This window comes from Rhizobium sp. SL86 (genome assembly GCF_026672545.1).
Taxonomy (GTDB): domain Bacteria; phylum Pseudomonadota; class Alphaproteobacteria; order Rhizobiales; family Rhizobiaceae; genus Neorhizobium.
Map to the genome: position 1 here is coordinate 556908 of NZ_JAPPRJ010000002.1, position 115343 is coordinate 672250.

A 115343-nucleotide genomic window follows, 5' to 3' on the forward strand; every position below is an offset into this window, starting at 1 on the left:
TCCAGGTGATGTTGGCCACGCCGCCGAGATTGAGCACGGCGGCCGAGCCATCTTGGACGGCGCCCTTCAGCAGCGCTGCATGATAGACGGCGGCCAAAGGCGCTCCCTGGCCGCCCGCACGCACGTCCGCACTGCGGAAGTCATAAGCGACCTTCGTGCCGAGCAGTTCGGCCATCAGCCGGCCGTTCCCCAATTGCCGGGTGGCCCCCGGTATCCCAAGCTGCGGCGCACGATGAAGGACGGTCTGGCCGTGGAAGCCGACAATGCCGATCTCACTCATCGAAAGGCCGGCATCCTCGACAAGGTTCAGCACCGCCTGCGTCTGCGCCCGGGTCAGGGTGTCCTCGGCTTCTGCAAAGATAGCCGGTTCTTCGCCGTCGAAATTCCACCGCCGCGCTTGCGCAAGGGTCTCTTCGAGAAGATCGCGCACCGATCGATCGTATGGAGCGAGCGTATAGCGGCCAAACTCGGCGATGGTTTCGCCATCCGTCTTCAACAGCGCCACGTCGATATTGCCGTCCAGCACGGTTCCGGTCATCAGGCCCACGGCCCATATCGGCTGCATGTCGTTCCCCTCAGATCTGGTTGATCGCATCCGCGACGGCGGCGCGAAGCACGATGATCCCACTATCAAAGTGACGGCTCGGATGCACGCGATTGGTGAGCAGGCTCCGGAGCAGGCGTATGTCGTCATGCCCTTGGCTGGCAGATGACGTACGCCATAGTCTGCCGCGGTCGTCCTGTCTGCCGGCGCCTCGCAGGCAAAGCCCGGGCCTACATCCGCTCGGCATCCGGCCGATTTCGACTTTCTCTGCCGGCCACATTGAGGCATAGCATGCAGCCTCGCATCACGTGCAGGAGACACTTCGCATGACCACACTGAGCCGCAATGCCAGCCTCATCGCCGAGCGCCTTCTGTCTCTGCCGCGCGCGGCGCGCATCATGGCAGGCATTGCCGGTGCGCCGGGCTCCGGCAAGTCGACCCTTGCAGAAGCGGTTGTCGAGGAGATCAACCGGAAACATGCGGGCCTGGCCGCCCTTTTCCCCATGGACGGGTTTCATTTCGATGACGCGGTGCTGCGCGAAATGGGGAGACTGGCCAATAAGGGGGCGATCGATACCTTTGACGTGTATGGTCTCCGCCATATGCTCGAACGCCTCAAAAAGAATGAGGATGAGGTGGTGGCCGTGCCGGTCTTCGACCGGTCGATCGAGATCGCGCGGGCAGGCGGGCGTCTGATCGGCAGGAATACCGGCATCATCGTCTGCGAAGGCAATTACCTTTTGATGCGCCAGCCGCCATGGGACCGGTTGAAGCCGATCTTCGATCTGACGGTGATGGTGGATGTCGACATCGACGAACTGCGCAGGCGGTTGCGTGCCCGCTGGGAGGGATTTGGCCTGGATGAGGCGGCGATCCGTCACAAGCTCGATGGTAACGACCTGCCGAACGGTCTGGCAATCCTGCAAGGCAGCGCCGAACCCGATATGCGGGTGGTGAACGTGTAGCGACTGGCCGGCCCTTTCGCCGGTGCGCGATCGGACCTAGCCTGGAAACGCGCTTCCCCTCATCTATCTCTTTGACGACAAGGGACGCATGTTGCGCGGTCACCGGGAAAGGGATGAGGCCATGATTGCACTGGTACTGGAACGCAGAGGCGAACTTTCGCTGCGCGAGATTGATCTGCCGCTTGCGCTTGGTCCCGACGATGTCAAAATCGCCGTCCACACGGTCGGTGTCTGCGGCAGCGACGTGCATTATTATACCCACGGTGCCATCGGTTCCTTTGTGGTGCGGGAACCGATGGTTCTGGGACATGAAGCGGCAGGAACCGTGACTGCCGTCGGTGACAATGTGACGTCGCTCACGATCGGCGATCGGGTTTGTATGGAGCCCGGAATACCCAACATGTCGTCGCGTGCCTCGAAGCTCGGCATCTATAACGTCGATCCGGATGTGCGCTTCTGGGCAACGCCGCCGGTGCACGGGGTCCTGACACCTGAGGTCGTGCACCCGGCGGCCTTTACCTACAAGCTGCCAGACACTGTCTCCTTTGCCGAAGGTGCAATGGTGGAGCCGTTTGCGGTGGGCATGCAGGCGGCGACCCGGGCGAAGATCGCGCCCGGCGATATAGCGGTTGTCATCGGGTGCGGGCCGATCGGCATCATGACGGCCATTGCAGCGCTGGCCGGCGGTTGCTCCAAGGTGCTGATCTCGGATCTCAGTGCACCGAAACTCGCCATCGCCGGGCAGTATCCCGGTATCATCCCGGTCGACATCACCCGGACGTCCCTGGCGGACGTGGTCGCGGCAGAAACGGATGGATGGGGTGCGGACGTCCTTTTCGAGGCGAGCGGCAGCCCGCGGGCCTATCAGGGCATCTTCGACCTGATGCGGCCCGGCGGAACGCTCGTCCTGGTTGGCCTGCCGGTGGAGCCGGTCGCCTTCGACATCCCCGCATCGATCTTCAAGGAAGCCCGCATCGAAACCGTCTTCCGTTACGCCAACAATTTCGATCGCGCCGTCAACCTGATCGCCTCCGGCAAGGTCGATCTCAAACCGCTGATTACCGACACCTACGACTTCAAGGACAGCATCGCTGCCTTTGATCGGGCCGCGAAAGGGTTGGCCGAGGATGTAAAGATCCAGATCCGCATGCCGGCTTGAAAGGCTGGCAAAGCACGGCTGCCATGATTGCGCCAGCCGGCTCATCCAGCACGTCGGCAAGTTCACGACTTTGCCGGTTCCGACCGGAGAAACCGCTTGCAAAGCCAGGTGGCAATAGTAACATACCGATATATCGCATTCTTCATTGTGGTGCGTTACCGGAGTTTTCCAATTGAGCATCTCCCGCTGTATGCTTCTGACCGGTGCCAGTCGCGGCATCGGCCATGCGACAGTGAAGCTGTTTATGGAGCACGGCTGGCGGGTCTTGACCGTTTCCCGCCACCCGTTTTCCGGAGAATGCGCTTGGCCATCGGCGCGGGAGAGCCATATCCAAGCCGACCTCGCCGATCTGTCCGGCATTGAAGACCTGGCGGCCACGGTGCGTCAGCGCCTGCCGGATGGCAAGCTTGCGGCGCTGGTGAACAATGCGGGCATTTCTCCCAAGGCACAGAATGGCGGCCGGTTGGGTGTTGTCGACACCGATGCTGCAACCTGGATCAAGGTGCTCAACGTCAATCTCGTCTCCACCGCCCTTCTGGCCCGCGCCCTGATGCCGGAACTCGAGGTGGCTCGGGGGTCGATCGTCAACGTCACGTCGATTGCCGGTTCAAGGGTCCATCCCTTTGCAGGTGTTGCCTACGCAGCGTCGAAGGCCGGTCTTGCGGCGCTCACGCGCGAACTTGCCCATGAGTTCGGTCCGCGGGGCATTCGCGCAAACGCAATCGCGCCTGGTGAGATTGCCACGTCGATCCTGTCGCCCGGAACCGATGAATTGGTCCAGGCAGAGGTGCCGCTTGGACGGCTGGGCACGACCGCCGATGTGGCAACGACCATCTATTTTCTGTGCACCGATCAGTCCTCCTATATCAACGGTGCGGAGATCCATATCAATGGCGGACAGCACGTCTGATCCCAGGCCCTCGATGCGCCGCGAGTCCTTTGCATCGGAGTTGGGTGTGAAGAGCCGGATCGTTGCGAAGGTCGACGCCATGCGCGCGGTTTTGTCGGTCACGATACCTCGGATAAATCTCGGGTCATCGACTTGCCGGTGCTTTCGACGCGGGCTTCGGGCGCCAAGCCGCCGACTGCAAATGCTCGGGAGCTTTATCGAAGATAGCCAGGTTCTCTACCGCCTTGATGACGTTCTGCGCTGTGCGAAAAGAGAATGTTGCCACCATGGCCGGCGATATGTTCTTGCAAACTACGCCGAAGTGGCTAGGGACATGGCCGCAATATATCGGTATAACCCCGGCTTATGGATGGGGAGACGGACAAAGATGAACAACAGCCTGAGGCGGTCTGACTTTCTGCCTGAGAACGGTGTGACAGGCGGTGCGGGTCAGCCGAAGGCTTTGGCTGCCTATAATTTCATTCGCCATGCAATCATAACCATGCGCATGGAGCCCGGAGCGACCATCAGCGAAAAGGAGACCTGCGCGGAGCTCGGCGTGTCACGGACGCCCATGCGTGAGGCCGTGCTGCGGCTGGCGCAGGAAGGTCTGGTCCGGGTCGTTCCGAGTGGGGGCACTTTCGTGAATGGCATCTCGCTTAGAGGTGTGATCGAGGGACATCTGATCCGCTCCAGCCTCGAATTGCGAATAGTCCGCCTTGCGGCACAGGTTTATGATCCGGTGCACGACCGGGATTTTGATCTGCTGATGTTTCTTCAGGCAGACGCAGCCAAACGTCAGGATTACGACCAGTCGCTGGCCGTCGATAATGCCTTCCACCGTTTTCTCTGCACGGTCGCAGGTTTCCCGGATATCTGGCAGACGATCCACAATGCGACGGGGCAACTCGATCGCGTTCGCCGTCGCGCTATTCCCAGGTCAGGTTTTTTCGATGAGGTCGAAGAGGAGCATCGCGCGATCTATGAGGCGGTCCGCTGCGGAAATGGTGATCTGGCCCATGACCTGATGCGGCGGCATCTCGACGATACGGCGAAGGTCGTCGAATATCTGGTCGCGGAAGAACCGGGCCTTATCGTTCAGGAACCCGGGTTCGATCCGACGAAGATCGGACTGATGCTGGCACCGAAGAGCTAATAGCCGCTGTCGCGGTTCCCCGCGTGCAGCGGCTCCCGTCCGTCTGATACCAATTCCGCGTTTGCAAGGATCTGGCGGGCGACGTCCTTGGGGTTCGGCATGGAGGCGATATGCGGGGTGAGGAAAATCCTGGGATGATCCCAGAGCGGACTGTCGTCCGGAAGGGGCTCCTGGGCAAACACATCGAGAACCGCGCCGCGCAGATGCCCATGATCGATTGCCGCCAATAGATCAGCTTCCACGAGATGTTCGCCGCGGCCCATGTTGACGATGGCTGCCCCCTGCGGCAATCGCCGAAAAAGGTCGGCGTTCAGGATACCTCGTGTTGCGGCAGTCAGCGGCAGCAGGCAGATCAGCAGGTTACAGCCGGACAGGAAGGCGGGCAGCGCTTCTGGTCCAGAATAGATCTCGATACCTGGTTCTTCCTTCTCCAGTCGCGTCCAGCCGCGCACGGTATATGACATCGCTTTGAGGCTGCGGCCCACGGTGCGACCGATCGCGCCAAAACCAAGGATGCCGACCGTATAGTCCGCCGCGGCGATCTGCTCGGGACGCTCCCATCGGCGTTGCTGCGCGTTTTGCAGGTGGCGGTCCATTTCCCGATGAAACATCAGCGTCGACCAGATCGCGTATTCTGCCATGCCTTGGGCATGGCCGGCGTCCACAATCCGGCAGACAGGCACATCCGGCAGATGCGGATCGGCGAATATGTTGTCCAGGCCGGCTGCGATACTATGGATCAACTTCAGCTGCGGCATTGACGCCAGAACGCCATGTGGAGGGTTCCATGCCACCGCAACCTCGGCATCGTCGAAGCCCTGTTCGGGATAGATACTGATGTGTGCTGTCGGGGCTGCCGTCTCCAATGCCGTGCGAAGAAACGCAAGGTCCAGTGTCGCGCTGACGAGCGCGATACGCAATGCGGTTTTCGGTTCATTCAAGGTGCAGTCCCCTTGTTGTTGGCCAGTGACGGTGCAGTCGCCGCACGATGGATAAGGGTCTCGATTCCCCCTTGTGCCTAATTGATGAGCGTGGCGGGTCTCGGGTTATCTTTTATGCATTTTCGCGGCTTCCTTGCTTGACAGCTGGCGAGCGCGAGAGTCAAGATGGGGCAACGATATATCGGTATATTGATTGCTCGATGTGTCGCACAGGGACGTCTGCAAGCAACGAAAATCCATAAGGGGAACTTCATGCGACGACTGCTTTTTGCATCCTTAGCCTTTTCTCTCACGGCCACCGCAGTGCTTGCCCAGGCCGTTCCCGGCGGCAAGCTCAATCTGATCGTGCAGCCAGAGCCGCCGAGCGTGATGATCGGCATCACCACAAATGCGCCGGCCCTGCTTGTCGGGGGCAACATCTATGAAAGCCTGCTGCGATACGACGAAAACCTGAAGCCGATGCCATCGCTGGCCAAGTCTTGGACGATTTCGGACGATGGGCTTTCCTATACGTTCGTGCTCCAGGATGGCGTGAAGTGGCACGATGGAAAGCCGCTGACATCGGCGGATGTCCTGTTTTCCGTCAATGATTTCCTGATGAAGATGCAGCCGCGCCATCGCAACCTGATGACCCATGTGGAGAGTGTGAGCGCGCCGGACGACAAGACGGTCGTGTTCAAGCTGAAGGAGCCCTTCGAGGCCTTCATCCGTGGCCTTTCCTTCTACACGATGCCGATCCTTCCGAAACACATCTATGAAGGCACCGAATACGCCACCAATCCGGCAAACGACAAACCGATCGGCACAGGCCCCTTCAAATTCGATGAGTGGAAGCGCGGAAGTTATATCCACTTGGTCAAGAATCCGGATTATTACCTCAAGGGAAAACCCTATCTGGATGAACTGTATTATCAGGTCATCCCGGATGGCGCGTCGCGCTCCGTCGCCTTCGAAACAGGGAAGATCGATGTCGTTCCCGGTGGTTCGGTGGAGAATTTCGACATCCCCCGGCTCAGGGACCTGCCGAATACCTGCTCAACGGAAAAGGGCTGGGAATATTTTGCGCCGCTTTCCTGGCTCTGGCTCAACAACCGCAAACCACCAATGGACAATGTGAAGTTTCGCCAGGCGGTGATGTATGCGCTTGATCGCGAATTCGCCAAGGATGTGTTGTGGAACGGCTACGGCAAGGTTGCCACCGGTCCCCTTTCCTCCAAGCTTCCCTTCTACAAAAACGTTGCCCCGACCTATGCCCATGATCCCGCAAAGGCCAAGGCACTCCTCAAGGAGATCGGCTACGACGGCAAGCCGTTGAAGCTTCTGCCGCTGCCTTATGGCGAGACGTGGCAGCGCTGGGCGGAAGCTGTGAAGCAGAACCTTGGTGATGCCGGCATTCCCGTCGAGATTGAGGCGACCGACGTCGCCGGCTGGAATCAGCGCACCTCCAACTGGGACTACGATATCGCATTCACCTATCTCTACCAGAATGGTGATCCGGCGATCGGTGTGGACCGCAACTACAAGACCTCGCAGATTGCCAAGGGGAACCCCTTCAACAATGTCGAAGGTTATTCGAACCCGACGCTCGACACGCTGTTCGATCAGGCGGCCGTCGCCTACCCCGCTGCCAAGCGGCAGGAGCTTTATGACCAGGCGCAGAAGAAGCTTCAGGAGGATGTTCCCGTCGCCTGGCTGCTCGAACTGGGTTTCCCGACGATCTACAATTGCAAGGTCCAGGATCTGGTGACCACTGCGTCCGGCCTGCCGGAATCCATGCGTGATGCCTGGATCAAGAAATAAGCCGACACCGGGTGGAGATTGTTCTCCGCCCGGTCCATCCCGGACCCGGAACATCTAGTCAGGCTAAGCTCATGCTGAGGTTCATCTCGGGGCGGCTGCTCAAGGCAGTCGTGATCCTGATCTGCATTACCGTGCTTAATTTCTTCCTCATCCATGCCGCGCCGGGTGACCCGGCCTCTGTCATGGCGGGAGAGGCGGGAGATGCCGACCCCGCCTTCCTGCAGCAGCTGAGAGAACGCTTTGGCCTCGATCAGCCGCTTTATGTCCAGCTGTGGATCTACGTCTCCTCCGTGATGCAGCTCGACCTTGGTTATTCCTACCGCCAGCAGTTGCCGGTCCTCCAGCTGATCAGCGAGCGTCTGCCGGCAACCTTGCTTCTCTCTTTGTCCGCATTTGTCATTTCCCTTGGACTCGGAGTGGCTGCAGGCGCCTTCGCATCGGCACGACAGGGGAAATGGGCCGATACGATCATCTCGCTTGCAGCTCTCATCTTTTATGCGACCCCCTTGTTCTGGCTTGCGCTGATGGGCGTGCTCCTGTTCTCCGTTCAACTCGGCTGGTTGCCGGGCTTCGGGTATGAAAGTGTCGGGGTCAACTACACCGGGATCGCCCGCGCGTTCGACATCCTCCAGCATCTGATCCTGCCGGCCATGACACTCGGTCTCTTCTTCATGGCGGTTTATGCCCGCATGACACGGGCTTCCATGCTCGAGGTCAGCCGGCTGGACTTCGTGAAGACGGCCAAGGCCAAGGGGCTGCGCCCCGCCGTGATCCAGCGTCGCCACGTTCTGCGCAATGCACTGCTTCCGGTTGTCACGCTTGCCGGACTGCAGGCCGGTCAGCTGGTTGGCGGTGCCGTTCTCATCGAAACCGTATTTGCCTGGCCGGGCATCGGGCGGCTGATGTTCGATGCCCTGTCGCAACGCGACTACAACCTTCTGCTCGGTGTCTTTGTTGTCTCGGCAGCGATGGTGTTGCTCTTCAATCTCATTACGGACGTGCTTTACCGATTGGTCGATCCGCGCATCAGGGTGGCGTCATGAAGGACTTCTGGAAACGCTTTTCGCAAAATCGCGGTGCCGTCATCGGTCTGTGTGTCCTGCTGCTCGTCGTCATTCTTTCGATTGTCGCTCCCTTCATTTACACCAAATCTCCCTGGGCTATGGTTCAGCGGCCGTTCATCCCGCCCTTCACCATGGATGCCTTCCTACTTGGCACGGACCCGATGGGGCGCGATCTGGCTGCAGGTCTCGCGCACGGCGCGCGGGTATCCCTGCTCGTCGGACTTGTTTCGACACTGGTTTCCCTGATCATCGGTATTCCGATCGGTGCCGCTGCAGGGTATTTCGGCGGCTGGGTTGATGATCTCCTGATGCGGTTCACCGAGTTTTTCCAGAGTGTGCCGAGCTTTGCCCTGGCCGTGGTGCTGGTGGCGATCTTCCAACCCAATATCACGTCTATCATCGTCTCCATCGCCGTCGTTTCCTGGCCGCCAGTTGCCCGCCTGCTGCGCGGAGAGGTGATGTCACTCAGGTCGCGAGAGTTTGTCGAAGCTGCCGTGTTGTCCGGTCAGACACATCTGACCATCATCTGGCGGCAGATCCTGCCGAACACTCTGTCCCCGATCATCGTGCTTGCGTCGATGATGGTGGCTGCTGCGATCCTGATCGAAAGTTCGCTCTCCTTCCTGGGACTAGGCGACCGGAATGTGATGTCCTGGGGCTATATCATTGGTGCGGGACGCACGGTGATCCGGCAAGCCTGGTGGGTCAGCTTCTTTCCCGGTCTCGCTATCCTTTTGACAGTGCTGGCGCTCAATCTGGTAGGCGAGGGGCTGAATGACGCTCTCAATCCGCGCCTCGCGCGGAAGGGGAGGTAGTCATGTTGACGGAAACACTGCCTATCGAAACATCAGGCGATGCGGTCGTTCATCCTGGTGCCCTGAATGAAGAGGGGCGTGGAGAACCGGTCGTACATATCGATCGGTTGAGCATCGCGCTGCCAGATGGTGCGGACCGTCCCTATGCTGTGGATCGCGTCAGTTTCAAGCTCTTTGCCGGCGAAATGCTGTGCGTGGTCGGCGAAAGCGGTTCCGGCAAATCGATGTCGGCGAATGCGCTGATGGGGCTTCTTCCGGAGACCGTGCGCGTTGCACAGGGCCGCATCCTGCTGGGCGGCACCGATCTCATCACGATGCCAGCGGAGGCGCTTTACGCCATCCGCGGTCGCCGCGTGGCAATGATCTTTCAGGAGCCGATGTCCGCATTGAACCCCTTGATGAAGGTCTCGGCTCAGATCGAGGAGGTGTTCGAGGCGCATGGCCTGCTGACGCCAAGGGAACGGAAGGAGAGGGCCCTTTCGCTTTTGACGGAGGTGGGTTTGCCGGATCCGCCCCGTGCGGCCGACAGCTACCCGTTCCAGTTGTCCGGCGGCCAACGCCAGCGGGTGATGATCGCCATGGCGCTGGCTCTCGAGCCGGAGGTTCTGATTGCCGACGAGCCGACGACCGCCTTGGATGTGACGACGCAAGCACAGATCCTGAAGCTCATCGCCAAGCTCCAGGAGGAACGCAACATGGCGGTGATGTTCATCACGCACGATTTCGGGGTCGTCGCAGAGATCGCGGATTATGTGACCGTGATGCAACTCGGGCGGATCGTGGAACAGGGCACTGCCGAGGAGGTGCTCTTCTCGGCGCAACATCCCTACACGAAGAAGCTGATTGCGGCGATCCCACGCCCATCCGAAGGGAATGCCGGGATTGGCACGAGCGAACCACTGCTGACGGTGGAGAGGTTGTGCAAGACTTATCGTATGGGCGGCGGGCTGTTTTCCAGACGCCGCGAGGTGTATGCAGTAAAGGATGTGTCCTTTGCGCTCGGGCGTGGCGAAACTCTTGGTATTGTCGGAGAGAGCGGGTCGGGCAAGTCATCGATCGGACGATGCCTGGTGCGTTTGGAGGATCCAGACGGCGGGCGGGTGCTTCTCGGTGGCCGGGATATGGCCCATCTGAAGGGGGCGGAACTGCGCGCGATGCGCCGCCGCATCCAGATGATCTTTCAGGATCCCTATTCATCCCTCAATCCACGCGAAAAGGTCGGCCGCATCATCGCCTCGGGCCCGATCGCTTACGGTGAAGATGAAGGGCGGGCGCTTTTGCAGGCCGCAGAGCTGATGGAAATGGTCGGGCTTGACCCCAAGGCGACCAATCGGTTTCCACACGAATTTTCCGGCGGTCAGCGACAACGCATCGGCATTGCTCGGGCTCTTGCACTCGAACCTGAGATCATCGTTGCAGACGAGGCCGTTTCGGCGCTGGATGTCTCCATCCAGGCCCAGGTTCTGGAACTGCTTGCGCGACTGAAGGAGGAACTCGGGCTTTCACTTGTCTTCATCACCCATGACCTTCGTGTTGCGGCCAAGATCTGCGACCGGGTGATGGTGATGCAGACGGGGGAAGTTGTTGAACTGGGTACGGGCAGCGAAATTTTTGACAGTCCCCGGCACCCTTACACACGAAGCCTGATCGAGGCCATTCCCGGCCGGGCGAAGGAAGCACGGATGATGGCGTGACCTGTCATATGGCCACATCACAGGGCGATGGTGCCCAAACCGTTCAATGGAGAGACCGATGACGATCATGCCCAATTCGATGGAAGGCCGCGATATCGCCTACCAGATGCATCCGAACGTGAACCTGCGCAAATACGAGAAATCGGGTGGGCTGGTGATCGAGCGGGGCGACGGCATCTATGTCTTCGACAATACCGGCAAACGCTACATTGAAGGTCTTGCCGGATTGTGGTCGGTGGCGCTTGGTTTCGGAGAGAAGCGTCTCGCCGAAGTCGCTAAGGCGCAGATGGAAAAGCTGCCCTATTACCACACCTTTTCATACAAGACGCACGGCCCTTCGATCGATCTGGCGGAGATGCTCATCAAGATCGCACCGGTGCCGATGTCGAAGGTTCATTTCACCTCGTCGGGCTCGGAGGCCAATGATCTTGCCGCCAAGATGGTCTGGTACCGGTCGAACGCTTTGGGCAAACGCGAGAAGAAAAAGATCATCGGCCGCATCAAGGGTTATCACGGCGTCACCATCGCATCGGGCTCGATCACCGGTCTGCCGCGCAACCACGAAAGCTTCGACCTCCCGCTGGACCGGATGATCCACACATCCTGCCCATCCTACGTGCATTTCGGCCTTGAAGGGGAGAGCGAAGCCGAGTTTACCCAGCGCATGCTGAAGGATCTGGAGGATCTGATCCTCAAGGAGGGACCGGAGACGATCGCTGCCTTCTGGGGTGAGCCGGTCATGGGTGCCGGTGGTGTTCTGGTTCCGCCGGACGGCTATTGGGCCGGCGTGCAGGCCATTCTGAAAAAATACGACATTCTGCTCGTGGCCGATGAGGTCATCTGCGGATTTGGCCGAACGGGCAGGATGTTTGCGTGCCAAACACTTGGCATCGAACCGGATGTCCTGGTCGTATCGAAGCAGATCTCATCGTCCTATATGCCGCTTTCCGCAATCATCATGAACGATCGCTTCTACCAGCCGATCGCCGACGAATCCGATCGCATCGGTGTGTTTGGCCACGGTTACACCGCTTCCGGCCACCCGGTTGCGACCGCCGTTGGCCTTGAAAACCTCAAGATCATCCAGGAGCGGGATCTTGTCGGCAATGCCGCGCGGCTTGAAGGGCAGTTTCTCGCAGGCCTTGGCGAACTTGCACAGCATCCGCTTGCGCACTCCTCGCGCGGCATTGGCCTGCTGGGCGCGCTCGAGATCAAGCCATGGGCGGATGCCAATGCCGGCGACGCGGCAGCCGCTGTCGCTGCGGCCTGCCAGGAGGAAGGGCTCATCGTGCGCAACATCGGCGAAGGGATCTGCTTCTGCCCACCGCTTATCATCACCGCCGAACAGATCGACGACATGTTCGCCGCGGTCAAGCGGGCGTTGGATCTGGTGCAGGCTGCGCGCACCTGATGTTTCGAGGGAAGAGATGATGCGTATGACGGAAAAAACCGAACTTGGCGAAATGACCGCGGCTGAGCTGTCCGAACTGTTCGCAGCGGGCAAGGTCTCTCCGGTCGAAGCCGCCAAGGCTTCCCTGGCGCGGGTCGAGGCGTTCAATCCGAATGTCAATGCCTTTGCCTACGTTGTGCCGGAGCAGGCGCTGGCGGACGCGAAACAATCCGAAGCCCGCTGGATGAGGGGCGAACCTCTCAGTCCGATCGACGGTGCGCCGACAACGATCAAGGAACTGACACCAGTCAAGGGAATTCCGTGGCGGCGCGGTTCGGCACTTGGAGCAAAGACGCCATCCGACAAGGAATTCCTCATCATGGAGCGCCTGCGTGCCGCGGGCGTCACCATTCTCGGCACCACGACCTCGCCCGAATTCGGCTGGAAAGGGGTGACCCATGGCCCCGCTTTCGGCAATACGTTGAACCCCTGGCGCACTGATCGCGCCTCCGGCGGCTCCTCCGGGGGCGCAGCGGTTGCGGCGGCGCTGAATATGGGGGTCCTGCATGAAGGATCCGACGGTGCAGGTTCGATCCGCATTCCGGCCTCGTTTTCCGGCGTGTTCGGCATCAAGCCGAGCTACGGCTGGATCCCTTCCGATACGCCGACGACCCTGTTCGAACTTGCGCATCGCGGTCCGCTCGCCCGTACCGTTGAAGATGCGAGCCTCTTTATGAATGCGACGAGCGGGCCGACGCCGAAAGCGATGTATGGTTATTGCCCGACACCCGTGCCGGACTGGCGTGAGGCCGTCCGGAGCACAAGCGTCAAGGGTTTGAGGATCGGCTATAGCCGCAATCTCGGTTATGCCGAGGTTCAGCCGGATGTGGCTGCTGCTGTTGAGCGTGCCGCCCAGCGTCTGGCGGATATGGGTGCCATCATCGAGGACGTGGATCCGGGTTTCTCCAATCCCCAGGATGCGCTGCTTGTGCTTTGGTATGCCGCCGAAGCCCGGACGGTGGAATTGGCCAATCCGACCGAGGCGCAGATGGCGCAGATGGATCCTGGTCTGATCCGGATTTATGAAAAGGGGCTTGCTTACACCGCTCGCGACTATGTTGCGGCCGAACAGGTTCGCGCGGATCTGAAGGTCACGATGGCGATCTTCCACGAACGCTACGATGCGCTGATGTTGCCGACCATGCCGGTGACGGCCATCGAGGCTGGCGTTGATTTCCCGGGCGGGGTCGAAGGGAAGGATTGGTCCGACTGGTCGCCGTTCACCTATCCCTTCAACATGACCGGACAGCCGGCCGTCTCCGTGCCGTGTGGCTTCGATGCTGGCGGCTTACCGATCGGGCTGCAGTTTGTCGGCCCCCGCTATCGTGACGACCTCGTTCTGAGGTTGGCGGCTGCCTATCAGGCTGCCTATCCGGAGGCGGTTCTCAGTGCCCCGCGGATCGTCTGATCGGGCCTTTCGGCGGGAGAAAGACCAAAAAGTGAGCATGAGGATTGAACATATGGCCTCCACGGCAAGCCGAGGGCCGGAGACCGGGCTCGGCGCAGAACTGAAGACTGGGGCCGCCGCAGTCCCGCCGGATCAGGCGGAGCGCATTGCGCAAGAAAAATATGGATTGACCGGCAGGGTCGAGTGGCTTTGGGGGGAGAAGGACAGCAACTACCGCCTGACGCTTGAGGATGGAACCGCTTATCTTCTGAAGATCCTCAATCCCGCCGAAGACCCGGCCGTCACGAGCATGCACAGTCAGGCACTTCTCCATGTGGCGGCTGCCGATCCCGCGATCCCGGTTCAGCGGATCATCCGCACTGTCGATGGCGAGGCCGACTTCGTCATGACGGACAGTGATGGCGCCACCCGTGGTGTGCGGATGGTGACCTTCTTGCCGGGCCTGGCGCAGAAGGTGCTGCCGCATTCAGCGCTTCAGCGATACCGTGTCGGCGTCCTGCTCGGGCGCATGCAGACGGCGTTGGAGGACTTTCGTCACGAGGCTGCCCAGCACCGCATCACCTGGGACATGAAGCATGCGGGCAGTCTTCGTAATCTCCTCTGCGTCTTTTCGGACACATGGCAGCGCTCCCGGCTTGAACGCGCCATGGACGATTTCGAGATGCTGATCGCTCCACGGATGGAGGTCCTGCCTGCACAGGTCATCCATAATGATTTCAATATGGAGAACATCCTCGTCGTGCAGGATGATCCCGACACGATCAGCGGCATCATCGACTTCGGTGACATGGTCCATGCGCCGGTGCTGTTCGACGTTGCCGTGGGTGCCGCATATCAAATAGGCGATGCCGCCGATCCAGTCGAAGCCATGTGTGATTTCCTGAGAGGGTATGCCACACAAAAGACGCTCAGCCCGCAAGAGCTTGCGCTGCTGTACCCCGCGATTGCGACGCGTATGCTGATGCGGGTTGCCATTCCGGAGTGGCGCAGCAACCTGTTTCCGGAAAACCGGGAGCTTTATACCCGCAACAGTGCGACCGTTTGGGCACAGTTCGTGAAGCTCGATGCCATTCCAAAGGATGAAGTCGCAAGACGTCTGGCCGCCGCTTGCAGCCTGGGGAGAGAGAGATGACCAAGCCAGCGACAACCATGATCAACGGCTTTGATGCCTCTCGGCTTGGCAGTCTGCCGGAGCGTGAACGCTCGATGATCGAGAGACGACAGGCGATGCTCGGTCCATCCTATCGGCTGTTTTACGAACAGCCCTTGCATCTGGTGAGAGGGCAGGGCGTCTGGCTCTACGACCCCGACGGAAACGCCTATCTCGACGCCTATAACAATGTCCCTTCGGTCGGCCATTGCCACCCGAAGGTGGTCGCTGCGATTGCCGAACAGGCAGCCATTCTGAACACTCATACTCGTTATCTCGACGAGAAGATCCTGGACTATTCCGCGAAACTTCTTGCAACCTTCCCGGAAGAAATCGACCGGGTCATGTATTGCTGCACCGGCAGCGAGGCTGTTGATCTCGCGTTACGGATGGCGTGTTATTATACGGGCGGCACAGGCATCATCATTACCGAAAACGCCTATCACGGTACGACTGCCGCGTCTGCTGCGATCTCGCCATCGCTGGGGCCGAACATGCCGCTTGGTGTGCACGTGATGACCGTACCGGCCCCGGATGCGTACCGGTCCGAGGGGCGCGATGTAGCGGAAATGTTCGCGGAGAACGTCTCGAAGGCCATCGCCTTCATGCAGCGCCGCGGAATAAGGCCTGCGGCGTTCATTGCCGACAGTATCTTTTCGACGGACGGCATATTCTCCGAACCGGCGGGATTCCTGAAGCGCACGCTTGAGGTCGTCCACGAGGCAGGGGCGCTTTACATCGCCGACGAGGTGCAGCCGGGCTTCGGTCGGCTGGGGTCTCATATGTGGGGTTTCATGCGTCATGATATCGTGCCGGACATTGCCGTGATGGGCAAACCGATGGGCAATGGACTGCCTATCGCGGCCGCGGTGATGAAAGGCGAGATCCAGGAGCGCTTCGGCCGGGACATTCGTTATTTCAACACGTTTGGTGCCAATCACGTTTCAATCGCGGCAGCCAATGCCGTTCTGGAGATCATCCGTGATGAAGATCTGATGGCGAACGCCGTTTCAACGGGCAACGACCTGTTGAACGGAATGCGCATGCTGCAGCAGCGGTTCGACTGTATCGGAGATGTCCGAGGGGCCGGACTTTTCCTCGGTCTTGAGTTCGTCAAGGATCGGCAAAGCCGTGAACCGGATGGAGCGCGATCGCTTGCGGTCGTCAATCGCCTGCGCGAACGCCGGGTGCTGATCAGCGCTGCCGGTCTCCACGGCAATTCGCTGAAAATTCGCCCACCTCTCCCTTTCGGCAAGGAGCATGCAGAGATTTTCCTAACGACGCTCGAAGCGGTGCTGCACGAGACGAATTAACGCCACAGCATTCTCATCGCCGCACAATTTGACAGGAACGTACATGGCATCGACACCGGATATCAATGCGGAGCGCCTCTGGGCGGACATCATGACCATGGGGGCGATCGGCGCAACGCAAGCGGGCGGCAGTTTCCGTCCCGCTGTGTCCGATGCGGATCGCGAAGGGCGCAACCTGTTCCGGTTTTGGGCCGAAGAGGCCGGCTTGACGGTGAGTATTGACGCGATCGGCAACATGTTTGCACGGCGCGAGGGCACCGATGCCGCACTTGCGCCACTGGTTATCGGCAGCCATCTCGACACACAGATGCCTGGCGGCAAGTTCGACGGCGTTCTGGGCGTACTGGCGGGGCTTGCTGTTATCCGAGCTCTCGATGCAGCCGGCCTGACGACGAAGCGGGCAATCGAAATCGCTAACTTCACCAATGAGGAAGGTGCACGTTTCCAGCCCGGTATCATGGGCTCTGGTGTGTTCGCAGGACTTTTGCCGCTGGAGGAAGCGCTTGGCCGCAGGGATGACGGCGGGGCGAGGCTGGGCGATGAACTCGCCAGGATTGGGTATGCTGGGCATGCACCCGTCGGCGGGCGGCCTGTTCACAAGTACCTCGAACTTCACATTGAGCAGGGGCCGGAACTGGAAAAAGCCGGCGCGCTGATCGCCGCCGTTTCCAACAGCTCGTGGGGATGTAGCGGCTTTATCGATATCCATGGCGAGAATGGCCATTCGCAGACCGCAGCCATGTCCACGCGGCGTAATTCTCTTGTCGCTGCAGCAAGGATCATCCTCGACATCGAGACGATCGGGGCGGACAATGAACCGGCTGGAATGGTCAGCGCGACCGTTATCCGCAACTGGCCCAACAATCGCGTCAACATTCCACACCTGACGCAGCTCTCCTATGTCGCGGTTCATGCCACCGAAGACGGACGCGCAAACATCGTGACGCGGATTGAGACGGCGGCAAAACGTATCGCTGAAGAGACCGGCCTCGTCATCGATGTGACGACCGCGCATTATCGCCAAAGGCTCGATCTCTGCCAGGACCTTGCAACACAGATCATGACCGCGGCAGAACGACGGTCATACCCGGCCATGACGCTGCCGACACTGACATCGCATGACGCGCTGTCGATGGCGCACCTCTGCCCCTCGGCGATCATATTCGTGCCGTGCCGGGGCGGCATTTCGCACAGCGAACGAGAATGGTGCGACCCGGCCCATGTGGCGGCGGGTGCGCAGGTGCTGTTGGATGTCGCCGTCGCCCTTGCCAACGAGCCCTGACAGGGAGCGCAAATGGATGAAGATCGGTGCCGGTTTCGCTGAAACCGCACGTTATTGGGCAGGTTGGATGGAATTCGGCAGAAACGCCTCTTCTGTCGTCATCGACGGCAGAGGTGCAGCTGCGGCTTCGGTTAGATCATGGAGGATCGCCAAGCCCGAGGAGCCTTTCATGAGCCTGATCAAGACCATCGACCATAACCCGACGTTTGAGCCGACCCATGCGGTACCGACGCCTGAGCGGCTGATTTCCGGAAGCCCGGAATTCTCCACCTGGGCGATGGACGACACGCGCGATGGCAAGATCAAGTCCGGCATCTGGCAGGCGACGCCGGGTCTCACGCACTCGATCAAGGGCGAGACCTTCGAGTTCTGCCATATCCTGGAGGGCGTCGTGGAGATCACCGAAAACGGCCGGGAGCCGATCACCTACAAGGCCGGTGACAGCTTCGTCATGAAGCCCGGTTTCGTCGGGACCTGGCGCACGATCGAGACGGTGCGCAAGATCTACGTGGTTTGTTACTGACCCTCAAAGTCACGGCGTCTTTCGCCATGCGGTCCTGATATGCCGGTCAGCCGGCGGTCGCTGCCGCACGAAATTGCGTCAAGCGGGCCGGCAACAGAGCAATGCACTGCCGGCCGCAGACAAATGGCGCAAGGTTGCGGAGGCTTGCTTCTACGATCGGCGCTGCATCACCGGAGCCCTGCCATGACCCTTTCCTTTGATCCCGCGTCCCCCTCGTTCCGGTGCGGTCATTTTATCGGCGGCGCCTTCGAGGCGGCGGAACCGGTGCTTTCCCTGCATCGCCCGTCGGATGGCGTGGAATTTGCCGGCTGTCCGGTGGCGGACGCCGATGTGGTCGACAAGGCGGTCAGGGTCGCGCGCCGGGCACAGAAGGACAGCGGCTGGGGCACCTGCCGTCCGCGCGAGCGCACGAACGCGCTGCTGCGCTGGGCCGATCTCATCGAACAGCACGCGCTGGAACTGGCGCAGCTGGAGGCCGTGCCCTCGACGCGGCTGATCGGCCAGCTGATTGCGGGCGATATTGCGGTGACGGCCGAACAGATCCGGTTCTTTGCGGAATTGGCCGACAAGGAAGGTGGCGAGGTGGTGCCAACGGCCGGCAACCAGTTCGGTTTGATCGTTACCGAACCCTATGGCGTGGTGGCTGCCATCACGCCCTGGAACTTCCCGCTTTCCATGGCCGGCTGGAAGATGGCGCCGGCGCTTGCCGCCGGTAACGCCGTTGTGCTGAAGCCCTCCGAGATGACGCCGTTTGCGACGCTGCGAATGGCGGAGCTTTCCGTGGAGGCCGGCATCCCGGCGGGCCTCGTCAACGTTGTGCTGGGCGATGGCCCCGTCACCGGCAATGCGCTGACCGGCCATCCGAATATCGCCAAGGTCAGCTTCACCGGATCGACTGGCGCTGGCTCTGCCATCATGGCCAATGTCGCGCGCACCGGCATCAAGCCAATGACGCTGGAGCTTGGCGGCAAGAGCCCGCAGGTGGTGTTTGCCGATGCGGACCTGGCGCTCGCCGCCGATTGCATTGCCCGTTCGATCCTGTTCAACGGCGGCCAGGCTTGTGTCGCCGGCAGCCGGGTCATCGCGCATGAAAGCATCGCGGACGAACTGTCCGACCGGCTGATCAAGCTGATGGCGCAGCCGGGGCCCGGCCTCGGCTGGGAGGAGGAAACCACATACTCACCGTGTATTTCCGCCCGCCAAAGGGCGCGCGTTCACAGCCTCGTCCAGGCGGCCATCGAAGAGGGTGCCGAGGTTTTGACGGGTGCGCGCGACATGGATCATCCGGGTTATTTTTATCAGCCGACGCTGCTGACGAATGTCAGCCAGGACAATACGGCGGTGCGCGAAGAAGTATTCGGGCCGGTGTTGACGCTGCAGACCTTCGGAACCGAAGACGAGGCCTTTGCGCTGGCGGATCACCCGACCTATGGTCTTGCAGCCGGTGTCTATACCCGCGATGTATCAAGGGCACTCAAGAGCCTGCATCGGATCGAGGCCGGCACGATCTGGATCAACCGTTATGGCCGCTCGCGCGATCACATCCTGCCGACGGGCGGCTACAAGTCGTCCGGCATCGGCAAGGATCTCGGCCGCGACGCCTATCATGCAAACCGCCGCTCGAAGAGCGTGCTTATCGACCTGTGAGAGACCATGGCACCTTATCGCATTGCACTTATTCCCGGTGACGGCATCGGTGTTCCGGTCACGGAGGCAGCGCTTGCCGTTGCCGCCAAGGTGTTGCCGGGCAAGATCGAGACGGTCACCTTTCCCTGGTCCTGTGACCATTATCTGCAGACCGGCCGGATGATGCCGGAAGACGGGATCGAAACCCTGCGGCGCTTCGATGCGATCTTTCTCGGCGCCGTCGGCTGGCCGGCAAAGGTGCCGGATTCGGTCTCGCTGCATGGCCTGCTGCTGCCGATCCGCAAGGCCTTCGTGCAATATGCCAACATCCGCCCGCACCGCCTTCTGGCCGGCGTCGAGGGGCCGTTGCGCAAGGATGGCTTCGACATTCTCTGCATCCGCGAGAATACGGAAGGCGAATATTCGGGCGCAGGCGGCCGCGTGCATCAGGGCACCAAGGACGAAGTGGCCGTCGAAACCGCCGTCTTCACCCGCGCCGGTGTGGAGCGTATTCTGCGTTTCGGTTTCGAGCAGGCCCGCAAGCGCAGCAAGCGGCTGGCGTCCGTGACCAAGTCCAATGCGCAGAAATACTCGATGGTGTTCTGGGACGAGGTGACGAAGGAGCTTGCCGCCGATTATCCCGACGTTGCCGTCAGCCATTATCACATCGATGCCATTGCCGCGCGCATGGTGATGGCACCGGAAACGCTCGACGTGGTGGTCGCCTCCAACCTGTTCGGCGACATCCTGACCGATCTCGGCGCGGCCATCCAGGGCGGCCTCGGTTTTGCTGCCTCCGCCAACATCAACCCGGACCGCAGCGCGCCCTCCATGTTCGAACCGGTGCATGGTTCGGCGCCGGATATTGCTCATCTCGGCATTGCCAACCCGCTGGCCGCTATCTGGTCGGTCGCGATGATGCTGGAGCATCTCGGCGAGGGCGAGGCGGCCGCGCGGATCATGGCTGCCATGGAAAATACCACCGCCCGCGGCATAGGCACCGTTCCGGGCCGCGACAAGACCGATGACATCACTCGCGGCGTTCTGGCCGCTCTGGACTGAGGACAAGACCATGACGATCGCTATTTCTGACCTGCTGCCGGGCCTCAAGGATACGGACCTCTTCCGCCAGCAGAGCGTGATTGGCGGAACCTGGTGCGATGCCTCGACGGGCAAGACCATCGACATCACCGACCCGGCTACCGGGAAGGTGATTGGCACCGTGCCGGATATGTCGGCAGAGGATACGCGCCGCGCCATCGAGGCCGCAGAACTTGCCTTCCGCAGCTGGCGCAAGGTGCCGCATGGTGACCGGGCCGCCAGGCTGGAGCGGTGGTTCGACCTGATGGAAGCCCATGCCGAGGACCTGGCCCTGATCCTCACCCTGGAGCAGGGAAAACCGCTGACCGAAGCGCGCGGCGAAATCGCCTATGGCGCCTCCTTCGTCAAATGGTTCTCCGAGGAGGCAAGACGCATCGAGGGTGGCATCATTCCCGCCCCGACGCCGGACCGCCGGATCCTGGCGTTGAAGGAGCCGGTCGGCGTTTCGGCGATCATCACGCCGTGGAATTTCCCGAATGCCATGATCACCCGCAAGGTGGCGCCGGCACTTGCGGCCGGCTGCACGGTGGTCATCAAGCCGTCGGATTTCACGCCCTTCTCCGCGCTGGCGCTGGCAGTGCTTGCAGAGCGCGCCGGCATTCCCGCCGGCGTCATCAACATCGTCACCGGCCTGCCGACGGAGATCGGTGCGGAACTCACCTCGAACCCGACGGTGCGCAAGCTGTCCTTCACCGGTTCCACCCGGGTCGGCTCGCTGCTGATGGCCCAGTGTGCGCCGACGGTGAAGCGTCTCAGCCTCGAACTCGGCGGCAATGCGCCTTTCCTCGTTTTCGACGACGCCGACCTGGAGGCCGCGGTCGAGGGCGCGATCGCCTCGAAATTCCGCAATGGCGGGCAGACCTGCGTCTGCTCCAACCGTATCCTGGTTCAATCGGGCATCTATGATGCCTTTGCCGCAAGGCTTTCGGAACGGGTGGCCACCATGAAGGTCGGTTCCGGCATTGAACCCGGTGTCGTCATCGGACCGATGATCAATCGCGCGGCGGTGGACAAGATCGAGCGCCATGTGGCGGATGCCGTTGCCAAGGGTGCCGCAGTGGCCGCAAAAGCCGAGACCCCCGACGGCAGCCAGTATGCCGCCCCGGTGGTGCTGACCGGCTGCACGCTCGACATGCAGCTTTCGGAAGAAGAGACCTTCGGTCCCGTCGCGCCGCTTTTCCGGTTCGAGACGGAGGAAGAAGCTGTCGCTATTGCCAACGACACACCCTTCGGGCTGGCCGCCTATTTCTACACGCGTGACATGGCCCGTGCCTGGCGGGTGGGCGAAGCGCTGGAAGCCGGCATGGTCGGCCTCAATACCGGTGCCATCTCCATGGCCGTCTCTCCCTTCGGCGGCATGAAGCAATCCGGCCTCGGCCGTGAGGGCGCCCGCGCCGGCATCGAGGAATATCTCGAAACCAAAGCCTTCCACATGGGCGGGCTGTAATTCGTATGGGCTGGACGGGCGGGCGCAAAGCCCGCCTCTGCACTCATTTGAATATTGTCCGTCAATTTCAAACGTCGAGGGCCTGCTGCGGCTAACCTGCAGCAGGCCCTTTGATGTCTTGGAAGGCTTTGAAGTCTATGTTTCTTTGCTCACAGTGTTGCCGGTGTATTCCCGCACCCGGCCGGCGAGCTGCCCTTGTCCTCGGGCAGAAAACTCACCCGATCCGGTCCTTGAACTTGTAATAGGCGCCGACCAGCGGCAGGAACCAGGGCTGGCCGAGATGTCCGGGGATTGCGGGCCAGGGGAGCGAAGCCCAGGGGTTGCGATTGGCGCGGCCGAGGATCAGGTCCGCGACGATCTCTCCCATATGTGTGGCGACCTGGGCACCGTGGCCGGAATAACCCATGGCGAAGAAGACGCCGTCCGCCTCACCTGCCCGGGGAAAACGGTCCTTGGTCATGTCGACCATGCCGCCCCAGCAATAATCCACGGCGATATCGTCCAGTTGCGGGAAGATGCCGCGCAGGGCCTCTTTCAGGATACGGCCGCTTTTTTCGTCCGAAGTCTGGTTCGATGTGGCGGAAAAGCGGGCCCGTCCGCCGAAGATCAGGCGGTTGTCGGGTGCCAGCCGGAAATAATTGCCGACGTTCAGCGAGGTGACGCAGGTGCGGTTGCCCGGCATCACGGACTGGGTTTCGACGGGTGTCAAAGGACGCGTGGCGAGCAGGAAACTGCCGACCGGCACGATGCGGCGGCGGAAGAAGCCGAAGGTTTTTGGCGTATAGGCGCCTGTCGCAAGCAGAACCTTGGTGGCACTGACGACGCCCTTCGGCGTGTCGAGTTCGTGGCCGGATGCGGTCTGACGGCGTGCCGTGACCGGTGTTTTTTCATGGATTTCGGCACCGCGCCGGACCGCGGCTTCCGCCAGTCCGACGACGAAACGGCCCATATGCATCATGGCGCTCTTTTTCTGCAGCATCGCGCCGTGAAAGATGTCGGAGCCGATTTCGCTCGCGAGTTCCGCCTTCGTAAGCATCGCCGTATCGGGATCAACCGTCCGGTGAATGGCCTCCATGTTGCGGGCAAGGCCCTCGTAATGCTGCGGCTTCGAGGCGAGCTTCAGCTTGCCCGCCCGGCGGAAGTCGCAGGCGATCCCCTCTTCGGCGATGATCCGCTCGAGGGTCTCGATACCGTCGTCGAAGGTCTTGTACATTGCTTTGGCCGTCTCCACCCCATAGGTGGCGATCGCGCCGGTAAAGCTGTGGGCCACCCCATTGTTGAGGTGACCGCCATTGCGACCGGAGGCGCCGAAACCGACGGTCTGCGCCTCCAGCACGATCACCCGCCGGCCTTCCATGGCAAGCCGCCGCGCCGCGCCGAGCCCGGTGAACCCGGCGCCGATCACCGCCACGTCGTAGTGGCCCGAAGGCGCCGCGGTGGCGCCGCCGGTGAAGGCGGGTGCCGTATCCTGCCAGTAGGATTGGAATTTCATGGCTTGGTTCCCAGAACTTGGCCGGATCGCGGCAACAGATGTCAGAGCCCGAAGACGCCCGGCAGGCCGGAAATGTCCTTGATCTCGGTGTATTCGTAGAAGGGGTTGGCCGGCTCATGGCGGCGGTTCACCCAGACCTTCGACTTGATGCCGAGATCATAGGCGGTCATCAGGTCGTAGCGGAACGAGGACGATACGTGCGTCACGTCCTCCGGACCGCAGCCCAGAACGTCGAACATGTATTCGAACCCGTTCATCTGCGGTTTGTAGGAGCCCGTCTCCTCGGCCGTGATGACCTTGTAGAACGGTGCGCCGAGCTTTTCGACATTCGACATGATCTGGCTGTTCATGGCGTTGGAGAGAATGACGAGCGGAATTTCCTTCGCCACCTTCGCAAGACCTTCCGGAACGTCCGGATGCGGCCCCCAGGTCGGCACCTCGTTGTAGATGCGCAGCGCGTCTTCCTCATGGAAGGTGACGCCATTGCGTTTGCAGGTGCGCTTCAGCGCGTTGTGGACCACATCGGCATAGGGCTTCCAGGCGCCAAGCACCTCATCCATACGATAGGCGGAGAAATCGCGGATGAAGACCGCCATCTTGGCCTCGTCGAGCATCGCGCCATAGATGCGGCGCGCGGCACCGGCCATGTCGAAATTGATTAGAGTGCCGTAGCAGTCGAAGGTCACGTATTTCGGACGGAAGGTCATCTTTATCCCCGAGCTGGATGCGCCTGATGGCGGACAGTGAAAGGTTGGGCCGGTAAAGCCGCTCTCATTGATCCTAGCCCCTCGCAGAAAAAGCCCCGGCCGCTTTCATGGTGCTGAAAAGCACATTCGTCCGTATCAGGCCGCTCGCACGGCACCTTATTGCGCGGCCCCGCCGTGCCGGCTGTCGAGCGGCATGGCCTGATCCCGACTTAACGGCAGATCCTGCTTCGGACACCCGGGCGAACAGCCGAAGATATCGTCGGCGACGAACGCAAGGGGCGTAAGTTCGTTCGGGGACGGCCTAGTCTTTCGCAGACGACGACGAACGAAGTACAGGTTGACATGCTGAGCGATGATACCCTGACCATTCAGCCGATGGTGGCGGAGCACCTCCCGGGCGCCCTGCGCCTGTCTCAGGCGGAAAAGTGGCCCCACAGGATCGAGGACTGGACCCTGATCCTGAACCTGTCGAAAGGTGTCGTGGCCATAGACAACGATGAGGTCGTGGCCACGGCCATGACCACCCCTTTTGGATCGGTTGCGACGCTCAACATGATCATCGTTGCCGAGCGCATGCGCGGTCGCGGCCTTGGCCGCAAGATGATGGAGCGTGTCATGCGCCTGATCGAGCCGAAGGAATGGCGTCTGGTCGCAACGCAGGATGGCCTGCCGCTCTACGAGAAGCTCGGTTTTCGCCAAACCGGCAAGATCCTGCAACATCAGGGTGTGGTGCAGGCTCCCGCCGATGCCGAACAGTTGGCCAGGCCCGGCGCCGATGGCCTCGGCATGGCGACCAGCGAGGATCTTGCGATCCTCGCCGCACTCGATGAACGGGCGACCGGCATGGACCGCACCAGCCTTGTCTGCGAACTGCTGCAGGTTGGCGCCATCTTCGCAATCCGCGCGGCGGGCTGCATCGTCGCCTTTGCCGCCGTACGTCCGTTCGGGCGTGGCGAGGTGGTGGGTCCGGTCGTGGCCGCCGATGCCGGTCAGGCGCACCGGTTGCTCGGCCATATCCTGGCTGAACGCGCGGGAAAGTTCGTGCGCGTCGATACGGAGGCATCGACGGGTCTTGCCCCGTGGCTGAGCGAGCATGGCCTTGCCCATGCCGGTGGCGGCATTGCCATGCGGCTTGGTCCGCCCGTGCCGGACAACGGCCCCCCTTACACATTTGCTCTCGCCGCTCAGGCGCTCGGCTGAACCGACAATTTGGCGGCTGGTGTACCAGACCGCGCGGAAAGGATTTTCCATGTTTGCGAACTCTCTGGTCGAACTCGATCGCGCTCATCTCATCCACCCCGTTGCCAGCTGGCGTGGCCATGAGGCGGCCGGCGTGCGGGTGCTCACCTCGGCCAAAGGCGCCACGGTTACGGATGCCGCCGGGCGTCAATTGCTCGATGGTTTTGCCGGTCTGTGGTGCGTCAATGCCGGCTACGGACAGGACAGTGTGATCGAGGCGGCGACAAAGCAACTGCGCGAACTGCCCTATGCCACAGGCTATTTCGGTCTTGGATCGGAACCGGCCATTCGGCTTGCCTCGCGCCTTGCAGACCATGCGCCGGGGGATCTGAGCCACGTCTATTTCACGCTCGGCGGATCGGATGCCGTGGATACCACGGTTCGTTTCGTCCGTTATTACTGGCATGCCAAGGGTCAGCCGCAGAAGGACCAGTTCATTTCGGTGGAGCAGGGTTATCACGGCTCCACGACGGTCGGCTCCGGCCTGACGGCACTGCCCGCCTTTCATGCGGGTTTTGGCGTTCCTTATGTCTGGCAGCACAAGATCCCGTCGCATTACAGCTACCGCAACCCCGCCGGAAGTGATCCGCAGGCCATCATTGCCGCCTCGCTTGCGGCCTTGAAGGCGAAGGTGGAGGAAGCCGGTGGCGCAGATCGTGTCGCCGCCTTCTATCTGGAGCCGATCCAGGGATCTGGCGGTGTCATCGTGCCACCGCAAGGCTGGGTGAAGGCGATGCGTGATGCCTGCAAGGCCATGGACATCCGCTTTATCGCCGATGAGGTGATCACAGGTTTCGGCCGCACCGGCCCGATCTTTGCCTGCATTGATGAGGACATCGTGCCGGACATGATGACCACCGCCAAGGGGCTCACCTCCGGTTATGTTCCGATGGGCGCAGTCTTCCTGTCGGACCACATGTACCAGGTGATGGCAGATGCCGCGGGTGCGGCCGCCATCGGTCATGGCTTCACCTATTCCGCCCATCCGGTCAGTGCAGCAGTTGGCCTGGCGGTGCTGGATCTCTACGAGAACGAACTCTTCGACAACGGGCGCAAGATGGGCGCGCTGTTGCAGCAGGGCTTGGCCGCGCTCGCCGATCATCCGCTGGTGGGTGAGGTGCGCGGCCGCGGCATGCTGGCTGCGGTGGAACTCGTGACCGACAAGGCCAAGAAGACGCCGCTTCCGGCTGCCGCCAAGGCCTCGACGCGCATCTTCGATCGCGCCTGGGAAAACGGCCTGGTCATCCGCGCCTTTGCCCAGGGCGTGCTCGGTTATGCGCCGCCGCTCTGCTGCACGCAGGACGAAATTGCCCAGATCATCGAACGCACCCGCCTGACGCTGGACCAGACGCTGGCGGACCCGGATGTCCGCGCAGCGATGGCCTGATGGCTGCGCCCTCGCGTGGCCAGATGCGCCAGAATTTTATGCTGCCGCGGAACTGACTGACGATGGTGCTCTGAGCCTATCAACAGCAACGTTTTCTGCCGTCCGGCCGGGCAAAACGACGGGTTGCGCCTGGACCGCCTTAAAATGGCAGATCAGGGGCAATGAAAGCGATGACGTGTAAAGGATGCCGAAAACGGCATTTTATGCTGTAGGCACCCGAAATTCGGAGCATTTGCGGGGGCAAAGACACGCACACTGCGAGCAATGAAAGGGGTGCAACAACAGGATCCGGGGTGCTGGAAACGGGTCGAAAATCCTCCGGCACAGGCAGTTTGCCGACAGATCCTGGAAATGTGCATCGCCTTTGACGGATGCGGCCGACCTGAGACATGGCGGCCTGCCTCGTCCGGCACGAACTGCCGGGCGAAGCGGCAGGTTCGAACGACAGTCAATCAGATAACAAGGGGAACCGACATGAGCAGACAAGACATTACAAACTGGACCGCAACCGATAGCGCGATGGTGGAAGATGCCATCCGCCGTGGCGCAACGCGCCGCGACATGCTTCGCATGTTCCTGGCCGGCGGCGTCGGCATTGCTGCCGGCGGTCTTCTTTTCGACAATGCAAGCTCCGCACTCGCGGCGACGCCGAAGAAGGGCGGTCACTTCAAGGCGGCCGGCTGGTCCTCCTCCACCTCCGACACGCTCGACCCGGCAAAGGCATCGCTGTCGACCGATTACGTGCGCTGCTGCTCGCTCTATAACCGCCTCACCTTCCTCAGCGACGGCGGCAAGCTTAACATGGAACTTGCCGACAGCATCGACAGCTCGGATGCTAAGGTCTGGACGGTGAAGCTGAAGTCCGGCGTCACCTTCCATGACGGCAAGTCGCTGACCTCCTCCGACGTGGTCTTCTCGTTGAAGCGCCATCTCGACAAGGAAACCGGCTCCAAGGTCAATGCCATCGCCAAGCAGATGGAAGAGATCAAGGCCGTCGACCCGCTGACGGTGCAGATCACCCTGGCAGCCCCGAACGCCGACCTTCCGACCATCCTTGCCATGCACCACTTCATGATCGTGCAGGACGGAACGACCGATTTCAGCAAGGGCATCGGCACCGGCGCCTTCAAGCTGGAAAGCTTCGAGCCGGGCGTGCGTTCGCTGATGAAGCGCAACGAGAATTACTTCAAGCCGGGCGGCGCGCATGTCGACAGCTTCGAGTATTTCGCGATTTCCGACGAGATGGCGCGCGTCAACGCCGTTATCTCCGGCGATATCCACCTCGGTGCCTCGGTCAAACCGCAGTCCATGCGCCTGCTCGAAACCGCAACCGGTGTGGATCTGGTGAAGTCGACCTCCGGCAACTACACCAACCTCAACTTCCGCATGGACATGGAGCCGGGCAGCAAGTTCGATCTGATCGAAGGCGTGAAGTACCTGTTCGACCGTGCGCTGATCCAGAAGTCCGTCATGCGCGGCCTGGCGGAAATCGCCAACGATCAGCCCATTCCGCCGATGAACGCCTATCACAACAACGAACTGAAGCCGCGCGCCTTCGATCCGGACAAGGCGAAGTACCACTTCGAAAAGGCGGGTCTGCTGGGCCAGAAGATCCCGGTTGTCGCTTCGGATGCCGCAACCGCCTCCGTCGAAATGGCGACCGTGCTGCAGCAGGCCGGCAGCAAGATCGGCATGGCCTTCGATATCCAGCGCGTTCCGTCGGACGGTTACTGGTCGAACTACTGGCTGAAGTCCCCGGTCCACTTCGGCAACATCAACCCGCGCCCGACGCCGGACATCCTGTTCTCGCTCCTCTACACGTCGAATGCGCCGTGGAACGAAAGCCAGTACAAGTCGGCGAAGTTCGACGCGATGCTGCTGGAAGCCCGCGGTCAGCTCGACGAGGCAAAGCGCAAGACGATTTATGGCGAGATGCAGGGCATGATCGCCAACGAAGCCGGCACCGTCATTCCGGTCTACCTGTCGAACGTCGACGCCAAGCAGTCGAAGCTGAAGGGGCTGGAGCCCAATCCTCTCGGGGGACAGATGGGTTATGCCATGGCAGAATACGTCTGGATCGACGCCTGACGAACTGCCAGCATCGAACCGGAGGCGAAAGCCTCCGGTTGTCTCTCCCACTGTCTGCAGGGGCCTGCTGAATGCCGGGTCAAATTACACTGCTGGTTCTTGGCCGGCTCGGCGTGACTTTGCTCACGCTGCTCATCGTTTCCTTCGTGGTCTTCGGTGCAACCTTGTTGCTGCCGGGCGACGTGGTGGAAATCCTTCTTGGCCAGGCTGCCACGCCGGAAGCCGTTGCGGGCCTTCGCGAGGCCATGAACCTCGATTCACCCGCGATTGTCCGCTACGTGCAGTGGCTCTTCGGCCTGATCCAGGGCGATTTCGGCATGTCCTATGCCAACAACATGCCGGTGGCCGACATGATCGGCGGGCGCCTTGCCAATACACTGCGGCTTGCCGCCGTGACGACGGCGATTGCCGTGCCCCTGGCTCTGTTTCTCGGCATCACGACCGCCATGTTCCGCGGCTCGCTCTACGACCGCATCGTCACGACGTTGATCGTCTCGATCATCTCGGTGCCCGAATTCCTGATTGCGACCCTGGCGGTCCTCGTCTTTGCCGTCTGGCTTCGTTGGCTGCCGGCGCTGTCGCTGGCCAATGACGTCAACAGCTTTGGGCAATTGCTCAAGGTGTTTGCCATGCCGGTGATCACGCTCTCCTGTGTCATCTCCGCCCAGATGATCCGTATGACGCGTGCGGCCGTCATCGAAGCGCTCAAGATGCCTTATGTCGAGATGGCCCTGCTGAAGGGCGCGAGCCGCACCCGCATCGTTTTGCATCACGCACTTCCCAATGCCATCGGGCCGATTGCCAATGCCGTTGCGCTGTCCTTGTCCTACCTTCTCGGTGGGGTGATCATCGTGGAAACGATCTTCAACTATCCGGGCATCGCCAAGCTGATGGTCGACGCCGTGTCGACGCGCGATCTGCCGCTCATTCAGAGCTGCGCCATGATCTTCTGCTTCGGTTTCCTGCTGCTGATCACCATTGCCGACGTGATTGCCATTCTCTCCAACCCAAGGCTGCGCCGATGAACCAGACGCCTCTTCTTTCGCCTCGCTTTGGCCTGCGGATGAATGCCGTCGGCATCCTCTCGGGCCTCATCGTTCTGTTCTGGATCCTGGTTGCCTTCGTGGGGCCTTCCTTTGCGCCGCACGCCCCGGGCGATATCGTTGATTTCGATTTCTTCGGGCCGATCTCTTCCGAGCTCTGGCTCGGCTCCGACTATCTCGGACGCGACATCTTCTCCCGCATCCTGCTCGGCACCCGCTATACGGTCGGCATCTCCTTTGCCGCGGTCTGCATCGCCTGTTTTTCGGGCGTCGTCCTCGGCATGACGGCTGCGGTCATCGGCGGCTGGTTCGACATGGTGCTGAGCCGCGTCCTTGACGCACTGAACTCGATCCCTTCCAAGCTGTTCGGCCTCGTGATGGTCGCGGCGATCGGGTCCTCGATCCCGGTGTTGATCGTGCTCCTGGCGGTCATCTACACGCCCGGCTCCTATCGCTTTGCGCGGGCACTTGCCGTCAACTGCAACACGCTCGACTTCATCTCCGTGGCGCGTGCCCGTGGGGAGAAGACGATCTATCTGATCTCTCAGGAGATCCTGCCGAACATCACCGGCCCGGTTCTGGCGGATTTCGGCCTGCGCTTTGTGTTTATCGTTCTGCTCCTGTCCGGCCTGTCGTTCCTGGGGCTTGGGGTGCAGCCGCCGAATGCCGATTGGGGTTCGCTGGTGAAGGAAAACATTGGTGGTCTTGCCTTTGCCGCTCCCGCCGTCATTGCGCCCTGCGTCGCCATCGCCAGCCTCACCATCAGCGTCAATTTGCTGATCGACAACCTGCCAGTCAAAATCCGGGACCGTGCCTGATGACGAAACCACTCGCCGAAATTCAGGACCTGTATGTCGAGGCCCGGACGGATTCCGGTCGCAAGGTCGAGATCATCAAGGGGGTCAGCTTCACCATTCAAGAAGGCGAGATTGTTGCCCTCATCGGCGAAAGCGGCTCCGGCAAGACGACGATCGCCCTGACGCTGATGGGCTACACGCGGTCCGGCTGCTCCATCGCCAAGGGCAAGGTACTGCTCGGTGGCGAGGATCTGGTTGCCATGAGCGAACGCGACCGCCAGAAATTGCGCGGAACGGATGTGGCCTACGTGCCCCAGAGTGCCGCCGCCGCCTTCAATCCGTCCTACCGTCTGATCGATCAAGTCGTCGAGGTGGTCGGCATTCACAAGCTGATGTCGAAGAATGAGGCGCGGCTGAAGGCGATCGAGCTGTTCCGCGCGCTGGCGTTGCCCGATCCCGAACATATCGGTGATCGTTACCCGCACCAGGTCTCCGGCGGTCAGCTGCAACGCCTTGCCGCCGCCATGGCGCTGATCGGCGATCCGCAGCTCGTGATTTTCGACGAGCCGACGACTGCGCTCGACGTGACCACCCAGATCGAAGTGCTGCGCGCCTTTAAGTCCGTCATGCGCAAGCGGAAAATGGCCGGCGTCTATGTCTCGCATGACCTTGCCGTCGTCGCGCAGATCGCCGACCGGATCATCGTGCTGAAGGGTGGTGAAATCCAGGAGGAGGGCAGCACGCAGCGGATCCTCGATAGCGCCCAGCATCCGTATACGCAGGAACTGCTCGCCGCCTTTCAGCCTGCGCCCTTCGTGCCGCCACAACTTGTCGAAACCGAGGTGTCGATCAGGCGGCCGGTCCTTGAAGTCACGGGTATCTATGCCGGTTACGGCCCGCTTCAGGCGGATGGTCTGCCGCTCAAGACCGTGCTGCGCAACGTCAGCTGCAAGCTGGAACGCGGCCGCAATCTTGGTGTCATCGGTGAGAGCGGATCAGGCAAGTCGACGCTTGCCAGGGTGATCGGCGGTCTCCTGCCGGCAGTGCGCGGACACGTACAGCTCAACGGACGCGAACTCGATCCAAGGGTCAGCGGACGGAGCAAGGAAGAGCTGCGGCGTATGCAGATCGTCTTCCAGCTGGCGGATACCGCGCTTAACCCGGCACGGTCGGTTGCCGATATCCTCGGCCGGCCGCTCGCCTTCTATCACGGCCAGAAGGGCGCCGAGCAGGAGGCCCGCGTCAACGAACTGCTTGATATGGTGCGCCTGCCGCGCGCACTTCGCCACCGCATGCCGAACGAGCTATCCGGCGGTCAGAAGCAGCGCGTCAATTTTGCCCGGGCTCTGGCGGCCAAGCCTGACATCATTCTGTGCGACGAGATCACCTCGGCGCTCGATACTGTGGTGGCGGCTGCGATCATCGATCTGTTGAAGGATCTCCAGCAGGAGCTTGGCCTCTCCTACGTCTTCATCAGCCATGACCTTGCGACGGTCCAGTCGATCTGTGACGAGGTGATGGTGGTTCAGCATGGCGAGACGGTCGAGCTGCTCACCAATGATCAACTGCCGGATGGCGCGCGCCATCCCTATTCCAAACTGCTCTTTTCGTCTGTTCCGAAGCTCGATACGGGCTGGCTGGACAGTCTGCCCGCACATCCCGGCAATCCGGATCGTTGAAGAAACCCGGCGCCAGATCGGGGCGCCGGTGCCTTACATCGGGAAAATGCTTTTCAGCGGCAGGTGCGATTTGACGAAGGCTGATTTCATCACGACGAAACTGAAATATTTGTCGATGCCGATGTCCAGGTCGATCATGCGTTCCATGATCGTCTGGTAATCGCTGATATTGCCGGTGACGAATTTCAGAAGGTAATCGTAGCCGCCGGAAATCAGATGGCACTCGATGATCTCTTCCACCTTTTCAGCCGCCTGTTGAAAACGGTCGAAATCCATCTTGCGATGGTTTTTCAGCGTGATTTCGGTAAACACCGTCAGCGTCGGGCCGAGCTTTGCCAGATCGATCTGCGCCGCATATCCGGTGATGTAACCGGCCTGCTGCAGTTTCTTGACGCGCATCAGGCAGGGGCTGGGGGATAGATGCACGAGTTCCGCCAGCTCGACATTGGTGATGCGGCCATTTTTCTGCAACTCGTGCAGGATGCGGATGTCGATACGGTCTAGCTTCATGATGCCCCTCGTCGTCTTCCAAAACGTAGCATGAAATGCCGGATAAGCAATCGCACAAAGCTTATGAATTTGAACAGCTGCGCTGCCGAAGTGGCCGATCAAAACGCTCAATCAACGCAAATTTCGGCATAAAATTCTGCGCTGGATCCCGGCTGCGGTAGCGATCGCCGTCGGGCCGGAATTATGGTCAGCATCAAAGGAGCCTTCCCATGCGCGTACCCCTCATGACGATCGACACCGCCAGTCACCTGCCCATCGAGGCGGACGTGGTGGTAATCGGCGCCGGCATTGTCGGGACCTGCGCCGCCTATTATCTCGCTCGCCGGGGCGTGAAGGTCGTTCTGGTGGAAAAGGGGCGTCCAGGTGGCGAGCAGTCGAGCCGGAACTGGGGATGGTGCCGCCAGCAGAACCGCGACGCCCGCGAACTGCCCATGGCGACCCGAAGCCTCGCGCTCTGGGATGCGCTTGCGGCGGAAATCGGCCCCGGCCTCGGCTTTCGCCGCAGCGGCTTGCTTTATCTCTCCAATGACGAAGCGGAGCTGGAAGGCTGGGCCCGGTGGCGCGATTTCGCCCGCACGCAGAACGTCGTGACGCATATGTTGACCGCGGAAGAAGCGGCGCAACATGGTGCCGCCACAGGAAAGCGCTGGAAAGGCGGCGTGTTCTCGCCCACCGACGGCATTGCCGATCCGTCGAGCGCCGCCCCTCTGATTGCCGCGGCCATCGAAACCCATGGTGGCCGGGTGGTGCAGAACTGCGCGGTGCGCGGGCTGGAGCTTTCCGGCGGCCGTGTCAGCGGCGTCGTCACGGAGCGCGGTCTCATCCGGACGAAGATCGCCGTCATGGCAGGCGGTGCCTGGGCCTCGAGCTTCTGCCGCCAGCTCGGCATTCGTTTTCCGCAAGCGACCGTACGCGCCTCCATCCTGTCGGTTTCGCAGGCTGAGGGGTTGCCGGATGCGTTGCACACCGCCCGCGTCTCCCTGACGGCCCGCCCTGGCGGTCACACGCTGGCGATCTCCGGCCGGGCGCGTGTTGATCCGACGGCGCAGATGCTGCGTTTTGGCAGCACCTTTATTCCGATGTTCCTGAAACGCCACAAGTCACTCGCCATCGGCGGGCTGGAGGGCGTGCGCAGCGGCCATGAGACGCTCAGCCGCTGGCGGCTCGACCGCGAAACGCCGATGGAGCGTATGCGTGTGCTCGACCCCAAACCGGACCAATCGCAGATCCGCGAGACATTGTCCCGCGCCCGAGAGCTGATCCCGGCCCTGGCGACAAGCCAGGTGACCGCCGCCTGGGCGGGATATATCGACAGCACGCCGGATGGTGTGCCGGCAATTGGCGAAACGCAGATCCCCGGTTTCGTGCTGGCCGCAGGTTTCAGCGGCCATGGCTTTGGCATCGGGACGGGCGCCGGCGAGATGATTGCCGACCTGGTCACGGGCAGTGAGCCGGCACTGGATGCAAAACCCTACCACCCCTCGCGTTTCGCGGAGAGTTCCTGGGGCAAGGTCGCAGACTTCTGAGACGGAGGTTCTACCCTTGTTTGCGCCGTGACGGGGCCGCGAGGTCGCGGCGCAGGATCGTTTATCCGAGCGCCTGATTGACGAGACCGAAGGTGGTGTAGCGGTCGCTTTCCGGCACGTCGCCGAGCGTCATGGTTGTGACCGTGTCATAGAGCTTCAGGCCGGTCGCTTCGAGGAAGCTGCGCAGCGGGCCATCTTCGGCGCGCGTGTCCATGCGCAGGAAGCTGTCCTTGTATTTCTGAACGTGGGGGCGGATGAGGGCGATCGCATCCTCCTCCGTCTCGGCCACCACGGGGCCAAGCACCCGGCCGCGGCCGAATTCGCGGCAAAGCGCAAAGCCGGCGAGCTTTCCATCCCGACGGATGACGGTTCCTTCAGACAGGGGAAACAGGCGTTCGAAGATCGGCGCCCGGTTGGCGCCATAGGCGGCTGCGTCGAGTGTCACGATGGCTGCGGCATCGTCCGGCGACATCGGCTCCGCCAGATCCGGCGTGTCCGGCACATGGGTTGCGATGCCATGATGCTGGAAGACGGTGGCGCGCGGCGTGAAGCCCAGCGACAGATAGAGCCGGTAGGCCGCCTTGGTAGCGTTCAGCACCTTGCCACGCCCGACCGTATCGGCCAGCACATGCTGCATCAGCCAGCGGCCGGCGCCATGATCCTGCAGGCGCGGGGAAGTGATGACCATGCCGATGGAGGCGAGTTTCGGGCCCATGGGAAACCACATGCCGGAACCGAGCACCCGGCCGATCTCGTCGCGCGCGACATAACCGTGCCCAAGACAGATGGCGAGTTCCCAGTCCTTGGGCCGGTGCGGCCAGTTGACTCCGATCGACAGCTCAAGCAGCCGCGGAACATCTTCCAGCAGCATGTCCGTCCGGGTGAGCTCATAGCTGTCGAGTGTTTTGGTAAGATGGGCCTGCACTGTCGCATCCTGACTTGTTTGAATGTGATTTTAGCGCTGCGGCATAGAATATCATGCTGCTATGCGACGGATTTCGGCACATTCCCCCGAAATGCCCAATCAACCCTGGTCGGGAGTGTCCGACGACCGACGGTTGAGGTGTGGGATAAGAGCCTCTGCAGATTCATCGTGCCTCGCAAAAGCCGGGCGAAGCGTGTCATAGAGGGTCTTTGATCCTATCGAGCCGAGTCCATGCCGCAGACGACATCTCCCATCGAAGCCCTGTTTGCTGATATGGGCGCCCAAAGCCCTCGCTCCGTCCTGAAACGGATTTATGGTTATTCCGCCTTTCGTGGCCGGCAGGAGGAGGTTGTCGAGCAAGTGATGCGTGGCGGCGATGCCGTGGTGCTGTTTCCGACAGGGGCCGGCAAGTCGCTGTGTTTTCAGATCCCGGCACTCTGCCGCGACGGCATTGGCATCGTGGTGTCGCCGCTGATCGCTTTGATGCGCGATCAGGTGGAGGCGCTGAAGCAGCTTGGCGTGCGAGCCGCCGCGCTCAACTCGTCGCTGTCGCGCGAGGAGTTTCTCGATGTCCGCCGCGCAGTGCAACAGGCAGAGCTGGATCTGCTCTACGTGACGCCGGAGCGGATCGTCACGCCGGCGTTCCGCGACCTGATCGGTGGCGCCAAGGTCGCATTGTTTGCCATCGACGAGGCGCATTGTGTGTCCCAATGGGGCCATGATTTCCGACCCGAATATCGCGAGCTCGGGCGACTTGCCGAAGACTATCCCGGCGTGCCGCGCATGGCGCTGACGGCGACAGCCGATCCGCACACCCGCGAAGACATCATCGATAAGTTGAAGCTGCAATCGGCCGCGGTCTTCACCACCTCGTTCGACCGTCCCAATATCGGCTACGAGATCGTCGAGAGAGACCAGCCGCGCCAGCAGTTGTTGCGGTTTGTCAGCCGCCACAAGGGATCGAGCGGAATCGTTTATTGCCTGTCGCGTGCGAAGGTCGAGGACACGGCGGAGTGGCTGAACAGCCAAGGTATCCGGGCGCTCGCCTATCATGCCGGCATGGACAGGGAGATCCGCGACCGGAATCAGGATGCCTTCCTGAAGGAAGACGAACTCTGCCTCGTCGCGACCGTTGCCTTCGGCATGGGCATCGACAAACCCAATGTGCGGTATGTCGCGCATCTCGACCTGCCGGGCTCGGTGGAAGCCTATTACCAGGAGACGGGCCGCGCCGGGCGCGACGGCCTGCCATCCGAGGTGTGGATGGCCTATGGCATGGCCGATGTCATCCAGCGCGGCCGGATGATCGACGAGGGCGGCGCCACGCCCGAGATCAAGCGGATCGAGCGGGCGAAACTCAACGCGCTCCTGGCGATCTGTGAAACTGCGGGCTGCAGGCGTCAGGCGATCCTCAAACATTTTGGCGAGCAGCACGGCGGCGCTTGCGGTAATTGCGATACCTGCCTGAAACCCGTCGAGACCTGGGATGGCACCGAAGCGGCGATCAAGGCGCTGGCGGCGATCTATCGCACCGGCGAGCGGTTCGGCACCGGCCATCTGATCGATGTGCTGCTCGGCAATGAAAACGAGAAGACCGAGCGGGCCGGCCATGTCAGCATGCCGGTGTTCGGGGCTGGCAAGGAGCTTCCCGCCAAGACATGGCAGTCCGTCTACCGCCAGATGCTGGCGGGAGGTTTGGTCTATGTCGATCACGCGGCGTTCGGTGCTCTGAAGCTCGAGCCGGAGGCGAGGGCGGTTTTTAAGCGGGAGCGGGAGGTGCGTTTCCGCAAGGACCGGCCGACGACGGGAAAAGCTTCGCGTCGCACCTCGCCCAGTTCTGCCAACGCGAAGGCAGGGTTGGAGGGCGCCGATCTCGAACTTTTCCAGGCGCTGCGGGCCGTTCGCACGGAGATTGCCAAGGATCTCGGCGTGCCGCCCTATGTCGTCTTTGCGGACACGACGCTCGTGGCATTGGCCACGGAGAGACCGTCCGACACAGACGAGATGCTCGATATTCCGGGGATCGGCCCATCCAAGCTGGAGCGGTTCGGCGAGGCGTTCCTGGAGGTTATCCTGTCTCACTCTCGGTGAGCCGGTCCACGGCAGGGGATGAAACCAGCCGTATCTCTGCTGCTTGCGGCCGACAATCTGCGGGTCGCCAAGGCGATCGTCTTGACGCGCGACTACGGGCTGGCGCGCCAGATGACGGAGGTGCAGGTCGAGATGCGCCGCATGGAGAAGGAAACGGCGAAAGGGCAGCTCAGGTGCCTTCAACAGGGGCTGCTGGAAAACCTGCAGACGAACTCACTGCCCCTCGATCCGCTGCGCGATCCGAACACCAACGCTCACCTGAGCGCGGATGCCCATCCCATTCCAGACGAAAGTGGCCTTCTGTCGGAAAGCAGACTTCGCTTTTCCGCATAAGCGTGCGCACCCGGCCATGCCAGGCGTGATCGGGTGCGTCCGGAAAAGGTCAGAGGGAGGCGGTGATGCCTCCGTCGACATAGAGGATATGCCCGTTGACGAAGCTTGCCGCGTCGGAGGCAAGGAAGATGCAGGCGCCCTGCAGCTCTTCCACCTTGCCCCAGCGACCGGCGGGTGTGCGTTTCTCCAGCCACGCGTTGAACGCCGGATCGGCCATCAGCGCCGCATTCAACGGCGTCTCGAAATAGCCGGGAGCGATGGCATTGCAGTTCAGGCCGTGTTTCGCCCAGTCGGTCGCCATGCCTTTCGTCAGATTGCCGACGGCGCCCTTGGTCGCGGTATAGGGCGCAATGGAGGGGCGGGCGAGCGCCGTCTGAACGCTCGCGATGTTGATGATCTTGCCGCGCCCGCGCTGGATCATGTGACGCGCGACCGCCTGGCCGACATGGAAGACGCTGGCGATATTGGTCTGCAGCAGGCGCTCGAAGGCATCGGCGGGAAACTCTTCCAAGGGGCCGCGATGCTGCATGCCGGCATTGTTGACGAGAATGTCGATCGCCTTGCCGGACGCCTCGAAGCCATCGATGGCGGCACGCACGGCATCGTGTTCGGTCGCGTCGAAGGCGAGGATTTCGGCGCCGGGGATCTCTGCAGCTGCGGCCTTCAGCTTCGCCTCGTCGCGCCCATTCAGGACCACGGATGCACCGGCCCCTGCCAGTCCCTTGGCAAGCGAAAGACCGATCCCCTGCGACGAGCCAGTGATGAGCGCCCGGCGTCCGGCCAGGTTGAAGTGCGTGTTTGCCATGGTTTCCTCCCGTGGGCAGTCCTGCCGCATCATGTGCAACCACGGATACGGATATGGATCCGGACCGATGTCAAGCATCCGTCCTGGAGATGACACAATGGTCTACCGCCGAGCACGAGGCTGACACCGTGCGTACCGGCCGTCCTGCTTCAGGACACAAACGCGGCCTTTACAATGATTTGTTCAGATATCTCGTTGATAAGTAGGCAACGACCCGACGATGTGCACGGTAGATGGGTAGATGGCAAACATGTTCCAGATTGCGCCGGGCGCGCCCCAGGCGCGGGAGAACCTCGACGGCAATGGCCTCGTGGAACTGAGCGACCTCAAGGAGATCCTGCTCCATCGTCGCCGTCTGGTCGTGGGCACTGCCGCGGTGCTGACGTTGCTCGCCCTGATCTACAGCCTTCTGACGGCACCGCTTTATTCCGCAACCGCAGAGATCCTCATCGACCCGCGCGATCTGCAGGTGGTGACGAACGACCTCTATCCCAATTCGGTGGCCGCAGATGGCGGCATCACCCAGGTCGAAAGCCAGGTGAGCGTTGTCCAATCGACAGGTGTCCTGACGCGTGCCGTCCAGGCGACCGATCTGACCAAGGATCCGGAGTTCAACCGACAGGGGCTTCTCAGCCGTCTTCTGGGTGGCGGATCGGCCAGCAGCGAGGAGACCGCGCTCGTCCGCACGATCGACGCCGTGCGCAAACGCCTCTCCGTCAAGCGGGCAGACAAGGTTCTGGTCATCAGTGTGACGATGACATCGACCAGCCCGACGAAAGCAGCCCGTCTCGCCAATGCCGTTGCCCAGGCCTATCTCGACGACCAGGCGATGGCGCGCTCGCAGACCGCCGAAAACACGTCCGGTGCCCTGACGGCGCGCCTGGAAGAACTTCGTGGGCAGGTACAATCGGCAGCGAACGCGGTGGAGGAATACAGGCGCCAGAACAACCTCACCATGGCCTCCGGCCGGTTGGTCAGCGAACAGGAGATGACGGATCTCAACAACCAGCTGACGACCGCCCGCGGCAGAACGGCCGCCCTGAAATCCCAGGTGGACCAGATCCGCGCCCAGAGGCTGACGGGCCTGCAGAGCGGTGCGACGTCGGAGGCGATCCAATCGGCGGTCATCACGCAATTGCGCAACCAGGAGGCCGTCCTTGAAGAACGGGCGACGAGCCTTCGTGCGCAGCTTGGCCCCTCCCATCCGCAGATGATCACCATCCAGTCGCAGCTCGCCAATATCCAGCAGCTGATCACCCGCGAACTCGACCGGATCGCAGCCTCGGTGAACACGGAATATCAGCGGGCGCTCGCCAATGAGCAGGACCTGGCGACGAAGGTGGCAAGTCTTGAAGGCGAACTGAATTCCAAGTCGCAGGCATCCGTGCGCCTCAGCGAGTTGCAGCGCGATCTCGATTCCGTCCGCACCGTCTACGAAGCCTTCCTCACCCGCGCGCAGGAAACGCGCGAACAGGTGACGATCAACAATGCCAATGCCCGCATCATCACCGAAGCCCTGACACCGCAGAAAAAGAGCTGGCCACCTGTGCCGATGCTGCTGGCCGGCGCCGTGTTCGGTGGATTGGGGTTAGGTGCCGGTCTTGCCCTTATCGCCGAATTGCTGGCGCCGACACTTTTGTCGCCGTCGCAGGCGCAATCGGCCCTGAAAGCGCCGGTCGTCGGCGTCATTCCGGGCGACAGGGCCAAGAAATCCTGGCTTGACCGCTTGCCTTTTGCTCGCCGTGCGAAGGTTGCCGAGGACGACGAGGACGAGCCGATGATCAGCCCGCGTCTCGACGGCGCGATCGGTCTTGCGCTCCGCCGCATCCTCGAAGCCGGTCATTCGACCGCTGGCAAGGCGTCCGCCGCCAGCCTGATCGTCACCTCCTGCGAAAAGGATACGAGCGAGAGGTTGCGGATCGTGAGCCTGCTTGGGGTCCATGCGACGAGCCGTGGCGAACGTGTGCTGGTGATCGACGCCAACATGGATCAGAAGGCTGGCGGCGATCGCGGATTGCTCGATGTGCTTGCCGGTGAATGTTCGTTTACCGATGCCATGCATTTTCAGTTCGGCCAGAACATTGCCTATATGCGGCGTGGACGCAGCCGCAAGGTCCTGCGGGAGGCCCAGGGGCGCGAACACGCAGTCGCCATGCTGGCGCAAGCGCACCGCATGTTCGATCTCGTTGTCATCGACGGCGGTATCCTGTCGGAGAATCTGCGCACGGCGCCGCTCGTGGCATCCGTCGATCACGTCATTCTGGTCGCCGAAAAGAACCAGACCTCGCTCCGGGATGTCGCCGACATTCGCCAGGCTGCGGAACTGATGGGGCAGCGCCTCTCCGGCATCCTGCTTGTCGATCGTTCCATGAGGGCCTGAACCCAGTCATGGCCGTCGATGTCGCCCCATCACTGTCTCTAGCCCACGCTGGCCGCGCCGACCGATGGAGCCTCGATGTCTTGAGCCGTTTGGCCGTAGTACCGGTTGTTCTGGCCCTTTTTGCGCTGTCCGGTGGTATCCTGTGGGTCCTTGGTTACAATTATGATGGCCTGACCGGCAGTTCCGTCACCAAGATCCACCCGGCGACCTATCTCACCTTGCTCGTCTTCGCCTGGCGGACCGTGGCGACCGGCAATCCGCTCAGTTATCTCGGCCACCTGGCCGCGCAGCGCCCGGCGACCCTGCTGCTGCTCGCGATCACGATCCTGGTGTTTGCGTCTGTCGTCCTGCGCGGACGCCCGAACATGGCGGGCCTGATCGACACCTATATTGCCGCCTGCTGTCTCGTGCTGATCCTGTCGGATGCCGACGACCGGCTGATCGCGCGCCTGCGCCTGCTGCTGCATGTGATCATGACGGTCAACGCGCTGCTCGGCCTCTACGAATTCGCGACCAAGAATCTGCTGTTTCCCTTCCGCTTCGATGGCCAGGCTTTCGAAACCGATCTTCGCCCGTCTGCCCTGCAAGGCCACCCGCTGATCAATGCCGCCGTCACTTCGACCTATCTGCTGTCACTTATGAGTGGTGCGAAAGATCTGCCGCAAGCCCGTCGTTTCGCGCTCATCGGCCTGCAGCTGGCCGCTCTTGTCGCCTTCGGTGGCCGAACGGCCTTCGTGCTGACGCTGCTCTTCGGCGGGCTTTACGGACTACGGGCGACTTATCTTTCCCTGAGAAAGGGGAGGGTGAGCCTGCTGGCAGCCGCCATCGCCATCCTGTTTGCCGGCCTCGCGCCTGTAGCGTTGACCGTGCTGATCTCCCAGGGGTTTTTCGATGCGCTGGCAAGCCGGTTCATTTCCGATGGCGGCAGTGCCAATGCGCGTATCGTGATGTTCGAACTCTTCGATCATTTCTCGCTGAGCCAGATCATCATCGGACCGGACATCGAGGTGCTGGACAGCTGGCGGCGCATCTACGGCCTTGAATGGGGCATTGAAAATCCGATCATCCGCATGACCCTCTATCAGGGTGCCTTCGTCACTCTGCTTTTGGCGATCGGCTTTGGGCTCTTCATGCACGAGATAGCCAAGGTGTCGCTCCCCGGCGTCTGGCTTCCGATGATCGTTTGGATTCTGGTGATCAATACCGCCGAGAGCATCGCGTCGAAAACAACCATGCTGACGAAGTTTTGTGTGATGATCCTGTGCCTCTATCATCCGTCGACTATCCGGCGGCGATGACGGTCACGGCACCCTGACGCCCAGCGCTTCGAGGATTGGCGCATCGAAACGGCGGCTGACGTCGTCGGTGACGATGCCCATGCCATCGAACAGGTTCCAGAAGGCCCAGGGAAACCCGAAGGTTTCCGCGCTCTTGCGCACGTCCTCGACATATCGTGCGCGGTCCTTTGCGCCGGAGGCGACATAACGATCGTCGCTGCGCAGGGCTCCGAACTCGCCCATCAGGATGCGCGCGGGCGCGATGCCGTAGTGTTTGCCCCAGTCGGCAACCCGCTGCAGGTAGGAATCGACGAAGGGACGGGCAGGAGCCGCATCGAAATAGACCTTCAGGACCTTCTCCGTCTCGGCATAGGCGGCGGCTTTCACCTGTTGCGGCCGGTCGTCGGAACGCAGGCGGTTGCGCACGGCGGCAAGCGTCTCTTCGAGCGTGCCCGCATCCCCCGGCCACGGCACATCGTTGAGAGCCCGATAGACCGGTTCGCCCATCCACGGGGCGCCCTGGTGGGAAAACAGATAGGGCTCGTAGAAATGGAAGGTGTAGAGGATCGGCGCCAGCACTTCAAATGGCCGCGGGTCGAGTGCGGTCAGACCGGAGACCATGCTGCCGCAGCTGCCGGTGGCAACCAGCATCAGGTTTGGCGCCCGTGTCCGCGCCGTTGTCAGCAGAGCCCGCTGAACGGCGACCCATTCCGGCGCACCGCAGGCCTGTGGCGGTTCGTTGACCGGTTCAAGTGCCACCCGGTTCGACGGGAATTCGCCCAGCATTTCTGCCAGGTCGCCAATCAGTTTCCGATAGGCCGGGAATTCGGCGGCCGATATGCTGACGGTGAGGACGCGGGAGTTCCAATAATGCGTCGCCTCATTGGTCTGGACGTTGAGGACGAGCGTCAGTCCGACCGAGAGAATGTCCGAGACGGCGTTTGTCAGCGCGGAGATCAACTGTCTGCGCCGCTCTCCGGTAAAGGAGAGGAAAGGGCCTGGATCGATCGGAAGGCGGACGAAGTCGAACCCGGCCGCCGCCAGCCGTTGCAGATCCTGTTTCGTCGGGACCGGCCGTTGCGTCTGGAAAGGCGGCCAGTCGTAATCGCGGCGCGGCGCCGGAAATTCGTGGGTCAGCGAAAACCACGGCCAGAGATTGACACCGCGCTGGATATGCCACGCGATGGGCTGGGCTGGCGCAATCCGTGTGGCAGTGCTCAACGCAAGCGTCGCCGAGGTGCCGAGAAGCAGATCGCGCCGCCGCATGTCCTCACTCTCCCGCAAGTGCTTTCGGAAGAGACTTCAGTGCCGCCCGGTCAAATCCGCCCAAGGCAAGAAGTTCGTCTTCATAGGTGCCAAGAACCTTGTCCCAGGTGAAGTCCGTCTCGGCGCGAAGCCGGGCCGCAGCTTCACCGCGCCGGACGACGACATCGTCCTGCAGCAAGCGTTCGAAGCCCGCCTCGCAGCTTGTCTCGTCGGAAAAGAACACGGCGGCCTCGCCTGCGGTCCAGCGATTGTATTTGTTGTCGTGGGCGATCACGCAATTGCCGGCCGCCAGGGATTCGACCAGCGAGGGGTTGGTGCCGCCGACCGTGTGCCCGTGCACATAGGCACGGGCGTGGAAACGAAGGGCCTGAACGGCCTTTTCATCGTAGATCGCACCCGGGAAGATGACTTCGTCGCTGGCCGAGGCCAGGATTTCCTGATGATAGGCATTGCCGTCAACGAACGTGCCGAGAACGACAAGTTTGGCATCGCGCTTCTTGCGCGAAAACGCCTTCACGAGCGTGAGGATGCTGTTGTCGGGCTCGATGCGCGCGATCGAGATGAAATAGCGGCCGGGCTGAAGGCCGAGTGCCTCGACCGGGGCGGTTGGTGCCGAGCGCACAGGAACCCCGCCGTAAGGGATCATCACCGTCGATGTGCGCGGACGCCGTGTTGCCAGATGATCGGCGATGGCCGGATGATCGGCCACCAGCCGGTCGGAGGACCAGGCGGCGATCCACTCGTTCAGCCAGAACCATGCCTTGATCGGCAGGCTCCACTTCGCCCGCTTCCACTCGATGCCGTCCATGTTGGTCATGATCTTTCGCCCCTTGGCCTTGAGATAGGGCAGGAAGATCGCACCGTTATAGCCAAGCACCAGGCTGACCGAGGGACGCGTGGCGGCGTGCTTCACACATTTCCAGTCGAATTCCAGTGTCGCGCGCGGACCGGTGGATGCGACCTGTACGTGAATGAGTTCCACACCCTGCCACGTGGTGGACCGGATCTCTTCCGTCACTGTTTCCACTTCCTCCTGGCAATAGACCCCGACATGCCAGCCGTGTTTGGCAAGAAACAGCGCCAGCTTTTCCGCGAAGGTTTCAAATCCGCCGTGGGATGCCGGAATGCCTCTTGTGCCGAGAATGAGGAGCGATGGGCGGGCCTGGTTCATAGCTGATTCAACTTTCTCACATACACGTTCACAATTGGCACATTAGCCGTAGCTGGTTGAGAAACCTGCAAGGAACGGGCCAGGCATGGAAATTGCGAGACTGATTGCAGCCATGCTTGCTGTTGTCTTAAAGTGAGAACTGAAATGCGTATCGCGTGTATCCACCAGGGTTGGGAGCTCTACGGTTCAGACCGAAGCTTTGCCGAAAGCGTTGCCGCCCTGCGGGAGGCCTATCCGGAGGCCGAGATCGAGGTCGTGCTGCCGCGGCCCGGCCCGATTGTGGATATTCTTCAGCCCCATGCGACCCGAATCCTGTTCGAGCCCTTGTGGATTCTGCGGCGCAAGGCGCTCTTGCGGCTGGCAACGGTCGACGTGCCACGGCTGCCGAATTCGGTTCTGCGGGCGCTGCGCCGCATTCAGTCTTTCGACCTCGTCTATGTGAATACGTCCGTCATCGTGGACTACGCGCTCGCTGCGCGATTTTCCCGGGACAGGACAATTCTGCACATTCATGAGATTCCGGAAGGGCTTGCCCTGACGGTACTCCGCCGGCTGATCGGCTGGAGCCGCAGTGAATTGATCTTTAATTCGAAGGCGACGCGCGATGCGTTCGGCGATCCGAAGGCTGTTTTGACGCATGTCGTCTACAATGGTGTCGAAGGGCCGGCCGTACCGCTGGCGGTGACCTATGACGGCACACGCCCGTTGCGCGTCTTGCTCCTCGGCCGCATCAATCGGATCAAGGGCCAGGACGTGCTGCTGGATGCGATCGCGGCCATGCCGCCTTCCGCGCGTGAGAAGCTCGAGGTTCGCATCGTCGGCAGCGCCTTTGACAGCGACGAACCCGAACGGGAACTCCGGGAACGTATCGAGCGGCTGGGTCTTCAGGATCTCGTTACGCTCTTGCCTTTCATTCCCGATCCCTCGCAACATTATGCCTGGGCCGATGTGGTCACGGTTCCCTCGAAGCGGCCGGAATCGCTCGGCCGGGTGGCGATCGAGGCCATGGCCTGGGGCAGGCCAGTCATCGCTTCCGCGATCGGCGGCCTGATGGAGGTCGTGGAAACCGGCAGGACCGGCTGGACGCTTCCGCCCGGGGATCCTCACGCGCTGAAGGCTACCCTGCTTGAACTGCTGGATGATCCCGCAAAGCTCGTCCCCTTCGCCGCGGCGGGGCGCCTGCGATACGAAAACCTCTTCAGCCGGGATGCCGTGTCAGCCACGATCGGCCGGATTGCCGGTCAGAAATTTGAGCGGCGCGGGATTGCGGGTGCCTTCGGGCTGCAGGAAGAGCGGGGAGCGGCCGAATGAACGCGGGCACATTCTTCCTCATCCGGCGGCTGATCCTGATGGTCAGCGGCGAAGCGCTACAGAGCGGCTTCCATTTCGCGCTGAACCTTTATCTGCTGCACATCCTTTCTGCCGCCGACTACGGCATCTTCGCCATCAGCATGGTGATGGGCGGGGTGGCGATTGCCTATACCCGGTCGTTGACCGCGGTCCCCGCCAGCGTCTGGATCTCGCGAAGCCGCACACGCCGTGAAGCGGATGCCTATGACATCACCTTCGGCTCGGGCGCTCTGCTGCTCAGCACTGCGCTTGCGCTTGCCGCCATGACGCTTCTCTGGCTCTGGCAGTCTCATGGACCCATCGTCGGCGGGTTGTTCATCGGACTCTGGGCGTTGCGCAGCCACATGCGCACCGCCTCCTTTGCGCGTCACCGGCAGTGGATCGTCAGCTGCAGCGATCTGACCTTCACCTTCATCGGCTGTGCGGTCACGGCCTTTATCGTCTATCAGGGACAGGATGTCCTGGTCGGCATCTTCGAGGGCCTGGCGGTCGCGAACGGTCTCGGTATTCTGCTGCTACTCCTTCTGCCGCGCACGCGCATCCGCATCAGTTTTCGCCGGGAAGTGCGCCGTCGATACGTGCGCCTGTGGCCGCAACTGCGCTGGACGGTCTTTTATGTCACCACCGCCCTGCTGCAGGGACAGACGATCGCGATCCTCGTGACCAGTGCGGCGGGTCCCGCCGCCTATGCGCCGATCGCGGCGGTCATGACGCTCTTTGCGCCGCTGCGCATCATTGCGACGGCCTTCGACAATATGATGCAGCCGGAAATGTCGGCCGCGATGGGGCGTCATGACTATGCGCGGGTCTGGAAACAGGCACTGTTGTGGTCCGGACTCCTCGGGATCGGATGCCTGGTCTACGGCGGACTGGTGTTCGTGATCGCGCCCTACATCAAGTCCGACACCTTCGCCAATGCGTCCATCCATGTCATCGGGGCCTCTGCCATGGTGATCTCCACCCTTTTGATCATGTATTCGATGCCCCGCATCATCATGGAGACGGCGAGCGCGTTTTCGACGCTGGCCTTGATCAGCGGGTTGGCGGCGATCGTCGGCTTTGTTTCGATCGCGATTCTGCTCGCAGTCTCCACGCCGGCCTGGGCATTGGCCGGAGCGGCCTTGTCGGAAATAGCTTTCTTTATTCTGTGTTGGACTGCGGTTTATCGTCGTCTCACGGCCGGCGACGGCCTTCCTGAGGCCGGTTCGGTCAAATAGCATTGGCGTGACGTGGGGGCACGTCACGCCAATGCTCGTTCATCGGGGGAAAGAGCATGCGCATGAGAGTGGAATGTAACGCCAAGCTGGCGCGTCGCTGGCACCTGGCGCTCGTCCGTCGTCTGAAGGATGTGCCGGACCTTGCCGTCAGCATCAAGCTCATCGAAGGTCTGCCAGGTTCGCCGCCCGGCCTGGACGCCCTGTTTCAGCTCGAGGCGACGATCCACGGCCTTGCCGGTTATGGTCAGGCGGAACGGGTTGCCGCTGCCGACCTTTTCGCCCTTGCGGATGCTTCCGACGCACCGGTGGATTTGGTCATCGATCTCTGCGGCAATCCGATGCCGGGCACCGAACGGCGTTGGCACCTGACCTATGACGGGATTGCCGGCGAAGATGGGCTCATTGCGGCTGTCCTGTCGGGGGCCACTCCCACGGTCCGCCTGATCGAGGGTGAGAAGATCATTGCGGAAGGCCGTCTCGGCACCGAATATGGCGGCGTGGCGCTCGCAAGCTTCGACGAGATGCTGGCGCGGACCGTGACCCTGATCGCGGCAGCGGTGGCCGGCAGCTGCCGGACCAGATTGCCCAACGTGAGGCAGGAGGCGGCGGGGCCGCCGGCTGCCATTCCTTCGATCAGCCGCCTGGGGCAGTCTGCAGCCAGGAAAGTTGCCCGGCGCATCGTGCAGCAGATCTATCGGCTCTGCTACAACTCGCCACACTGGCGCGTCGGCTGGCGCAAGCTGGATGGTCCGGATCTTTTCGACCTCGGCGCTCACCCGAAGACCGGCTGGACGGACCTTCCCGATGATGGGCGCCGCTTTTATGCCGATCCCTTCCCCTTCGTCCACCAGGGCAAGCTCACCCTGTTCGTCGAGGATTTCATCCACAGGCTCGGCAAGGGCATTATCTCCGCGGTAGATTTTATCGATGGCCGGCCGGCCGGAACGCCGGTGCCCGTGCTGGAACACAATTGCCACCTGTCCTATCCCTTCATCTTCGAGGAGGAGGGGCAGATCTGGATGGTACCGGAAACCTCCGCCAATGGAACCATCGAGCTGTTTCGGGCAACCGCCTATCCGGGAGGATGGGTGAAGGAGACGGATCTGGTCTCCGGGCTGACCTGCAGCGACGCGACGCTGATCCGCCATGATGGTGCCTGGTGGATGTTCGCGACCGTTCGGGATGGCGGCGGCGCTTTCTCGGATGCGCTGCATCTCTGGTCGGCGCCGGATTTCCGCGGCCCCTGGACCGCCCATAAGGGGAATCCCGTGATGATCGATATCGCCACGGCACGGCCGGCCGGTCGGATGGTTGTCCGCAACGGCCACCTCCTGCGGCCCGTACAGGATTGCCGCCGCGGTTACGGAGCAGCCCTCGCTATCGCCCGTGTAACGAAGCTTGATCACGACGGTTTCGAGCAGGAGATCGAGGCGATGATCGGGCCTGGTCCAGGCTGGCCTGGGCGGCGTCTGCATTCGTTGAACAGTGCCGGAGGCTTTGAATTCATCGATGGATCCGCGACGGCGCCCAAGTGGAAGGCGCTTTCCCATTGATGCGCCCGACAGACGCCGGGGAGGTTCGTTGATGCGGTCAACCGAACGTTTCGACGCCATCCGTCACGATGATCTGGACGCTGTGGCTCCCCTGTGGGACCGTTTCGAAACCGAGGGTTTCGCGACGGCTTTCCAGACGCGTCCGTGGCTCAAGGCTATTCAGGAGACATTGGCAAAAGGAAAGAAGGCCGAATTCTTCGTGATTGAAGTCCGGGAGCATGGCACGCAAAAGCCTTTGATGCTGCTTCCGTTTTGCCGGCGACAATGCCGTGGCGTCTCGGTCATCGAATTCGTCTCGTTTGGTGTGTGCGATCTGGCCATGCCGGTCATGGGGGCGGACGAGGCGACGACCGGGACTGCAGTGGGGGCGACAATGGGGCCGGGCGAAGCACGGTCTCTTTGGCAGGCGGTGCTTGCGGTTCTGCCGAGGGCGGATCTGATCAAGGTCGATCAAATCCCGCCTCAATATCGCGGGCGGCAGAACCCGCTTTCTCTTCTTGCCGGTGTCCTGCCCGCAGCACAGCAACGTTACGAGGCTCCGCTCAATGCCGACCCGTCGCGTGTGGTCGAGACGATGGCGAGCACCAAGATGCGGCAGAACCTGAAGCGGTCCGAACGCCGTCTGTCGGATCTCGGCGACATTCAGTTCCTCGCAGCCGAAACGGAGCAGGATCTGGAAATGTGCCTTGCGGCGATGTTCCGTCAACGGCAGGACCGGTTTCGGGAGCTTGGACGCTTTGATTTCCTCGCCCAGCCCGAGGTTCAGGCATTTTACCAGGCCGTTGCGCGGCAACATCTGGAGGGGGCAGGGAGCACACGTCTTTGGGCGCTCTTGGTCGACCATGAACCGGTTGCGACCTGCCTCGGGCTGGTGCACGCCAACACGCTGCATTGCCTTGTCATCACGATGAAGGGTGGCGCCTGGGAACGCTGTTCACCGGCGCTCGTGCTGATCTCGCGCCTGCTGGTCTGGTGCCGGCAAAACGAGGTGAACCTGATCGATTTTTCGGTGGGTGATGGGTATCACAAGACCGGATTCGGCGGAAAACCGCAGTTGATGCTCGAATATCGCTCGGCATTGACGCGCAAGGGAACAGTCCTGCTTGCCTGCGCGATGCTTGCCGGACGCGGCAAGGCCTGGATCAGGGCGCATCCACACCTGTTCGAGACGGCGCGCCGTGCCGTGCAAGGGGTGCGGCGCCTGGTCAACCGACGACGCCAGCCCGAGGGTTCGTGAAAAGACTAAGCATGTGTCGCCCGGCGCGGCACCTGCGCCCCATGCCCTGCTCGATCGGATGTGATCTTCGGAATGATGGTCGCGGCAAATGGTCCGGCGTACTGGCTTTTGCGCCAAGGCCGGTCTACAGCCTAACGCGGGTAGCTTCCTGACGGGGAAGCAAAGCGGACTTCGGCAATGGGAAGGCATGTGATGCTGAGAAAGATTGTGTTTGGCGGCTTGATGTTGCTGGTGGTCGTCTCGGTCATCTTCAGCTTTGTCGGTGTCCTGGCGGTCTGGGATCCGTCGGAGCTCTTCGGCTACTGACATGTCCGGATCCACGGATGGAGCCTTCAGCCCAGCCGCAGCGCGGTCGTCGGACCATCACCGTAGGGAAACTCTTTTTAGTTCGGCAGGGTGACGAAAGCAAAGTTTCTTGTTAGGAATCACATCGGGAGGTGCTGATTTCGAACACAAGGTTCTTGCATGACTGCCCTCCAGGCCTCTGCCACTCCCGCCTCCAGGCTTCCACGGATCATCACTCCCATTGCAGGGGAGAGCATCAACAAGGGGAAGGCGGCCGTCATGATGCTGACGGCGGTGAGCCTGTTCGCCTGCCTCGACAGTTGCGCAAAAATGGCCAGCCGTGATCTTCCGGCAATTGAGACGGTTTGGTTCCGTTTTGCGATCCATTTCCTGCTGGTGGCGCTCATTCTCAATCCCTGGCGGGCACCCGAGGCCTGGCGCACGGCGCGGCCACGGCTGCAGACCCTGCGCGCCCTGATCCAGATCGTCTGTACGGGGCTGAATTTCCTGGCGCTCAGCCAGCTGCAGATTGCCCAGACCTTATCCATCCAGTTCACCGGGCCTGCCTTCGTGACGTTGCTGTCAATCGTCTGGCTTGGTGAAAAGGTCGGGCGTTACCGCTGGACGGCGATCGCCATCAGCTTCGTTGGTGTGCTCGTCATCACCCGACCGTCGCCTGGAAGTTTTGACCCGGCTTTCGGCATCATCCTGCTGTCGGTCATCATTGGTTCCGGTTATTCGATCATGACGCGCCGTCTCGCCAGCACGGAATCACCGGGCAGCATGCTGTTGATCATGGCGGCCCTGCCTGCGGCGATCCTGACGCCTCTGATGCCATTTGTCTGGGTCTGGCCCAGCCGGCCCGAAACCTGGATTGCGCTGGCGGGTGCGGGTTTCTTCGGCGCGCTGAGCCACTATTTCTACATCCAGGCGCATCGGTTCGCGCCGGCCAGCTTCCTGGCGCCGTTGCAATATTTCCAGTTTCTGGCGGTCCTCGTCCTGGGCTTCGTCTTTTTCGGCGACGTGCCGACCGTGTGGACATTCACCGGCGCTCTGATCCTGATCGGCTCCGGCCTCTACATCTGGCACCGGGAGCGCGTGATCGCGCGCCGTGCCCAAGAAGGCGAACAGACATCCGACCAATGACCAGCTTGACACCTGACAGCCGCACCGCGTAATAAATTCGTCAACATGCCGAACAAATAGAAAAGGTGCGTTCTGGTGTCAGTGGATATCGTATCCGGCCCCGCCAATCCCACAGCGTTGCGCAACCCTCCGCGACCGGACGACGGAACAAGGCCCGTGATCGGTGTGGACCTCGGTGGCACCAAGATCCTGGCCGGACTGGCACTGCCGGATGGCGAGATCCTCGCGGTCCGGGAAGAGCCGACACAACACGGCGAAGGCGCACCGGTCCTGCTGCAGATCTCTGACATGACGGCGCAGCTAGCCGATGCCGCCGGGTTCTGCCTGGCGGATGTCGCGCAAATGGTCATCGGTGTGCCGAGTGCGGTATCGCCGCAGACGGGGCTCTCGTCGCTTTCCCCCAATCTTGCGCTGCCGGCGGATACACCGCTGGCAACGCTGATGGCGCGACACGTTCCCTTTCCGGTCGCCGTGGAAAATGATGTCAATCTTGCCGCTTATGGCGAGGCAATGGCAGGTGATAAGGCCAACGCCGGGTCGCTGGTCTTCGTTTCGTTCGGCACGGGTGTCGGCATGGGGCTGGTCATCCAAGGTGAGATCATCCGTGGTGCCTTCGGCCGCGCCGGCGAAATCGCCTACCTGCCCGTCGGTGACCGACCGCATGCGCTTGCACCGTCCTCTGAGAACGGGTTGTTCGAGGATAGGGTTGGTACTGCCGGTATCCGCAAACGGTTTTCCCTTGGCGCGGAAAGCGTTGCGGATCTGTTTGCCCGCGCCAACGCCGGCGATGAGAAGTCGCTTGCGGCAATCGATGATGTGGCCCGTGAGGCCTCGCTCGGTATTGCCGCGGTGCAGGCGTTGATCGATCCGTCGCGGATTGCCATTGGTGGCGGCATCGGTTCGCAGAGCCTGTTTCTCGACCGGCTGAAATACCACTTGGCGCCGCTTCTTCCCTTTGCCTGCCCGGTTGCGCCGAGCCGCTTCGGCGCCAGAGCCGGTCTTGTCGGTTCGGTCGCCTTTGCCGCCCGCCTTGCCAGCTCCGCGCCCGCGAACTTCCTGAAAGCCCCCTGACCTGCCTGAGGAAATCCCGATGTCGGACAAGACCCCTGCGACGCCGCGCCCGGACGGGCTGGTGGAGACTGTTCATCCGGTGCAGATGGCCTTCATGGCCCCGCGTCTGCAGGGAGACTTCTATCCCGAAGGGCAGTTGAAGCTGTCGTTGTGGGGATGCGGCCAGATGGCCAATATCTTCGTTGAATGCTGGGAAGGCCCTTACGTTCATGCGCCGAACCGGCTTGTTGCCGGGGCGCAGGAACTGCATGTCGCCCAGTCCGCCCCGGTGCTTCTGATGCGTGGCGCGCGGCTGAAGGCGGTGCGTCCCGCGCGGCGCTGCGCCTGGTGGGGAACGCTGACAACGCCGGAGAAAGTGCGCCGCCAAGGGCGTCGCCGCATTGCGGTGACCCCATGGGGTGTCACGATCGTCGAGAGCCGAGACAACGGCGATATTGTCATTGCCGCAGGCGCCAGCGCTGCGGAGGCCGAGCGCGGCCTGTCCCTCACTTCGGATCAGATCATCGCGGAATGTGCCGCCCATAGCGCACGCTGCGATATCCTGCCCGGCGCCGGTCCGCTGATGCGATCGATGGCGATCCAGAGCACGCATGCCTCGCTTTCGTCCATCCGTCGCGCCGAAGACGGCAGCTTCTTGGGTCTTGCCGCGGGCCAGGCCTATTCCGCACCGACCCGCACCTATTACCGTGACGGATACTGGACGCTGCAGGCACTGCTCTTCCTCGAGCCGAAGGTGGTGCGCGAGCAGATCGACCTGCTTGCCACCGGTATCCAGCCGGACGGCGAGGCGCCGAGTGGCGTGATCCTGACCGGGCCGAAACAGGGCGAGGAATGGGAAAAGTTCCGAGTGACCGCCCCGGAATACAAGATGGAGCATCTGCGTCGCACCGATTGGTGGAGCGACCATTTCGACAGCCCGCTCTTTTTTATCCTGACGATCGGTGATTACCTTCGTGTCACGGGCGATGAGCGCGCATTGTCAGACCACTGGCAGACGGTGAAGGCGATCTTTGCCCGTTACAAGGGTTTTGACAGTTTTGGTACCGGTCTTCCCGTCAAGCCGCGCCATGATCGGGACTGGGCAGACAATGTCTACCGGCACGGTTATGTCGCTTATGATATCGGGCTGTGGATCGGCGCGCTCGACGTGATCGCCACACACGGTAAAACGCTTGATGCGACGGTGGCGCAAGAAGCCCGCGCACTCGCAGAAAAGGCGCGTGCCAATCTCGACGCGGCGATGCTGACGCCGTCCGGCTGGTACCAGGATTACGGATTGCAGGGTGATTTCGTCGAGGACCACCTGACCCTCGACAGCTTGACGCTGCTGCGTTTTGGCGCGGTGTCCGCCGATCGTGCGCGCACCGTGCTTGGGCATGTGGCGGACCTGCTCGAGACCCGCAACAACGATCGCCAGCCCTATGGCGACTGGGGTGTGATGTGCGCCTGGCCACCCTTCAAGCGTCCGGCCGATACCCGTGCCAAATCCGCCTTCGCCTATCGTTACCATAACGGGTCCGACTGGCCCTATCTGTCCGGCCTTTATGCCGAACAGCGGCTGCACTTCGGGCTCGACGGCTGGGATTATCCGCTGACGCGCTGGTGGAAGACGAGCCTCGAGAATGGCTGGATCGGTTCCGTCGAATATTTCTCGCCGCCCTTTGCGCGTGGCTCGTTGCTGCAGGGCTGGACCGGCATGCATGCCGCCGCCATTCTGGAGTATCGCGACGTTATTGAGGCTGCGATCGCAGAAGGACGCCTGACGGATTGACTTGGCCGTGCGGGGCAAATAGTGCCCCGTTCGCCTTCCTGCCGCTGTCAGCCGGCAAGGGGGAAAGGAAGTGGTCTAATCCTCAGGCGGCTTCCGCATCCGGAGCTGCAGCGGGGTCCACAATCCACGTCACGTCCGGATGTCCCACCAGGGCCGAGGCCGGGCAGGCAGGGGTGAAGAAGCCGGCGAGCGCCTGGTTGATGGCGGCCTTCTTGGCGGCGCCGGTGGCAAGGACGATGATGGAGCGGGCCGAGAGGATCGTCGCAATGCCCATGGTGATGGCCTGCTGCGGCACGCCACCGTCCTCGAAGAAGGCGCGGTTGGCAGTAAGCGTTTCGGCATGAAGTTCCACGCGGCGGGTGCGGCTGTCGAGGCGCGACCCGGGCTCGTTGAATCCGATGTGGCCATTACGGCCGATGCCGAGAAGTTGCAGGTCGATCCCACCAGCCTGCAAAATCTGTCTTTCGTAGGCCTCAGCCGCCGCGTCGGTGTCGTTTGCCATACCATCCGGCACATGGGTGCGGGCCGGATCGATATCGATGTGCTCGAAAAGCAGCCGGTTCATCGTGGATCGGTAGCTGCCCGGATGTTCCGTCGGCAGAGCGACATATTCATCCAGATTGAAGCTTGAGACGCGAGAGAAGCTGACGCGGCCCGCCCGGTGCGCGGCAATTACCGCCGCATAAACCGGTTCCATGGTCGCGCCGGTCGCAAGCCCGAGAACGGCATCCGGCTTTGATTGGACAAGGGAGACTATACGATCGGCGACGGCAGCGGCCGCCTCCGTTGCGTCGGTAAGAATGAGGGGTGTCATGGCAGAAATCCGGAACGGAGAGAGGCGCCAGCCCGGCCGCCCTGACGAGACAGCGCGGGCCGTTTGCCCTGTAAGATCAGGCGGCGTTGGCGATGCGGCTTCCATCGGCGCGGCGTTTGGGGAAGGATTTTTCCGTCTTTGCGTCGAAGAGGTGGAAACGCTCCGGCTGGATGCCGAACTCCAGCACGTCGCCTTCGCTGGCCGGTACATGGTCCGGCAGGTGCAAGACGGTGTCGACCTCGTTGCCTTCGATCCTGCCGAACATGTAGGTCTCGGTGCCAACGCTTTCGGTATAGGTGACCTGGAAGCGGACGCGATGATAGGTGCCTGGCTGGCCCTTCAGCATATGGAAGTGGTTTGGCCGCACGCCGAGGATGACCGTGTCGCCGGCGCGTGCGGCGGCGCCATCCACCGGTGCCCTGACGGTTCCGAAACCCGGCACCTCGACGGTCACCTCTTCGGGGCCGACGGCGACCAGCGTGCCGTCGTAGAAATTCATCTGCGGCGAGCCGATGAAACCGGCAACGAATTTGTTGACCGGAAATTCGAAGAGTTCGAGCGGTGCACCGAACTGTTCCAATGCACCGGCATTCAGCACCGCGATGCGGTCGGCCATGGTCATCGCCTCGATCTGGTCGTGCGTGACATAGATCATCGTGGCGCCAAGCCGCTTATGCAGGCGGCTGATTTCGCCACGCGTCTGCACGCGCAGCGCCGCGTCGAGGTTGGAAAGTGGCTCGTCGAAGAGAAAGACCTTCGGATCGCGCACGATGGCGCGGCCGATGGCGACACGCTGGCGCTGGCCGCCCGACAATTGCTTGGGACGACGATCGAGCAAGGGTTCGATCGCCAGCATACGGGCCGCTTCGATGATGCGGCGTTCGATCTCTGCCTTGCCCATCTTCAGGTTTTCAAGCCCAAAGGACAGGTTCTGTCGCACCGTCATGTGTGGATACAGTGCATAGGACTGAAACACCATGGCGATGCCGCGGTCGCCGGGCGGCAGAGCGGTGACGTCGTCGCTGCCGATCGTCACGCTGCCGGCAGAGGTTTCTTCAAGGCCGGCAATGATGCGCAGCATGGTGGACTTGCCGCAGCCGGACGGGCCGACAAGCACGACGAATTCGCCATCCTTGACCTCGAGATCAACGCCATGGATCACCGGATGCGTGCCGTAACGCTTGACGACGCCATTCAGTGTTAGTCCAGCCATTGCAAACCCCTTTTTTATAAAGCCCTTCGACGGTCGGTCGCTGATCTCGATGATGCCGATGCGAACATTTTGCGGATTTTCATATAGTTCGTCAAGTCGCCGAACATATTTAGATGGCCGCTCGTCTGAAATGGATGCCGTTATGCATGGCGCCGGTCTTAGGCAGCATTTTGCTGCAGTGCAATAGTTCGTCAGCTGACCGAATACTATCCAGGAGGAGCGCCTTTGTGTAGGACGGAAACTATGGAACTATATGCTTGATTCCTCAGACAATCCGAGCGCCTCATGAACCTCCGCCAGAGCCAGCCGCCCGTCCTTCGCCAGATCTCCGTTCGTGCGGCCATGGATGTGCTGCTGCAGGAAGGGCCGACCTCGCGCGCAACACTGGCCAAGAAGACCGGCCTTTCGAAGCAGACCATGTCGGAGGTCATCCGGGCGCTGGAGGAATCGGGCTGGGTTCGGGTGAACGGCATCGTCAGCGGCAAGGTGGGGCGTAGCGCGGTGACCTACGAGGTGGCGGAGGACAGCGGTTATGGAGTCGGCGTCGATCTCGGCGCCACAACCATCCGCATCGCGGTCGTTTCCATCTCGGGCAGCATCGTGCATGAAAGCGAACACCCGACGGAGGGTAGGGCAGGCGAGGCGCTCATCGGCCACATGCACGATCTCGTGGAGAAATCGCTGCATCGGGCAGGCGTTCCCTTCGACAAGGTGCTTCTGGGCGCCGTTGCGACGCCCGGTGTGGTTGATCCGGGTTCCGGCCATCTTTCGCTTGCACCCAACATGGCCGAAACCGGTCGTCTTGACGTGGTGCGCCGTCTCAGCGAGGCGCTGGGCTGCGAGGTGGTCATCGAAAACGATGTGAATGCCGCGGCGCTTGGCGAATCCTGGAAGGGCTGCAGCGCGGGGCTCGATACCTCGGCCTTCATCTCGCTCGGCACCGGCATCGGGCTCGGTGCGCTCGTCAACGGCAAGCTGATCAAGGGTGCCCGTGGTGCTGCCGGTGAAATCTCCTATCTTCCCTTTGGAGCCGATCCTTACAGTGAAGACAGTCTGGAGCGTGGCGCGCTGGAAAGCGCAATCGGGGTTCCGGGCATCCTCGCGCGATACCAGGCCGGCGGTGGCAGACAGTCGACGATGCTGGGCCTCCTGCAGGAGGCCGAGTCTGGCATGGAGCCAGCGCGCGGCGTCATCCAGGAAACCGCAAGGCTCGCCGCTTTACTCATCGTTTCCGTCGATGCAATGATCGATCCGCAAAAGATCGTGCTGGGTGGCAATGTCGGACGCCATCCGCTGGTGCTGGATCTGGTGCGGCGGGAGCTTTCGCGCCTCACGCGCCACGCGATCGATCTGCAGCCGAGTGTGCTCGGCTCCCGCGCCACCCTGATCGGCGCGGTTGCGATCGCCCTCAACCAGTTGCACAACGCGCTGTTTTCGCCGCAGGAGCTGCCGAGCGAAATGCGCCTGCCGCAGGCCAGAGGCTAGCGCTTACATACGCCAGCAGGCCACGTCATACGGCTTCAACTCGGCTTCACCAAGCAGAAGACGTTCTGCGGCAACCGGAACAGTCCAGCTTTCGGGACCGTAGTTGAAGGCGAAGGTGAGGGGGCCGCGGCGGCGCAGGCGGATGTGGTCCGGCAGGTCGAGGATCGCAAGATCGGCCTTCTCCAGCAGATACCGGGCAAGCGTGTTCAGCAGATCTGCTTCCGGCCAGCCGGCGAGGTAGTGGAGACGTCCGGCAGCGACAAGCGCAGGTTCCCCATCGGCAAAACGGGAAAGGATGTCGAGGTCGGTCTCGATATAGTCCCGCCAGCGGGTGACCGTTCCGCAAACCGCACCGGAGACGGATGCGGAGAGCCCGGGGCGCATGCTTTCGACTTCGGCAACCGTCAATGGCATCAGGTGTTGCAGCCGCGGGCCGGGCGGCAGGCTTTGGGGGATGGCAAAATTCTCGTCCTTCGAGCCGGTGCGAGGGCCGAACAGGATCAAGGCATCGGTTTCCGCAAAGGCCTTCAGGGCCGCCTCCGTCAGGATCGGCAGCGTCGGCACCAGCACGAGGCGGTAACCGGACAGCGATGCGCCGGGTTCGACAATGTCCACATCAATGCCGAGCCTGCGGAAGGCTTCGTACCAGCGCAGCTTCAGCATGCGGTAGTCGAAATCCTTGCCCTGCGGCTGGAACTGGGTGACCCAGGCAGCCTGGTAATCAAAGACGAGCGCGACAGATGCTGGCGTGGTTGCGGGCAAATCACCGATCCGGCGCAGGTCCTCAGCGACGCGTTGTGCTTCTTTGCCACCCTGCGAAGCGGCATGATCAGGCCGCAGCAGACCGGCATGCATCTGCTCCTGCGCCTTCCGGTATTGCCTCCAGCGGAAATAGACCACGGCTTCCGCGCCATGCGCCAGCGCTTCCCAGGTCCACAGCCGAACCATGCCGCGCTCCGGGACCGCATTCCAGTTTGCCCAGTTCACCGGTCCCGGTTGTTGCTCCATGATCCAGAACCGACCGTTGCCCACGGCCCGATAAAGATCGTGCTGAAGCCCTGAAATATCCGGGTGGCCGGTGCGGGCCCAGCGGTTGCGTTCGGCCTCGGGGAAGGGAAGGCTCTCGACACGGCCAAGCGGATAGGAATCCCAGCTGGCCACATCCATCTGCCGGCCCATCTCGAAATGGTCGAAGGTATGGGAAAATCCCATGAAATTATGCGTGACGAAACGGCCCGGCGCCTGGGCGCGGATGATGTCGGCCTGCAGACGGAAATAGTCGAGGAAGAGATCCGACCGGCAGCGCATGAAATCGAGCTGGACCGCAGGATTGACGTCGCAGACCTGGCGTGCCGGCAGTTCGACCTGCGCGAAGTCGGTGAGTGCCATCGACCAGAAATCGTTCCCCCAGGCTGTGTTCAGTCCATCGATTGTCCCGTAGCGGGTTTTCAGCCAGGCTTGGAACTGTGAGCGGTCGAGCGATCCCCAGGAGAAGATCGTGTCGTCGCAGCCAAATTCGTTGTCGACCTGCCAGCCGATGATCGCCGGATGGTGGCCGTAGCGCTCGGTCATCGCCGTGACGATCCGGCGCGTCGCCTCGATGAAGGCGGGACTTGCCGGCGTATAATGCCGGCGTGAACCGAAGAGGCGCGGCTGACCGTTGCGGTCGACGGGCAGGATCTCCGGATGAAGATCCACCAGCCAGCGTGGCGGTGCGGCGGTCGGCGTGCCGAGCACGAGCTTCAGTCCGGCAGACGTCAGGGTTTCGACCGCGCGGTCGAGCCACGACCAGTCGAACACACCGGGCGCCGTTTCCATGCGGCTCCAGGCGAACTCGGCAATCCGCACGACGGAGATCCCGGTCTCCACCATGCGGCGGGCATCGTCTGCCCAGATCTCCTCCGGCCAATGTTCGGGATAATAGCAGACGCCCAGCATGTTGCGGTCCTGTGCGGTCGAGAGAAGAAAGACGACGCCGAACGGAGGGTCCGGCGTCGCGGGAAGATGGCAGAGAGGGCGCTATTCCTTGGTCGCGCCGGACAGCAGGCCGTTCATGAAATAACGCTGCAGGCTGACGAACAGCACCAGCGTTGGAATGACCGAAAGCACCGACATGGCCAGCAGCCGCGGCCAGTTGATGTCCCACTGGCCGACATTGTTGGCAAGCGCGAGCTGCACCGTCCATTTCGATTGGTCGGTGATGATCAGATAGGGCCACAGATAGTCGTTCCAGCGCCAGACGAAGGTAAAGGCGGCGAGCGCTGCGATCGCCGGGATCGACAGTGGCAGGATGATCCGGAACAGGATGCGCCATTCCGGTGTGCCGTCGATCCGGGCGGCTTCGAGCAGGCTGTCCGGAATGCTGCGGATATATTGGCGCATGATGAAGACGCCGGACGGGGTGGCCGCCGGCGCCAGGATGACGCCCCACAGCGAGTTCAGCAGGCCGAGTTCCTTCAGCACGATGAAGATCGGGATCAGGATGATCTGCAGCGGGATCATCAATGCCGACATGATCAGCATGAAAACGAAGGTCTCGCCCCGAAAGCGGAATTTCGCCAGGGCGTAACCCGCCATCAGGCTGATCAGGACGGAAATCGCCGCCGAGATGGTCGAGACGAACAGCGAGTTCTGGAAGAACAGGCCGAAACCGGACTGGTCGAAGGCTGTGGCGAAGTTGACGAGTGTTGCCGGCGACGGCAGAAGCGTCGGCGGCCAGGCGAAAATGTCGTTCGGCGCCTTCAGCGCGCTTGCCAACAGCCAAAGCGGCGGCAGCAGGAAAAGGACGAGCACGAGCGCGATCAGCGGCCCACGGAAGGCCCAGTCACGGGCAGCGCGGCTGGAGAGGAGGGCGGTGGTCATGCTTTCTCCTTGCTGATGCGAAGCTGGATGGCGGTGAGCACCAGCAGGATCAGGAACAGGACGGCTGATTGGGCGGCGGCAACGCCGGCCTGGTTCGCCTTGGTAAAGGCGGTCTCGTAGATCGTCTGGATCAGGTAGACGGTGGAGCGTCCGGGACCGCCGCCGGTCAACGACACGACCAATTCGTAAACCTTGAAGGCTTCGACGGAGGAGAGGATTACCACAAGCGAGATGCTGGGTTTCAGGAGCGGCAGCGTGATGCGCGAAAAAATCCGCCAGTTGCTGGCCGCATCGACCCGGGCAGCCTCGTAGAGATCCTCGGAGATCGTGGTGAGGCCGGCGATGAAGATCATCATGTAGAAGCCGGCACTTGCCCAGACCCAGACGATGACGACGGCGATCTGTGCCATGGTGCCGTTGTCAAGCCACGGTACCGGGGCGATGTCGAGCAACGAAAGCAGATAGTTCATCAGGCCGGAATTCAAGCCGAACAGCCATTTCCACACCACACCGGTGATCAAGAGGCTGATCATCGAGGGGAAAAAGACGACCGCACGCACGGCGCCGACGCCGTAGAAACGGTTCTTCAGCAAAAGCGCTAGGCCGAGCGACACGGCGGTCACCGCCGGAACGGCGATCACCACGAAACCAACGGTCTTGGCGAGCGTATTGAAGAACTCCGGATCATTGAAAAGCCGGATATAATTGTCGATACCGACGAATTTCGGCCAGGTGGCGGGCGCCCGTTCGACGACGACGATGCCCCGCTTGAAGAAGGACATCCAAAGCCCCTGGACGAGCGGATAAAGCGTGAAGATTGCCAGCAATCCCACGGTCGGTGTGAGAAGCAGGTAGGGAAACAGCCGTTTGGACCAGGGAGTGTTGCCAATGCTCCTGCCGGCGGACGCCGGGGTTATTCCCGGCGTCGCTTCGATGGTGGATTGAATGCTGCTCACTGGCCCGTTTCCGTCAAGGATTCCTGAGCCGTCTTGATGATCTGGTCGATCGCCTGGCTGCTGGAGATCTGGCCGGTTGTGGCTTGGAACAGCGTCTGGCGCATCGGGCCCCAGACATACTGCATGGCCGGGTTTGCCTGGTCGGTTGCGGCATAGTTGGGGCTGGCGGCCAGTTCTTCCTTGAAGGCCTGCAGGGCGGCCGATGCCTTGGCATTGCCGTAGTCGATCGGCGGGACCTTGAGGTTCGCCGGGATATACATCAAAGGCTTGGTGTAGAGTTCCTGGGCCTTCGGGTCGGTGCTCAGCCACTTGATGAAGGCGTTCGCTTCATCGGCATGTTCGCTGGTGTTGAAGCCGATTACGTAGTCACCCCCGACCATGCTCGACTTGACGGTGCCATAAGGCGTCGGACCGGCCTGCCAATCGAAGCTCGCATTCTGCGCCAGACCGCCTGCCTGCCAGTTGCCGGACATCCAGGCGACCGCCTGGCCGCTGGTGAAGAGCTGCTTGGGATTGTCGGAGCTGGATCCGGACCACAGTCCCGGCGGCATGTGGGTTTTGGTGATGCCGATGAACTTGTCGAGAACGGCGGTGGCCTTGTCATGGTCGAAGACGACCTTGTATGGCTCCTCTTCCGTATAGATGTGGTTGCCGAACTGGAACTGCATGGTCAGCCAACGGCTCTGCGAGACGTCCCAGACGAGGGGATAACGCACGCCGGCTTTTTCGGCGACTTGCTTGGTCTTGGCCAGGAACTCGTCCCAGGTCCACGAGGTCTTGATGTCGGGAATGGCAACGCCGGCCTTTTCGAATGCGGCCTTGTTGATCAGCATGCCGGTCGCCGTGACCTGCAGCGGGGCTGCGATGATCTGGTCGCCGAGCTTGGCGCCGGCGGCCCAGCCGGGCACGAAATCCTTGAGATAATCCTTGCCGAAGACGGGCGCGAAATCCGTCAGGTACGGGCGGATGAACGGGCGCATGGAGGAGGTCTTTGACAGATCCGGCAGGGTGCCTGCGGCAGCAAGCTGCGCAAAACGGTTGTCGATGTCGTCGTAGGGAACGATCTGCAGATTGAAGGTCGTTTCCGGATGCAGCTTCGTATAGGCCGCCAGCACATCCTTGATGACCTGCTCCTCGGCATCCGTGCCGAGATACCACATCACCTTGAGCTCGGCCGCATGGGCCGGCGCGCCGGCAAGCAGGCCAGCCGCCAGCAGCGAGCCGTAAACAAACGTCTTCATTTCGGTTTTCCTTCTCTGGAGTTGTCGTTTCTTGTCATTCGCGGGCCTGGTCTTGGGAGGATGCAGGCTTCTTTCCCCGGGGCTCGTTGGCCCTGGAAATGGTGCAGGCAAGCACGGTTGCAGCAGGTCAGGGATGGCATGACGCGGCATTGGCGGGTCGTTGAAGTCCCCGGTCGCCACTCGCCTGTCGTCCCTGTTCATCCGTGCCTCCAAGCGCGTGTCCTGTCGTGTCGGGATGTACCGAATAATTTGTTCGGCAACTTGACGAAGTATGAAGTCCGTCATCGGATCTTGTCAAGGTCGAAATCGGCGCGGAACGGACACGCGTGCTCCCGCATACCTGTTTCCCCCGGCAGAGGCGTGCGTAAGGTGGTCGTCGTGAGAGACGAATGATGTGTCTGATGCAAGAACAAGGGATGGTCAGAGATTGCGGAGATTGAGCTTTTCGATCAGCGGCAGAAGGGCGTCGCGGGCATGCTGCCGGTGCTTACGAGCAGCGCGGCTTGCCGCGTCCGCATCGCCCGCGCCAATTGCGTCGATGATCGCCTGGTGGTCCGCTGCGGATGTGGTCGGGAGAGGACGCAGGTTCAGCGTGAACATGCGTGCCCGATGAAGTTGATCGGCCACCGTGCCGGCCATGCGCATCAGCCGGCGGTTGCCGCTCATTTCTACCAGGGTCTCGTGAAATTGCGCATCGGCCAGCGCCCAGGCGGCAAGATCGTCGCGATCGAGCGTGTTCTGCATATCGTCGGTCGCCGTCTGCAGACGATCGGTGATCGACAGGCGTTGATCCTCGGGCAGGCCGGCAAGGCGCTGGGCGGCGGCGCCCTCCAGCGCGATGATCACCTCATAGATATCCGCGATGTCGGCCGGTGACAGCGCGCAGATCAGGATGCCCTTCTTCGGCAGGATGCGGACGAGCCCATCTTCCTGCAGGCGCGCCATGGCCTCGTGCACCGGCGTGCGGCTCATGCCGAGTTGCCGCGCGATGTCCACCTCGGCGGCCTGATAGCCGGGCGGAAAGATATTGTTGCGGATCGCTTCCTTGATCGCCTGGTAGGCGGCGTTGACCCGGCCTGCGCTCGTTGGTTCCGCAGCCGCGCCTGCCTGTTCGGTTATGCCGTGCCGCTCTACCGCACCGAGATGGGTTTTTGCTGTGATCATCAGACCTGTTCCGTTCACCATCTTATATCGGGACGACCGGCGGTTGACAAACAGGGGTGGCTTGATGAATTTATCCTTGCATGCAAGACGGCGTGTCAACACGAAGACAAAACCGGCTGGGAGTGTGATGCGCGAATACAAGATAGCGGCGATCCCCGCCGATGGTATCGGTCCGGAGGTAATTGCTGCCGGCTTGCAGGTTCTGGCGACGCTTGCCGAGCGTTGCGGTGATTTCAGCCTAGTGGTTCGGACCTTCGATTGGGGCTCGGACTATTACCGCCGGACTGGCGCGATGATGCCGGCCGATGGTCTGGATCAGTTGAACGCCTTCGATGCCATCTTTTTCGGCGCCGTTGGCGCGCCTGACGTTCCGGATCACGTGACACTCTGGGGCCTGAGGCTGCCGATCTGCCAGGGGTTCGATCAATACGCCAATGTCCGACCAACCAGGATATTGCCAGGCATCACGTCCCCTTTGCGCAATTGCGGTCCGGGCGATCTCGACTGGGTGATCGTCAGGGAAAACTCTGAGGGTGAATATTCCGGCCATGGCGGACGCGCGCATAAAGGCCTGCCGGAGGAGGTGGGCACGGAAGTCGCGATCTTCACCCGCGTCGGCGTCACCCGGATCATGCGTTATGCCTTCAGGCTGGCGCAGGCGCGTCCCCGCAAGCTCCTGACGGTTGTGACGAAATCCAATGCGCAGCGCCATGGCATGGTGATGTGGGACGAGATCGCAGCGGAGGTCGCGCGCGAATTTCCAGACGTTGCCTGGGACAAGATGCTGGTGGACGCCATGACCGTACGGATGACGTTGAACCCGAAGAGCCTGGATACGATCGTCGCCACCAACCTGCACGCCGATATCCTGTCGGATCTTGCCGGCGCGCTGGCCGGAAGCCTGGGCGTTGCACCGACCGCCAACATCGATCCGGAGCGGCGTTATCCGTCCATGTTTGAGCCGATCCATGGCTCGGCCTTCGATATTGCCGGCAAAGGGATCGCCAATCCCGTCGCGACCTTCTGGACCGCCGCGCAGATGCTGGACCATCTCGGCGAGAGACAGGCGGCGGCCTGCCTGATGCAGGCGGTGGAACGTGTCACAGGTGCAGGTATTCTGACCCCCGATGTCGGCGGTGTCGCGACGACGCAGGCGGTAACGGATGCGGTTTGTCGGGCAATCAGCGGCACCAATATCCTCTGAAGGCCGTGAGCGTCAGAAGGGAAATGTCAGGAGTATCATTGCATTAAAAAGGTGCCTGGTTGGGCGACCAGGCACCTTCGAAGCCACTGTTTACACGGTGGCGTCGCTGGCCGTGCTGGGGGTGGGTTTTTTGACACGGAACCAGACGATATAGAGGGCAGGCAGGAACAGCAGCGTCAGCACCGTTCCGACAATGATGCCGCCCATCATGGCGTAGGCCATCGGGCCCCAGAAGATCTCGCGCGAGATCGGGATCAGCGCGAGCGAGGCGGCAGCCGCGGTCAGCATGATCGGACGCATACGATGTTCTGCTGCCTCCTTCACGGCATCCCAGGCCTCCTTGCCCGCTTTCCGCAGCGTGTCGATCTCCACCACCAGGATGACGGAGTTTCGGATCAGGATGCCGATCAGCGCCAGCACGCCGAGGATCGCGACGAAGCCGAGCGGTGCACCGGAGGGCAGCAGCGCCGCCACCACGCCGATGAGGCCGAGCGGAGCGACGATGACCACCATGAACAGGCGCTGGAAGCTTTGCAGCTGGAACATCAGGATCGTCATCATGGTCAGAAGCATCAGGGGCACGACGGCCGCGATCGGCGCCTGGCTCTTTGCGCTGCTTTCCACAGTGCCCGCCGGCTCCACCGTATAACCGGCTGGCAGCTTGGCGGCGAGGGCTTCGATGGCCGGCTTCAGGTGCTGGTCGATCGTGGCTGGCTGCGTGCTGTCACCAATGCCGGCCTTGACCGTGATGGTCGGGATCCGGTCACGGCGCCAAATGATCGGTTGCTCCTGTTCGTAACGGAACGTGGCGATCGCAGCGAGCGGAACCGACTGCCCGTTGCTGCCCGGAAGCTGCAGATCCCGCAGTGTCTCGATCGACTGGCGCTCTTCCTTCGTCGCACGTGCCACAACATTCACCAGATAGATGCTGTCGCGGATCTGGGTGATGGTGGAGCCGCCGGTGATGTTGTTGAGCGCCGTTGCGATGTCGGAGGAGGTGACGCCGAGTTGGCGCGCCTTATCCTGCATCACGTCGACCTTCACCACGCGGGCCGGTTCGTTCCAGTCGAAGACGATGCGGGTCAGGCTCGGGTCGGCGCCCAGGATGCCGGCCAGTTCCTGTGCGTAGGTGCGCACCATCTGCGGGTCGGGACCGCTGACGCGGTACTGCACGGGGCGACCGACGGGCGGGCCGAGTTCCATCTGCTTCACGAAGACGTCCGTCCCCGGGTAAGCGGTGGCCGCGACCTCTTCCAACTTGGCCATCAGGCGGTTGCGAGCCTCGATGTCCTTGGCGACAACGACGATCTGGCCAAAGTTGTTGGTGGACGGCTGAACATCGAAGGACAGGACGAAGCGCTTGGCACCCTGGCCGACATAGGACGTCCAATGGTCGACATCCGGGCTGCCGGCGATGTACTTGGCCTCGAAGGCGTCCATCTCCGCTTTCGTTTCGGCAATCGTATAGTTCTGGCGTGCGGTCCAGTCGATGATCAGTTCCGGACGGTCGGATGCCGGGAAGAACTGCTGCTGGACAAAGCCCATCCCGTAGATCGAGGCCCCGAACATGGCGGCGGTGACCAGGATCGTCATCTTCGGCCAGTGCATGCAGGCGCTCAGCATGCCGGAGAAGGCGCGCATTACTACGCCCTTCTTTTCGTGATGGGCTTTCATCGTCTTCGGCAGGATGAGCACACCCAGCAAAGGTGAGAAGAGCACGGCCACGATCCAGGACACGATCAGCGAGACGGCGATGACCACGAACAGCGTGAAGGTGAATTCACCGGCGGCACTGTCGTTGAGACCGACCGGCATGAAGCTTGCGACCGTGACGAGCGTGCCCGTCAGCATCGGGAAAGCGGTGGAGGTCCACACCGCGGTTGCGGCTTTGGGCAGGGGTTCGCCGTGTTCAAGTTTCGAGACCATCATCTCGATGGCGATCATGGCGTCATCGACCAGCAGGCCGAGCGCGATGATGAGCGCGCCGAGCGAGATACGCTGCAGCGATATGCCGAGATATTCCATGAAGACGAAGGTGATCGCCAGAACCAGCGGGATCGAAACGGCAACCACCAGGCCGGCGCGCATGCCGAGACTGATGAAGCTGACGACAAGAACGATGACGATGGCCTCAAACAGCGCCTTGGTGAAGCCGCCAACGGCTTCCTCAACGACAACGGCCTGGTCGGCGACGTGATGCACGCCGATGCCGATCGGCAGATCCGCGATGACCTTGTCCATTTTTTCCGTCAGCGCTTCGCCGAAGTTCAGCAGATTGGCGCCGGGTTTCATGCCGATGGCGAGGCCGATCGCGGCTTGGCCGTTGACACGAAACAGCGCCTGTTGCGGATCGGAATAGGTGCGGGTGATCTTCGCAACGTCGCTCAGGCGGAAGAAGCGGTCGTTGACGCGCAGATTGATGTTGCGCAGCGCCTCTTCGGAGGCGAACTGACCGGATACACGCAGATTGATGGTTTCGGCGCCGGTGCGCAGGGTGCCGGAAGCGACCACCGCATTCTGGTTCTGCAGCGTCTCGACGATCTGGCTCTGGGTGATGCCAAGCGCCGCCATCTGTTTGGTGGAAAATTCAAGATAGACCACCTCGTCCTGCGCGCCGATCAGATCCACCTTGCCGACATTCGGCACGGACAGAATTTGCTGGCGGGCCGCTTCGAGATAGTCCCGCAACTGGCGTTGCGTCAGCCCGTCGGCGGTGAAGGCATAGATATTGCCATACACATCGCCGAAACTGTCGACAAAGGTCGGACCCTGCACGCCGGACGGCAGGTTCGGCACGATATCGTTGACCATGTTGCGGACCTTGATCCAGGTCGGCTTGACGTCCTTGGCCTTGGTGTTTTCCAGCAGGTTCACATAGATCGTCGTCTGGCCAGGCGAGTTGATGCTCTTCGTATAGTCGAGCGATTCAAGTTCCTGGAGCTTCTTTTCGATACGATCGGTGACCTGGCTCGTCATCTCCTCCACGGACGCACCGGGCCAGGAGGCCTGAATCAACATCGTCTTGATGGTGAAGTCCGGATCTTCTTCGCGGCCGAGATTGATATAGGAGAGGATGCCCGCCACACTGGCGAGGATCATGAAGTACCAGACGAGCGACTTGTGCTGAAGCGCCCATTCGGAGAGGTTGAATTTCGTATTCATGAAGCGATCTCACCCGAGAGTCGGACAGGTTGATTTTCAGTGAGCGAATTGACACCCGCCGTCACCACGCGCTCGTTTTCCTTCAGACCACTCAGCACATCGACGCCGCCGGCCGCCGAAGGCTGCACCGTGACGGGGCGACGCTGCACCGACAGTCCGTCCTGCGCCACGACCCAGACATAGCGGGAACCGTCTTCGCCGCCGATGGCGGTATCCGGCAGCCACAGATGGCCTTCGCTGGGCGCCAGCGGCGTTGCCGTCACCGTGCTGGCGAATCGGAAACTTTCCGGCGGATTGTCGAGTGCGATCTTCGTGCGGCGCGAGCGTGTGGCGGCGTCCGCCTGCGGCGAGGTTTCGCGCACGGTTCCCTTCACCTTGATCTCAGGATTGGCCTGAAGGGTGACGAGGAAGGGCGTGCCGATGGCGGTCAATTGGCCGTAGCTGTCGGGAATGTCGACCTGTGCATCGCGCGCCTCAAGGCGTGCGATCGTCACGACCGTCTGGCCGGCGGTCACCACTTGTCCCACCTCGGCGGAAACGGCGGAGACGACCCCATCGAATTCCGCTTCAAGCGTCGCGTAATTCAACTGTTCGCGGGCCTTTGTCAGGTCCGCCTGTTCTTGCTGGACGGTGGCTTCGGCGGCTTCCCGCGACTGAACGGTTTCTTCCACCTGTTCCTTGGTCGTGGCATTGGCGGCAAGCAGCGTCTGCTGGCGCTGCTCGTTGACCCGGGCGAGATCGAGTTTCGCGCGTGCCGACGCGAGATCGGCCTCGGCCTGGCGAACCGCCAGTTCCAGGCTTGTTGCGTCCAGCCGGGCAAGAACCTCGCCCTTCGTCACCAGATCGCCGACATTGACATGTCTTTGAACCACGCGACCCAGGACCTGGAAGCCCAAATCGGTGCTGAACTTGGGCTGCACGCTCCCGGCAAAACCGAAGGCTGCTGCCTCGCGTGGCTTCACCAACATGGACAGCACGGGACGCACGGGTGCTTCCGCTTTCTTTTCCTCCGAGCATGCGCTCAGTCCCGCGGCAAGCAGGACGAGAGGAACAACGAACATGACTTTCATTGTGTCGCCTCTTGGCTATAGGAAACCGGCTGGTTCTCGCGCAGGAATTGGCCGCCATCGACGACGATGAGTTCGCCTGGTTTCAGCCCATCGGCGAGCACGACCTTGGAGGCATCATACCGCTCGACCGTGACAGTCTTCAGGAGGGCGACCTTCTTGTCCGGATCAACGACCCAGACTGCAGACTTTCCGGCCTTCGAGAACATGGACTGCCACGGAATGGATATGCGTTCCTGGCGGTCCATGACGACGTTGGCAGTGATGGCGGAACCGAGCGTCATTTCCGGCGGCGGATTGGTGATCGACAATTTGACGCGCACCGTCCCAAGCGATGTATCGAGGGCGGGACTGATTTCACGCAACGTGGCCGCGGCGCGGATCTTCGGGTTCGATACCAGCACCACCTCGAGCGAGATCGGCGCCATCTGGCCGCTCAGTGCCGATTCCTGCACGTTGAAGACCGCGTCTCGCTCGCCATCGTGGGCCAGCGTGAAGACGGTGCTCGATGCCTGGACGACCTGGCCCGTTTCGACACTGCGCGCCGTAATCGTGCCATCCGCATCCGCACGCAGTTCGGTCTGCTGCAGGGTTTCCATGGCCGTATCCAGTTTGGCGCGGGCCGCGTCGAGGTCCTTTACGGCCGACTGATACTGTTGCAGAGCACTGTCGAGATCTTGCTGCGACATGGCTCCGGTCTGGGTCAGGGCCTTGCGGCGAGCCAGGACGGAACTTGTCATGCGAACGGTCGCCTCCTGGGAAGCCAAGGCGGCCTGAGCCGAATCCAGGTCGGCCTTCTGCTCGACTGGATCGAGAGTCGCGAGAATCTGCCCGGCCTTCACATGGTCACCGACGCTGACGGTGCGACTGACCACGCGGCCGGTGATCTTGAAGGACAGATCGCTCTCCACGCGCGCCTTGATCTCACCGGTGCCGGAGGCACGGATGAGGTCGGGCTGCATTTCGGTCGTCGCCACGCGCACATGAGCGAGATAAGGCGGCGTATCTTCCTTTTCCGCATTGCAAGCCGACAAGGCGAGCACGGCTAGGATTGCCGTTGCAAACGGCAATCGGGATCTTTTTTGGTGTTGCACGCTTTGTTCCGGCGTGCCGGCGCTTTTGAGCATGGCCGATATCCAGGGTGTGGTTCTTGAGGGCGGCATTTTATTCATCGACTGTTGAATATAATCGAGTGTCGCGATATTCTTGTCAAGTGTCGAACAGGGAGGCTTTCGATGGATGTGCAAAAGCCCAATGAACGTGGACGGGGCAGGCCCAAGAAGGGGCGGGAATATGATGCCGATTCTTTGTTCGAAGCGGCAGTCGCCTGTTTTGCAGAGCAGGGTTTCGACAAGACCTCGCTTCGCACGATTGCCGTGCGGGCCGGCGTGGATGTCGCACTGATTTCCTACCGATACGGCTCCAAGCTTGGCTTGTGGACCGCGGTTGTTGATGCTGTGGCACAAGAAACGCTGACTCAACTTGCAGTTTCGCGCGAAGAATCGCGCCATTCGCCGTTGGATGAGCAACTTCATCGTCTCTGTATTGATCTCGTTCACCTCGTCAATCGCAGGCCGCTTTTTGCTCAAATTCTCATCAGCGAAATCATGACCAGCGCTGATAACGAAAGAAAAACGGTCATCGAGCAAAAGCTCGCCAATCCTATCTATGGATTGTTACTGAAATACATCCAGGAGATCCGTGGCGAAGAGGAAACGGGAGCAAAAGACAGGAAGCTCGCAGTCGTCGCTGCTATTTCGCTCATTGGTGTGGTCGTTCCCACCCGCACGTTTCTGAGAAGATTCGTGCCGATCGGTGACGAACCTGACAGGCTGTTGGAAGAGCTTGCAGATATTGTCAAACAGATGCTTACGTAAAAAACAACGCAGATGCTCCGCTCTGCACGGAGGTGACACGACGCGCGCGGCGTGACACGCGATTTTGATCGGGCGGATCGCCGATTGCTGGCGCAGGCGGGCTCTTCGTGCTTCACTGCGCGTTAGGGATGTTTCGATCTTAGGGAGCAGCCGGTGTTTCTGGATCTCAAAAGTTACGGCCCACGCCCCGAGCCATTGCCGCCCAAACCGCCGGCCCCCAAGCTGACGCGGCGTGACGAGAAGATCTTTGTCTGGATCATCTGCTTCAATCTCGTCGTGCTGGCGCTTGCGCCAATTGGTGGCGCGTCCGTGATCGATGCCGTTCTTGCGATTTTCGGTTTTTAACGTCCGGCGAGTTCCTCCCGAGGAGGGTCATTTTGCCGTCGGTCGACTTGCGACAGTATGGATCGGCACGCTGCGTCTGCAGATTAGCTGTCTCCTCCGTTCATCCGCTCAAGCACCTTGATCCTTCCGCCATCCGGTCTGGCGATCAGGATCAGCTCTCCGCTTGCTGGAAATATGCCGGTCAGTGCGGTGATATTGACCTGATGCGTGACCAGGATCATCGGTGCGCCGTTCACCTGGCGGGTAAGCCAGTCTCGGAGGCCCCGTGTCTGCCGGTCGCCGTCGCCGCGATTGTCGAAGAAGGAGTTGAGCAGCGGTTGTTCCGTCACCGGTCCAAGAGCGAGAAGGCGCGCAGTCTCAAGGCAGCGGCACCATTGGCTGGAATAGACGCGGGCAGCGGGAATGCCGTTCGCGCGAATGAGGGCGCCAACCGTCCTGGCATCCGTCCGTCCGGCCTCCGACAGATTGCGTTGTGTGCTGCAGTCACCAAGCCGGAACCCCTCCGGATCTCCCGTCCCGGGTGCCTGGGCATGGCGCATGAGCACGATGGCCTGGCCGGATCGCAGGGCCCGCCAATGGTTTTCTGCCGCCAGCGATCTTTGGTCGAGCGCAAGACACAGCAGGCCTGACCCCGACAGGATCAGACATCGACGTCGGTTGATGCGGATGTCGTTGTCCACGAACAGTCTCCGAAAAAGAGAAATTCGGTGTCTTAGCCGAGCCGGTTGCCAATGGCGCGGCCATACCGGGTGATACGCGCGAACCCGGTTTCGGTTCAGGTACCCGCCGTCGTTTTTCGCATCCGCGGCGAAATTGCGCGGAGCGTCTGTAACGAAATTCTCCACCGCTCCGTACCTGACGTATCGGCATGTCGGCCGATGACCGGTCTGCCCAATGACCATGATGGAGCCTCAGATGACCCGCGACGCATTCGACCTTTCGACCAGTACCGATAGCGCTGAAGCCGGCCGGGCCTTCGAAGAGGCCGTATATGGACTGGCCACCCATCGGCCGAATACCGGCGTGGCGCTGCAGGCGACCTTGCGCGCCGATCCCGACCATGTCGCAGGCCATGCGCTCAAAGGTTTCGCCAACCTCATCCTTGCGCGCTCGGAACTGACAGTGCCGGCCGGCGACGCGCTTGCTCAGGCCCGGCGGGCTCTTGCCGCAAAAGCTGGCGGCAGCCTCGATGAAATGGTGCTTGTCGAAGCACTTGCCGATGCGATGGACGGGTCGTTCCTGCGGGCAGCGGACCGGCTGGATGCGGGGTTTGCCGATCGTGCGCACGTTTTTCTTCCGTTCAAGATCTCCCACGCCCTGCGTTTCATGGCCGGTGACCGGACCGGCATGCTGGCACATTCGAAACGCGCGGCGGCGGTCGTTTCGGCCGGTGCTCCTGCCGCAGGCTTCATTTATGGCTGTTACGCCTTCTGTCTGGAAGAGGCCGGAGATTATGATAGGGCCATGCGCATGGGGCGCATGGCTGTGCGCCTGCAGCCGCAGGATTCCTGGGGTCTGCATGCGGTCTCCCACGTTTTCGAAATGCGTGGCGAAACGGATGAAGGCATTGACTGGCTGGAAGGCAGCCGGTCGGAATGGTCGCGCTGCAACAATTTTTCCTTTCACATGGCCTGGCACCTGGCGCTGTTGCATCTGGAGCGCGGTGATCACGATCGCGTGCTGGCACTTTATGACGATGAAGTGCGGCCACAGCCGACGGACGATTTTCGCGATATGGCGAATGCCGTTTCGCTGCTGTGGCGACTCAACAGAATGGGCGTGCATGTCGGCACGCGTTGGCACGAACTGGCGGATTTCGCCCGCGCCCGGCAGAACGACACCACGCTGATCTTCGCCGCGCTCCACAATCTTGCGGCTCTGGTTGCGGTTGGCGACTGGAATGCGGTCCAGAAGCTTGTCTCCAACATCGAGGCCAAGGCGACACAGACGGGGGATCAGGCGCGGGTGGCGGCCGAAGTCGGTGTTCCACTTGCCCGCATGCTGGCGGGCTTCGATGCTCCGGCCGATTGCCAGATGCTCGACCGGCTGATGCTCAACCTGCCGAAGATCGGCGGCAGCAATGCCCAGCGGGATTTCTTCGTGCTGGCGCTTGCCAGTGCGCTCGGACGCAGTGGCGACATGGCCGGTGTGTCGCGCGTTCGTCATGTGCGCGGTCATCTGAAGGCGGAAGACCGCCTGTTTCGCAGGATCCAGCATTCGGCAGGCATGGGCCTGCTGGCTTAATTTCACCAACAGAAGGGGGAATGACAATGACGATGGTAGATATGCACAAACCGAGCCTGTTTCCGCAGATCGACACCGGTCTGATCCGCGTGATCGTGCTGGCCGGCCTTGCCGCCGATATTACCTGGGAAATCTGGGCGCGTGTCATCACGCCGCTGTGGGTCGGCGGCCCTCTGGAGCCGGCCGGACTTATTCAATCCGTGTTCGGTTTCCAGAATCTGTTCCTGGCGGAACTGCTCCACGCCATTGTGGGTATCGTCTTTTATCCCATCGGCTATCTCTTCATCGCCCGTCCGTTGCAGCGGCTGATCCTGCCGCAATTGCCGCTCGTGCTGACAGGTGCCGGTTTTGGCGTCGGCCTCTGGATCTTTGCGCTCTACATCATGGCGCATCTGTTTGCCGGCCTGCCGCCCTTCCTCGGTTTCATCACGCTGACCTGGGCATCTCTCATCGGGCATGTTCTTTTCGGCATCGTGGTTGCCTATGTCGTGCGGGCGTTCGGACGGTGAAGGTCGCGATGGTTGCGATGCGAGGCGATATGACCGCGCAGGCACCGGCTCGGCAGGTCCGTGTGGCGGACCGGGTGGCAGAAACCCTGTTTGCCCACGGTGTGCGTCACGCCTTCGGCATGCCGGGCGGCGAAGTCGTCACCCTGATCGACGGGCTGCAACGTGCGGGCATCGGTTTTAAGCTTTCCCGGCACGAGACGGCGGCGGCCATCATGGCGGCCGGCGTCTCCGTGCTCATGGATCAGCCGCAGGTGCTGGTAACGACGGTCGGACCAGGGCTTGCCAATGCCGTGAACGGGATTGCCGATGCCGTGCAGGAACGTGTGCCGTTGATCGTCCTGTCCGGCATCGTCGACCGGGAGACGCGTGCCCGCTATACCCACCAGGTGATCGACCATGCCGCATTGCTGCGGCCACTGGTCAAGGCATCCTTCGAGATCGAACCGGACAGCGCAGCCGCCACAGTGGCACGGGCCGTCAGGCTTGCAACAACGGAGCCGAAGGGACCGGTGCACCTCGACATATCGCCATCGGTTGCCGCCGCGTCTGCGATCGACACAGGCAGCATGTCGCCGGCACCGGTGCTGATGCCGCAGGTGGGGGTTGATGATCCGCTGATACGGCATCTCGTCGAGCGCATCGGACGTGCGGAACGCCCTCTCATCATTGCCGGGTTCGAGGCTGCGCGCAGTCACTGTTCGGCTGACCTTTTGGCACTGGCGGAAGGTATCGGCGCGCCGGTCGTCACCACCTACAAAGGCAAGGGTCTTCTGCCGGAGGACCATCCCCTCTCGCTTGGTGGCGCCGGACTGTCGCCGAAGGCCGATCGTTTGCTTCTGCCGCTCATCCGTCAGGCGGATCTGGTGCTGGCGATCGGCTACGACCCGATCGAGATGCGGATCGGCTGGATGGATCTCGTTGATGACCCCGCCAACTGGATCGAGATCACCGCGCTGCCCGTCGATCACGGTATGCACCAGGCCGGGCTTCACATTCCTGTTGCGCCGTCAGCACTGCTCGAGACGCTTTCGTCACAGGTACCTCACAAAGCCTCGTGGCCGGCACAGGAATTCGCGGCCGTGCGGCAGGAACTGAGACGTATTTTTTCCGGCGCGGACACATGGGGGCCGAAGGCGATCGTCGAGACTCTCCAGGCGGTTGTTGACCCGGAAACGATCGTCACCGTGGATAGCGGTGCGCACCGAATCCTGCTGTCGCAACAGTGGATCTGCCAAAAGCCTCTGACGCTTCTTCAATCTGCCGGGTTCTGCACCATGGCAGCGGCCTTGCCGCTGGCGATCGGGGCAAAAATCGCCCGGCCGGTCGCGCAGGTGGTCGCCGTCATGGGCGATGGCGGGCTGGAAATGGGGATCGGCGAACTTGCCACGCTGCGTGATCTCGGCCTGCCGGTGACCATCCTGCTGTTCCAGGATCAGAGCCTTGCGCTCATTGCGCTCAAGCAGGCTTCCGCCGGATTGCCGTCTCTCGGCGTTTCGTTGGGACAAACCGATTTTGCCGCTGTCGCCCGAGGATTTGGTGGCTTTGGCGTCACAGTGGAGACCACCGATGACCTCCGTCACGAGCTTTCGGCCGCGCGAGACCGCGAAACCTTCAGCCTCATCTGCTGCCGGTTCGATGCCTCGGCCTATGACGGAGCCTTCTAGCGCTGCCGCCGACCAATTCCTGAAGGTGCCAACGAAACGGAACCGGGATCCGCGTCTCGATTTCTTCCGTGGTGTGGGCATGTTCATCATCCTGCTTGCCCATATTCCCTTTGATCGCTGGGCCTTGTGGATTCCGGCGCGCTTCGGTTTTTCCGACGCGACGGAGATGTTTGTCTTCCAGTCGGGCATGGCGTCGGCGATCGCCTTCGGCGGAACCTTTGATCGCAACGGGGGGCTGGCGCTTGTGGCGCGCGTGGCCCAACGCGTCTGGCAGATCTATTGGGCACATATCGCGCTGTTCATCACGGTCGTCGCCCTCATGACCGTCGCGGGCACACGGCCGGATGGCGTGACCTATCTCGACAGCCTGAACCTGGTACCGTTCATCGAAGATCCGGGCCGGCTTCTGGGAGCCTTGCTGACGCTGCAATACGTGCCGAACTATTTTGACATCCTGCCGATGTATATCGTCGTGCTGGCTCTGTTGCCGGTCATGCTCTTTGCCGAGCGGCTCCACCGCCTGTTGCCGCTCGCCCTGATGCTGGTGCTGTGGCTTCCGGCGCAGTTCGGGCTCCTGAACCTCCCCGCGGAACCATGGTCCGATCGGTCCTGGTTCTTCGATCCATTTGGCTGGCAATTGCTGTTCTTCACCGGTTTCTTCCTGATGCGCGGCACACTCACGGCGCCCGGCTTCGACCGTTCCCTGATGGTGGTTGCCATCCTGATCGTGCTTGCCTCCGTGCCGTTTTCCTGGGTCCGTTTCCATGAAATGCATCCCTTTTTCCATCAGGCGGCACAGCATATCGCGTTCCTTACCGACAAGACGACGTTCGGCCTTCTGCGCTTCATCCATTTTCTCGCGCTGAGCTATACCGTCGTCCACCTCGTCGGAGAGCATGGTTCCCGGCTCAAGGGACCGGTTGTCCGCGTCATGCGGGTCGTTGGGCAACAATCGCTTGCCGTGTTCATCACCAGCATGGTTCTGGCGCAGATAATCGGGATCGGGCTTGATCTGTCCGGTCGCGGTTTGCTGGTCGAGGCGCTCGGCAATCTGGCCGGCTTCGGTGTGCTGATCGGCATTGCCTATGGCGTGCGCTGGTTCAAGCAGATGCCGTGGAAGGCCTAGCGGCACAGGCCCGTCTATCCCTTCCGTGTCGTCTCTGGACACGCAAATGCACGTTTGAGGCAGGTCCAGCTTGGCCGGATGGGCTAAACGTGGCAGAGCAGGACGGGTTTGACACAGCCGACGTCCATTGACGAACAGCGGACGGTTTCAGGGATCGACATGCACGGAACACATCAGGGCCCCATCGACGGCGCGCGAAAGAGCCCTGCCTTCTCGGCATCCTTGCTCGACAGATGGTCGATCGAGGTTTTGCCGCGGACCGCAGCGAAGATCGCAGACTTTAAGGTCCTGCTGCCGGCCGGAACCCGTGTCTATGTGGCCCATGTTGACGGCACGCTACTGGACGACATGGTGGCGACCGCGGCCAGGCTGGCGCGGGATGGCTTTCCGGTCGTGCCGCATATCCCGGCCCGCTCGCTGGAGAATGTGGCCCAGCTTGCGGATCTGCTGGCGCGTTATCGCGACGAAGCCGATGTGCGCCAGGCTCTGCTGCTGGCCGGCGGCAGAACCTCGCCGCGTGGCAATCTGTCAAGTTCGCTCGACCTGATCGAGACCGGCCTGTTTGACAGGTCCGGCTTTACGCAACTGCATATCGCGGGCCACCCGGAAGGCAATCGCGACATTGATGCCGACGGATCGACCCGCGCTGTCGATGCAGCGCTTCTGACGAAGCAGGGTTATGCCGAGCGGACTGATGCCCGGATCGTCATCACCACGCAATTCGCTTTCGATGCGGAGAGCATCATCGCCTGGTCACAGCGGATCGCGACGTTTGGCATCACCTTGCCGATCCATGTCGGATTGGCCGGTCCGGCGAAGCTGCAGACGCTTCTGAAATATGCCATCACCTGCGGTATCGGGCCTTCGCTGAAGATCCTGCAGAAACGGGCACTCGACCTGACGAAGCTGATGGTGCCCTACGAGCCGACGGATCTGTTTCGCACCCTCCAGGCGCACAAGACAGCCCATCCGGAAAGCCTGATTGCCCAGGTCCACCTGTTCCCGCTCGGCGGCATCGAACAAGCCGTCCGGTGGGCAAAGGACGAGTCGGCGCGCTGATCGAGAGTTTACGGTTCGTCAGCCGACGAAAGCGCGTTCGACGACGAATTCGCCGGGCGCGTTGTTCGCCCCTTCGTGCAGGCCAAAGTCTTCGAGAACCTGTTTTGTTTCGTTGAGCATGGCCATCGATCCACAGATCATGCCGCGATCCGTTTCGGGGTTTATCGGCTGAACGCCGAGATCGACGAATAATGCGCCGTTGCGCATCAGGTCGGTCACACGTCCCATGCGCTCAAAACTCTCGCGGGTGGTCGTGGTGTAGAGGCGAAGCCTGCCCGTCACCATCTCCCCGACCAGCGGGTCCTCCTTCAGCGACTCGACCATCTCGGTGATATAGGTCAGTTCCGCCACCTCACGGCAAGTCTGGACGAGGATGACTTCCTCGAACTTCTCATAGGTCTCCGGATCGCGGATGAGGCTGGCGAAGGGGGCGACACCGGTGCCCGTCGACAGAAGATAAAGCCGCTTGCCGGGCAAGAGCGCATCGAGCACGAGTGTTCCTGTCGGCTTCTTGCGCATCAAGAGCATGTCGCCCGGCTGGATCTTCTGCAGGTGCTGGGTGAGCGGCCCGTTTTCCACCTTGATCGAGAAGAACTCCACCTCTTCGTCCCATGCGGGGCTGGCGATCGAATAGGCGCGAAACACCGGCTTCTCGGCATTCGGAAGCCCGATCATCACGAATTCGCCGGACCGGAAGCGGAAGCTGGCCGGCCGGGTGATGCGGAAGGAGAACAGGCGGTCGGTATAGTGGCGGACGCTCACCACCGTCTGCGCAAAGACATTGTCCGGAATGGCATAGGCGGGCTGTGTCGAGGCAGGCGTTGCGGCAGCATCCATGGTCTGTTCCTCTCGCTCAATATTGTTTGTATACAAACAATATTGAGCGAGATTGTCAAGTGATTCAAGGCGTCTTGCCTGTCAGTGATCGGCAAGATTGCCGGGCCGACGCGGCCATTTCTGGAGCGCGCGGACTGCCTCGTGACAGAGGAAAATGCCAAGCACGAGAAGCGCGAAGGCAAAGGCGAGGCTCAGTGCATGCCGGCTCACGATGTAGCGGAAAACATCCAGCCAGTTCGGACGAACCTGCGAGGCGGTGTTGAAGTTTTCGACGCTGTATTCGCATTTGATGAAGGAGGTGCCGGCGAGAACCATCTCATGGTCGATCGTCGAAACAAGGACCTCGGCATCCGGCTGGGTTTGTTTGATCAGCCTCAGACGGTCCAGAATGCCCTTCAGTCCGGCGAGATCGGCATGTGCGCATTCGTTGAGCGGGCTTTCCTCATCGGCCACGCTGCCGGGAACGAGAAGCCAGAGGCAATTGGCGCTCTGCATCTGGTTGTGGAGCAGAAGCGCTTCCAGTTCTGGATCGGCCGTCGTCACCTGACGCGCCAGCGCGATGATCGCCTGCCGGTGACCTGCAATCACCCGCATCGCGCCGTGATCGATTGACGGAATGGCATAACCGGATTGATCAACGGGCGGCGTATAATCGTGCGCAGTCGCATCGGCGGCAGTGAGCGCCAGGATCAGGCCGAAAACGAGGCAACGGAGGTTCACGGCTGTACTTCCTCGTCCAGATCGCCCGCCTCGACAGAGATCTTGCGCAGCAGAAAAAGCAGGGCGACCCGTTCTGCCGGGTTAAGCGGCTGAAGCGTCTTCTCCGTGATCATGCGCCCTCTCGGCACCATGGCGGCCACAATCTCGGTTCCCGTTTGTGTCAGCGCCATCACGACCTTTCGACCGTCTGTTTCGTCGCGCGACACGCTGATCAATTCTCGTGCCTGAAGGCGGTCGATGATACCACGGATGGTCGCCTGGTCGACAGCGGTTGCTTCGACCAGATCCTTCTGCGAACAAGGCCCGATATCCCTTAGCGCGCAGAGCGTGACGAACTGCACCGAGGTGAGGTTATGCTCCTCTGCATGCCGCTGGAAGATCGCCAGGTGCCGCTGGTAGGCCCGGCGCAAGAGATGGCCGACCTGCTCGGTCACGACATAGGCCAGCTCGGATGTGGTGTCGTCCGACATTCTCAGATCCTCGGAGTGGAGAGCAGCCAGAGGCCGAAGGCGGTGTAAAAGACCATCAGGGCGGCGAGCGGCAGTTCCGCCAGAAAGACGCGTCGTTTGCCTTCGGTCAGATCCAGCAGCAGCGCATGCGCCAGGATGACCGCGATCACATGGCCGACCGCGATGGCGATGGTCTGCGTGTTAAAGATCAGAACGACGGAGTCATAAACGTTGAGGAAGGAGGTCGTCACATGCAGGTCGCGTGTGCCCGTCAGGTTCCAGCCGAGGGCGAAGGGATCGGCCACCGCCTTCAGAAAGTTCTGTGCTTCCACCAGGACCAGCGTCAGGTAATGGGCGATCTGGAAAGCGAGCGAAATCGGGATGATGCTATAGACCAGACGCCCGGTGAGGAGACCGAAGCGCCTCTCGCCGGAGAGCAGGCCGCCAAGTAAGACGCTTGCGAAAAACAGGGCAGCCAGCGCCCCCCAGGTTCCGAGGATGCCGAGGGTGGATGGCGTCACGATGGCGCTGCGACCCGGAAAGTCGAGGGGATTGACGCCGATGGCGGCGAGCCACACGAAGGTGCGCGACAGACCATCGAAAGAAACAGTGCCCAGCGTCAGTAGCACAAAAAGCACGCCGCTTGCGGAGAGAGGCGGCAGGCCGAACAGGAAACGGCCCGGCCATCCAAGCGCGATCTGCAGCCTGCCATCCTCAGCTTTCCGCCAGTCGAACGGGGCGCAGCGGCCGATCAGAGAAAAGAAGATGGAGAAGGGTTCGGCGCGCTCGCACCAGGCCCGCTCGCCGAACAGCATCATCGCTGTGAAGTTCACGAGCCAGTAAAGAGAGACGGCGACGGCCAGCCGGGTAGGATCGCTGGGTGCGAGATCCACGAGTTCGAACCAGGCAAAACCGAAGAATTGCAGGATGGCAATGGCGTAGCCAAGCGTCCAGGGGAGGCGGGCGATCGGACGGTCTCCGAGACTGCTGCCGGTGGCGCGGCGAAAAACCGCAAGCGGCCCGGTCCACGGATTGAGCGCCTGCCAGAGGGGGCCAAGCAGGCCGTGCAGGATGGTGAGGCACACCCAGAAGATCGTCCAGATGAAGGCGGGCAGTGGGTTCGTCAGGGGATCCCGCGCGCCGAGCAGGCCAGCCAGCACCATAGACAGCAACATCAGGAAGGACAGAGAGCTGATCGTGGCGGCGGAGGGGGCCGGGATTTTTGCCAAGGACCATTGTCCCCGGTAGATGGCACGCGTCCAGCCGTCCGGCAGCAGCGAGATCAGCAAGAAGGTGACAAGAACGGTAAAGGCTGCGCCGAGGATATAATAGCCGGTAGGAAGCAGCAGAACGATGCCGCCCTCCGCCCCATGCGCCAGCGCCGGCCAGGGCGCCAGCGCCACGATCAGTGACAACACAAGGGGCATGATCCGTGAGGCTTGGCGCATCCCATCTCCGTTTCAGTGGCCGACGCCGAGATATTTCTTCAGGATCGACGTGTCCGCGCGCACCGCATCGATCTCCATTTCCACCTTGATCTCCCCGTGATCCATGAAGGCGATGCGGTCGGCAACCGGCAGCACCGCGTCGATCCGCTGTTCGACCAGCAGGATGCCGACGCCCTCTTCGCGGAGTTTCACCACGACGTCGCGGATGGCGGCGATCATGCTCGGCATCAAGCCTTCCGTCGGCTCATCGAGCATCAGGATGGTCGGCTCGATACAAAGTGCGCGGGCCATAGCCAGCATGCTCTGTTCGCCGCCGGAGAGTGTTCCGGAGCGTTGATGAAACCGCTCGCGGAGCGCCGGGAAGTAAGAGAGCGCCCGCTCCATCGCCTCCGCTCCGGTCTGGCGGGTCATCAGGCCGATCTCCAGGTTCTCGCGCACTGTCAGTTCGGAAAACAGCCTGCGGCCCTGCGGCACGTAACCGATGCCGTGCATGGGAATGCGGTTCGGCGGCAGCGCGGTCAGGTCCACGCCATTCAGCGAAATCCGGCCGCGTTTGGGCGGCACGATGCCCATGATGGATTTGAGCGCCGTCGTCTTTCCCGCCCCGTTGCGTCCAAGCAGGCACAGCACCTCGCCCGGAGATACGCTGATCGAGAAGCCGCGCAGTGCCTGGCTCTGGCCGTAGTAGGAATCGAAGTCTTCGATTTTCAGCATCACGCCCCCAGATAGGCTGCCTGGACGTCAGGATTGTCGCGGATTTCCTCCGGCGTGCCTTCCGCCAGAAGCGTGCCGCGGGTGAGCACGCTGATGCGATCGGCCAGCGACATCACCACATGCATGTTGTGTTCGATCAGCAGCACCGTGGCGCTTTTCGCAATCTGCCGCACGAGCGCCAGAAAGTTCTCGATTTCCGGATCGGACAGGCCCTGTGTCGGTTCATCGAGGATCAAAAGTTTCGGCTGCAGCGCAAGCCCCATGGCGACCTCCAGCAGGCGCTGGTGCCCATAAGCGAGTTCGCCGGCGAGCGCCTCTTTCCGGTCGGCGAGACCGACGGCTTCAAGCGCCGCGCGGGTTGCGGTATCCCGGTCGAACCTGGCGTCACGAAGGCGGGCTGCGCGGCTTTCCACTGCGATCCGCACATTTTCCGCTGCCGTCTTGGTCGGGTAGATGTTGGTGATCTGGAACGTATAGGCGATGCCACGCTGCACGCGCTTATAGGCCGGCAGACGCGTCACATCCTCGCCGGCAAAGGTGATGGTGCCCTCAGAGACCTCCGTGCGCCCGGAGAGCAGGCTGACGAACGTCGTCTTGCCGGCGCCGTTCGGGCCGATGATGGCCCGGATCTCGCCCTCGTAGAGCGCAAAATCGATGCCATCGACGGCTTTCAGCCCGCCGAAGTGGCGTTTGACGTTCTTTGTCGAGAGGAGAGGGATCAGAGAAGCCATGGCGCCCACCTTTCGCGAATGGTTCCGAGAATGCCCTTGGGAAACCAGAGGATGAGGACGATCAAAATGACCCCGATGACAAGGAAATAGGCCGAGGTGAGTTCGCTCAGCTTGTCGATCATCGCCACCATCAGCACCACGCCGATCAGCGGGCCGAGCAGCGTGCCGGCGCCACCGAGGAGCGTGAAAAGAAGCGCCTCAATGGAATATTGGAACGAGGCAAAGGTGGCGCCGAGATATCCGAACAGCAGGCCATAGGCCGCGCCTGCGGCTCCCGACAGCGTACCGGACAGCACGAACATTTCGAGTTTTGCCGCAAAAACGTTGAAACCCAGCATTTCGGTCCGGCCTTCATTGTCACGGATGGCGGTCGCCACGCGTCCGCGTGTTCCCTTGAGGTAGAAGAGCAGGAGCCCGAGGCTTGCCGCCAGCAGAACGAGCGCGATGTTGTAGCGCGTCACGGCGTCGGCGATGTTGAGCGTCCAGGGGCCGAGCGCCATCTGGCGTGCGGAAGCAGGAAGAGAGAGCCCTTCCTGGCCGTTTGTCCATTCGGCGAAATAGAGCACCGCCAGATATCCCACCTGCGCAAACATCAGCGTCACGATCATGAACGACACGCGGATGGTGCGCAGCGTGATGGCGCCGATCACGAGCGAGAGAGCTGCCGAAGCAATCAGAGACACCCCGAAAGCCGCCGGAAGGCTGAAGCCAAAATGATAGACCGAAAGCCCTGCGGCATAGAGGCCGCAGGCAAAAAACATCGCGTGCCCGAGGCTGAGCAGGCCGACATAACCGAGCAGCGCGTTAAAGCCGACGGTGAACACGGCAAGCACCATCATCCGGGTTGCCATCAGCACATAATATTCGGGCAGCACGAATTGCAGGAGAAGGAGGGCGGCGAGCACCAGAAGCGTCAAGGTGAGGTTCTTGCGGAAGGCAGACGCGGTCATCGTGCAGCCTTTCCAAACAGCCCGTTCGGACGGAAGACGAGGACCAGTGCCACGAGCAGCGTCGAGACCATCTTGGCAAGCGTTGGCGAAAACATCATCGACAAAATGCCGTCCGAGAGGCCGATCAGGATCGCCGCAACCACGGTCCCCGACATGCTGCCGAGCCCGCCGATGATGACGACGATGAAGGAGAGCAGCAGCGGATCTGTTCCCATCAGGTAATGCGCCTGCTGGATCGGCACCACGAGGATGCCGGCAATGGCGGCAAGGCCCGCCCCGAGTGCAAAGACATAGGCCGAGACCTTGTCCACCGGGATGCCGAAGGCCTGTGCGGTTTCGCGGTCAAATTGCGTGGCGCGCATGATGAGGCCGGCGCGCGTCTTCTGCAGCACGAACCAGATCAGCCCCATGATGAGGATGGCCGCACCGATGACGAAGAGCTTGTAGGCCGAATAACCGAACCACGGCAGGCGAATGGTATAGTAGAAAGGCGGATCGACCGGGCGTGCATCCGGTCCGTACAGGATCAGCACGCTCTGCTGGATGATGTAGAGAAGGCCGATGGTCGCAACGATTGTTGCTTCCGGATTATAGTCCAGCCGCTTGAGGATCAGCCGCTCGCTCAGCGCCGCGATGGCCCCGACGATCAGCGGGCTGATGATCAGCGCCACCACGAACCCCAGCGCCGGATGGCCGGTGAGGAGGCTTGCCGCATACCAGGCGATGACCGCACCCAGCATCACGAATTCGCCATGCGCCACATTGACCACACGCATCACACCGAAGACCAGTGACAAGCCGGCTGCGGTGATACACAACACGGCCGCCTGGACGAGGCCTTCAAGGGTCGCGAGAAGAAGATAGGGGCCCAATCCCATATGGCCTGCCTTTCCATTGCCTGCAATCGACGGCCCGAAACGTCAGGCCGCAAGAGATCCGTCTCCGCCGGAAGAACCGGCGGAGTGTGATTGCATTGCCTTGCGGCGGGATCAAAGATCCATCTTGGTGTAGTCGGTGGGGCTTTCGTAGAGGCCGTCTTCGATCTTGGTGCGGTGCACCACCTTGAGCTTGCCACCTTCGACCTTGGAAATGTTCTGCGAACCGAACACCTGATGCGTCTTGCCGTTGAACTGCTTGGCGCCCTGCGGATGTTCCTTACCTTCGGCAAAGCTCGTCATCGATTCCATCGCGACGACCAGATCCTTCTTCTGCTCAGGGCCCCTGTAGTTTGCCATCTCCATCGCCTGCTTGATGACGAAGAGGGTCTCCCAGCAGGAGAACATGTGCGAATAGGTGGAGATGTCCTTCGGGTCTGCAATGCTTGCGCCATTGGCATCGACGCCGACCTTCTCGCGGAAGAACTTGTCGAACTCCGTCTGGTTGGCCTGGGCATACCGCGGATAGGCTTCCCAGAAATAGGTGCCTTCGAGGAAACCGAGTTGCGGTGTGTTGAAGTTCACGGCTTCCAGCGAGTCGATGAAACCGAAGATTTCCGGGCGCTTGCTGCCGAGATAATCGCCGAGTTCCTTGACAAAGGTCAGGACGGCCGGGCCGACCATGACGTGGTAGATGACCTCGGTCGACGGCGGGATCTGCGGGAAATATCGGGTGAATGAGGTTTCCGTCGGCGGCACGGCAATCTTGGCCACCACTTCGCCGCCTTGTGCTTTGATGGCGGCAGTGAAGAAATCGCGGTGGTCATGGCCGAAATTGTAGTCGGGGAAGATCATCGTGACCTTCTTGCCGATCGTGCTGCCGATCCACGGCGCCATGGCTTGCACCTGGGCGCGCACATCGGTGATGCCCGGCTGGAAGGTGTAGCGGTTGAGCTTGCCGGCGCCGAGCAGGCTTGCTTCTGAACAGATAAAATAGGGAACCTTCAGTTCGCCGGCGCGCGGTGCGGCGGCGGCGACCACGTTCGAGAAGAGGTGACCGAAGATCGCGTCAACTTTGTACTGCGTGGCGAACTTCTCAACGACTTCCGTGCCGCGCTTCGGATCGGTCCCGTCGTCCTCGACGATCATCTCGACCTTGCGGCCATTGATGCCGCCCATCTCGTTGACGAGTTTGACGGCGGCGGTGGCGGTGCGCTCATACCAGCGGCCATAAGACGCGCCGATGCCGGTGCGGTGCATCGGTGCGCCGAGCTTGATCGTGCCGTCCTGGGCAAAACCCGGGCGCAGCACGGCCGGGCTGGTGAGCGCGATCGCCGCGCCGCCGAGCGTCTTCAGCGCGGTGCGGCGCTGCATGGATAAACTGAGAGGATTATACTTCGAGTGCATGGTCGTTCCCCTTGCGTGGTAGCGATGAATTCGTCTGCCGTCTGCGCGCTCCTTCTCGTCGGGAGCTTTGCGCGTTTTTTAGTGTATGCACTGTATAGTGATGAGCTTATCAAGGCCCAAAACAGATGCAAGTCAAATCTCGGCTTATAATTCGGGCAATCGGTGCGGCTTAACTGGTCTCTGATCGCCATTGTGTCGTGCGAGATCATAGCTCTGACGGTTGAGCCGAACAAATTTAAAGTGTATCCACTATATCTATACGTAGCGCGACGAAGCGCTGCGGAGACCTGTACATCTCCGGTGCAAAACGCTTTCTCCATGGTCGCGCCTGCGCGCATGGGCGGCTGTCTCCGCGCGGCCTCTCCTCAGGCCGCTTCCGCCTCCGCTCGTAATGCCTTGGTCCCCTCTGCGTCAACAGATCCGTCTGGCTTTAATGCGACGCCGAACATCGTCTTTGCGTCACTGATGCTGTAGCGCGACAGGCGGACGTCCTCGGCCACCGCTTCCGGTTGCCGGGTGAACGGGTGACCATATCCGCCGCCGCCTGGCGTCTGCACCCGGACCCGGTCGCCCGGCTTCAGCGGAATATCCTGCGCCTTCGACAAGTGGTCCGGGGTCATGGGGATGCCGTTGCGCGTCAGGGTGACCTGGTTCGGCGCACCGTCCGATCCGCCGAGCGCACCGGGTGGGCCGAAGCGTCCGTGATCCATCACGAAACTGGCCGTTGCTTCGCCCCGGCGCAGTTCGATTTCGTAATCCAACCCGAAGCCGCCGCGATGTTTTCCGGCGCCGCCCGATCCCTCGCGCAGCGCATAACGATGGTAGAGCACGGGATATTGTTGTTCCATGATCTCCACCGGCGGCGCTTTTGAAATGCCGATGGTAGAACAGCCGTTCGCCAGGCCGTCGTGATCGGCATTGCCGCCGTAACCGCCGCCGGAGATCTGGTACATGACAAAATTCTGGCCCCGTTCGGGATCATAACCGCCAAGCGCGAAATTGCCGGAGCTGCCGGCCGGCGACGCCGTGACACGATCCGGCAGCGCCTCGACCAGAGCCGAGAAGACGGCTTCCGCGATCCGCTGGCTGACCTCCGCCGCACAGCCGGAAACGGGCCGGGGATACTGCGCATCAAGGAACGTGCCCTCCGGTCGGATCACCGTCAGCGGCTCGAAGGCGCCGGCGGAAATCGGGACGTCCGGGAAGATGTGGCGCATGGCGAGATAGACGGAGGAAAGCGTCGTCGCCAACACCGAATTCATCGGCCCCCGACAGGGTTTTGAGGAGCCGGAAAAATCGAAGCTGAGTTCGCCGCCGCGCGCCGTGATCGCCAGCCGGATTTCGAGCGGTTCGTTGACGACCCCGTCGCTGTCCACATAGGCGACGGAGGTGTAGGTGCCGTCCGGGATGAGGCGGATATTGGCGCGCATCTGCTGGTTTGCCCGGCGGCGAAGTTCTGCGATGGCCTCCGTGACCGTGTCATCGCCATAGCGGTCCAGAAGCCGGACAAGACGCTTTTCGCCGACAAGCAGGGCCGCTGCCTGTGCCTTCACGTCACCGATCCGCTGGTCGGCGACCCGGATGTTGGAACAGATGATCGCGTAGATTTCCGGATCGAGAACGCCCTGCTTGAAAAGGCGCACCGGCGGCAGCCGAAGCCCTTCCTGCTCGACCGAGGTTGCCGACGCGGAAAAACCGCCGGGCACCGCGCCACCCGTATCCGGCCAGTGGCCGGTGTTGGACAGCCAGCAGAAAATTTGCCCCGCGCGATAGACCGGCATGGCGAAGCGCACGTCCATCAGGTGCGTGCCACCGAGATAGGGGTCGTTGACGATATAGATATCGCCCGGCTGGGGTGCAGCCGCCTTGCCGGCAGCAATCATCTCGATCAGCACGCGCGTCGAATACTGCATCACGCCAACGAAGACCGGCAAGCCGCTCGACCCTTGCGCAATCAGCGAGCCATCGACCGCCGAATAGATGCCGTCGGACCGGTCGTTGGCTTCGGCAATCACAGGCGAAAAGGCGGCACGAGAGAAGGAGAGGTCCATCTCGTCGCAGACCTGCTGCAGGCCGGACTGGATGACGGAGAGCGTGATCGGATCGATGCTCATGCGGCGCTCCCGATCGTGATGATGATGTTGCCGTCGCGATCCTGCTGCGCGACGTCGCCCGGCTCGATGAGAATGGTCGTGTCCATCTGTTCGATGATGGCGGGGCCTGCAATGGCCGCGACAAGCGGCAGGTGATCGCGCCAATAGACGGGCGCGTCTATCCAGCGACCGAACCAGACGGGCCGGCTACCGGTGCGGGCCTCATCGAGCGTGGCCTTTCGCCCGCTCGCGTCGATCAGCGCCGACAGGTCGATCTCGTCGCGCCGGCCGATGACGGAAGTGTTGACGTTGACGAGGTTGGCGCGAATTTCCGGCAGTTCGACATGGAAGCGGGCAAAATAGGCCTCCTCGAACCGTCGTTGCAGGTCTTCGCGTGTCGGCATCGCGTCCGGCACGGCAACCCGCAGCAGATGCGTCTGGCCGATGAACTGCATGTCGACGGTGCGGATCTCGCGGATCTCGCGAATGGTCACGGCCTCCTTGCCGATCAACTCGCGGCCATCGGCGCTCTGCCGGGCGAAGATCGCGTACACGGCCTCAATGTCGGCGCTCGCCAGGGGGCGGTTGACGGTCTGGACGAAGTCATGCCGTAGATCCGCGACGACGCAGCCGAGCGCATTGGTGATGCCGGGGCGCGATGGCGCCAGCACCTTCGGGATGCCGAGTTCGCGGGCAATGGCGGCCGCATGCAGGGGGCCTGCACCTCCGAAAGCAAAGAGAGCAAAATCGCGCGGGTCCTCGCCGAGGCTGACCGAGACCATCCGCACCGCATCCGACATGCGGGCATTGGCGACCCGGACGACGGCATCCGCCGCCTGAATGGCGTCGAGGCCCAGTCGATCGCCAAGTTCTGCCTGGAAGATCGCCTTGATGTGGTCGATCGTCATGCCACCGGGAACGCTGTTCAGACGGCTTGGGTTGAGGCGCCCGAGCAGGAGGTTGGCGTCCGAGATGGTGGGTTTCGTGCCGCCGCGGCCATAACAGATCGGCCCGGGGGTGGCGCCGGCGCTTTCCGGACCGACCTGCAGGAGACCCGCCGCCGTGATCCTGGCGATCGAGCCTCCGCCGGCGCCGACGGTTCGGACATCGACCATCGGCACATGGATCGGCATGGCATATTCCACCTCGATCTCGTTCGACACGGTCGGCTCCGCATCGCGGATGAGGGCGACGTCCGTGGAGGTGCCGCCCATGTCGTAGGTGATGAGGTTCGGCATGCCGGCCCGCCGCCCGGTAAAGGCTGCTGCCATGACGCCGGAGGCGGGGCCGGACATTACGGTTTTTGCCGCCTCCTTCGCCACATGCCGGGCCGAGACCATGCCGCCATTGCCGTTCATCACCAGCACGTCGTGTTTGTAACCGCGAGCGGCCAGCGTATCGGCCAGACGCTCGACGTAACGGCGCAGCAGAGGCTGCACCGAGGCATTCACCGCTGCCGTCACGCCGCGTTCGTATTCGCGGCTTTCGGAGAGAAGCGCATGGCCGAGCGTGATATTGCCATTCGGCCAGATCTCCGAGGCAACCTCGCCGGCGCGGATTTCATGGGCAGGATTGGCATAGGCATGCAGGAAGTGGATGACGAGCGCCTCGCAGTCGAGATCGACCAACTGGCGGATGGCGCTCCGCAGTGCCTCCTCATCGAGCGGGGTAATGACATTGCCGCGTGCGTCCAGCCGTTCCGGCACTTCCACGCGCAGGTCGCGCGGGATGATCGGCCGGAACTCGCCCTTCATGCCATAGGCGTTCGGGCGGGTGCGGCGCCCAAGTTCCAGTACGTCCCGGAAGCCCATGGTGGTGATGAGGCCGGTCTTGCAGAGATTGCGCTCCAGAACGGCATTCGTGGTGGTCGTTGTGCCGTGAACGATCAGGTCGAGGGCTGCAATGTCGGCCTCGGCCGCTTCAAGGGCGTTAACGACGCCGAAAGCCTGATTGTCGAGCGTGGTCGGGGTCTTGGCAAGGCGAACGCGGCCGCTTGTGGCATCGAAGAGAACGAGGTCGGTAAAGGTGCCGCCAACATCGATGCCGGCGACGATCGACTGGCGTGGAGACGGAGTCCGGGCGTCGTTCGCGATGACGCGCTGATGTGACACGGCTGTTCCCTTTTTATTTGTATGCAAACGAATGTGTCAGTCGTCTTAACGGCTGTCAAGCATGGGATGGGCTCTAGCGGAGCCCGTCCTTTCCTTCGATCTCGGTAACCCGCAGACCACCGACGCGAGGCAGGGGCCGACCGCTATCGGTCACCGCAACCGCCACCATGATTTCGTCGGCGCGCGGACTGTCGTTCAACCACACTTCCATGCCGTCGAAATGCGAACGGACATAGGCGGCATCCTTGTGACCCAGTGGAATGTCCAGAACCTGGCCCGGGCCACCACGTTTCTTGCTGGAGGGGACGAGCGCCGCCCCCTTTTCCACCGCCTCGCGCAGGGGCTTGCCCAGCGAGGGATGCAGGATGGCCGCGGCATGTTCCAGCTCGCCGTTTTCCCCCACCATGGCTGCCTTGCCATAACTCTCCGCTTGATCCGGCCGGATGCCGAGCGCCTGAACACAACGCTGGCCAAGCAACCCGCCGAGTTCTGCGCCGATCTCCATCAGGTCCTGAAGGTCCTCGACATAACGGCCGGCGAAGGGGTTACGGATGACGGCGACCGCTGAGGCCTTGCGGGTCGCAGGCCTGACGGGACGATCCATCTCGCGACGCACTTCCTCCACAAAGACGGCGATCTTGCGGATCTCTGCCTTCATCTCAGGCCATCCTCGCCCTTGATCTCCTCAGCCTTGAGACCGCCGACACGGGCATGGATGCGGGCGCCGGTGGTCATGACCAGTGCCAGCACGATCTCATTCGCCCGCGGCGCGTCGGACACGCCCACTTCCATGGCATCGAAATGGCTGCGCACATACGATGCGTTGATGTGCGTGACGGGAACGTCAAGCCGCGTTCCCGGGCCGCCGACCTTCTTTGTGGAGGGAACGATGGCCTTGGCTTCGCCCAGCGCACCGCGCATGGCATAACCGCCCGGTACGTGCCAGAGCGCGCCATGTTCCAGTTCTCCGGCCTGGCCGACGATGGCACCCTTGCCATACCCTTCGATGGTCGAGGGCTCGCCGCCCAGGGCGTCGATCAGCTTTTTCGCCATCTCGAGGCCGAGCGGTTCGAGATCCTTCATGAAGCCGGCGATCTCCTCGTGATAGGCGCCGGCGAAGGGATTGTGAATGACGGCGAGGATTGCGCCGCGCTTCAGCGGATGCTCCGCCTTCGGCCCACCCTCATGCAGGATGTCTTCGACGATGGTGACGATCTTGCGGACGATCGGTTCAGGCATGAGGTCTCATCTCCAGTCGGGCTGTCATTGGAAAGGGGGCGGGATGAGGGGCCGCGATGCGGTGCGCCCCCTGCAGGAAAAGAGCGGCACGGGAGATGAGGCCGCGGTCGATCAGATGCTCGGCCATCTCTTGTCCCCTGTCCAGCGCTCTTGCAATCTCGTCGGCGGGCAGGGGAGCAACATCAATGACAACGGGAAGATCGCCGAGGTCGCTGTCATCCTTGACCGAGGATGCCGGCGCCCGGCGAATGGACGGATGGCCCGGCAGATCGACGGCATTGGCAATGATGGTGGCGGCCGCATCGGCACTTGCGGCATCGTCTGCCAGAGCGGTCACGCTGTCGGCGATGCCGAGCGAGAGCGACCGCCCGCCGCGTCCCGAGGTTGCGATGCCGCGCATCGGCTCGCTGGCGGTGACCCTGAAGCGGCCAAGACCTTCTCCATCGTCTTGGGCGATGCCGACCGAAAATTCCACCTCTCCCGACAGGTGAAAGGCAATATCCCCGCCATTGTTGACAAAGATCCGCTCGGGACAGTCGTCTGGGGAAAAACCAAGCCGGATGGCGGCGAGCACCTCGTCTGCGACCGCACCGGCCACCGCTGCCATCGGCGTGATAAAGTAGTTGGCGGCGAAGGGGCGAACCGCCTCCACCATGCGACGGGCGGTGCTGCCCCGGGCGCCCGGTTCGTGAGGGGTGGCGGGTGACCGCAGCAGCGGCAGTTCGTCGACCAGTTCCGGCAGGATGGTCTGGAAGCGGTTCCAGGCGCATTGCTGCGCGTGGCGGATATGCTTCGGCGTGGCGCGCGGACCATCGACGCCGATGATGAGATCGATCGGGCCGTACTGCAGATGCAGCCGTCCCGTTTCAGATCCATCCAGATAGCGTGCCATCGGTCCGTTCATCGCCGCATCCTCAGCCGCCCGTGCCCCATTTGAAATTGCGCTCCGCCATCGGCCAGGCGCCTGGCACCAGCGGCGCAATCCGTCGTTCGGCAAGCTCCACCGCCTCCTCGATCGGGATGACGGCGTCCATGTGGCCGCCGAGCGTCCGGTAATCCTCGAGCCGCATGGTGAATTCGATCGGCGCAACAAGCGCCGGCGTCGGCACGTAACCAAAACTGTTGCTCGGCATCTGCATGACGTCCGCCATCACGGTAATGCCGCCGCCCGGCCAGACATAGGCCGGTGCCCCGCCGCAGGAGACGTAGGTGAGGGCCTCGCGGACAGAGCGCGTCAGCCGCACCGGATTGGTGGTCACGCCGGCCCGCAGGCTGCCGCCCGCGCCACCCATGAAAAGGACGGAAACCATCGCTGGCTCGCAGTTTTCGGCCACCACGTCTACGGTGTCCTGGATGGCGGCTGGCAGGATGGTCTGCAGCACCGGCTGCAGGTTTTCGTCGAGGATGTAATAACCGTACTGGTCGCCGGTGGTCGAGACCATCAGCAGCCGCAGCCCCGGATAGGCGACCTTGGCGTCGAAATCGCCAAGGATGGCGAGTGGATCGGAGATGTTCGTGCCGCCCCAGCCGGTTCCGGGTTCGGCCACCTGGAAATAGCGGCCGGGTGTCGAGCGGCGGCCCTTGATCTTGATGCCCGTCGGCTGGACGTCGAGAAGTTTGCCGGCCTGGTGTTCGGAAAGGACGCCGGTGATGTGATCGTCGACCACCACCACCTCGTCCACCATGTCCTTCCACTGCTTGGCGAACATGCCGATCGTGGCCGAACCGCAGCCGACGCGCATGCGGCTTTCCTCGACCCCGTTTATGACGGGGGGACAGCCTGCCTGCAGCAAAAGTGTGGCGCCGCCATCAATGATCATCTCGACCCGCTCGCGGTTGCACAGGCGCATCAGCGTGTCGCAGGTGACGCGGCCTTCCTTTTTCGAGCCGCCGGTCAGATGGTGAACGCCACCGAGCGAAAGCATCTGCGAGCCATATTCGCCGGTGGTGACATGGCCGACCGGTTCGCCATCCACCCGCACCGCCGCCGTCTCGGGGCCGATGAAACGATCGGTGTCGATCTTCACCTTGGCGCCGCAATAGGAGAAGATGCCCTCGGTGACGACCGTCACCATGTCGATGCCGTTCTGCTTCTGCGAGACGATGAAGGGGGCGGGCTTGTAATCCGGGTAGGTGGTCCCTGCGCCGACAGCGGTCACGAAGGTCGCATTGGCATTCACGATGTCACCATCCCAATCCGGCTTGCCGCCTTCGGGCAGGAATGCAACGACCTTACCGCCATCGCTCAAGCTGTTTTCCAGAATGGTGAGCGGATCGACGCGGACGAGATCGCCACCGATATTGGCGTAGCGGTCGCAGGCGCCGGATTTGCCATCGGAAATGTAGCACATCACGGGACAGGCGTCGCAACGGATCTTCCCGTTGACAGCACTTTCCACCTGCTGCTTCACCATCGTGGATCCCCTTTGTGTCGTCCTCGCAAAAGACCGTGGTACAGGATGGTGCCGATCCTTGGCGGAAGACGTATTTTATTTGTATGCAAACGAATAGTGATCCTGCTTCCGGTGGCTGTCAAGCGGTGGGACTGGTTGAAAACCGACCGGTGAGGCGGCTTCTCGATCCGTTGACAAATAGCGGATGACACGTAAACCGCTAGACAGCGCGCGCGAAAGGGATGCGGAATGGCAGGCGATCAGACAGGCGCCAGAAAGACACGGCGGCCGAAGCAGGCAGGCGCCTATCGCGTCGACCAGCAGATCGGATTTCTGCTGCGTCAGGCGAACCAGCGGCATGTCGCGCTGTTTGCGGGCCTGATGGGCGATAAATTGACCACGACGCAATGGTCGGCGCTCACCAAACTCCAGGAAATCCAGCCGACCTCGCAGAATTTCCTCGGCCGTGAAACGGCAATGGACGCCGCCACCATCAAGGGCGTGGTGGACCGGCTGGTGGCCCGTGGTTATGTGGCAACCGCGCCGGACCCGGAGGATGGACGGCGGCTCATCCTGTCGCTCACGGCCGATGGTGATGCCGCGATCGAGCGGAACCTCGACGCTGCGCGGACCGTGACCGATGAGACCCTGGCGCCTTTGACGCCGGAGGAGCGCGAGCAACTGGCACGGCTGATCCGCAAGATCTGCTGAGCATTCGCAGCGCTCCTTACCGAGGAAGAAATCATTTGCGTGCGAATGATTTCCTGTTAGCATCCCGCTTATGGATGCGACCGACAAAAACCAAAAGGGGAACGACGCAATCCTGACCTTCCTCCCATCTGGGAACCGAGGGCAGAGGTGCGCGCGATGTCCCGCCGACGAGGCTGGCGAGCAATGGCACGCGGCCCCGTAACCCTCACCATCAATGGCGAAAAACAGACTTTCGCGGTGGCGCCAGAGACGCCGCTGCTCTTCATCCTCCGCAATGACTGCGCGCTCAACGGACCGAAATTCGGTTGCGGGCTCGGCGAATGCGGTGCCTGTTCCGTCCTCGTAGACGACCGCTGCGTGCGGGCCTGCACGATCAAAATCAGCGCGCTCGACGGACGGACGGTGACAACGCTCGAAGGGCTTGCCTCCGACAGCGAACCGCATCCGGTCCAGCGGGCGTTTACCGAGATGCAGGCGGCTCAGTGTGGCTACTGCCTGAACGGCATGATCATCGCGACGGTGGCGCTGCTGCGCAAGAACCCCGCGCCTGGCGAGGCCGAGATCCGCGCCGCCTTGCGCGGCCATCTCTGTCGCTGCGGCACCCACATGGAAATTCTAGCGGCGGTGCGGCGGGCACGTGATCTTCTGGTGGCGGAACGCCAGTTACCGCGCCAGGAGCAGGAGAGGTCGGCCATCCCATGACCGGACTGCGCGAAGTCACGCGTGATGCGTTTTTGACGGCTTCTGACATTCTGCTCGTGACCCGTCCCGGCAGTGGCAACGATCCGGACATCTATCTGGCGCTGAAGGCGGATGGCGCCGTGATTGCCTTCAACGGCCACGTGGATCTTGGAACCGGCATCCGCACGGCACTTGCCCAGATTGTGGCCGAAGAACTGGACATTGCCTTCGAGCGTGTCGAGATGGTGCTGGGCACCACCAGTGCCGTCCCCGACCAGGGGCCGACGATCGCCAGCGAAACCATCCAGATTGCCGCCAAGCCGCTGCGTCTCGCAGCCGCCTCGGCGCGAGCCTATCTGCTTGCACTAGCATCCGAGCGCTCGGGCATTGCCCAGGAAAATCTGTCTGTCGAGGACGGGCTCATCCATGCGGATGGTTTTGCGGTGCGCTACGGCGAGTTGATCCGCGGCGAGCATGTGCGCATCGATATCGATCCGTCCGCGCCGGCCAAACCGGTCGAGGCCTATCGGCTGGTGGGGCAGTCGCAACCGCGCAGCGACATTGCCGCCAAGGCCCGTGGCGACTGGACCTATGTGCATGACGTACGCGTGCCGGACATGTTGCACGGACGGGTCATCCGCCCGCCCTATGTCGGCTACGATCACGGCGAGGGGGTTGGCAACAGCCTGATCGCCATCGACGAGGCCTCGGTTGCCGATATCGACGGACTGGTCGGCGTTATTGCGATCGGCGACTTTGTCGGCGTGGTCGCCACGCGCGAGGAACAGGCGGCGCTGGCGGCACGGCGTCTGAAGGTGGTGTGGCGTGAACCCCCAGCCCGACCAGACCTGAACCAATTCGAGGAGGCGCTGCGCGCCAATCCGGCCAAGACGCGCATCCTGCGCAACGACGGGGATATCGAGCGGGCGCTGTCCTCGGCTTCTCCGCGCATGGAGCGCACCTATGTCTGGCCCTATCAGATGCACGGGTCGATCGGCCCGTCCTGTGCCGTGGCTGACTGGCGTGAAGACCAGCTCGTCGTCTGGTCCGGCACGCAGAACCCGCATTTCATGCGCCGCGATCTGGCGCTCCTCATGGACATGTCGGAGGAGAGGATCATCGTCGAACGCTACGAGGCCGCCGGCTGTTACGGTCGCAACTGCGCCGACGACGTAACCGCCGATGCGGCCTTGCTGTCGCGTGCCGTCGGGCGGCCGGTGCGTGTACAGCTGACCCGCGAACAGGAGCACGGCTGGGAGCCAAAAGGCGCCGCCCAGGTGGTCGATGTTCGCGGCGGCCTCGATCTTGAGGGCGGCCCGATCGCCTATGATTTCGAGACGCGTTATCCGTCCAACCTCTCGCCGACACTGGCGTTGGTGCTGACGGGCAAAGTCTCCGGAAACGAGACGGTGGAGATGGGGGATCGTACCGCCATTCCGCCCTATGCGGTCAGCAATATGCGCATTGCCGTGCACGACATGCCGCCGATTGCGCGTGCCTCCTGGTTTCGCGGTGTCTCGGCGATGCCGAACACCTTTGCGCACGAGTGCTTTTTTGACGAACTGGCGGCTGCCGCTGGCGTCGATCCCGTCGAATACCGTCTGCGTTATCTAACCGATCCGAGGGCTTCTGATCTCGTTCGGGCCGTGACCGAAAAGGCCGGCTGGAGACCGCGGACGCGCTTTGGCAGCGAAGGCGGGGAGGGCGATCTGCTCTATGGCCGCGGGTTTGCCTATGCGGTTTATGTGCACGGCAAATTCCCCGGTGTTCCGGCGGCCTGGTCCGCCTGGGTAGCGGATGTGGCGGTCAACCGCCGTACGGGGGAGGTGGCTGTCACCAAGGTGACGGTCGGTCAGGATTCCGGGCTGATGATCAACCCGGAGGGTGTGCGTCATCAAATCCACGGCAATGTCATCCAGTCCGTCAGCCGGGTGCTGAAGGAGAAGGTCCGCTTCACGCAGACGGCGGTCGAGAGCGTTGAATGGGGCGGCTATCCGATCCTCACCTTCGAAGAAGTGCCCGATATCGATGTGCTGATGATCCCGCGGCCGGACGAGCCGCCGCTTGGCGTGGGGGAATCGGCATCAGTCCCCAGTGCCGCCGCCATCGTCAACGCGATCTATGATGCAACGGGTGTTCGCTTCCGCGAACTGCCGCTGACGCCCGACCGGGTGCTGGCGGGGCTCAACGGACAGGAGCAGCAGGCAAAACGCGAGCGGCGGAAGGAAAGCGGCAAACGCCTCTTCCGCTTCGGTCTTGGGATCGTCGGTCTTGCCGGGATCGCGCTTGGCGGGCTCGCAGCCTTTTCACCGTGGCGGCCATCGATTGCCGCTATTCAACGGCTTGACCCGGCCATCTTCAGCGCCGCCAGCATCGAACGCGGCCGGCTGGTCGCCGCGGTAGGCGGCTGCAACACATGTCATGCCGATGAAAAATCGTCAGCGCTCGGCGGCGGGCGCGCCTTCGAAACCCCCTTCGGCACGGTTTATGCGGCGAATATCTCGCCGGATGCCAGCCACGGCATCGGCTCCTGGTCCTATGCGGCCTTCGAACGGGCGATGCGGGAGGGCATTTCCCGCGATGGATCGCATCTCTACCCGGTGCATCCCTACACTGCCTTCCGGCATGCGAGCGATAGCGACCTGCAGGATCTCTATGCCTATCTGATGGCATCGCCCGCCGCTGCCTCGGCGGCGCCGGAAACGCGGCTCAAGGCGCCGTTCAACATCCGACCGCTGATGGCGGGCTGGAACGGACTGTATCTCGATGCTGCAAAGGTCCCCTTCGATCCGGTCAAGGGCGAGGCCTGGAACCGGGGCGCCTATCTGGTGGAAAGCCTCGGCCACTGTTCCGCCTGCCATAGTGACCGCAATGCGCTCGGCGCGGAACGGCGCGGAGCCGACCATCTCGCCGGCGGTTTTGCCGATGGTTACGAGGCGCCGGCTCTCAACGGAACACAGGCTGGGCCGGTGGCCTGGACGCAATCCGCTCTCTTCGATTATCTGCGGCATGGCCACGCTGTCGATCACGGCAGTGCGGTGGGTCCGATGGCGGAGGTCGTCCGCTCGCTGTCAGCCCTGCCGGATGCGGATATCGCCGCCATGGCGACCTATCTTGCCGGATTGTCGTCGCCGGTCGCTCCGGAGGAAGCCGCCGCACAGCGTGACACCGCCATTCTTGCGTCGGAGGCTGCTCGCGAGAAGGCCCGGCTGGCGCATCCCGAAGGCGCGCGGATTTTTGAGGGTGCCTGTGCCTCCTGCCATGCGGGCGAGACGCCGCTGGTGAATCTCGCCCTCAACAGCAATCTGCACAGCACCAAGCCGACGAATGTGCTGAACGCCATCCTCAGCGGCGCCGATGCGCCGGCAAGCCTTGTCGTCCGTCACAGGGCGGATGCCGAGGTGATGTCGATGCCGGCCTTTGCGGACAGTCTGTCCGACCGCCAGGTTGGGGAACTGGCCGCCTATCTCCGGGCGCGCTTTGCACCCCAGAAGGAGGTGTGGGGTGATCTTGAGGATGCCGCCCGGTCGGTCCGCAGCACCAAATCCGCGTCCCATTGATCGCATCGTGATCGGTCCATGCTTGTCGGTGGCCGGCAACAACCGTTAAGGAAGCGCGACCGGGCATGAGCCCGAACTCTCCAATGCCGGATCCTGTCGCGCCTTGCCTCCCGATATCCTCGTCTATCTCGGTCTCTGTGGCATCGCCTTCGTGGCGGCCACCATTTTTCCGGCGCAGTCCGAAGCGGTGCTGGTCGGGCTCATCCTCAGCGGGCACTACCCCGTTTGGGCGCTGCTTCTCGCCGCCGGCATCGGCAATGTCAGCGGCTCGGTGGTCAATTGGGGGCTTGGCCGCGGCATCGACCGTTTCCGCCACAAGCGCTGGTTTCCCGTCTCCGAAGACAAGCTGGTGCGGGCCGAGGCCTGGTACAATCGTTATGGCAAATGGTCGCTGCTGGCCGCCTGGTTGCCAGTGATCGGCGATGCCCTGACCATCATGGCCGGTGTCCTGCGCGTGCCGCTGGCCACGTTTGTGATCCTCATCACGATCTCGAAGATGAGCCGTTATCTGGTCTTGACCCTCATCACGCTGGAATTTCTCTGAAACTCAGCGGGCAATGCGTGGCGCGCTTTGAAGGAGTTTCTGCGTGTAGGGGTGGACCGGCTCGCGAAACAACCGGCCTGCCTCTTCCAGCTCCACGATCTCACCGAAGTGCATGACCGCCACACGGTCGGCAATCGCCTCCACCACCGCGAGATCATGGCTGATGAAGAGGTAGCTGAGCCCGAGCTCGTCCTTCAGCCTTTGCAAAAGAAGCAGGACCTGCGCCTGCACGGAGACATCCAGCGCACTGACCGGTTCGTCCAGGATCAGAATATCCGGCTCGGCCGCCAGCGCCCGGGCAATCGCCATGCGCTGTGCTTGGCCGCCCGACATTTCATGCGGATATCGATCGAGGGCATCCTCGGGCATGTCCACGGCCTGCATGAGTTCGCGCATCCGACTTTTGCGCTCCGGCGCGGCGTGGCCGGCGAGCAGCGATAGCGGCGTCTCCAGGATCTGAGCAATCGTCTTGCGCGGATTGAGCGAGGCGACCGTTTCCTGGAATACATATTGAACGGTCCTGCCGAAGGCTTTCGGTCCTTGTTTACGCAGGTCATCTGCCGATTGACCGGCGATCTCGATCGTGCCGGAGGTCGGCGTTTCCAGCCCGACGAGGATGCGGGCGAGTGTGCTTTTGCCCGAACCGCTTTCGCCAACGACCGCAAGCGTTTCGCCCTGCTTCAGATCGACCGAAACCTTGGTCAGTGCCCTAACCTCATGCGAGGCGCGACCAAACAGCTGGGTTTTGCCGCCGAAGGTTTTTGTCAGGTCGCGCACCCGAATGGCATTGTCACTCATGCTGCGCCATCCTTTTCCGACTGCCCGTCGAAGAGGTCCGCCACCCGGTGTAGAAAACGGCGGCCTTCGCCGATTTCCGGAACACAGGCAATCAGCCGCTTGGTATAGGCATGTTGCGGGCGGTTCAGAACGGTTCGTGTCGTCCCGGTCTCGACGATTTCGCCATCCTTCATCACCGCCACCCGGTCGCAGATCTCGGACACCACGCCGAAATCATGGGTGATGAACAGCAGAGCCATCTGCCGCTCGCGCTGCAGAGCCTTCAGAAGCCGCAGGATATCGGCCTGCACGGTGACGTCGAGCGCCGTTGTCGGTTCGTCGGCGATAATCACCTCCGGATCATTGGCGAGCGCCATGGCGATACCGACCCGCTGGCGCTGGCCGCCGGACAGCTGGTGCGGGTAATGCTCGGCCCTTGCGCGGGCATCAGGGATCTGCACCTTTTCCAGAAGCGCAATGGCCCGGTCCCAAAGTTCACTGCGACCGAGAGACTGGTGCGCGGCAATGGCTTCCGCCACCTGCTGGCCGATCGTATAGGTGGGGTGAAGCGTCGTCAGCGGGTCCTGGAAGATATAGGCAACCCTTTGGCCGCGGCAGGCGATTAGCCGGCTTTCCGGCATGGAGAGCACATCCTCATTGCCCAGATGGATGGAGCCGTTGCGGATCAGGCCGGGCGGCGAGGCGACAAGCCCCATGACCGACAGCGCGGTCACGCTTTTGCCCGAGCCGCTTTCGCCGATCAGGCCCAGGCATTCACCCGGCATAACCGAGAGTGAGACATTGCGCACCGCCGGCACGTATTGGGAGCCCATCCGGAAGCCGGTGTCGAGGCCTTCGATAGACAGAACTGCACCAGCCTGGCTCTTCTCGTGCGCCCGGCGGTCTGTGGCGATTGCCGTGATCGGGCCGGGCCGTCCGAGCGCGCCGGATTTCAGCCGCGGATCGAGCGCATCGCGGATACCGTCCCCAACGAGATTGAGGCTGATGACGATGAGGAAGATCATCACGCCCGGCACGATGGAGACATGCGGCGCGGTGAAGAGCTGGGCGCGCCCCTCTCCCAGCATGGAGCCGAGATCCGCCTGCGGCGGCTGCGCACCGAGGCCGAGAAAGCTGAGGCCTGCGGTTTCCAGGATCATCCAGCCGGCCGTGGTGGACATGGTGATGACGATCACCGGCAACACGTTCGGCAGGATCTCCGTCGCAAGGATCGAAAGGTGCCCCTTCCCGGACAGGCGCGCCGCATCGACGAATTCGCGGTGTGCAAGACCGAGCGTCACGCCGCGCACGTTTCGCGCAAAAAACGGGATGTTGACGACCGCGATGGCATAAAGCGCATTCATCAGGCCGGGACCGAGGGCCGCCACGATGGCGAGTGCCAGCAGGATGTAGGGAAAGGCCATCAGCATATCGATGCCGCGCATCAGCATGTTGTCGGTCCGCCCGCCGGCATAACCGGAGATCAGGCCGATGCCCGAACCGATCAGCGCGGCAAACAGGGTGGCGGCAAAACCGACGGCAATCGAGACACGGCTGCCCCAGATGAGACGGCTCAGAATGTCGCGGCCAAGCTGATCAGTCCCGAGGAGATGGCCTTCGGTCAGGGGTCTGAGCAGCCGCTCAGCCGGCGCCGTCGCATTGGGATCGGAAAGCGGCAGAACGGGTGCGAGGAGGATCACCAGGCCGATGGCAATCAGAAGCAGAAGACCAGCGGCGGCGAGACGGCTCTGCACGAGAAGTCGAAGCGGCGACATCCGGCTTGCTCTCGGGGGCGAAGAGAGGTCGGCAAAGCTGTCAGTCATGCGCGGATCCTCGGGTCAAGCAGGGTCTGCACCACATCCGCCGCGAGATTGAAGAGAACATAGCTTGCGGCGACCACCAGTACGCCACCCTGCACCAGCAGGATGTCGCGGGTCGAAATCGCTTTCACCAGCATTGCACCGATGCCCGGCCACTGGAAAACCGTCTCGATATAGACGGCGCCACCCAGCACGAAACCCGCCTGGATGCCGATCACCGGAATGACGCTGACGATCGCCGCGCGGAAGGCGTGACCGTAGACCACCTTCCTTTCTGAAAGTCCCTTGGCGCGCGCCGTGCGGATGAAATCCTGCCGCAGCACTTCCAGCATGGCGCCACGGGTGAGGCGCGCAATGACACCGGCGGCGACGACCGACAGGGTGAGCGCCGGCAGGATGAGATGACGCAAGAGATCCGGCAAATCGCCGCCGCCATAGACGGCATACATGCCGCTTGGCGGCAGCAGCCGCCAGTGTACCGCGAAAGCAAGGATCAGCAGCAGCCCAAGCCAGAAGGAGGGCATGGAAATGCCGGCCAGAACCACAAAGGTGATGATGCGATCAGCCCAGCCATATTGGCGCACGGCCGAGATAACGCCGGCGAAAAGCCCGATGATGGAGCAGAGCAAAAGTGAAGTGCCGGCGAGGATAAGGGTTGCGCCAAACCGTTCGCTGACTTCGGAAAGCACGGGACGGTTCAGAATATAGGAGCGCCCCAGATCACCCTGCAGAACATTGCCGATCCAGATCAGATATTGCTGGAGAAGTGGCTTATCGAGGCCGAGATCGCGGTTGATCCTTTCGACATTCTCCGGCGTCGCATAGGAGCCGAGAATGGCGGTGGCGGGATCACCCGGGATCAGCGCCATCACCAGGAAAACGATGACGGACAGGCCGAACAGGACCGGGATGACCGAGAGCAGGCGCTTGGCGATATAACGGGTCATGGCACTCCAGCGGGATCTGCCGGAGGCAGGTTATGAGACTGCCTCCGGAACCGTCTTCACTTACTTGCTGACCTGCCGGAGGTTCAGCAGGAAGGAAGGCTCCAGGGTGAAACCCTGCACATTGGCGCGCGTGACGGCGTTCTGTTTCCAGTTGGCGACGAAGAGCCAGGGCGCGTCATCATGGACGATCCGCTGCACCTGCCCGTAAAGCTCGGCGCGTTCGGCCTGATCGGTCGAAGTGCGGGCCTTTTCCAGGATCGTGTCCAGTTCCGGGTTGGAATAATAACCGGAATTGAAGCCGCCTTTGTCGGGCATGGCGGCCGTGCGGAGCGCCAGATAGGGGAGGGTGTCCGGGTCGTTCGTCATCCAGGCCATTTCGGCCATGTCGGCCTTGCCTTCCAGCCCTGAGTTCACGCGCGAGAGAAAGCTGTTCCACTCATAGGTCTCGATCTTGACCTTGAAGCCAACCGCCTCGAGATCCGCCTGAATGGCGGCGCCCATGGTGACAGGGTCCAGCATGCCGGAACCGCCTTCGGTGATGTAGAAGGTCAGGCTCGGGTCCTCGATCCTGGCCTCCGCCAGCAGTTGTTTGGCCTTTTCCGGATCATAAGGATAGGGCTCGACGGAGGATTTCACCCAGTCGAAGGCCGGTGCGATCGGTCCGGCGGACACCGTCGCTGTGCCCTGCAGGACGTTATCGACGAGACCCTTCTTGTTGACGGCATAATTTGCCGCCTGGCGCACGGCCTTGTCCTTGAACGGGCCTTCCTTGGTATTCAGGACGCTGAACCAGACATGCGGCCCGACCTGCTCGCTCACGGCAAAATTGGGATCGTTCTGGAAGGTCGCGATGTTGTCCGGCGGAACCTCCACCATCACATCGATACCGCCGGCCATCATTTCGGCCACGCGGGTGTTGGAATCGGTGATCGGCCGGAAAACGACGGCTTCAAGCGCCGGTGCTTCGTTCCAGTAGTCGCGATTGCCCTCCACCACGACCCGCTGGTTCGACTGCCATTCGACGAATTTAAACGGGCCCGTGCCGGACGGGTGGCGGCCAAAATCCTTGCCGTATTGCTTCACGGCGGCAGGCGAGACGATAAGGCCGGTCGGATAGGCAAGATTGGAGAGGAAGGGCGCAAACGCCTCCTTCAGCTTGAACTCGACCGTCTGCGGATCGATGACATTGGCCTGATCCACCGCCGCGAAGTTGAAGGACAACGGGAAGGGGCCGGTATCGTAGAACGGGTGGTTTTCATCCAGCATGCGGTCGAAGTTGAACTTGACCGCTTCGGCATCGAAATCACTGCCATCATGGAACTTGACGCCCTGTCGCAGCTTGAAGGTATAGGTCTTGCCGTCGTTGGCGACGGTCCAGCTTTCGGCAAGCGCCGGTTCCACCTGTAACGTGCCGCTCTTGAAGCGCACCAGACCGTCATAGATATTGACGAGAATGCGGAAATCGTTGGTCGCGGTTGCCACATGCGGGTCGAGCGATTGCGGCTCGGCAATCTGGCCGACAATCAGCACATTGGGGGGCGTTTGAGCCAGCGCCAAAGGGGCGGTGAGCATGAGGGCGGCGGCAGCGATCGCGTTGCGAAACAGCCTCTTCATCGGAAGGATCCTTTCGATTTGGCCTGTTGGGAAACCGGTCTTCTGACCCGGTAACTATGGCCAAGATCAGCTATGACAACCGCTGACCGAAAGAATACGGAGGCTTTTTGAAGCTTAGAGATGCCCGCGACCCTTACGGCGCGAGCATCTTTCTCGTCGGGGACAGGTTTTCCTCAGGCGCGCCGGCGCTCTCTGTTGTCACCAAAGGCATGCTGGTGCGAGGACGAGGTGTTGAAGCGGGAGAGAAGTTCGGAGAGGCCGGAGCTGATCCCCGCGAGGTTCTGCGTGGAGGCGTTCGTCTCTTCCGTCAGGGCCGCGTTGCGCTGCGTGATCTGGTCGATGCTGCGGATCGCGGCATTGATCTCGTCGATGCCGGAGGATTGTTCGCGGGCCGACTGGGCGATCCAGCTGATGTGTTCGCTGATGGCGTTGACGCGTTCGCCGATTGTGACCAGAGCCTGGCCGGTGCGATTGACGAGATCGACGCCGCGGTTCACGTCTGCCGAGGACTGGTCGATCAATTCCTTGATTTCCTTCGCAGCGGCGGCCGAACGTTGGGCGAGTTCGCGCACTTCCTGGGCCACGACGGCAAAGCCCTTGCCCTGTTCACCGGCACGCGCGGCCTCGACGCCGGCGTTGAGCGCGAGAAGGTTGGTCTGGAAGGCAATCTCGTCGATGGCGCCGATGATCTGGGTCATCTTGTGCGACGAGCTTTCGATCTGACCCATGGCGTTGATGGCTTCCTCCACCACCTTGCCGGATCGCGTGGCTTCCTCGGCGGATTCCCGAACGACCGTCTGGACTTCGGCGGTGCGCTGGGCGGCCGACGCGGAGATCGTCGTGATTTCCTCGATGGCGGCTGCGGTCTGCTCAAGCGCCGAAGCCTGCTGTTCTGTGCGCTTGGCCATGTCGTCGGTCGCGTGCGAGATGCTGTCGATTTCCGCCAGAACCTGCGCCACCGCGCTGCGGATTTCCACCATTGCACCGTTCAATTCGGTGATCGACTCGTTGTAATTCGATTTGATCCGCGAGAACGTGTCCGAGAGCTGCTCGGTCATCCGGAAGTTCAGGTTGCGGTCTGACAGGTTGCGAAGCGCCCGGTCGAGCGCTGCCAGCGCCGTTTCCTGCTCCACCGCAAACTTCTGGCGCTCTTCCTCCACACGCTGGCGGCCGGCGGCCAGTTCATCGAGATAAACGGAAATCGAGTAGTCCATGTCGATGAGTGCCGCCTTGACGACGGCGGAGATCTTTTCTTCGACGGCCTTGGCCTTCTTGGCGTGGAGGAACCCCTTGAGCTCCGAAGCGACCACGGCCTTGATGATGCCTTCCAGGATCAGGGTATAGCCACCGATGTACCAGCGCGGCTCCAGCCCCAGCTTGGCGTGCGTGCGGCCAACGGCAGAGACCGCTTCGACATAACCGGCATCATATTTCCCCGAGGCGATCGAGGCCCAGTGCTTTTCCTGGCGTCCCTTGGCATGGGCAATATGGCTATCGGAGGAGAAAAACGAGGCGGTATGCGGGTGCCTCTTTGCTTTGTCATAAAAATCGTCCAGTGCAGGACCAATTGCCGTACGGATCAGCGGCTGCATTTCGGAAAGGATACGACGCGCTGGTTCATTCAGACCGGCAAAATTCAGGCGGTCGTTCAAGTCCTTCAGCGTTTCGGGGGCAGTCATTGGCAACTCCAGGATGAGGCAGCAGTGTGCTGTCCGGGTACTTTAGGAGGTATTGATTAACGCTAACTTATTGTTGAGATGCGACTCTCGGGGTATATCCGAGACGCCAGCGGTTCGATCTGAAAGCCGTTTGATTCCGTAACCCTTCGTCCTTCTTGCGCCAATATGACGTGTCCGGGACAGAATTTTCCTGATTTGATTAGGTGCATCATGGTGAGCAGTCCGATTTTCAGTCGTGCAGACGATCTGGACAAATATGTTGATCTTGCCTCGGTTCCTCGGCATCGTTTCATCCACAACCATCCCTTCACCATGCGACTGCGCAAGGCGGTTGCCTTCGATTACGTGATGGTCAGCGGGCTTGATATCGACAATTTCCGCTTCGGAACGGGGCAGTCGATCGATACGGATTTTCCGCCGGCCTTTATCGAATCCTACTACGACGAGAAGTTTCATCTGTCGGATCCCTTCATTGAACGTGCCAAACTGTCCGAAGGTGTGGTGATCGAAAGCGACGTGCTGAAGGGCGTCGAACTCAACAGCCGGCTCGCCTACCTGCTCGACGCGTTCAACATCAAGAATCGTCTCCTCTTTCCGATCCGCCGTGGCAACGAGATGTATGGCTGCGTCGGATTTTCCCGGACGGTGCCCTTCGAGGCGGACGAAATCGACTTTCTCGGTGCGATTGCCCAATCGACCCATACCGCGGTGACCCGGCCTTTGATGGAGCGTTTCGCTGCTTCGGCTTTGCGTCTGTCGTCAGGAGAGATGATCTGTCTGAAACTTGCGTCGATGGGGCTTACCAGCGAACAGATCGCGCAAGAGAGCGGTTACCAGGTCGATACCGTCAACACCTACATCAAGAACGCCACCCGTAAGGTCGGCGCCACCAACCGCACGCAGGCGATCGCCGAAGCCATTCGACGCCACCTGATCGATTGACGATACAGTGGTTTTTGCCGGAAGTGGCTGCGCGGAAACTGCCGTCATGCGGTAGGATCTCTGCCGGTTTCGCGGTTTCGTGACCAGGATTTTCGCACCTGCCGTTTACATTTCGGACCTCGCTCCTATTTCTCCTTCAACCATCAAGGATTGGGGAACTAAGGCATGGTTTTCCGATAACTTTTTTCGTGAGAAGCGCTCGTCTTGCCAGCGGAGACGATCATTGCAGCCGAACAACCAGGATCTTGATCTTTGCGCCCGGGAGCCCATCCACATTCCCGGCGCGATCCAGCCGCATGGGGCGCTTTTTGTGATCAGGCCAGCGGATGGTGTTGTCGTCCAGGCCAGCGCCAATCTCGCGGACTATCTGTCCGATGCGGTCGAACTGGGTCAGGTTCCAAGCGGCGAGGTTGCGGCCCATCTGGCGCCGATATTGACCTGGTACGCCACCGAGGAGCCTTTCTACCAGACGGTCATCGCCCCCCTGCAGCTCAGCCTCGTCGCGCATCGGTGTGGGAAGCGGATCGTCGTGGAGGTGGAACGCACCGAAATTCGCCCGGCGGACGAGGTGTTCGGTACGCTTCGCAGCTTCACGCAACGCCTCGGGGCACAGGCCGACATCCCGAAATCGCTGTCGGCGACGGCCGACCTCGTCCGACAGCTGACGAGCTTCGACCGGGTTCTGATCTATCGCTTCGATGCCGACTGGAACGGCCATGTGGTGGCCGAATCGAATGGCGGCCGGCTTCCGGTCTATCTCGACCTGCGTTTTCCCAGCGGCGATATCCCGGCGCAGGCGAGAGCCCTCTATGTCGTCAATCGGCTGCGCATCATTCCAGATGCAAGCTACACGCCTGTTCCGATCCTCTCGCATGAGGACGGGCAGGATTGCGCGCCGCTGGACCTCAGCCTCGCGCAATTGCGCAGCGTTTCGCCAGTGCATCTCGAATATATGCGCAACATGGGCACGTTTGCCTCCATGTCCGTCTCGATCATGGTCGATGGCCGTTTCTGGGGCCTGATTGCCTGCCACAGCGCCGGACCGCATCTGATTGCGCACAGCACGCGCGAGATGTGCGATTTCGTGGCGCAATCGCTGGCGATGCGGATTTCGGCGCTTGTGCGGGCAGAGGAGGCGGCGGGCCGCGCAGCCCTGGCCTCAAACACAAGCCGCCTTTTGGGGGCAATGGCTGCCACGCCCGATTGGGTGGACGGGCTGCTGGGTGCCAACGAGGCGCTGCTTGCACAAGTTCGCGCAGCCGGGGCGGCCGTCGCGGTCGACGGACGGGTTCGATGCATCGGCTCGGCACCGGATGACCTGAGTGTCATGCAGATCGTCGAATGGCTGGCAGGCCGCGAGGACGAAGCCTGTTTCGCGACCGACTCACTGCACCGTGAGATGGAGGGCGCAGACGATATTGCAGGGGTGGCGAGCGGTGTCCTCGCCGTCAGCATTTCGAAGGTTCACAACAGTTGGCTGATCTGGTTCAGGCCGGAACTCGTCAGGACGGTGACCTGGGGCGGCAACCCGCACAAGGTTATCCGTGAAAGCGGCCGCATCCCGATCGTCATGCTCACATCCTCGCGGGAGGAACAGGATCTCGTCCGCAGTTACGAGCTGGGGGTCAACGCCTTCGTCGTGAAGCCCGTCGAATTCACCGCTTTCTTTCAGGCCATACAAGATCTTGGCGTGTTCTGGGCCCTTTTGAACGAGCCGCCTCCGGGATTTTCCAGCAATGCCAAAATCTAGTCATCGCCGCTTGACGGCGCCGCGTGTTCTTCTTCTGGAAGACAGCAGCCTTGATGCTGAACTGATCCGCGAACATCTGGAGCAGTTGCAGTTGCAGCCTCTGCCGGAGGTCCGCCGTGCCGTAAACAAGGCGGAGTATCTGGCAGCGCTTGAAGACGGAGAATTCGACGTCATCCTGGCGGATTTTTCGCTACCCGATTTCGATGGCATGACCGCCTTGGAGATGGCGCGCGAACGGTTGCCGCAGACGCCCTTCATCTTCGTCTCCGGTGTGCTCGGCGAAGAGGCGGCAATCGAAAGCTTCCGCCGCGGTGCGACCGATTACATCCTCAAGCAGCGGCTGATCCGTCTGCCGGCTGCTGTGGAGAGGGCACTTGCCGAAGCCTACGAGAAGGCCGAACGCCGCCGCTCGGAACAGCACCGGGAACTGCTGGTGCGGGAACTCAGCCACCGGGTGAAGAACACGATGGCCATGGTCATGTCGATCGTTCGCCGGACGGCAAAGAACAGCGTGACCGTGGACGATTACGTCGAGAACTTGATGGGTCGCCTGCGCGCCATGGCGGATGCCCATGCGCTGCTGTTCGAGACCAACTGGCGGGAAGCAAGGCTGGAAGATGTGATCCAGCGCACGGTTGCTGCCTATGTCCGGCGTGTCGAGCGGATCGATATCCAATTCGGCCCCCGCATTGATCTTGATCCGAAGGCCGCGCTTGCGATCAGCATGGTCATCAACGAGCTGGCGACCAATGCCATCAAATACGGGTCCCTCAGCTGTGACGACGGGAAAGTCATCGTGTCGTGGACCAAATCGACGGACCAAAGCCAGAACGAGAACGTGCGGCTGACCTGGAAAGAGACCGACGGCCCTTCGGTTCAGGCACCCGAAAGCACCGGTTTTGGCACGACATTGATCCAGCGGATGATCGGCTACGAGCTTCTGGGTGATGCACAGCTCAGCTTTAAGCCGGAGGGACTGATCTGCGAGATCACATTTCCCCTTCACATCGATGATGACGGAGAGGACGCCGTTGCCTCAGATGGCCTTTCGCCGGACCGGCTGGAAAACTTCCGTCACTAACCGTTCCAGTCTTGCCGGGCTCCAGGGCTTGGCAATCAGCGGCGTTCCGGCGAGACGCGTCTTGAGTTCCGGCAATTCCGCATAACCGCTGCAGACGATCAGCGGGATGTCCCGCTGTTGCAGTGCCTCGATCACGGGGAAGGAAAATTCGCCGTTCAGGTTGAGGTCAACCACTGCTCCGATGATGTGAAGCGAGGGAATGGCATGGAGCGCCCTGTCGACGCGGCTGAAGGGCCCTTCGACACGGTATCCAAGAGCGATCAGATGGTCTTCCATGTCCATCGCCAGCAACATGTCGTCCTCCAGGACAAGAACGCCGGGCCTGTTTGATGTGCTCTGTAAATCCACGCGAAATGTACTCTGTGTGCCCTAGGAGCTGGGATTGACGCGCTATCTGCTGCACCTGTTGGTGGTTTCAAGGGCGACACCGTACAAATGCCGCATCCAAGGCGGGCAGAGCATCCGGTGAGGCTACCTCCGATCCATTGATCACGGATCTGTGAAGTTCTATTCTCAAGATCCTTGTGGCGTCATGAGGTTTGTATGGAAGAGTCGCTTGTTCCCGCACCGCGCCGCCGCGTCCTGAAGGGCGCCCGAATTGTCTTCAATAACGGCCACAGCGCCATCAACGTGGTGGTCCGAGACATGTCCCAGACGGGCGCACGCGTTACCCTCGAAAACACGCAGGGTGTTCCAGATGCCGTGGTCCTGGTTCTCGATGATGGCTCATCGTTCAATTGCAATGTTGCACGGCGCCAACTGACGGAGCTTGGGCTGCACTTTCTCCAGCAGGTTTAACCGGCACGGTCCGGCAGGAACATTCGCAGGCGTGACCTGTTCGGCTGTCTCCAGATCCTCAAGCGATGGAGAGAGCGCGTGAAAGCACTGACCTGGCATGGAAAGCACGATATCCGATGCGAAAGCGTGCCCGATCCCACGATCCAAGACGGGCGCGATGCAATCATTCGCGTGACCGCCTGTGCCATTTGTGGCTCGGACCTGCACCTTTATGACGGGGTGATGCCGGACATGCACAAGTGCGATGTCATGGGTCACGAGACCATGGGCGAGGTGGTCGAGGTCGGCCGGGAGAACACGAAGCTGAAGGTGGGCGACCGGGTCGTCATTCCCTTCACCATTTCCTGCGGCGAATGTTTTTTCTGCCAGCGCGGGTTTTATTCCGGCTGCGAACGTTCCAATCCCGATGCGGCCAAGGTCTCCAAATTGTGGGGCAATTCGCCGGCTGGCCTGTTCGGTTATTCCCACCTTCTCGGCGGTTATGCCGGTGGCCAGGCGGAATATTTGCGTGTTCCCTATGCCGATGTCGGGCCGATCAAGGTGCCGGAAGGTCTGACGGACGAACAGGTGCTGTTCCTCTCGGACATCTTCCCCACCGGGTATATGGCGGCGGAATTCTGCAACATCCAGCCGGGTGATACTATCGCGATCTGGGGCTGCGGCCCGGTCGGCCAGATGGCGATCAAGTCGGCCTTCATTCTCGGGGCGGAACGGGTCATCGCGATCGACACCGTGCCCGAACGGCTCCGTCTGGCGGAAGCATCCGGGGCGCTGACGCTCGATTTCCTGGAAGACGATATCTACGAGGAGATCATGGAACTTACCGGCGGACGCGGCGCCGATGGCTGCATCGACGCTGTGGGAACGGAAGCGGATGCCTCCGCCAGCTGGGATTCGCGCTGGGACCGCATCAAGGTCGCGGCCTACCTCGGCACCGACCGGCCGCATGTGCTGCGCCAGGCGATCCATTGCTGCCGGAACTTCGGCACGGTCTCGATCGTCGGCGTCTATGGCGGCTTCCTCGACAAGATGCCGATGGGGTCGGCCGTCAATCGTGGTCTGACGTTCCGCATGGCCCAGACACCGGTGCAGCGTTACCTGCCGCTCCTGATGGATCGCATCGTCAACGGGGAGATCGACCCGTCCTTCGTTATCACCCATCGCGGTTCGCTCGAGGATGGGCCGGCCCTCTACAAGACCTTCCGCGACAAACAGGACGGCTGCATCAAGGTCGTGCTCAAGCCCTAACGAGGAAACGGCAAATGGATACGCAGACAGAAACGAAGGGCCTCGCCGTCGTGACCGGGGCCTCCACCGGCATCGGTTACGAACTGGCCAAATGCGCGGCAAAGGATGGCTATGACGTGGTGATCGCCGCAGACGAGACCGGTATTCACACAGCCGCAGCCCAGCTGAAGGAATTCGGCGGCGCGGTGCACCCGATCGAGGTCGATCTGGCGACACCGGATGGCGTGCGCCGTCTGGTGGCTGCCGTTCAATCCCTGCAGAGACCGGTCGATCTATTGATGGCCAATGCAGGTCGCGGTCTGGGGGAGGCATTCCTTGACGAGGATCTGCAGCGGGCGCAGCGTGTGGTGGATACCAATGTCTCCGGTACGATTATGCTGGTCCACGCCATCGGCAACCAGATGCGCAATCGCGGCGAGGGGAAGATCCTGTTGACCGGATCCATCGCGGGCTACATGCCGGGAAGCTTCCAGGCGGTCTACAACGCAACCAAGGCCTTCATCAACAGCTTCTCGTTGGCCATCCGTGACGAGCTGAAAGGAACCGGTGTCACGGTGACCTGCCTGATGCCCGGGCCGACCGATACGGAGTTCTTCGACCGGGCGGATCTGGAAAACACCTCCGTTGGTGAAATGAAGAAGGACGATCCGGTAATGGTCGCACGTCTCGGCTACGAGGCCATGATGGATGGCGAAGGCGACGTGGTGACCGGTTGGAAGAACAAGCTGCAGTCGACACTTGCCAACGTTACCCCCTCTGGCGTTCTGGCCGCGGCGCACCGCCGCATGGCGGAGCCGAAAGATCAGGCCAACTGACACGAGACGTCCGACCGGCAGACGAACCTGGAGGGAAGAAAGGAGGCTCCGGCATGGCCGGGGCCTTTTTGCGAACCGTCCTATTCTATCGATCGCGGCGTGTTTTGAGCGCTCGTGTGCCTGTGCCTGGAACAGTGGCTGCCTGCCGGAGTTCCCCCTCTTTCAAGAGAGGAGACTATCGATGACAAGCAAAAACATAACGGCGGCGACCCTGATCGCAGTCATGTCGGGCGGTGTCGCCTTTGCACAGGAAAACCCTCCGTCGTCTGCGACATTCGTCGATGCGAAAGGCGAGCAGAGCGGCACGGCGGAACTGACAACGCCTGCGGCTGGTGGCGTGCTCATCCGGATGGAGATCAGCGGCTTGCCCGCCAGCCAGTGGGTGGCCGTCCACGTGCATGAAACCGGTGAATGCGATGCTTCGACCCAGCATGAATCGGCGGGTGGCCATTTCAACCCTGGCTCGAAGTCGCACGGCTACCAATCGAGCGATGGTCCGCATGCGGGCGATATGCCGAACCAGTATGTCGGGGCGGATGGCGTCCTGCGGACCGAAATCCACAATCCGATGATCTCGCTGGACAAGAACGAGACCGGTGTTATCGGCCGGGCGCTCATGGTCCATGCGAAGCCGGACGACTACAAAAGCCAGCCTTCGGGCGATGCAGGACAGCGCTTGGCCTGCGGGGTCATCCGCTAATCCTTTGGTGGGAGGGCGCAGGCCGTAACAGGCGGCTGGGTCCTCCCATTCTGTTATTTATGTTATGCTGCGGTGCACAAAATATAATCGTACTTTTCGCCTTTACAACCTTCTTTCGCAATAGTAGTACTATTCGCAGACGCCGTGGAGGCGGCGTCTTTTCAGGGAGGACATCATGAATATCGTACGCAAGCTTGCGCTCAGCGCAAGCATGGTCGCACTGTGCTGCACTGCAGCATCTGCAGCCAATCTCACGGTCGGCTTTTCCCAGATCGGGTCTGAATCCGGCTGGCGCGCTGCCGAAACCTCGGTCACCAAGCAGGAAGCCGAAAAGCGCGGCGTGACGCTGAAGTTTGCCGATGCGCAGCAGAAGCAGGAAAACCAGATCAAGGCATTGCGCGGCTTCATCGCCCAGGGTGTCGACGCCATTCTCGTCGCTCCGGTCGTTGCCACCGGCTGGGAGGAGGTGCTGAAGGAAGCCAAGGAAGCCAAGATCCCGGTCGTCCTGCTCGACCGCGGCGTCGACGCGCCGCAGGATCTTTACCTCACCTCGGTTGCATCCGACCAGGTGAAGGAAGGCCGCGTTGCGGGCGAGTGGCTGGCAAAGACCGTCGGATCCAAGGATTGCCGCGTTGTCGAACTGCAGGGCACCGTCGGCTCGACCCCGGCGATCAATCGCAAGAAGGGTTTCGAAGAGGCCATCGCGTCGAGCAAGAACATCAGCATCGTTCGCAGCCAGACCGGTGACTTTACCCGCTCGAAGGGCAAGGAAGTCATGGAAGGCTTCCTGAAGGCGGAAAATGGCGGCAAGAACATCTGCGCCATGTACGCTCATAATGACGACATGGCTGTTGGCGCCATCCAGGCCATCAAGGATGCCGGCCTGAAGCCGGGAACGGATATCCTCGTCGTGTCGATCGATGCGGTTCCGGATATCTTCGCCGCCATGATGAAGGGCGAAGCCAACGCCACCGTGGAACTGACACCGAACATGGCAGGGCCGGCCTTCGATGCGCTCGACGCCTACTTGAAGAGCGGCAAGCA

97 protein-coding genes (2 of these 97 cut by a window edge) are annotated in these 115343 nt (G+C 61.8%); 56 read left to right on the plus strand and 41 right to left on the minus strand.

The window, feature by feature from the left end:
* Positions 1–565, minus strand: partial view of an anhydro-N-acetylmuramic acid kinase gene (locus tag OU993_RS14835; protein ID WP_268158621.1) — the 5' portion only. Its footprint begins 551 nt before the window's first position; only the first 565 of its 1116 coding nucleotides appear in the window; its start codon is at positions 563–565; its stop codon lies off the left edge, out of view.
* Between the two features lie 305 nt (positions 566–870).
* On the opposite strand from OU993_RS14835, the gene OU993_RS14840 reads away from it, so the two are divergent.
* The 4 genes from OU993_RS14840 (at position 871) to OU993_RS14855 (ending at position 4713) form a co-directional block, all read left to right on the plus strand.
* Positions 871–1509 (plus strand): nucleoside/nucleotide kinase family protein, encoded by a 639-nt coding sequence (locus OU993_RS14840; protein WP_268158622.1) that lies wholly within the window; start codon positions 871–873, stop codon positions 1507–1509.
* Positions 1510–1630: 121 nt separating this feature from the next.
* The gene (locus OU993_RS14845; RefSeq protein ID WP_268158623.1) at positions 1631–2668 is read left to right on the plus strand and encodes an NAD(P)-dependent alcohol dehydrogenase; all 1038 of its coding nucleotides are present in this window, start codon (positions 1631–1633) and stop codon (positions 2666–2668) included.
* Positions 2669–2858: 190 nt separating this feature from the next.
* Positions 2859–3578, plus strand: coding sequence for an SDR family NAD(P)-dependent oxidoreductase (locus tag OU993_RS14850; protein ID WP_268159678.1), 720 nt, complete (start codon positions 2859–2861; stop codon positions 3576–3578).
* Between the two features lie 367 nt (positions 3579–3945).
* Positions 3946–4713: a GntR family transcriptional regulator gene (locus tag OU993_RS14855; protein WP_268158624.1), complete on the plus strand. Its 768-nt coding sequence runs from the start codon at positions 3946–3948 to the stop codon at positions 4711–4713.
* On the opposite strand, the gene OU993_RS14860 is transcribed toward OU993_RS14855, so the two are convergent.
* On the minus strand, positions 4710–5633 hold the full coding sequence (locus OU993_RS14860; protein WP_268158625.1) for a 2-hydroxyacid dehydrogenase: 924 nt from the start codon (positions 5631–5633) through the stop codon (positions 4710–4712). The genes OU993_RS14855 and OU993_RS14860 overlap by 4 nt on opposite strands.
* A gap of 273 nt (positions 5634–5906) precedes the next feature.
* Between OU993_RS14860 and OU993_RS14865 the strand changes: the two genes are divergently transcribed.
* The 13 genes from OU993_RS14865 to OU993_RS14925 all read left to right on the plus strand — a co-directional run bounded on the left by OU993_RS14865 (position 5907) and on the right by OU993_RS14925 (position 22327).
* Positions 5907–7454, plus strand: a complete 1548-nt coding sequence (locus OU993_RS14865) for an ABC transporter substrate-binding protein (RefSeq protein WP_268158626.1) — start codon at positions 5907–5909, stop codon at positions 7452–7454.
* Positions 7455–7525: 71 nt separating this feature from the next.
* Positions 7526–8497: an ABC transporter permease gene (locus OU993_RS14870; protein WP_268158628.1), complete on the plus strand. Its 972-nt coding sequence runs from the start codon at positions 7526–7528 to the stop codon at positions 8495–8497.
* The gene (locus OU993_RS14875) at positions 8494–9333 is read left to right on the plus strand and encodes an ABC transporter permease (RefSeq protein WP_268158631.1); all 840 of its coding nucleotides are present in this window, start codon (positions 8494–8496) and stop codon (positions 9331–9333) included. The genes OU993_RS14870 and OU993_RS14875 overlap by 4 nt, the downstream gene beginning before the upstream one ends.
* 2 nt (positions 9334–9335) lie before the next feature.
* A complete protein-coding gene (locus OU993_RS14880) occupies positions 9336–11027 on the plus strand; it encodes an ABC transporter ATP-binding protein (RefSeq protein WP_268158633.1) in 1692 nt (563 codons plus the stop codon).
* A gap of 58 nt (positions 11028–11085) precedes the next feature.
* A complete protein-coding gene (locus OU993_RS14885; RefSeq protein ID WP_268158635.1) occupies positions 11086–12438 on the plus strand; it encodes an aspartate aminotransferase family protein in 1353 nt (450 codons plus the stop codon).
* Between the two features lie 25 nt (positions 12439–12463).
* Positions 12464–13885, plus strand: a complete 1422-nt coding sequence (locus OU993_RS14890; RefSeq protein ID WP_268158637.1) for an amidase — start codon at positions 12464–12466, stop codon at positions 13883–13885.
* A gap of 52 nt (positions 13886–13937) precedes the next feature.
* Positions 13938–15017, plus strand: coding sequence for a phosphotransferase (locus OU993_RS14895; protein ID WP_268158638.1), 1080 nt, complete (start codon positions 13938–13940; stop codon positions 15015–15017).
* On the plus strand, positions 15014–16348 hold the full coding sequence (locus OU993_RS14900) for an aspartate aminotransferase family protein (RefSeq protein WP_268158639.1): 1335 nt from the start codon (positions 15014–15016) through the stop codon (positions 16346–16348). The genes OU993_RS14895 and OU993_RS14900 overlap by 4 nt, the downstream gene beginning before the upstream one ends.
* Before the next feature lie 43 nt (positions 16349–16391).
* Positions 16392–17630 (plus strand): hydantoinase/carbamoylase family amidase, encoded by a 1239-nt coding sequence (locus OU993_RS14905; protein WP_268158640.1) that lies wholly within the window; start codon positions 16392–16394, stop codon positions 17628–17630.
* A gap of 169 nt (positions 17631–17799) precedes the next feature.
* Positions 17800–18153, plus strand: coding sequence for a cupin domain-containing protein (locus OU993_RS14910; protein ID WP_268158642.1), 354 nt, complete (start codon positions 17800–17802; stop codon positions 18151–18153).
* Between the two features lie 183 nt (positions 18154–18336).
* On the plus strand, positions 18337–19800 hold the full coding sequence (locus OU993_RS14915; protein WP_268158644.1) for an aldehyde dehydrogenase family protein: 1464 nt from the start codon (positions 18337–18339) through the stop codon (positions 19798–19800).
* Between the two features lie 6 nt (positions 19801–19806).
* Positions 19807–20841 carry a tartrate dehydrogenase gene (locus tag OU993_RS14920; RefSeq protein ID WP_268158646.1) on the plus strand — a complete coding sequence of 345 codons (1035 nt, stop codon included), beginning with the start codon at positions 19807–19809 and terminating at the stop codon, positions 20839–20841.
* A 10-nt stretch (positions 20842–20851) separates the two neighbouring features.
* Positions 20852–22327 carry an NAD-dependent succinate-semialdehyde dehydrogenase gene (locus OU993_RS14925; protein WP_268158647.1) on the plus strand — a complete coding sequence of 492 codons (1476 nt, stop codon included), beginning with the start codon at positions 20852–20854 and terminating at the stop codon, positions 22325–22327.
* Between the two features lie 214 nt (positions 22328–22541).
* Here the strand turns inward: OU993_RS14925 and OU993_RS14930 are convergent, their stop codons facing one another.
* Together OU993_RS14930 and OU993_RS14935 are read right to left on the minus strand one after the other, a co-directional pair.
* On the minus strand, positions 22542–23819 hold the full coding sequence (locus OU993_RS14930; RefSeq protein WP_268158648.1) for an NAD(P)/FAD-dependent oxidoreductase: 1278 nt from the start codon (positions 23817–23819) through the stop codon (positions 22542–22544).
* A gap of 41 nt (positions 23820–23860) precedes the next feature.
* Complete coding sequence (locus OU993_RS14935; RefSeq protein WP_268158650.1) at positions 23861–24526, minus strand: haloacid dehalogenase type II; 666 nt, start codon at positions 24524–24526, stop codon at positions 23861–23863.
* 342 nt (positions 24527–24868) lie between these two features.
* On the opposite strand from OU993_RS14935, the gene OU993_RS14940 reads away from it, so the two are divergent.
* The 6 genes from OU993_RS14940 (at position 24869) to OU993_RS14965 (ending at position 32759) form a co-directional block, all read left to right on the plus strand.
* A complete protein-coding gene (locus tag OU993_RS14940) occupies positions 24869–25726 on the plus strand; it encodes a GNAT family N-acetyltransferase (protein ID WP_268158652.1) in 858 nt (285 codons plus the stop codon).
* 49 nt (positions 25727–25775) lie between these two features.
* Positions 25776–27152 (plus strand): aminotransferase class III-fold pyridoxal phosphate-dependent enzyme, encoded by a 1377-nt coding sequence (locus OU993_RS14945; RefSeq protein WP_268158654.1) that lies wholly within the window; start codon positions 25776–25778, stop codon positions 27150–27152.
* 474 nt (positions 27153–27626) lie between these two features.
* Entirely contained in the window at positions 27627–29240 is a 1614-nt protein-coding gene (locus tag OU993_RS14950) for an ABC transporter substrate-binding protein (RefSeq protein ID WP_268158656.1), read from the plus strand.
* Positions 29241–29311: 71 nt separating this feature from the next.
* Positions 29312–30265 carry an ABC transporter permease gene (locus OU993_RS14955; protein WP_268158658.1) on the plus strand — a complete coding sequence of 318 codons (954 nt, stop codon included), beginning with the start codon at positions 29312–29314 and terminating at the stop codon, positions 30263–30265.
* Complete coding sequence (locus OU993_RS14960; RefSeq protein ID WP_268158660.1) at positions 30262–31101, plus strand: ABC transporter permease; 840 nt, start codon at positions 30262–30264, stop codon at positions 31099–31101. Before OU993_RS14955 ends, OU993_RS14960 begins: the two co-directional genes overlap by 4 nt.
* The gene (locus tag OU993_RS14965) at positions 31101–32759 is read left to right on the plus strand and encodes an ABC transporter ATP-binding protein (protein WP_268158662.1); all 1659 of its coding nucleotides are present in this window, start codon (positions 31101–31103) and stop codon (positions 32757–32759) included. The genes OU993_RS14960 and OU993_RS14965 overlap by 1 nt, the downstream gene beginning before the upstream one ends.
* 33 nt (positions 32760–32792) lie before the next feature.
* Here the strand turns inward: OU993_RS14965 and OU993_RS14970 are convergent, their stop codons facing one another.
* Complete coding sequence (locus tag OU993_RS14970) at positions 32793–33269, minus strand: Lrp/AsnC family transcriptional regulator (protein ID WP_268158664.1); 477 nt, start codon at positions 33267–33269, stop codon at positions 32793–32795.
* Between the two features lie 209 nt (positions 33270–33478).
* Here OU993_RS14970 and OU993_RS14975 point away from each other — a divergent pair, with 209 nt between their 5' ends.
* Positions 33479–34795: an NAD(P)/FAD-dependent oxidoreductase gene (locus OU993_RS14975; protein ID WP_268158666.1), complete on the plus strand. Its 1317-nt coding sequence runs from the start codon at positions 33479–33481 to the stop codon at positions 34793–34795.
* Positions 34796–34856: 61 nt separating this feature from the next.
* Here the strand turns inward: OU993_RS14975 and OU993_RS14980 are convergent, their stop codons facing one another.
* A complete protein-coding gene (locus OU993_RS14980) occupies positions 34857–35720 on the minus strand; it encodes a GNAT family N-acetyltransferase (protein ID WP_268158668.1) in 864 nt (287 codons plus the stop codon).
* Between the two features lie 273 nt (positions 35721–35993).
* Here OU993_RS14980 and recQ point away from each other — a divergent pair, with 273 nt between their 5' ends.
* Positions 35994–37811: a DNA helicase RecQ gene (gene recQ / locus OU993_RS14985; RefSeq protein ID WP_442792987.1), complete on the plus strand. Its 1818-nt coding sequence runs from the start codon at positions 35994–35996 to the stop codon at positions 37809–37811.
* A gap of 18 nt (positions 37812–37829) precedes the next feature.
* Entirely contained in the window at positions 37830–38144 is a 315-nt protein-coding gene (locus tag OU993_RS14990) for a hypothetical protein (RefSeq protein ID WP_268158671.1), read from the plus strand.
* 49 nt (positions 38145–38193) lie between these two features.
* Here OU993_RS14990 and OU993_RS14995 read toward each other — a convergent pair whose 3' ends face one another.
* The gene (locus OU993_RS14995; protein ID WP_268158672.1) at positions 38194–38949 is read right to left on the minus strand and encodes an SDR family oxidoreductase; all 756 of its coding nucleotides are present in this window, start codon (positions 38947–38949) and stop codon (positions 38194–38196) included.
* A 241-nt stretch (positions 38950–39190) separates the two neighbouring features.
* On the opposite strand from OU993_RS14995, the gene OU993_RS15000 reads away from it, so the two are divergent.
* Together OU993_RS15000 and OU993_RS15005 are read left to right on the plus strand one after the other, a co-directional pair.
* Positions 39191–41329, plus strand: coding sequence for a GumC family protein (locus OU993_RS15000; protein ID WP_268158673.1), 2139 nt, complete (start codon positions 39191–39193; stop codon positions 41327–41329).
* An 80-nt stretch (positions 41330–41409) separates the two neighbouring features.
* Positions 41410–42627: a VpsF family polysaccharide biosynthesis protein gene (locus OU993_RS15005; protein WP_268158675.1), complete on the plus strand. Its 1218-nt coding sequence runs from the start codon at positions 41410–41412 to the stop codon at positions 42625–42627.
* A gap of 3 nt (positions 42628–42630) precedes the next feature.
* Here OU993_RS15005 and OU993_RS15010 read toward each other — a convergent pair whose 3' ends face one another.
* Together OU993_RS15010 and OU993_RS15015 are read right to left on the minus strand one after the other, a co-directional pair.
* A complete protein-coding gene (locus tag OU993_RS15010) occupies positions 42631–43872 on the minus strand; it encodes a glycoside hydrolase family 5 protein (protein ID WP_268158677.1) in 1242 nt (413 codons plus the stop codon).
* Between the two features lie 4 nt (positions 43873–43876).
* Positions 43877–45043 carry a DUF1972 domain-containing protein gene (locus tag OU993_RS15015; protein WP_268158679.1) on the minus strand — a complete coding sequence of 389 codons (1167 nt, stop codon included), beginning with the start codon at positions 45041–45043 and terminating at the stop codon, positions 43877–43879.
* A gap of 144 nt (positions 45044–45187) precedes the next feature.
* On the opposite strand from OU993_RS15015, the gene OU993_RS15020 reads away from it, so the two are divergent.
* The 7 genes from OU993_RS15020 (at position 45188) to OU993_RS15050 (ending at position 54673) form a co-directional block, all read left to right on the plus strand.
* Positions 45188–46354 (plus strand): glycosyltransferase family 4 protein, encoded by a 1167-nt coding sequence (locus tag OU993_RS15020; protein ID WP_268158680.1) that lies wholly within the window; start codon positions 45188–45190, stop codon positions 46352–46354.
* Positions 46351–47610: a hypothetical protein gene (locus OU993_RS15025; RefSeq protein ID WP_268158682.1), complete on the plus strand. Its 1260-nt coding sequence runs from the start codon at positions 46351–46353 to the stop codon at positions 47608–47610. The genes OU993_RS15020 and OU993_RS15025 overlap by 4 nt, the downstream gene beginning before the upstream one ends.
* A gap of 56 nt (positions 47611–47666) precedes the next feature.
* Positions 47667–49163, plus strand: coding sequence for a glucosamine inositolphosphorylceramide transferase family protein (locus tag OU993_RS15030; protein ID WP_268158684.1), 1497 nt, complete (start codon positions 47667–47669; stop codon positions 49161–49163).
* A 31-nt stretch (positions 49164–49194) separates the two neighbouring features.
* Positions 49195–50400: a GNAT family N-acetyltransferase gene (locus tag OU993_RS15035; protein ID WP_268158686.1), complete on the plus strand. Its 1206-nt coding sequence runs from the start codon at positions 49195–49197 to the stop codon at positions 50398–50400.
* A gap of 465 nt (positions 50401–50865) precedes the next feature.
* On the plus strand, positions 50866–51831 hold the full coding sequence (locus tag OU993_RS15040; protein WP_268158688.1) for a DMT family transporter: 966 nt from the start codon (positions 50866–50868) through the stop codon (positions 51829–51831).
* A gap of 156 nt (positions 51832–51987) precedes the next feature.
* Positions 51988–52902, plus strand: a complete 915-nt coding sequence (locus tag OU993_RS15045; RefSeq protein WP_268158690.1) for an ROK family protein — start codon at positions 51988–51990, stop codon at positions 52900–52902.
* Between the two features lie 19 nt (positions 52903–52921).
* Entirely contained in the window at positions 52922–54673 is a 1752-nt protein-coding gene (locus OU993_RS15050; RefSeq protein ID WP_268158692.1) for a GH116 family glycosyl hydrolase, read from the plus strand.
* A gap of 82 nt (positions 54674–54755) precedes the next feature.
* Here the strand turns inward: OU993_RS15050 and nagB are convergent, their stop codons facing one another.
* Together nagB and OU993_RS15060 are read right to left on the minus strand one after the other, a co-directional pair.
* A complete protein-coding gene (nagB, locus tag OU993_RS15055) occupies positions 54756–55487 on the minus strand; it encodes a glucosamine-6-phosphate deaminase (RefSeq protein WP_268158694.1) in 732 nt (243 codons plus the stop codon).
* A gap of 76 nt (positions 55488–55563) precedes the next feature.
* Positions 55564–56700 (minus strand): ABC transporter ATP-binding protein, encoded by a 1137-nt coding sequence (locus OU993_RS15060; RefSeq protein ID WP_268158696.1) that lies wholly within the window; start codon positions 56698–56700, stop codon positions 55564–55566.
* Between the two features lie 285 nt (positions 56701–56985).
* Here OU993_RS15060 and OU993_RS15065 point away from each other — a divergent pair, with 285 nt between their 5' ends.
* The gene (locus OU993_RS15065) at positions 56986–58185 is read left to right on the plus strand and encodes an ROK family transcriptional regulator (protein ID WP_268158697.1); all 1200 of its coding nucleotides are present in this window, start codon (positions 56986–56988) and stop codon (positions 58183–58185) included.
* Positions 58186–58188: 3 nt separating this feature from the next.
* Here the strand turns inward: OU993_RS15065 and OU993_RS15070 are convergent, their stop codons facing one another.
* From OU993_RS15070 to OU993_RS15090, 5 genes are all read right to left on the minus strand, one after another.
* The gene (locus tag OU993_RS15070) at positions 58189–60123 is read right to left on the minus strand and encodes a beta-galactosidase (protein WP_268158699.1); all 1935 of its coding nucleotides are present in this window, start codon (positions 60121–60123) and stop codon (positions 58189–58191) included.
* Between the two features lie 81 nt (positions 60124–60204).
* Positions 60205–61047, minus strand: coding sequence for a carbohydrate ABC transporter permease (locus tag OU993_RS15075; protein WP_268158701.1), 843 nt, complete (start codon positions 61045–61047; stop codon positions 60205–60207).
* Entirely contained in the window at positions 61044–62003 is a 960-nt protein-coding gene (locus OU993_RS15080; protein WP_268158703.1) for a carbohydrate ABC transporter permease, read from the minus strand. The genes OU993_RS15075 and OU993_RS15080 overlap by 4 nt, the downstream gene beginning before the upstream one ends.
* Positions 62000–63244, minus strand: coding sequence for an ABC transporter substrate-binding protein (locus OU993_RS15085; protein ID WP_268158705.1), 1245 nt, complete (start codon positions 63242–63244; stop codon positions 62000–62002). The genes OU993_RS15080 and OU993_RS15085 overlap by 4 nt, the downstream gene beginning before the upstream one ends.
* A 420-nt stretch (positions 63245–63664) precedes the next feature.
* Positions 63665–64408 carry a GntR family transcriptional regulator gene (locus OU993_RS15090; RefSeq protein ID WP_268158708.1) on the minus strand — a complete coding sequence of 248 codons (744 nt, stop codon included), beginning with the start codon at positions 64406–64408 and terminating at the stop codon, positions 63665–63667.
* A gap of 127 nt (positions 64409–64535) precedes the next feature.
* Between OU993_RS15090 and OU993_RS15095 the strand changes: the two genes are divergently transcribed.
* The gene (locus OU993_RS15095; RefSeq protein WP_268158710.1) at positions 64536–65612 is read left to right on the plus strand and encodes a tartrate dehydrogenase; all 1077 of its coding nucleotides are present in this window, start codon (positions 64536–64538) and stop codon (positions 65610–65612) included.
* A gap of 90 nt (positions 65613–65702) precedes the next feature.
* On the opposite strand, the gene OU993_RS15100 is transcribed toward OU993_RS15095, so the two are convergent.
* The 3 genes from OU993_RS15100 to OU993_RS15110 are packed head-to-tail and all read right to left on the minus strand — an operon-like array spanning position 65703 to position 70911.
* Positions 65703–68774, minus strand: a complete 3072-nt coding sequence (locus tag OU993_RS15100) for an efflux RND transporter permease subunit (protein WP_268158712.1) — start codon at positions 68772–68774, stop codon at positions 65703–65705.
* Positions 68771–69844 carry an efflux RND transporter periplasmic adaptor subunit gene (locus OU993_RS15105; protein ID WP_268158713.1) on the minus strand — a complete coding sequence of 358 codons (1074 nt, stop codon included), beginning with the start codon at positions 69842–69844 and terminating at the stop codon, positions 68771–68773. The genes OU993_RS15100 and OU993_RS15105 overlap by 4 nt, the downstream gene beginning before the upstream one ends.
* Complete coding sequence (locus OU993_RS15110; RefSeq protein ID WP_268158715.1) at positions 69841–70911, minus strand: efflux RND transporter periplasmic adaptor subunit; 1071 nt, start codon at positions 70909–70911, stop codon at positions 69841–69843. The genes OU993_RS15105 and OU993_RS15110 overlap by 4 nt, the downstream gene beginning before the upstream one ends.
* 165 nt (positions 70912–71076) lie before the next feature.
* On the opposite strand from OU993_RS15110, the gene OU993_RS15115 reads away from it, so the two are divergent.
* Together OU993_RS15115 and OU993_RS15120 are read left to right on the plus strand one after the other, a co-directional pair.
* A complete protein-coding gene (locus OU993_RS15115; RefSeq protein ID WP_268158717.1) occupies positions 71077–71718 on the plus strand; it encodes a TetR/AcrR family transcriptional regulator in 642 nt (213 codons plus the stop codon).
* A gap of 153 nt (positions 71719–71871) precedes the next feature.
* Positions 71872–72063 (plus strand): hypothetical protein, encoded by a 192-nt coding sequence (locus OU993_RS15120; RefSeq protein WP_268158719.1) that lies wholly within the window; start codon positions 71872–71874, stop codon positions 72061–72063.
* An 83-nt stretch (positions 72064–72146) separates the two neighbouring features.
* On the opposite strand, the gene OU993_RS15125 is transcribed toward OU993_RS15120, so the two are convergent.
* Positions 72147–72743, minus strand: coding sequence for a histidine phosphatase family protein (locus tag OU993_RS15125; protein ID WP_268158722.1), 597 nt, complete (start codon positions 72741–72743; stop codon positions 72147–72149).
* 235 nt (positions 72744–72978) lie between these two features.
* On the opposite strand from OU993_RS15125, the gene OU993_RS15130 reads away from it, so the two are divergent.
* The 5 genes from OU993_RS15130 to OU993_RS15150 all read left to right on the plus strand — a co-directional run bounded on the left by OU993_RS15130 (position 72979) and on the right by OU993_RS15150 (position 78665).
* Positions 72979–74307 carry a tetratricopeptide repeat protein gene (locus tag OU993_RS15130; protein WP_268158725.1) on the plus strand — a complete coding sequence of 443 codons (1329 nt, stop codon included), beginning with the start codon at positions 72979–72981 and terminating at the stop codon, positions 74305–74307.
* Between the two features lie 26 nt (positions 74308–74333).
* Positions 74334–74816, plus strand: coding sequence for a hypothetical protein (locus tag OU993_RS15135; protein WP_268158727.1), 483 nt, complete (start codon positions 74334–74336; stop codon positions 74814–74816).
* Between the two features lie 8 nt (positions 74817–74824).
* The gene (locus OU993_RS15140) at positions 74825–76480 is read left to right on the plus strand and encodes a thiamine pyrophosphate-binding protein (protein WP_268158729.1); all 1656 of its coding nucleotides are present in this window, start codon (positions 74825–74827) and stop codon (positions 76478–76480) included.
* Positions 76464–77606, plus strand: coding sequence for an OpgC family protein (locus tag OU993_RS15145; protein ID WP_268158731.1), 1143 nt, complete (start codon positions 76464–76466; stop codon positions 77604–77606). Before OU993_RS15140 ends, OU993_RS15145 begins: the two co-directional genes overlap by 17 nt.
* 159 nt (positions 77607–77765) lie before the next feature.
* Positions 77766–78665 carry a methylenetetrahydrofolate reductase gene (locus OU993_RS15150; protein ID WP_268158734.1) on the plus strand — a complete coding sequence of 300 codons (900 nt, stop codon included), beginning with the start codon at positions 77766–77768 and terminating at the stop codon, positions 78663–78665.
* An 18-nt stretch (positions 78666–78683) separates the two neighbouring features.
* Here the strand turns inward: OU993_RS15150 and OU993_RS15155 are convergent, their stop codons facing one another.
* From OU993_RS15155 to OU993_RS15225, 15 genes are all read right to left on the minus strand, one after another.
* Positions 78684–79502, minus strand: a complete 819-nt coding sequence (locus OU993_RS15155) for a ferredoxin--NADP reductase (RefSeq protein ID WP_268158736.1) — start codon at positions 79500–79502, stop codon at positions 78684–78686.
* Between the two features lie 81 nt (positions 79503–79583).
* Positions 79584–80222, minus strand: a complete 639-nt coding sequence (locus OU993_RS15160; RefSeq protein WP_268158739.1) for a hypothetical protein — start codon at positions 80220–80222, stop codon at positions 79584–79586.
* Positions 80219–80692 (minus strand): MarR family winged helix-turn-helix transcriptional regulator, encoded by a 474-nt coding sequence (locus tag OU993_RS15165; RefSeq protein ID WP_268158741.1) that lies wholly within the window; start codon positions 80690–80692, stop codon positions 80219–80221. The genes OU993_RS15160 and OU993_RS15165 overlap by 4 nt, the downstream gene beginning before the upstream one ends.
* A gap of 2 nt (positions 80693–80694) precedes the next feature.
* Positions 80695–82119 carry a hypothetical protein gene (locus OU993_RS15170; protein WP_268158742.1) on the minus strand — a complete coding sequence of 475 codons (1425 nt, stop codon included), beginning with the start codon at positions 82117–82119 and terminating at the stop codon, positions 80695–80697.
* A gap of 12 nt (positions 82120–82131) precedes the next feature.
* A complete protein-coding gene (locus tag OU993_RS15175) occupies positions 82132–82833 on the minus strand; it encodes an ABC transporter ATP-binding protein (protein ID WP_268158744.1) in 702 nt (233 codons plus the stop codon).
* Positions 82833–83555, minus strand: a complete 723-nt coding sequence (locus OU993_RS15180) for an ABC transporter ATP-binding protein (protein WP_268159680.1) — start codon at positions 83553–83555, stop codon at positions 82833–82835. The genes OU993_RS15175 and OU993_RS15180 overlap by 1 nt, the downstream gene beginning before the upstream one ends.
* A complete protein-coding gene (locus OU993_RS15185; RefSeq protein ID WP_268158746.1) occupies positions 83552–84514 on the minus strand; it encodes a branched-chain amino acid ABC transporter permease in 963 nt (320 codons plus the stop codon). Before OU993_RS15185 ends, OU993_RS15180 begins: the two co-directional genes overlap by 4 nt.
* Positions 84511–85392, minus strand: coding sequence for a branched-chain amino acid ABC transporter permease (locus OU993_RS15190; protein ID WP_165222875.1), 882 nt, complete (start codon positions 85390–85392; stop codon positions 84511–84513). The genes OU993_RS15185 and OU993_RS15190 overlap by 4 nt, the downstream gene beginning before the upstream one ends.
* Positions 85393–85503: 111 nt before the next feature.
* The gene (locus OU993_RS15195) at positions 85504–86763 is read right to left on the minus strand and encodes an ABC transporter substrate-binding protein (protein ID WP_268158750.1); all 1260 of its coding nucleotides are present in this window, start codon (positions 86761–86763) and stop codon (positions 85504–85506) included.
* 398 nt (positions 86764–87161) lie between these two features.
* Positions 87162–88910, minus strand: coding sequence for a hydantoinase B/oxoprolinase family protein (locus tag OU993_RS15200; RefSeq protein ID WP_268158753.1), 1749 nt, complete (start codon positions 88908–88910; stop codon positions 87162–87164).
* Positions 88907–91000, minus strand: a complete 2094-nt coding sequence (locus OU993_RS15205; protein WP_268158755.1) for a hydantoinase/oxoprolinase family protein — start codon at positions 90998–91000, stop codon at positions 88907–88909. The genes OU993_RS15200 and OU993_RS15205 overlap by 4 nt, the downstream gene beginning before the upstream one ends.
* A gap of 73 nt (positions 91001–91073) precedes the next feature.
* A complete protein-coding gene (locus tag OU993_RS15210; protein ID WP_268158758.1) occupies positions 91074–91658 on the minus strand; it encodes an amino acid synthesis family protein in 585 nt (194 codons plus the stop codon).
* On the minus strand, positions 91655–92239 hold the full coding sequence (locus tag OU993_RS15215) for an amino acid synthesis family protein (protein ID WP_268158760.1): 585 nt from the start codon (positions 92237–92239) through the stop codon (positions 91655–91657). The genes OU993_RS15210 and OU993_RS15215 overlap by 4 nt, the downstream gene beginning before the upstream one ends.
* Positions 92232–93143, minus strand: a complete 912-nt coding sequence (locus tag OU993_RS15220; RefSeq protein ID WP_268158762.1) for a UPF0280 family protein — start codon at positions 93141–93143, stop codon at positions 92232–92234. Before OU993_RS15220 ends, OU993_RS15215 begins: the two co-directional genes overlap by 8 nt.
* Positions 93144–93153: 10 nt before the next feature.
* Positions 93154–94653: a 6-hydroxynicotinate reductase gene (locus OU993_RS15225; RefSeq protein WP_268158765.1), complete on the minus strand. Its 1500-nt coding sequence runs from the start codon at positions 94651–94653 to the stop codon at positions 93154–93156.
* Positions 94654–94881: 228 nt separating this feature from the next.
* On the opposite strand from OU993_RS15225, the gene OU993_RS15230 reads away from it, so the two are divergent.
* The 4 genes from OU993_RS15230 to OU993_RS15245 all read left to right on the plus strand — a co-directional run bounded on the left by OU993_RS15230 (position 94882) and on the right by OU993_RS15245 (position 100128).
* Complete coding sequence (locus OU993_RS15230; protein WP_268158768.1) at positions 94882–95343, plus strand: MarR family winged helix-turn-helix transcriptional regulator; 462 nt, start codon at positions 94882–94884, stop codon at positions 95341–95343.
* A 183-nt stretch (positions 95344–95526) separates the two neighbouring features.
* The gene (locus OU993_RS15235) at positions 95527–96045 is read left to right on the plus strand and encodes a (2Fe-2S)-binding protein (RefSeq protein ID WP_268158770.1); all 519 of its coding nucleotides are present in this window, start codon (positions 95527–95529) and stop codon (positions 96043–96045) included.
* On the plus strand, positions 96042–99584 hold the full coding sequence (locus OU993_RS15240; RefSeq protein ID WP_268158772.1) for a molybdopterin cofactor-binding domain-containing protein: 3543 nt from the start codon (positions 96042–96044) through the stop codon (positions 99582–99584). The genes OU993_RS15235 and OU993_RS15240 overlap by 4 nt, the downstream gene beginning before the upstream one ends.
* 103 nt (positions 99585–99687) lie before the next feature.
* Positions 99688–100128: a YqaA family protein gene (locus OU993_RS15245; RefSeq protein ID WP_268158775.1), complete on the plus strand. Its 441-nt coding sequence runs from the start codon at positions 99688–99690 to the stop codon at positions 100126–100128.
* Positions 100129–100131: 3 nt separating this feature from the next.
* On the opposite strand, the gene OU993_RS15250 is transcribed toward OU993_RS15245, so the two are convergent.
* The 5 genes from OU993_RS15250 to OU993_RS15270 all read right to left on the minus strand — a co-directional run bounded on the left by OU993_RS15250 (position 100132) and on the right by OU993_RS15270 (position 106965).
* Positions 100132–100926: an ATP-binding cassette domain-containing protein gene (locus tag OU993_RS15250; RefSeq protein ID WP_268158777.1), complete on the minus strand. Its 795-nt coding sequence runs from the start codon at positions 100924–100926 to the stop codon at positions 100132–100134.
* A complete protein-coding gene (locus OU993_RS15255; RefSeq protein WP_268158780.1) occupies positions 100923–102728 on the minus strand; it encodes a dipeptide/oligopeptide/nickel ABC transporter permease/ATP-binding protein in 1806 nt (601 codons plus the stop codon). The genes OU993_RS15250 and OU993_RS15255 overlap by 4 nt, the downstream gene beginning before the upstream one ends.
* Complete coding sequence (locus OU993_RS15260) at positions 102725–103672, minus strand: ABC transporter permease (RefSeq protein WP_268158782.1); 948 nt, start codon at positions 103670–103672, stop codon at positions 102725–102727. The genes OU993_RS15255 and OU993_RS15260 overlap by 4 nt, the downstream gene beginning before the upstream one ends.
* A gap of 60 nt (positions 103673–103732) precedes the next feature.
* Entirely contained in the window at positions 103733–105286 is a 1554-nt protein-coding gene (locus OU993_RS15265; protein ID WP_268158784.1) for an ABC transporter substrate-binding protein, read from the minus strand.
* 173 nt (positions 105287–105459) lie between these two features.
* On the minus strand, positions 105460–106965 hold the full coding sequence (locus OU993_RS15270) for a methyl-accepting chemotaxis protein (RefSeq protein WP_268158786.1): 1506 nt from the start codon (positions 106963–106965) through the stop codon (positions 105460–105462).
* A 210-nt stretch (positions 106966–107175) separates the two neighbouring features.
* On the opposite strand from OU993_RS15270, the gene OU993_RS15275 reads away from it, so the two are divergent.
* The 3 genes from OU993_RS15275 to OU993_RS15285 all read left to right on the plus strand — a co-directional run bounded on the left by OU993_RS15275 (position 107176) and on the right by OU993_RS15285 (position 110738).
* Positions 107176–107907: a LuxR C-terminal-related transcriptional regulator gene (locus tag OU993_RS15275; RefSeq protein ID WP_442792970.1), complete on the plus strand. Its 732-nt coding sequence runs from the start codon at positions 107176–107178 to the stop codon at positions 107905–107907.
* Positions 107908–108130: 223 nt separating this feature from the next.
* Positions 108131–109657: a GAF domain-containing protein gene (locus OU993_RS15280; RefSeq protein ID WP_268158790.1), complete on the plus strand. Its 1527-nt coding sequence runs from the start codon at positions 108131–108133 to the stop codon at positions 109655–109657.
* A complete protein-coding gene (locus OU993_RS15285) occupies positions 109644–110738 on the plus strand; it encodes a sensor histidine kinase (protein ID WP_268158792.1) in 1095 nt (364 codons plus the stop codon). Before OU993_RS15280 ends, OU993_RS15285 begins: the two co-directional genes overlap by 14 nt.
* Here the strand turns inward: OU993_RS15285 and OU993_RS15290 are convergent.
* Positions 110694–111032: a response regulator gene (locus OU993_RS15290; RefSeq protein ID WP_268158794.1), complete on the minus strand. Its 339-nt coding sequence runs from the start codon at positions 111030–111032 to the stop codon at positions 110694–110696. The genes OU993_RS15285 and OU993_RS15290 overlap by 45 nt on opposite strands.
* Before the next feature lie 249 nt (positions 111033–111281).
* On the opposite strand from OU993_RS15290, the gene OU993_RS15295 reads away from it, so the two are divergent.
* From OU993_RS15295 to ytfQ, 5 genes are all read left to right on the plus strand, one after another.
* Positions 111282–111536, plus strand: coding sequence for a PilZ domain-containing protein (locus tag OU993_RS15295; protein ID WP_268158796.1), 255 nt, complete (start codon positions 111282–111284; stop codon positions 111534–111536).
* 78 nt (positions 111537–111614) lie between these two features.
* Positions 111615–112784, plus strand: a complete 1170-nt coding sequence (locus OU993_RS15300) for a zinc-dependent alcohol dehydrogenase (protein WP_268158798.1) — start codon at positions 111615–111617, stop codon at positions 112782–112784.
* Between the two features lie 14 nt (positions 112785–112798).
* Entirely contained in the window at positions 112799–113599 is an 801-nt protein-coding gene (locus OU993_RS15305; protein ID WP_268158800.1) for an SDR family NAD(P)-dependent oxidoreductase, read from the plus strand.
* 181 nt (positions 113600–113780) lie between these two features.
* Positions 113781–114299: a superoxide dismutase family protein gene (locus OU993_RS15310; RefSeq protein ID WP_268158802.1), complete on the plus strand. Its 519-nt coding sequence runs from the start codon at positions 113781–113783 to the stop codon at positions 114297–114299.
* Positions 114300–114474: 175 nt separating this feature from the next.
* Positions 114475–115343 carry the 5' portion of a galactofuranose ABC transporter, galactofuranose-binding protein YtfQ gene (ytfQ, locus tag OU993_RS15315; protein WP_268158804.1) on the plus strand. The gene runs 94 nt beyond the window's last position, so only the first 869 of its 963 coding nucleotides appear in the window; its start codon is at positions 114475–114477; its stop codon lies off the right edge, out of view.

Bases quoted from the DNA above. Each gene is read 5' to 3' on its own strand.
- OU993_RS15190 (WP_165222875.1), bottom strand. From the start codon at position 85,392: ATGGGATTGGGCCCCTATCTTCTTCTCGCGACCCTTGAAGGCCTCGTC.
- OU993_RS14850 (WP_268159678.1), top strand. From the start codon at position 2,859: ATGCTTCTGACCGGTGCCAGTCGCGGCATCGGCCATGCGACAGTGAAG.
- OU993_RS15220 (WP_268158762.1), bottom strand. From the start codon at position 93,143: ATGAACGGACCGATGGCACGCTATCTGGATGGATCTGAAACGGGACGG.
- OU993_RS15070 (WP_268158699.1), bottom strand. From the start codon at position 60,123: ATGCTGGGCGTCTGCTATTATCCCGAACATTGGCCGGAGGAGATCTGG.
- OU993_RS14895 (WP_268158638.1), top strand. From the start codon at position 13,938: ATGGCCTCCACGGCAAGCCGAGGGCCGGAGACCGGGCTCGGCGCAGAA.
- OU993_RS15105 (WP_268158713.1), bottom strand. From the start codon at position 69,844: ATGAAAGTCATGTTCGTTGTTCCTCTCGTCCTGCTTGCCGCGGGACTG.
- OU993_RS14930 (WP_268158648.1), bottom strand. From the start codon at position 23,819: ATGAAATTCCAATCCTACTGGCAGGATACGGCACCCGCCTTCACCGGC.
- OU993_RS15185 (WP_268158746.1), bottom strand. From the start codon at position 84,514: ATGACCGCGTCTGCCTTCCGCAAGAACCTCACCTTGACGCTTCTGGTG.
- OU993_RS15130 (WP_268158725.1), top strand. From the start codon at position 72,979: ATGACCCGCGACGCATTCGACCTTTCGACCAGTACCGATAGCGCTGAA.
- OU993_RS14965 (WP_268158662.1), top strand. From the start codon at position 31,101: ATGACGAAACCACTCGCCGAAATTCAGGACCTGTATGTCGAGGCCCGG.
- OU993_RS15090 (WP_268158708.1), bottom strand. From the start codon at position 64,408: ATGATCACAGCAAAAACCCATCTCGGTGCGGTAGAGCGGCACGGCATA.
- OU993_RS15215 (WP_268158760.1), bottom strand. From the start codon at position 92,239: ATGCCTGAACCGATCGTCCGCAAGATCGTCACCATCGTCGAAGACATC.
- OU993_RS15025 (WP_268158682.1), top strand. From the start codon at position 46,351: ATGAACGCGGGCACATTCTTCCTCATCCGGCGGCTGATCCTGATGGTC.
- OU993_RS15145 (WP_268158731.1), top strand. From the start codon at position 76,464: ATGACGGAGCCTTCTAGCGCTGCCGCCGACCAATTCCTGAAGGTGCCA.
- OU993_RS14955 (WP_268158658.1), top strand. From the start codon at position 29,312: ATGCCGGGTCAAATTACACTGCTGGTTCTTGGCCGGCTCGGCGTGACT.
- OU993_RS15290 (WP_268158794.1), bottom strand. From the start codon at position 111,032: ATGTTGCTGGCGATGGACATGGAAGACCATCTGATCGCTCTTGGATAC.
- OU993_RS14855 (WP_268158624.1), top strand. From the start codon at position 3,946: ATGAACAACAGCCTGAGGCGGTCTGACTTTCTGCCTGAGAACGGTGTG.
- OU993_RS14865 (WP_268158626.1), top strand. From the start codon at position 5,907: ATGCGACGACTGCTTTTTGCATCCTTAGCCTTTTCTCTCACGGCCACC.
- OU993_RS15095 (WP_268158710.1), top strand. From the start codon at position 64,536: ATGCGCGAATACAAGATAGCGGCGATCCCCGCCGATGGTATCGGTCCG.
- OU993_RS15165 (WP_268158741.1), bottom strand. From the start codon at position 80,692: ATGTCGGACGACACCACATCCGAGCTGGCCTATGTCGTGACCGAGCAG.
- OU993_RS14995 (WP_268158672.1), bottom strand. From the start codon at position 38,949: ATGGCAAACACGCACTTCAACCTGGCCGGACGCCGGGCGCTCATCACT.
- OU993_RS15100 (WP_268158712.1), bottom strand. From the start codon at position 68,774: ATGAATACGAAATTCAACCTCTCCGAATGGGCGCTTCAGCACAAGTCG.
- OU993_RS15225 (WP_268158765.1), bottom strand. From the start codon at position 94,653: ATGGTGAAGCAGCAGGTGGAAAGTGCTGTCAACGGGAAGATCCGTTGC.
- OU993_RS14950 (WP_268158656.1), top strand. From the start codon at position 27,627: ATGAGCAGACAAGACATTACAAACTGGACCGCAACCGATAGCGCGATG.
- OU993_RS14890 (WP_268158637.1), top strand. From the start codon at position 12,464: ATGACGGAAAAAACCGAACTTGGCGAAATGACCGCGGCTGAGCTGTCC.
- OU993_RS14990 (WP_268158671.1), top strand. From the start codon at position 37,830: ATGAAACCAGCCGTATCTCTGCTGCTTGCGGCCGACAATCTGCGGGTC.
- OU993_RS14920 (WP_268158646.1), top strand. From the start codon at position 19,807: ATGGCACCTTATCGCATTGCACTTATTCCCGGTGACGGCATCGGTGTT.
- OU993_RS15035 (WP_268158686.1), top strand. From the start codon at position 49,195: ATGCGGTCAACCGAACGTTTCGACGCCATCCGTCACGATGATCTGGAC.
- OU993_RS15010 (WP_268158677.1), bottom strand. From the start codon at position 43,872: ATGCGGCGGCGCGATCTGCTTCTCGGCACCTCGGCGACGCTTGCGTTG.
- OU993_RS14960 (WP_268158660.1), top strand. From the start codon at position 30,262: ATGAACCAGACGCCTCTTCTTTCGCCTCGCTTTGGCCTGCGGATGAAT.
- OU993_RS14915 (WP_268158644.1), top strand. From the start codon at position 18,337: ATGACCCTTTCCTTTGATCCCGCGTCCCCCTCGTTCCGGTGCGGTCAT.
- OU993_RS15065 (WP_268158697.1), top strand. From the start codon at position 56,986: ATGAACCTCCGCCAGAGCCAGCCGCCCGTCCTTCGCCAGATCTCCGTT.
- OU993_RS15230 (WP_268158768.1), top strand. From the start codon at position 94,882: ATGGCAGGCGATCAGACAGGCGCCAGAAAGACACGGCGGCCGAAGCAG.
- OU993_RS15265 (WP_268158784.1), bottom strand. From the start codon at position 105,286: ATGAAGAGGCTGTTTCGCAACGCGATCGCTGCCGCCGCCCTCATGCTC.
- OU993_RS15000 (WP_268158673.1), top strand. From the start codon at position 39,191: ATGGCAAACATGTTCCAGATTGCGCCGGGCGCGCCCCAGGCGCGGGAG.
- OU993_RS15040 (WP_268158688.1), top strand. From the start codon at position 50,866: ATGACTGCCCTCCAGGCCTCTGCCACTCCCGCCTCCAGGCTTCCACGG.
- OU993_RS15015 (WP_268158679.1), bottom strand. From the start codon at position 45,043: ATGAACCAGGCCCGCCCATCGCTCCTCATTCTCGGCACAAGAGGCATT.
- OU993_RS15200 (WP_268158753.1), bottom strand. From the start codon at position 88,910: ATGAGCATCGATCCGATCACGCTCTCCGTCATCCAGTCCGGCCTGCAG.
- OU993_RS14935 (WP_268158650.1), bottom strand. From the start codon at position 24,526: ATGACCTTCCGTCCGAAATACGTGACCTTCGACTGCTACGGCACTCTA.
- OU993_RS15060 (WP_268158696.1), bottom strand. From the start codon at position 56,700: ATGGCTGGACTAACACTGAATGGCGTCGTCAAGCGTTACGGCACGCAT.
- OU993_RS15275 (WP_442792970.1), top strand. From the start codon at position 107,176: ATGGTGAGCAGTCCGATTTTCAGTCGTGCAGACGATCTGGACAAATAT.
- OU993_RS14970 (WP_268158664.1), bottom strand. From the start codon at position 33,269: ATGAAGCTAGACCGTATCGACATCCGCATCCTGCACGAGTTGCAGAAA.
- OU993_RS15240 (WP_268158772.1), top strand. From the start codon at position 96,042: ATGACCGGACTGCGCGAAGTCACGCGTGATGCGTTTTTGACGGCTTCT.
- OU993_RS15235 (WP_268158770.1), top strand. From the start codon at position 95,527: ATGGCACGCGGCCCCGTAACCCTCACCATCAATGGCGAAAAACAGACT.
- OU993_RS15140 (WP_268158729.1), top strand. From the start codon at position 74,825: ATGGTTGCGATGCGAGGCGATATGACCGCGCAGGCACCGGCTCGGCAG.
- OU993_RS15310 (WP_268158802.1), top strand. From the start codon at position 113,781: ATGACAAGCAAAAACATAACGGCGGCGACCCTGATCGCAGTCATGTCG.
- OU993_RS14910 (WP_268158642.1), top strand. From the start codon at position 17,800: ATGAGCCTGATCAAGACCATCGACCATAACCCGACGTTTGAGCCGACC.
- OU993_RS15270 (WP_268158786.1), bottom strand. From the start codon at position 106,965: ATGACTGCCCCCGAAACGCTGAAGGACTTGAACGACCGCCTGAATTTT.
- OU993_RS15175 (WP_268158744.1), bottom strand. From the start codon at position 82,833: ATGCTGAAAATCGAAGACTTCGATTCCTACTACGGCCAGAGCCAGGCA.
- OU993_RS14880 (WP_268158633.1), top strand. From the start codon at position 9,336: ATGTTGACGGAAACACTGCCTATCGAAACATCAGGCGATGCGGTCGTT.
- OU993_RS15170 (WP_268158742.1), bottom strand. From the start codon at position 82,119: ATGCGCCAAGCCTCACGGATCATGCCCCTTGTGTTGTCACTGATCGTG.
- OU993_RS15250 (WP_268158777.1), bottom strand. From the start codon at position 100,926: ATGAGTGACAATGCCATTCGGGTGCGCGACCTGACAAAAACCTTCGGC.
- OU993_RS15155 (WP_268158736.1), bottom strand. From the start codon at position 79,502: ATGGATGCTGCCGCAACGCCTGCCTCGACACAGCCCGCCTATGCCATT.
- OU993_RS14900 (WP_268158639.1), top strand. From the start codon at position 15,014: ATGACCAAGCCAGCGACAACCATGATCAACGGCTTTGATGCCTCTCGG.
- OU993_RS15255 (WP_268158780.1), bottom strand. From the start codon at position 102,728: ATGACTGACAGCTTTGCCGACCTCTCTTCGCCCCCGAGAGCAAGCCGG.
- OU993_RS14945 (WP_268158654.1), top strand. From the start codon at position 25,776: ATGTTTGCGAACTCTCTGGTCGAACTCGATCGCGCTCATCTCATCCAC.
- OU993_RS15285 (WP_268158792.1), top strand. From the start codon at position 109,644: ATGCCAAAATCTAGTCATCGCCGCTTGACGGCGCCGCGTGTTCTTCTT.
- nagB (WP_268158694.1), bottom strand. From the start codon at position 55,487: ATGACACCCCTCATTCTTACCGACGCAACGGAGGCGGCCGCTGCCGTC.
- OU993_RS15020 (WP_268158680.1), top strand. From the start codon at position 45,188: ATGCGTATCGCGTGTATCCACCAGGGTTGGGAGCTCTACGGTTCAGAC.
- OU993_RS15050 (WP_268158692.1), top strand. From the start codon at position 52,922: ATGTCGGACAAGACCCCTGCGACGCCGCGCCCGGACGGGCTGGTGGAG.
- OU993_RS14905 (WP_268158640.1), top strand. From the start codon at position 16,392: ATGGCATCGACACCGGATATCAATGCGGAGCGCCTCTGGGCGGACATC.
- OU993_RS15115 (WP_268158717.1), top strand. From the start codon at position 71,077: ATGGATGTGCAAAAGCCCAATGAACGTGGACGGGGCAGGCCCAAGAAG.
- OU993_RS14875 (WP_268158631.1), top strand. From the start codon at position 8,494: ATGAAGGACTTCTGGAAACGCTTTTCGCAAAATCGCGGTGCCGTCATC.
- OU993_RS15210 (WP_268158758.1), bottom strand. From the start codon at position 91,658: ATGAAGGCAGAGATCCGCAAGATCGCCGTCTTTGTGGAGGAAGTGCGT.
- OU993_RS15260 (WP_268158782.1), bottom strand. From the start codon at position 103,672: ATGACCCGTTATATCGCCAAGCGCCTGCTCTCGGTCATCCCGGTCCTG.
- OU993_RS15030 (WP_268158684.1), top strand. From the start codon at position 47,667: ATGCGCATGAGAGTGGAATGTAACGCCAAGCTGGCGCGTCGCTGGCAC.
- OU993_RS14925 (WP_268158647.1), top strand. From the start codon at position 20,852: ATGACGATCGCTATTTCTGACCTGCTGCCGGGCCTCAAGGATACGGAC.
- OU993_RS15135 (WP_268158727.1), top strand. From the start codon at position 74,334: ATGACGATGGTAGATATGCACAAACCGAGCCTGTTTCCGCAGATCGAC.
- OU993_RS15150 (WP_268158734.1), top strand. From the start codon at position 77,766: ATGCACGGAACACATCAGGGCCCCATCGACGGCGCGCGAAAGAGCCCT.
- OU993_RS15295 (WP_268158796.1), top strand. From the start codon at position 111,282: ATGGAAGAGTCGCTTGTTCCCGCACCGCGCCGCCGCGTCCTGAAGGGC.
- OU993_RS14940 (WP_268158652.1), top strand. From the start codon at position 24,869: ATGCTGAGCGATGATACCCTGACCATTCAGCCGATGGTGGCGGAGCAC.
- OU993_RS14975 (WP_268158666.1), top strand. From the start codon at position 33,479: ATGCGCGTACCCCTCATGACGATCGACACCGCCAGTCACCTGCCCATC.
- OU993_RS14885 (WP_268158635.1), top strand. From the start codon at position 11,086: ATGACGATCATGCCCAATTCGATGGAAGGCCGCGATATCGCCTACCAG.
- OU993_RS14840 (WP_268158622.1), top strand. From the start codon at position 871: ATGACCACACTGAGCCGCAATGCCAGCCTCATCGCCGAGCGCCTTCTG.
- OU993_RS14845 (WP_268158623.1), top strand. From the start codon at position 1,631: ATGATTGCACTGGTACTGGAACGCAGAGGCGAACTTTCGCTGCGCGAG.
- OU993_RS15305 (WP_268158800.1), top strand. From the start codon at position 112,799: ATGGATACGCAGACAGAAACGAAGGGCCTCGCCGTCGTGACCGGGGCC.
- OU993_RS15075 (WP_268158701.1), bottom strand. From the start codon at position 61,047: ATGACCACCGCCCTCCTCTCCAGCCGCGCTGCCCGTGACTGGGCCTTC.
- recQ (WP_442792987.1), top strand. From the start codon at position 35,994: ATGGGCGCCCAAAGCCCTCGCTCCGTCCTGAAACGGATTTATGGTTAT.
- OU993_RS14870 (WP_268158628.1), top strand. From the start codon at position 7,526: ATGCTGAGGTTCATCTCGGGGCGGCTGCTCAAGGCAGTCGTGATCCTG.
- OU993_RS15085 (WP_268158705.1), bottom strand. From the start codon at position 63,244: ATGAAGACGTTTGTTTACGGCTCGCTGCTGGCGGCTGGCCTGCTTGCC.
- OU993_RS15195 (WP_268158750.1), bottom strand. From the start codon at position 86,763: ATGCAGCGCCGCACCGCGCTGAAGACGCTCGGCGGCGCGGCGATCGCG.